Here is a 111,927-nt window from a genome sequence, read left to right as displayed (position 1 = left end):
ACGGCCGCGACTTCGTGCCCGTGGCCCAGGCCATGGACTTGTCGGCCGTCGGCCCGGTGCGCTTCGTCTTCCCCAGCGCGCCGGTGCGGCCGGTGACGATCAACGGCGGCTATCGGATGCGCGCCTGGTACGACATCTTTCCGCCCAGCAGCGACCCGTCGCTGCCGCGGCTCGAGGACGAGGCGGGCCTGCGCGAGAGCCAGGCCATCGTGCAGCAGCTGCTGGACCGCGAGGCGCAGCGTGGTGTGCCACCGGCTCGCACCGTGCTCATGGGCTTCTCGCAGGGCTGCGCCATGACCCTGCTGGCCGGCCTGCGTGCGCCGCAGCGGCTGGCGGGCCTGGTGGCGCTGTCGGGCTACCTGCCGCTGGCTTCGCGCACGGCGGCCGAGGCCAGCAAGGAAAGCCGCGGGGTGCCGGTGTTCATGGCGCATGGCGACGCCGACGACATCGTGGTGCCGGCGCGCGGAGCGGCGGCGCGCGACACCCTGGCGGCCCTGGGGTATCCGGTGGACTGGCGGTCCTACCCCATGGGGCACGAGGTGTGCATGGACGAGATCACCGACCTCAACGCCTGGCTGTTGCAGCGCCTCGCAACTTGATCTGGCGCAAACAGGGCGGTTCTTGCGCCGTTGATCGGCGCTTCAGTATTCCAGGGTGTGTCCGATAGTGGCAACAGCCCCTTTGTCACCTTCAGAAAACCACCGCCATGACCCCTGTCGCCCTGTCTTCCCGGTTCCGGCCAGGCGCCTGGTCCCTGACCACCAAGCTGAGCCTGTCCGCCGTTCTCCTGTGTGTGCTGTGCGTGGGCGCCACCAGCGCCGTCGTGGGCCTGCAGGCCAGCGACCGGGCGCGCCAGGCGGCCGGCGACCAGGCCCGTGTGGTGGCCGACCAGGCGGCGGCGCAGGTCGGTGGAGAACTCGGCCGCAGCTTTGCGGCAGTGCTCGGCATGGCCGCCAGCATGGAGGGCATGAAGGCCGCCGGCCACCCGCCCAGCCGCGAGCAGCTCGACGACATGGCGCGCCAGCTGCTGACCCAGCGCAGCGAGTTCATCGGCACCTACTCGATCTGGGAGCCGAACGCCCTCGACGGCCGGGACGCGGAGTTCGTGAAGAAGGGCCCCGCCGACGACGCGACCGGGCGCTACATCGCCTACTGGAACCGCGGCAGCGGACAGATCGCGGTGGAGCCGCTGCTGGACTATGAAAAGGACGGTGCGAACGACTGGTACGCGATTCCGCGCAAGACGCTCAAGCCCGCCCTGATCGAGCCCTATGTCTACCCGGTGGCCGGCAAGGACGTGCTCATGACCACCATGGTCACGCCGGTGCTGGTGGGCGGCAAGTTCGTCGCCGCCGCGGGGGCCGACATGCCGCTGTCGGACCTGTCCGAACGACTGAGCAAACTCGAACCCGTGCCCGGCGGCCGGGTCTCGCTGCTGTCCAACGGCGGGCTGTACCTCGCGGTGCAGGACAAGGCCCGGCTGGGCAAGCGTGCAGACGACCTGCCGGCCGATGTGCTGGCCCGCATCGCCAAGGGCGAACACCATGTGTGGGACGACGGCCGGGGCTGGGTCCACCTGTACACGCCGGTCACCGTGCTGCAGGGCACGGCCCCCTGGAGCGTGGTGGTGTCCTACCCGCTGGCGCTGGCCGCGGCCGCCGCACAACAGCAGCTCTATGGCGCCGTCGCCGCCGCAGCGGTGGCCTGCGCGCTGGCCGCCGTCTTCATGACGCTGCTGGTGCGCTCGCTCATGAAACCGCTGCGCGAACTCGGCGGCACCATGAACGGGCTGGCCTCGGGCAGCACCGACCTGCGCGTCGAGCTGCCGGTGCGGGGCACCGACGAACTCTCCGTGATCGCCCAGGGCTTCAACGGGTTTGCGCGCAAGCTGCGCAATGCGTTCAGCGAGGTGGGCGATGTCTCGGGCGGCGTGGCCAACGCGTCGCGCGAGATCGCCACGGGCAACGCCGACCTGTCCGTGCGCACCGAGCAGCAGGCCTCGCACCTGCAGCAGAGTGCCAGCGCCATGCGCGAACTCACCGACGCCGTGGCCCACAGCGCGGAGTCGTCCGACCATGCGGCCCAGCTGGCGCGCGATGCGGTCGCGCAGGCCCACAACGGCCGGAACGTGATGCGCGAGACGCGCGACGCCATGGACAAGATCAACGAGTCCAGCCGCCGCATCGCCGACATCACCGGCCTGATCGACTCGATCGCCTTCCAGACCAACATCCTGGCGCTCAACGCCGCCGTCGAGGCGGCCAGGGCCGGCGACCAGGGACGCGGCTTCGCCGTGGTGGCGGGCGAGGTGCGCACGCTGGCGCAGCGCAGCGCCACCGCGGCCAAGGACATCCGCCAGCTCACTGTCGACTCGGTCGACCGCGTGGCCTCCGGGGCGGCGCTGATCCGCCAGGCCGAGGCTTCGCTGAACCACCTGGGCGACGCCGTGCAGCAGGTCGACCAGCTGCTGTCCGAGGTCAGCCAGGTGACGCGCGAGCAGTCCGGGCGCATCCGCTCGGTGACCGACGCCATCGGCGAGCTCGACCAGAACACCCAGCAGAACGCCGCCATCGTGGAGCAGGCCGCCGCCGCAGCGGACTCGCTGCAGCAACAGTCGGCCCGGCTGGTGCAGACCGTGCGGCAGTTCGTGGGGGCGTCGTGACCGCCATTTGTTACGGATCAATTCAGCTGCAACTATCCTGCGTCGGTGCAGCCCTGGCCTGCAGCAACGCCAGGGCTGGCGCTATGCTGGCGACATGAGCGTCCGTCAGAAGATCCAGCTGCGAGAAACCGTCACCGGCGACGACCCGTCGGTGGCGCCCACGGCCACTCTGATCGTCCTGCACGGCCTCGGGTCGGATGGGCAGGACTTTGCGCCGCTGGTGAAGGAGCTGGACCTGTCCTCGGCCGGGCCGGTGCGCTTCGTGTTCCCCAACGCACCCTTGCGCACGGTGAGCATCGGCGACGGCGAGCCGGTGCGCGCCTGGTACGACCCGCGTCCGGTGGCGGCCGAGAGCGGTGCGGTATCCACCCAGGACGAAGAGGGATTGCGAGCGTCCTGCGAGGTGGTGCAGGCGCTGATCGACCGCGAGGCGGCGCGTGGCATGCCCCCCGGGCACGTGGTGCTGCTGGGCTTTTCCCAGGGCGCGGTGTTGACGCTGATGGCGGGTCTGCGCGCCCCGCAGCGGCTGGCTGGTCTGGTGGTGCTCTCGGGCTACCTGCCGCTGTCGATTGCCACCGAAGCCGAAGCCAGCGCCGCCAACCGCGACGTGCCGATCTTCATGGCGCACGGCCGGCAGGACCCGGTGGTGTCGCCCCAGCGCGCCGAGTCGTCGCGCGACAAGCTGCTGCGCATGGGGTACGACATCGCCTGGCACGACTATCCGATGGGACACGAGATCAGCCCCAAGGAGCTCCACGACCTCAACGGCTGGCTGTCGGCGCTGCTCGCGCCCTGGCATTGAGCGCGTCGGCGCTCAGTGCGCCGCATCGGCCAGTTCAAGCGCCAGGCGGTTGTGGCGTTCCACCAGCGGACCGAGGTCCACGCTGGCCAGTCGGCCGTCGCGCACCACCACCCGGCCGTTGACCACGGTCCACGCCGCCTGCGGGCTGGCGCAGAGCAGCAGGCTGGCCACCGGGTCGTGCACCGCGCCGCCGGCGAAGCCGAGCGTGCGCAGGTCGAACAGCGCGAAGTCCGCGCACATGCCCACCGCCAGATGACCAATGTCCCGGCGGCCCAGCACCTGCGCGCCGCCGCGGGTGGCCAGGTGCAGGGCGTCGCGCGCCGTCATCTCGGCCGGGCCGAGGTCGCAGCCGAAGAACGTGCGGCCGCCGCGGGTCTCTGGCGCCGAGAGGGCGCGGCCCACGCGCGCCAGCAGCAGCGCCTGCCGCGCCTCGTTGACCATGTGGGCGCCGTCGTTGCTGGCGCTGCCGTCCACCCCCAGGCCCACCGGCACCCCGGCGTCGAGCATGCGGCGCACGGGCGCGATGCCGCTGGCCAGGCGCATGTTGCTGCAGGGGCAGTGCGCCACGCCGGTGCGGCTGGCGGCGAACAGGCCGATGCCTTCGTCGTCGAGCTGCACGCAGTGCGCGTGCCAGACGTCGTCACCCAGCCAGCCCAGTTCCTGCGCGTACTGCGCCGGGGTCTTGTTGAACTTCTCGCGGCTGTAGGCGATGTCGTGCGCGTTTTCGGCCAGGTGGGTGTGCAGGCGCACGCCCTGGCCCTTGAAGCTGCGCGCGAGTTCGGCGCTCTGCCTCATCAGCGCCGGGCTGACCGAGAACGGCGAACACGGCGCCAGCGCGATCTGCACCATGGCACCGTGCGACGCGTCGTGCCAGGTCTCGATCAGGCGCTGGCTGTCTTTCAGGATCGCTTCCTCCTGCTCCACCACACGGTCCGGCGGCAACCCGCCCGCGCTCTGGCCGACGCTCATGCTGCCGCGCGTGGCCACGAAGCGCATGCCGATGCGCTGCGCGGCTTCGATGCTGTCCTCCAGCCGCACACCGTTGGGGTAGATGTAGAGGTGGTCGCTGCTGGTGGTGCAGCCGGACAGCAGCAACTCGGCCATCGCCACCTGGGTCGAGACCAGCACCATCTCCGGCGTGAGGCCGGCCCAGATCGGGTAGAGCCCGCGCAGCCACGAAAACAGTTCGGCGTCCTGCACGCCCGGGATGGCGCGCGTGAGCGACTGGTACATGTGGTGGTGGGTGTTCACCAGACCGGGCATGACCAGGTGGTCGCGCGCGTCAATGGTCTCGCCCGCCGATTCGCGCAGGGCGCGCGGCAGTTCGGCGGTGGGGCCGATCCACTCGATGACGTTGTCGCGCACGAACAGCGAGGCGTCCTTCAGTTCGCGGGCCTGGGCCGGATCGGCATGGTCGAAGGTGGCGATGCAGGTGGCGTGGTGGATCAGCAGGGAGTTCATGTCACTTCAACCAGTAGTGGGGTTTGGCGTAGGTCTTCTTCAGGTGCTCGATGAAAAACCGCACCTTGGCCGGCAGGTGCCGCTGCTGCGGGTACACGGCCAGGATGTCGTAGGCGGGCAGGGCGTACTCGTCCAGCACGGTCACCAGCTCGCCGCGCTGCAGCTGCGCCTGGATTTCCCAGGTGCTGCGCCAGCCCAGGCCCAGGCCCTCGCTCACCCAGCGGTGCAGCAGCTCGCCGTCGTTGCAGTCCAGGTTGCCCTCGGCGCGCACGGTCACGGTCCTGCCGTCCTGCTGGAAGTACCAGCCGCGCTGCTGGCCGCCCTGCAGGTTGAAGGCCAGGCAGTTGTGTCGCGCCAGGTCGTCCAGCGTCTGCGGCTTGCCGTGTTTGCGGAAATAGGCCGGCGTGCCGCAGACCACGCGCTGGTTGGTCGCGAGCTTGATGGCGACGAAGTTCGGGTCGATGGCACCGCCGATGCGGATGCCCATATCGTAGCCCTCGCGCACCAGGTCCACCACGCGGTCGGTCAGGTTGAACGAGAGCTTGACCGCGGGGTGGGCCTTGAGGAAGGCGCTGGCGTGTGGCGCCACATGCAGCCGTCCGAAGGCGGCTGGTGCGGACACGATGAGGTGGCCGCTGGCCTGGTGCTTCTGCGCCGCCACGCTGGCCTCGGCCTGGGCCCACTGCGTCAGCAGCGGGCGGCATTCGTCGAGAAAGCGCGCGCCCGCGTCGGTCAGCACCAGGCGCCGGGTGGAGCGGTGCATCAGCTGGGTGCCCAGACGTTTTTCGAGCGCGTCGATGCGCCGGCCCATCATCACCGGGGTGATGCCGGCGTGCAGCGCGGCCGCGGCCAGGCTGCCGTGCTCCATCACGTTCACGAAGGCTTCGATTTCCTTGTAGCGGTCCATGAGGGCATGTTACCGGCGCGATTGCATACCGCAAGTATCGAATCAACTGACCGCCGGTGGCATTCACAAGACCATATGGTCTCCATAGCATCGGTCCCAGTCCACAAACCACTGGAGACAGGCATGGCGAAGATGAAAGCCGCGATGGCGGCGGTGCTGGTGATGGAGAAGGAAGGCATTGCCCAGGCCTTCGGCGTGCCGGGCGCGGCCATCAACCCGCTGTACGCCGCGCTGCGCGAGCGAGGCAGCATCGCCCACGTGCTGGCGCGCCATGTGGAAGCCGCCTCGCACATGGCCGAGGGCTACACGCGCGCCCGGGCCGGCAACATCGGCGTCTGCATCGGCACCAGCGGGCCGGCGGGCACCGACATGATCACCGGCCTGTATTCGGCCGGCGCCGATTCGATACCGATTCTCTGCATCACCGGTCAGGCGCCGCGCGCCCGCCTGTACAAGGAAGACTTCCAGGCGGTGGACATCGAGAGCATCGCCAAGCCGGTGACCAAGTGGGCGGTGACGGTGCGCGAACCGGCCCTGGTGCCGCGCGTGTTCCAGCAGGCCTTCCACCTCATGCGTTCGGGGCGGCCCGGCCCGGTGCTGATCGACCTGCCGTTCGATGTGCAGATGGCCGAGATCGAGTTCGACATCGACACCTACGAACCGCTGCCGGTCTACAAGCCCGCGGCCACCCGCCGGCAGATCGAGAAGGCGCTGGACATGCTGGCCGCCGCGGAGAAGCCGCTGATCGTGGCCGGCGGCGGCATCCTCAACGCCGACGCGGCGGGGCTGCTGGTGGAGTTCGCCGAGCTCACCGGCGTGCCGGTGATCCCCACGCTGATGGGCTGGGGCGCCATCCCCGACGACCACCCGCTCATGGCCGGCATGGTGGGCCTGCAGACCAGCCACCGCTACGGCAACGCAACCATGCTCGCCAGCGACTTCGTGCTGGGCATCGGCAACCGCTGGGCCAACCGCCACACCGGCAGCGTCGAGACCTACACCCGGGGCCGGAAGTTCGTGCACGTGGACATCGAACCCACGCAGATCGGCCGGGTGTTTGAACCCGATTACGGCATCGTGTCCGACGCCAAGGCCGCGCTGGAGCTGTTCGTGCAGGTGGCGCGCGAGCGCGTGGCCGCCAAGGCCTGGCCCGACTACACCGACTGGGCCGCGCGCTGCGCTGAACGCAAGCGCGTGATGCTGCGCAAGACGCACTTCGGGCAGATCCCCATGAAGCCGCACCGCGTCTACGAAGAGATGAACCAGGTCTTCGGCCGCGACACGGTCTACGTCAGCACCATCGGCCTGTCGCAGATCGCGGCGGCGCAGTTCCTGCACGTCTACGGCCCGCGCCAGTGGATCAACTGTGGCCAGGCCGGCCCGCTGGGCTGGACGCTGCCGGCCGCGCTGGGCGTGGTGGCCGCCGACCCGACTAAGAACGTGGTGGCGCTGTCGGGCGACTACGACTTCCAGTTCCTGATCGAGGAACTGGCCGTGGGCGCGCAGTTCCGCCTGCCCTATGTGCACGTGCTGGTCAACAACAGCTACCTGGGCCTGATCCGCCAGAGCCAGCGCGGCTTCGACATGGACTACTGCGTGCAGCTGGCCTTTGACAACCAGAACATGCCGGAAGACGCGGGCGAGCTGCGGGGCTACGGTGTCGACCACGTCGCCGTGGTCGAGGGCCTGGGCTGCAAGGCCCTGCGCGTGACCGACCCCGAGCAGTTGCAGGGTGCCCTGCGCCAGGCGCAGCAGATGGCCGCCGTGCACCGCGTGCCTGTCGTCGTGGAATGCATACTGGAACGCGTCACCAACATCGCCATGGGCACCGAGATCGACAAGGTGGTGGAGTTCGAGGACATCGACTGTCGCGCCGCCCAGGGTCTGGAAACCGCAGGGCTTCTGGACTGATCACGGACCACAAAAAACAAGGACAAACCACATGCCGCAATTTGCTGCCAACCTCTCCATGCTCTGGAACGAGCTGCCCTTCCTCGACCGATTCGACGCGGCGGCGAAGGCGGGCTTCAAGGCCGTGGAGTTCCTGTTTCCCTACGACCACCCGGCCGCCGAAGTGGCCGAACGCCTGCAGCGAAACCGCCTGCAGCTGGTGCTGCACAACCTGCCGCCCGGCGACTGGGCTGCGGGCGAGCGCGGCATCGCCTGCCTCCCGGGGCGCGAGGACGAGTTCCGCGCCGGCGTGGCCAAGGCCGCCGCCTACGCGCCGGTGATCGGCGTGCAGCGCTGGCACTGCATGGCCGGTCTGATGCCGGCGGGTGTGAGCGAGGCGCAGGCGCGTGCCACCTGGGTTTCCAACGTGCGCTTTGCCGCCGCCGAGGCGAAGAAGCTCGGGATCGCGCTGCTGATCGAACCCATCAACACCTTCGACATGCCGGGCTACTTCGTCAACCGGCCGCGCCAGGCCATCGCGCTGATGGACGATGTGGGTGCGGACAACGTCTTCCTGCAGTACGACATCTACCACGCGCAGCGCATGGAAGGCGAGCTGTGCAACACCATTCGCGAACTGTTGCCGCGCATCGCCCACATGCAGCTGGCCGACACACCCGGCCGCCACGAGCCGGGCACGGGCGAGATCCACCACCGCAACGTTTTCGACCACATCGACGCAGTGGGCTACACCGGCTGGATCGGCTGTGAATACAAGCCGAAGGATGGAACGCCGGGCGGCACGGACCGTGGCCTGGGCTGGATCGCCGCCCACGGTCAAAAGCTCTGACAAGCACCCACAAGGAGACGACACATGACCAAGAGCGGCACCAAAGTCGGTTTTATCGGCCTGGGCATCATGGGCGCGCCCATGGCGCTGAAGCTCATCCAGGCCGGTCACACCCTGTTCGTCGCCAGCCGCAGCAAGATTCCGGCGGAGCTGGCTGAAGCGGGCGCCACGGTCTGCACCAACGCCACCGAGGTGGCGAAGCGCGCCGACGTGGTCATCACCATGGTGCCGGACACGCCGCACGTGCAGGACGTGCTGTTCGGCGAGACCGGCGTGGCCAAAGGTCTGTCGGCCGGCAAGACGGTGGTGGACATGAGTTCGATCAGCCCCATGGCCACCAAGCAGTTCGCGCGGCAGATCAATGCCCTGGGCTGCGACTACCTGGACGCGCCGGTCAGCGGCGGCGAGGTGGGGGCCAAGGCCGGCAGCCTGACCATCATGGTCGGCGGACCCGAAGCGGCGTTCGAGCGCGTCAAACCGCTGTTCGAGGCCATGGGCAAGAACATCACCCTGGTGGGCGGCAACGGCGACGGCCAGACCACCAAGGTGGCCAACCAGATCATCGTGGCGCTCAACATCGAGGCGGTGGCCGAGGCCCTGCTGTTCGCCAGCAAGGCCGGTGCCGATCCGGCCAAGGTGCGCCAGGCGCTGATGGGCGGATTCGCGGCCAGCCGCATCCTGGAGGTGCACGGCGAGCGCATGGTCAAGCGGACGTTCAACCCGGGCTTTCGCATCGAGCTGCACCAGAAGGACCTGAACCTGGCGCTGCAGGGCGCGAAGGAGCTGGGCGTGAGTCTGCCCAACACGGCCAGTGCGGCGCAGCTGATGCAGAGCTGCGCCGCGCACGGGATGGCCGGGCTGGACCATTCGGCGCTGTGCCGCAGTCTGGAGCTGATGGCCGGACACGAGATCGCCCCCGCGCCGGCCGCCTGAGGCATCGCTAGACTGCCTGCATGACCGCCATCCAGCCTCCCACCCTTGAAGACCCCCGCGCCCTGCTGCGCCACCTGTACGACGTGGCGGTGCAGCGCGCCCTGCCGCTGCACAACACCGCCGCCCACCTGCCGGCGCCACCGAAAGGGCGCACCCTGGTGCTGGGTGCCGGCAAGGCGGGCGGGGCGATGGCGCACGCGGTCGAAGCCCTGTGGCCGCAGGAGGCACCGCTTTCGGGTCTGGTGGTCACGCGCTACGGCCACACGCCGCCGCGACCGGAAGGCCTCGCACAGCGCATCGAGGTCGTCGAGGCGGCGCACCCGGTGCCCGACGCCGCCGGTCTCGAAGCCGCGCAGCGCATCCTCGCGCTCACGCAGGGCCTGACCGAGGACGACCTGGTGCTCTGCCTCATCTCGGGCGGTGGCTCGGCCCTGCTGACCCTGCCGGGCGAGGGCCTGACGCTGGAAGACAAACAGCGAATCAACCTGCAACTGCTGGAAAGCGGCGCCCACATCGGCGAGATGAACACGGTGCGCAAGCACCTCTCGCGCATCAAGGGCGGGCGTCTGGCGGCGGCCTGTGCGCCCGCGCGCGTGGTCACGCTGACCATCAGTGACGTGCCGGGCGACGACGTGAGCGTGATCGCCAGCGGACCGACCGTGGCCGACGCGACGACCTGCGCCGACGCGCTGGAGATCCTGCGCCGCTACGGCATCGAAGTCCCCGCGTCGGTGAAACATCAACTGGCGTGCGGCGCACTCGAAACCCCCAAGCCAGGTGACCCGCGGTTGGCGCGCTGTGAGACCCACCTGATCGCCACGCCACAGCAGAGCCTGGACGCCGCAGCCGAAGCCGCGCGCGCGTTGGGCCTGCGCGCCTACGTGCTCAGCGACGAGATCGAAGGCGAGTCGCGCGAGGTCGGCAAGGTGCACGCGGCACTGGCCCGCTCGACGGCGCTGGGTCGCAGCTGTTTCGAAGCGCCTTGCGTCATCCTCAGCGGTGGCGAGACCACGGTGACCGTGCGTCCGCGCGCGGAGGGCCAGCCCAAGGGGCGGGGCGGACGGGCCGGCGAGTTCTGCATGGGCCTGGCGCAGGCGCTGGGTGGGCAGGCGAGTGTCTGGGCACTGGCGGCGGACACCGACGGCATCGACGGCGTGGAGGACAACGCCGGCGCGCTGGTGGCGCCCGACACGCTGGCGCGCGCCGCAGCCCAGGGCCTGAAGCTGGCCGACCACCTGGCCCGCAACGACGCGGTTGGCTTCTTCGAACCGCTGGGCGATCTGGTGGTCACCGGCCCCACGCACACCAACGTCAACGACTTCCGCGCGCTGCTCGTGACCTGACATCGCGGGTGGTTTGCACGTTTGTGCATGTTGTTTTTCTTGTTTGTGCACGATATGATGCGCGCATGAACACGGACATCCCCCTGGCGCGTCGCGACCAGATTGCCTCACGGCTGGCCCAGGGCCAGTCCGTGGTGGCGGCCACGCTGGCCGCCGAATTCGAGGTGTCGGAAGACGCCATCCGCCGCGACCTGCGCGCGCTGGCCGGTGAAGGCCTGTGCCGCCGCGTCTACGGCGGCGCGCTGCCGCCGCTGCCCGGCGCCACGCCCATGGCGGTGCGCATGGACGAGCAGCGCGAGCGCAAGGCCGCGCTGGCGCGGGCGGCGGTCGCCATCATCGAACCCGGCGAATTCCTGTTTCTCGACAGCAGCAGCACCAACCTCGCGCTGGCGCAGTGCCTGCCGCCGGAGTACGCCCTCACCGTGGCCACCAACTCGGTGGACATCGCCGCCGCGCTGCTGCGCCGCCAGGACGTGCACCTGATCATGGTGGGCGGCGCGGTGGACCCGCTGGTGGGCGGCTGCATCGACGCCACCGCGGTGCTCGCCGTGGGGCAGATGAACATCCAGCGCTGCTTCCTCGGCACCTGCGGCGTGCTGGTGGAGACCGGCATCTGCACCGTGGACGCGGCCGACGCCGCTTTCAAGCGCGCGCTGCGCGCCGCCAGCCAGCGCTGCGTGGCCATGGCCACCAACGACAAGCTCGGCCTGCTGCTGCCGCACCGGGTCACCCCCACCCGCGAGATCGACCATTTCGTGGTCGAACACGACGCCGACTTCGCCTTCCTGAAGGCGCTGGCGAAGCAGGGCACGCAGGTGCTCAAAGCAGACAGGCCGGAGTGATGCATTCATGACCGCTGCTGTGTTGACGGTGGGTGCCGACAGCCCCGCCACCCGCCTGGCCACGCGCCTGGCCTTCCTCGTCGCGGGCTTCGGGCTGGCCTGCTGGGCGCCGCTGGTGCCGTTCGCCAAGCAGCGCCTCGGGGTGGGCGATGGCGTTCTGGGCGCCTTGCTGTTGTGCCTGGGCATCGGTTCGGTGGTGGCGATGCTGTGGGCCGGCTGGTTCAGCGCGCGCCACGGCAGCCGGTCGGTGGTGATCGCGGGCGGCCTGGGTGTGGCCCTGCTGCTGCCGCTGCTCGCCGTGGCAGACGCGCCGCTGACGCTCGGTCTCGCCCTGATGCTCTTTGGTGCGGCGCTCGGTTCGCTGGACGTGGCGATGAACGTGCATGCGCTGGCGGTCGAGCGCGACGCGGGCCGGCCGCTGATGTCGGGCTTCCATGCGCTGTTCAGCGTGGGCGGCCTGCTGGGTGCGGCCTTCATGACCGCGCTGCTCTCGGCGGGTTGGTCGCCGCTGGCCGGCACGCTGCTGGGCTCGGCGCTCATGCTGGCCGCCATGGCGGGCGTGGCGCCCCGCCTGCTGCGCGCCACGCCCGCCGCCGGCGCGCCGGCGCTGGCCTGGCCGCGCGGTCCGGTGCTGCTGCTGGCGCTGCTGGCGGGCGTGTGCTTTCTGGTCGAAGGCGCGGTGCTCGACTGGAGCGCGCTGCTGCTGACCGAAGGCGGTCTGCTGGCCGCGGAGCAGGGCGGTTTGGGTTTCATGGTGTTTTCGGTCGCCATGACCGCCGGGCGGTTCGGCGGCGACGCGCTGTGCGCGCGCCTGGGCGACCGGGTGGTGCTGACGGCCGGTGGCCTGCTCGCGGTCGGCGGCTTCGTGCTGGTGCTGCTGGCGGCCTCGGCAGCGCCGGCGATGGCGGGCTTCTTCGGCATTGGTCTGGGCGCCTCCAACCTGGTGCCGGTGCTGTTCCGGCGCGCCGGTGCGCAGACCGTGATGGCGCCCGGCCTGGCGATCGCTGCCATCTCCACCACCGGTTACGCCGGGGTCCTGCTCGGCCCCGCCGCCATCGGCTTCGTGTCGCAGCTGCTCGGCCTGCCCGTCGCCTTCGCCCTGCTGGCGGCCCTGCTCGCCCTGCTGCCCCTGTGTGCCCACCGGGTGGTGGCACGGTCGGCCCGGCCCTGACGGAACGCCTGAGCGGGTCCTCGCCTCCGCCGGACGCCTCGCCCACGGCCGGTTACAAACCCGGCCGCCGAATCGTTTCTAATTACGCCCTGCCACCCGGGCCGTTGCCCGGCGCGGCACCGGCCCCCGGCGGGCCGGACATCCCCACCCGAACCGAATCACCACCGGTGCCCGCCCGGGCGCCGCGGACCCGTTTTGCGCAGCTCCTACCGTCTGTCCCATCCTTCCGGCCTCGCGCGCCAGCTCGCGCGTGCGCTGCCCGCGGGCGTGTCACCCGACGCGCCGCGGCAGGACGTGGCCGAGCGCCTGGGGCAGTGGCTCAACGTGGCCGAGGCGGTCGAGCTGCACGCGGCGCAGCCGGCGGTGACGGCCGCGGGCGCGGCGGCCGCGCGCCGCCCACCGCGCACCGAGCCGGCGGCCCTGCACGCCACGCTGAGCACCGAACTCGACCGTGTGCGCGCCGTGCTGGCCCGCTCCATCACCACCGCGCCGGCTCACAAGCCCGACCCGGACGACCTCGATACCGAGTTCGCGCTGTTCCACCAGCGGCTGGGCGACCAGCAGCGCCGCATGGAGATGAGCGTGGACTCGCTGCGCGAACACGTGCGCCAGCAGCTGGCCCAGTCCACGCCGGCCATGGCGCAGCTGGCTGCCACCGACGCCGTGATGGACGGTTTTTTCGGCGGGCGCGAGCAGCGCCTGCTGTCCACCCTGCCGGCCTTTCTGAAGGCGCGCTTCGCGGCCTTGCGCCGCGAGGCAGCACAGGCCCGTGAACCTGATACCCCCGACGACCTGCGCTGGCTGCAGAGCTTCGCGGCCGAGTTCGAGCAGACGCTGCTCGCCGAACTCGACCTGCGCCTGCAGCCCGTGACCGGCCTGATCGAAGCCCTTGCCCATGAGCACTGAAACCTCTTCGTCCCGTTCCTACCGCGCCCTGTCCGTCGCGGCCTTCGTCACCGGTCTGGCCGCCGTGGCCTGGGTGGCCAGCGGCTTCGTCGGCAGCAGCGCCTTCGCGCTGGGCATGACGCTGCTGATCGGCGCCGTCTTCCTGGGCGGTGCCTGGGAATTGCGCCGCTTCGGCCAGGCCACCGAGGGGTTCAACGCCGCCATGTCCCGCGTGCCGCAACCGCTGGGTCAACTGGCCGACTGGCTGGCCGGCGTCCCCGCGCCCTTGCGCAACGCGGTGCGCCAGCGCATCGAAGGCGAGCGCAGCGCGTTTCCCGGCCTGGCGCTCACGCCCTATCTGATCGGCCTGCTGGTCATGCTCGGCATGCTCGGCACCTTCCTGGGCATGGTGGTCACCTTCAAGGGCGCGGTGTTCGCGCTCGAAGGCTCGGCCGACCTCAACGCCATCCGCGCCGCGCTGGCCGCGCCCATCAAGGGCCTTGGCCTGTCCTTCGGCACCTCGGTGGCCGGTGTCGCCACCTCGGCCATGCTCGGCCTCATGGCCACGCTCGCGCGGCGCGAGCGCACCCAGGCGCTGCGCACGCTGGACGCACTGGCCGCCACCACGCTGCGCCCCTTCTCGGCCGCGCACCAGCGCCAGCAGAGCTTCGAGGCCTTGCAGCGCCAGGCCGAGGCCCTGCCCGCCGCCGCGCAGCATCTGCAGACGCTCATCGAACAGGTGGAACGCCGCAGCCAGCAGCTGGACGAGGCCCTGCTGGCCCGCCAGGCCGAGTTCCAGCGCGAAGCCGCCGCCGCCTACACCGGCCTGGCGAAGTCGGTGGAGCAGTCGCTGCGCGAAAGCCTCGCCGCCAGCGCCCGTGCCGCCACCGAGGGCCTGCAGCCGGTGGTGCAGCAGGCCATGGCCGGCATCGCCGCCGAATCCAGCCGCCTGCACGAAGGCGTGAACGCCGCGGTGCAGGCCCAGCTCGAGGGCCTGTCGGCCCGTTTCAGCGCCACCACCGCCACCGTGGCCGACACCTGGACCCGTGCGCTGGACCGGCAGGAGCAGGGGAGCCAGCGGCTGCTGCAAGGCCTGGACACGTCGCTCGCAGCCTTCAACAGCGGCTTCGACCAGCGCGCCGGCCAGCTTCTGGCCAGCGTGCAGGCCGCGCAGACCGAGGCCCAGGCCCTGCGCGCCCGGGCCGAACAGCAGCAGCAGGCCGAGCTCACGGCCGCGCTGGAGCGCATGGCGCAGGACCTGCGCACCCAGTGGCAGCAGGCCGGCGAACAGACCCTTGCGCAGCAGCGCACGGTGCTGCAGGCGCTGCAAGACACCGCCACACACCTCACGCAGCACAGCAGCGAGCAGACTGGCCGCAGCCTGGACGGCGTGGCCCGCCTGATCGCGCAGACCGAGGCCCTGGTGCAGGCCCGCACCGCCAGCGAGGCCGCGTGGACCGAACAGCACGCCCAGCGCATGGACCAGCTGGCCGGGCTGTGGCGCAGCGAACTGGCTGCCCTGCACGAGGCCGAGCAGCAGCGCCAGCAGGCAAGGTCCGAACAGCAGGGCCAGGCCTTCGGCGCCCTCGCGCGCCAGTTGCAGGCCTTGCGCGAAGACGAGGCCGCGCGCGGCAACGCCGCCGTGCAGCGCCTGGCGGATCTGCAGGCGGCGCTGGCCACCCAGCTGGCCACGCTGGGCACAGCGCTGGAAGCGCCCATGGCGCGCCTGATGCAGACCGCGTCCGAAGCCCCCAAGGCCGCGGCCGAGGTGATCGGCCAGCTGCGCGAGCAGATGAGCCGCCTGGCCGAACGTGACAACGCCACGCTCGGCGAGCGCGCCGAGCTGGTGGGCCAGATCGGCGCCCTGCTGCAGCAGGTGCAGCAGACCACCGGCGAGCAGCGCGCCGCCATCGAACACCTGGTCGGCTCAGCCACCGGCGTGCTCGACCGTGTGGGCCAGCAGTTCGCCGACACCGTCGGCACGCAGGCCGGCCGTGCCGAGGCCATGGCCGAACAGGCCGCCGCCAGCGCGGCCCAGCTCGCCAGCCTGGGCGAGGCCTTCCAGCAGGGCACGCAGCAACTGGCCGAAAGCCACGCGCAGCTGGTGCAGAACCTGCAGAAAGTCGAGAGCGCCATCGGCCAGTCGCTCGCGCGCAGCGACGAGCAACTGGCTTACTACGTGGCCCAGGCGCGCGAGGTCATCGACCTGTCCATCAGCGCGCAGCAGGGCATCGTCGAAGACCTGCGCAAGCTGCGTGGGCCGGTCGCCAGGGCCCAGGCGGGGGCCCCGGCATGAGCGCCTTCCACGACGCCATGGACGACCCGCAGGCCGAGGGCGACGACAGCGCCGAGCTCACCGCGCCCGTCTGGGCCGTGTTCGGCGACCTCATGGCCGGTCTGGTCGGTGCCTTCGTGCTGGTCTTCATCGGCGTGCTGCTCACCCAGGTGGACCTGGTCAACAGCCTGCAAAGCGAAATCGCCAGGCGCCAGCAGGAAGAGGCCCGGCGCATGGCGCTGGAAAAGGCGCTGGCCGTGCCCTTGGCCAGCGGACGCGTCACGCTCGACAACGGCCGCATCGGCATCAGCGGCAGCGTGCTGTTCGACCTCAGTTCCGACCAGCTGCGCCCTGAAGGGGAACAGCTGCTCAAGGCGCTGGTGCCGCCGCTGCAGGTGTACCTCGGCGAGCGCGACGAAATGCTCATGGTCAGCGGCTTCACCGACAACAAGACGGTGGTCCGGGGGCCGAGCCAGCGCTACGAGGACAACCTCGAGCTCTCGGCCCAGCGCGCGCTCACCGTCACGCGGGCGCTGATCACCAGCGGCATGCCGCGCTCGCGGGTGTTCGCTGCGGCCTTTGGCGCCGAACAGCCCGTGGCCAGCAACGCCGACGAACAGGGCCGGGCGCTCAACCGCCGCGTGGAGATGGCGCCGGTGCCGCGCGCCAGCTCCACGGCGGCCGCTGCAGCCCCTGCCGCCGCCAGACCGTGACAATGAAGCCCGCCGCCGCGCGACCCTCGCTCCTGGCCGAGCTGCACGCCCACATCGAGCGGGCCTCCGCCGCCGCACGCGACGATGTGACTGCGAGTGGTGCGGGGCCCTGGCCCGAGCTGCGCAGCGCGCAGCGCTTTCGTGAGACCTGGGAGCGCATCGGCGCCGAAGTGCGGGTGCAGCAGGCGCGCGACCGCGCCCCGCCCAACGCCGGACCGCTGAACCCCCAGCGCCTGATGCTGGAAACCCTTGCCCGCATGGGGGAGCTGTCTCCGCACTATCTGCGCCGTTTCCTGACCCACACCGAAACCCTGCTCTGGCTGGAGCAGGCGCACGGGCTGCTCCGGCCGCCAGCGGCGGGCAAGGGCGGGGCGGGCAAGCTGGCCAGAGCGGGGCGTCAGAAAAAGTGACGGAGGCGCTCTCGCCCTCCCGGTGCGCCCGCACCGCCCTTACCATTCCCCCATGACCGAAGACACCCAGGCACCCATCCACGAAGACCGCGTGTGGAGCGACGAGCGCTGGACGGCGCGTGTGATCAAGAACGAAGACGACGACGGCTGGGCTGTGGCCATGTTCCTGCACGGACAGTCCGAGCCGGCACTCGTCGGACCCTGGACCATGGGGCGCGACAAGAAGAACCCCAAGCCGCTGGACGTGAACGCCTTCAACACGCTGGTGAAGACCGCCGGTGAATTCATCCGCCGATCCGAACAGCAGCGCCATGCCGAACTGAACAAGAGCGTGAGCGTGACGGTGGACGGCCGGCGACTGCGTGTGGTGCTGGCCATCGTGCCCGACGAGGAGGGTGCGTCGGCCACGCTGCGCGCGAGCGACGAATACGGTGAGGAACTGGCCTGTGTGCCGGTGCCGCCCACGTTCCGGCTCAACGCGGCCAGTGCCGAGGCCTGGGTGGCCTCGGGTTACGCAAAGCCCCGGCGGTCGGACGACGCCGGCTGAACCGCGGCGCCGGTCAGGCGTGGATGTACTTGGTGAACACGTCGCTGAAGTCGCGCTTGGTGTAGCCGACCAGCATCACCGAGTTGAGATTCTTCAGGATCTCGTTGTACTGCGCGGTGATGGCTTCGCCGCTGGCCGCGGTGGTGATCTTGTACATCGAGGCCGTCGCATCCAGCGTGCGCAGGGCGTTGTCGCGGCAGATGGCGTCGGCGCGCTGGCGTTTGCCGATGCTGATGAGCGCCTTGTAGATGTCCTTGAGTTGTTCGATGAACACCTTGCGGACATCGATGCTGAACGCCACGCCGCCAATGACGAACTTGAGTTCGACGTCCATGTCCAGCGTGCCGGCGGTTTCCAGCGTCACGTGGTCGATGTCTTCGGTGGCGTACTCGTAGCGCTTGATCGACCGCTTGGACGAGACGGCCGAATCGCCGTCCACATGGATCAGCGCGAGGTTGGTGAAGCAGTATTCGTCCTTCTTGGACTTGATGAGGAAGAAGATCTTTTCGCCGTCTTCGTGGAACAGGTAGTCGTCTGCGTCGACGCTGCCAAAGTCCTTGGGCTGGATGATGGATCCGATGTCGCTGAGGCCCAGGGCCTCCGATGCAATCTTTTTGAACATGTTGCGGTCTCCGCAGAGCGTGGGGTTGAACGGCGGGAGATCATGCCATTGCGCTCCGGGCCTGCCGTCGGGCCGCGATCGATCCGCCGGGATGGCGTTATGCTGCCGAACCTTTTTTGTCTGCCAGCGTTTTGCCGGTGATGCCCCGTCACCGCCCGTTCAGTCTTGATCGATTCGCCCCGCCTCACCACAGCCGATCCATGGCCCGAGCCGCCGTCCATCGTGGCCGCGCGTTCGGAGATCGCCATGCGCCTGTCATGGATGACCTCGGTGCTGGGCCTGGCGCTGTTCGCGGTGGACCGCTTCATCGGCACGCCGGTGACCGCCGACAGCATGATGACGCTGGTGCTGGCGGTGATGGGGGCGCTGGCCTGGGTGCTGCTGAAGGTTCGCCGCTACAACAGTGTGGCCTGGCTGCTGGTGTTGTTCCTGTTCGGGATGGCTGCGTCGTCGGCCTATTTTTTCGGTTCGGTGCGCACCATCAACATCGTGCTGATCCTGATGGGCCAGGTCGCCGCAGGCATCTTCCTGAGCCGGCGCGGGCTGCTCTGGACCACGGTCTGCGCGGTGGCGCTGCTCGGCCTGCTGACCTGGGCCGACGCCGCCGGCCTGCTGGCCGGGTCGCCGCGCTTTGCGGTGAGCTGGCGCAACTGGCTGTCGCAGAGCGCCAGTCTGGTGGGCGTGGCCGCGATGATGTCCCTCAACCGCACACAGGTGCGCCTGGCGCAGGAGCTGCATCTGCGGGAGGCGACGCAGCGCCTGCAGACCCAGCTGGACCGTGACCTGGGGCAGGGCCGGTTCTCGCGCCTGTTCCGGGCCAGTCCCACGCCCATCTTCGTGCAGTCGATGCGCACCGGTGCCATCCTCGACGTGAACCTCGCGTTCGAACGCGTGCTGGGCTACACGCGCAACCAGGTGTTGAACCGCCGCGACGGCTTCCTGTGGCTGCACGACGAGGCCCACGCCGCCTTCTCGCGGGACCGCCGGGCCCAACAGCGCACGGGGTGGCACGCCATCACCGGCATCGGGCGCAACGGGCAGCAGATCGCCCTGCAGATCTGCAGCGAGCGCGACGATGGATCGGACGACGGCCTGCGCATCACGGTGCTGCGCGTGCCCGGCCACACCACCAGTGCGATGCCGACGGTGTACGCACCGCTGGAAGGAGGCCCGGGTGATTGACTCCCTTCAGCTCGAAGACCCGTCCGAGATTGAACGCAGCCAGCTGCAACACCAGAACCGCAACCTGCGCTGGGTGCTGCTGATCGTGGCGCTGTTCATGCTGGGCATGGCCGCGGCGGACCATGTGCTGGCACCGGCCGGGGATTCCCGGGCCTACATCTCGCTGTCGATGGGCGGCGTGGCGCTGCTGGCGACCCTGGTGCTGCGGTACAGCCGACGCCGCTGGGAGGGCGCGCTCGTGGTCACGGGTGTGCTGGTGGTGGCGGCCTGGTCGGTGTACAGCTACGGGTCCATCCGGTCGGCCTCCGGTTTCGCGTTCCAGGGCGCGGTGGTGATGGCCGGAACCTACCTGAGCCTGCGCGCGCTGCTGGCCACCACAGTCTCCAGTGTGGTGGTCCTGGGCGGCCTGACCTGGGCCGAGGCCAGCGGCCAACTGCCGCCCGCGGGCATGCAGCCCGATCTGCGCTACTGGTTGATGGGCAGCGCCATCCTGCTGCTGATCGGACTGCAGCTGTACCAGACGCGGCGGACGACCGACGAGGTCTACCTCCGGCGGCTGGGCCAGATGGAAGACCGGCTGCGGCTGGAGCACGAGCGTGACCGGTCGCTGCGCCGCTTCCGGCGCATCTTCCAGCTCAATCCCACCGCCCTGCTGGTGCAGGCGGCCAGCACACAGGCCGTGGTGGCGGTGAACCCGGCGTTCGAGCGCTGCTTCGGCTATGCCGGGCCCCGGTTGGAGGGGGTGCGCGCCGATGCTTTCTGGGCCGACCCGCAGCAGTGGCAGGCGCATTGCCGGGTGCTGTTCGAGAAAGGACACACCGGCTGGCAGCCGGCGCGGTGGCGGCACGCCGACGGAGAGGCGGTCGACGTGCTGGTGTGCAGCGAGCTCAACGAAGACCCGGGCGGGCTGCTGATCCTCACCACGGTGGTGGAGGAAAACAACGCCCCGGACATTCCGGGCGCATAATCCGCGTTGCTCGGGTGTTTGGCCCGTGCATTCCAAGTGATCGGTCAGTTTCGCGTGCCACGGTGCACTTTCGGGTTTGTTGTGCTTTCGGGACCCCATCGCTTTTTTGTGTTTCTGCTTTCTTAGGAGTCCTCCATGGGCAACAAACTTTACGTCGGCAACCTGCCGTACTCCGTTCGCGACGACGACCTGCAACAGGCATTCAGCGAATTCGGCTCGGTCAACAGCGCCAAGGTCATGATGGAGCGCGACACCGGCCGCTCCAAGGGTTTCGGTTTTGTCGAGATGGGCAGCGATGCCGAGGCGCAAGCCGCCATCAACGGCATGAACGGCCAGTCCCTGGGCGGCCGCAGCGTCACCGTCAACGAAGCCCGTCCGATGGAACCCCGTCCCCCGCGCAGCGGCGGGTTCGGTGGTGACCGCGGCGGCTTCGGCGGCGGCAACCGCTCCGGCGGTGGCGGCTACGGCCGCGGCGGCTACTGAGCCCTGCGGCACATAGAACATCCGGCCTCGCGTCGGGTTCTGTCAGAAGGCTTCGGAACTCCGGTTCCGGGGCCTTTTTTCTTGGGGGCGCCCCCCTGCTCAGGCCAGATCGGCTCCCCGTGCCGCCAGCAGTTCGCGCAGCACCGAGCGGTGGCAGTGCGATTCGTCCTCGCAGTAGCAGCCGACCGACAGGTTCGAGGTGTGCGAGAGGCTGGCCAGCAGGTTCAGGCTGTGCTCGGCCTCGGCGGCGGCCATTTCCTTGCGGTACTGGCGCACGAAGGCGGCCCATTGCGCCGGGGTTTCGGCGGCCTGGCCCAGCTTCATGGTCTCGGCGCTGGGGGCGAGCACCGGGAACCACACGTCGTACCAGTTGCCGCTGGCGAAGGCCGCCTTGGGCACGCCCCGCGGCGGACGGCGCACCGTGCCGATGCGGGTGCCTTCATCGGGATGCCGTTCGCTGCCGAGCCGGACAATGCGCAGGGTCATGGGCGTGCTCCTGTGATGCGGTTCAGCGACGGATGCGCTTGCCGGTCTTGAATACCCACCAGACCACCGCCAGGCAGGCGGCCATGAAGACCAGGGTCATGCCGGTGCTGACGGCGATGTGCACGTCGGCCTGGCCGTAGAACGCCCAGCGCAGGCCGCTGATGAGGTAGACCACCGGGTTGAACAGCGAGATGGTCTGCCAGGGCTCGGGCAGCATGTTGATGCTGTAGAACGCACCGCCCAGGAAGGTCAGCGGCGTGATGACCAGCAGCGGAATCACCTGCAGCTTCTGGAAGCTGTCGGCCCACAGGCCGATGATGAAACCGAACAGGCAGAACGACACCACCGTCAGCAGCAGGAAGCCGACCATCCACACCGGGTGGGCGATGTGGTAGGGCACGAAGAAGCGCGCGGTCAGCAGGATCAGCGTGCCCAGCAGCAGGCTCTTGCTGGCGGCGGCGCCCACATAGCCCAGCAGCACCTCGATCCAGTTCACCGGGGCCGAGAGCAGCTCGTAAATGGTGCCCGACCACTTGGGCATGTAGATGCCGAAGGACGCGTTGGAGATGCTCTCGGAGAGCAGCGAGAGCATGAGCAGGCCGGGGATGATGTAGGCGCCGTAGTCGACACCGCCGATGTCGCCCATGCGCGAGCCGATGGCCGTGCCGAAGACGATGAAGTACAGCGAGGTGGTCAGCACCGGCGCGATGATGCTCTGCGCCCAGGTGCGGAAGGCGCGGTTCATCTCGAACATGTAGATGGCACGCACCGCGTGCAGATTCAGACCCGTCATGCTCAGGCCTCCGCTTTCTGGTCGTGGACGAGGCTGACGAAGATGTCTTCGAGCGAGCTTTCGCTGGTGCGCAGGTCCTTGTAGGCGATGCCTTGTGTGGTGAGGGCGGCCAGCAGATCGGCGATGCCGGTGTCGTCCTTCTGGGTGTCGAAGCCATAGGTCAGCGTCAGGCCGTCGGCAGAGAGCTGGAGCGGCCAGCGCGCCAGCGCCTGGGGCACGGCGGGCAGCGGGTGCTGCAGGCTCAGCGCCAGTTCCTTGCGGCCGAGCTGTCGCATCAGCACCTCTTTGTCTTCCACCACGATCAGCTCGCCCTTGCGGATCACGCCGATGCGGTCGGCCATGTCCTCGGCCTCTTCGATGTAGTGGGTGGTCAGGATGATGGTGGTGCCGGCTTCGCGCAGCTGGCGCACCAGGCGCCACATGTCGTGCCGCAGCTCCACGTCCACGCCCGCGCTGGGTTCGTCCAGGAACAGGATCTTGGGCTCGTGCGACAGCGCCTTGGCGATCAGCACGCGCCGCTTCATGCCGCCCGAGAGCGTCATGATCTTGTTGTCCTTCTTGTCCCAGAGCGAAAGGTCCTTGAGGATCTGCTCGATCAGCGCCGGGTTGGGCGCCTTGCCGAACAGACCGCGGCTGAAGCTGACCGTGGCCAAGACGGTCTCGAAGGCGTCGGTGTGCAGCTCCTGCGGCACCAGCCCGATGGTGGCGCGGGCCTGGCGGTAGTCGCGCACGGTGTCGAAACCGTCGGCCGTGATGGTCCCCTCGGTGGCATTGCTCATGCCGCAGATGGTGCTGATGAGGGTGGTCTTGCCGGCGCCGTTGGGGCCGAGCAGGGCGAAGATCTCGCCCCGGCGGATGTCCAGATGGACGTTCTTGAGCGCCTGGAAGCCGCCCGCGTAGGTCTTGCTCACACCGCGCACGCACACGATGGCGTCGCCCGGCGGGGAAACGGGGTTGAGGGTCATCCCGCCATTGTGGCCGGGGTGGCGTTCGCCTGCTCAGCGGCGGGGCATCAGTACCACCGGGTGACGGCCTCGGGCTGGTGCGCGACCCGGAAGAACCAGCGCCGCGCGCCCTGCACGTCGAAGCGCTGCCAGTGCTGCGGGTCCTGGCGCAGGCGGTCGACCAGGGCATAGAGCGCCATCGGGTTCATGCCCATGCCGAGGTGGCTGGCGTGCACCTCGATGTTCTCGGTGTGGGTGTGGCGCGCGGGGTTGATGCTGCATTGCCAGGCGACCACGCCGTCGGTCTTGCTGTAGATCGAGGTGGTGGGCACCGGCGGTGGCTGCCGCACCTGGGCCAGCAGCGCCTCGTCGTGCGGGTGCTGGCCGCTGACCAACTGGTAGAAGCGCCAGGCGTTGGTGGCCTTGGGGTGGCCGGTGAACGGCGTGCCGAGGGTGACCACGCAGCGCACCAGGTCGGGCATCTCCTTGGCCATCTCGCGGGCGTAGATCCCGCCCAAGCTCCAGCCGACCACGCTGACCTTGCCCTGGTGCTTCCGGTGCAGCGCTTCGATGCGGGCGCGGCAGCCTTCGATCACACCCTCGCGCGGGCCGAGGTTGAACCCCTGCCCCCAGCCGTAGGGGGTGTAGCGGTGCCGCTTCAGGAAGCGCCGCAGCGCCAGCGTGCTCATGTCGTTGGCGCCCAGGCCCGGGAACACCAGCACCGCGTGGCCGTCGCCCGACGGCATGCGGGAGAGCCAGGGCGAGACGGCGGCCAGCGCCATCGCCTCCCAGGGCGCGCGCGCCTCCAGCATCATCAGCCAGAGGCCGGGGGGAACGGTGTGCAGCCCGTCGTCCGGGTCCGGTGGTGCGGCGGGTGCCGGCTGGGAGCTGTGGCGGGTGGAGTTCATGCGGACGCTGACGCCGGACGGCGATGAAATGGGCATCGGGGCATGGTAGCCAGCGCAGGGTGATTTCGTTGGTGCGCGGGCCCTAGGGCTATTGCCTTGCACAAAAACTGTGAATATGTACAGTATTACTCCCGACCCGCACCGCCATGACCGACGTTTTCATCCCTCCGAGCGCCATCAAGGGCCGCGGCGTGGCCCACCGCCAGCCGCACCGCTTCGAGCGCAACCAGCGCGCCGCCTTCGACGACGGCTGGGGCACGCTGGACGAGCGGCTGGCGGAGGGCGAGGAGGCCGCCGCGCCCGCCACCGAAGTGACGTTCGAAGAGGCGCGCAGCGCGATCACCACCAACGATTCGCCAGACATCGGCTTCCGGCTCGGCCTCAACCCCTACCGCGGCTGCGAACACGGCTGCGTGTACTGCTACGCACGGCCCACGCACAGCTACCTCAACCTCTCGCCGGGGCTCGACTTCGAAACGAAGATCGTCGCCAAGCGCAACATCGCCGATCTGCTGCGGCGCGAGCTGCTGGCGCCGCGCTACCAGCCCGACCTGCTGGTGGTGGGCACGGTGACCGACGCCTACCAGCCGGTGGAGCGCGAGCTGCGGCTCACGCGCGGCGTGCTGGAGGTGCTGAGCGCCGCGCAGCACCCGGTGGGCATGGTGACCAAGGGCAGCGGGGTCGAGCGCGACCTGGACCTGCTCGCGCCCATGGGGCAGGCCGGGCTGGCGGCCGTGTACGTGACGGTCACGACGCTCGATGCGAAGCTGGCTCGCGTACTCGAGCCGCGCGCCGCGGCGCCGCACCGGCGGCTGCGCACCATCCGCACCCTGGCCGAGGCGGGCGTGCCCACCGGCGTGAGCGTCTCACCGCAGATTCCGTTCCTCAACGACGACATGGAGCGGGTGCTCGAAGCGGCCTGGGAGGCCGGGGCGCGGCGCGCCTTCTACCAGGTGCTGCGCCTGCCCTGGGAGCTCTCGCCCATGTTTCGCCAGTGGCTGGACCAGCACTACCCCGACCGGGCCGAGCGCGTGATGGGTCGCGTGCAGGACCTGCGCGGCGGCAAAGACTACGACGCCGACTTTGCCACCCGCATGAAGGGCCAGGGCATCTGGGCCGACCTGATCCGCCAGCGCTTCGTGAAAACCTGCGACCGCCTGGGGTTCAACCGCGAGCGCGAGCCGCTGGACGTCAGCCGCTTCCGGCCGGCGGCGCTGCGTGGGCAGGGCGACCTGTTCTAGGTCCTGAGCAGTTCGAGGGCGTCGACGCGCCAGTGGTGCAGCGCCTCGTAAAAACCTTCCCACACACAGCCGTTGCAACCGCGGCCGCAGCAGCTCTCGGGCTCGGGCGGCGGCGGGCGCAGGGTGGCCTCCAGATCGATGCCGCGCTCCCGCTGCGCCCGGCCGCGCAGGTGGACGATCAGGGCGCGCGCCGTGGCCAGGTCGCCCAGCGGCAGCAGGCCCGGGTCGTGCGGGGTGAAGCGCGGCTGTTCTTTCCCTCCGAAGACCCCGCGCTCGGCGAACATGGCCGCCGGCCGAACCCACAGGCCGAAGCCGCCGTAGAGCGCGCGGTACAGCGTCATGCCCTGCAGGGTTTCGCTGCAGCGCACGGTGTCGTGATCGCTCGCCGGGCCGCCCCAAGAGCGATCGCACCCCCCCGGGGGGCCTGGCAATGCCAGGGCAGGGGGCGAAATCACCTCGTACCAGCCTCCCTTGTAGTGGCGGTACAGGCCGGGCGGGGTGGCGTTCAGCGGGGGCAGGTCGTGGTCGGTCGGCGCGGTCATGCAGAAAGAGAAAACGGAAGGCGCTCAGTCGTCGGCGATCAGCCGGCCCATGCGGTGGGCCAGTTCCACCGCCGAGGCCACGCCGAGTTTTTCGAAGATGTTGGCGCGGTGGAACTCCACCGTGCGCTGGGCAATGCCCAGGTGGTCGGCGATGTTCTTGTTGTAGTGGCCCTGCAGCAGCTCGTCGAGCACCTCGCGTTCGCGCGCGCTCAGCGCGGCCAGCGCCTGCTGGAAGCGCAGCCTCTCCCGCGCCTCGGTGTGCAGGCGCACGGCGGCCTCGCGCGCGGCCTCCACCTTGTCCACCAGCTGGTTGTTCTGGAACGGCTTTTCGAGGAAGTCCCAGGCGCCGTTCTTGACCGCGGCCACCGCCATGCCCACGTCGCCGTGGCCGGTGAGGAACAGCACCGGCCAGGGCCAGCGGGCGGCCTTGAGCTGCTCGAACGTGGCCAGGCCCGAGAGCGGTTCCATGCGGATGTCCAGCAGCACCACGCAGCAGGCCCGCGCCAGATCGCCCAGCTCGCCGCGCTGCAGCGCCTGCACGAAGGCGTCGCCTCCGGTCCACGCGCGTGTGGGCAGACCGCGCGAATCGAGCAGCCAGGCCAGGCCGTCGCGGAAGTCCGCGTCGTCGTCCACGATGTGGACCAGCGGGTTCGGAGGGGTCAGGGGGTCAGGGGCAGCCACAGCGTGAATTGTGCGCCGAGCAGGTCGGGGCAGTCGCTCAGGTCGATGTGGCCGTGGTGCGCTTCGGCGATGGAGCGGCAGATGGCCAGGCCCATGCCCATGCCGCCCGGCTTGTGGCTGGCGAAGGCGTCGAACACGGTGGCGCGCTGCCCGGCCGGCACGCCGGGGCCGCTGTCGCACACGCGCAGGCCGGCCTGGCCGTCGCCGCTCACCAGGCCCACGCGCACGGTGGGCGGTGTGCGGCCGCTGCGCGCGGCCCACTCGCCGGCGTTGAGCACCAGGTTGTGCAGCGCGTTTTCCAGCAGCAGGGCGTCGGCCGGTACGGTAGGGCCTCCGCCCTCGGGCATGGCCAGTTCCAGCTGCACGCCCTCGGGCAGTGGCACGGCTTGCGCGACGCGGGTGGCCCAGGGCGCCAGCGCCAGTGGCAGGCGCACGGTTTCCTGGCGCCGGGCGAGGGCGTTGACGCGCTGGATCACGCGGCCGGCCTTGTCGGCCATGCGCTCCATGCGCTCGACCACCGGGACGATCTCGGCGGGCGTGATGCGCTGCTCGCGCACCCGGTTGAGCAGGCCGGTGGCAAAGCTGCTGAGCGCGCCCAGCGGCTGGTTCAGTTCGTGCGCCAGGGTGGACGCCACCTCGCCCATGGCCACCAGGCGGCCCGAGGCTTCGAGCTGTTCCTGCTGGCGAGCGGCCAGACGTTCGATGCGGCGGCGCTCGGTCACGTCCAGCACCGATCCCACCCAGCCCACCACCTCGCCGCTGGCCAGACGCAAGGGCGCGCTGTGCGCCAGCACGTCCAGCCGCTGGCCGTCGCGGTGCTGGAGCTGCAGGGCCAGGGCCTCGGGCGACTGCGCGGCGCGCTGCACCTGTTCGAACTCGTCGCCCTGTCCGGCGGGCCAATAGGGTGGCGCGTGGGGCTGCGGGCCGCCGTGCGCCATCAGCTCGGCCGGCGTCCAGCCCACGAGGCGGGCGAACGCGGGGTTGACGTGCAGCAGGCGGCCGCTGGTGTCCCAGGCGCGCAGGCCCAGGGTGACCGAGCGTTCCATGGCGGTGCGCAGCGCCAGCTGGGTCTGTAGCCGGGCCTCGGCGCGCTGGCGGCGGGCGCTGTCGCGCCAAAGGGCCAGCAGCGCCAGCAGCATGCCCAGCAGGCACAGCAGGGCCACGCCGAAAAAGGCGCGTGGTGCCAGCGGTGGCGTGCTGTCGGTCAGTGCGACCTGCAGGCGCAGCTGCGCGCCCGGCAACTGGATGGGCGCCACAAAGTGCTGAGCGTCGCCGGGCGCAGCCGTGGCGCTTTCGTCGGCCAGCGCGACCGCGTGGTCCTGCAGGAACCATGCGGGCAGCACGTCGGCCAGCAGGCGCTTGAGCGGCACAGCGGCCACCGCATCGCCGGTGAAGCGGCCCTGCTCGAAGTGCGGCACGGCGAGCCAGAGCCAGGCGTCGGCCCCGTCCGCCGTGGGGAAAGGTCCGGCGTAGGCCGGGCGCTGCAGGCCGCGGGTGGTGTCGAGCATGGTGGCCAGGGCGGCGGCGTGTTCGGGGGTCTGGGCGGCGGCCATCAGTCCGGCCGGCCAGCCACTGCGCTCGCCCGGCGCCGCGGCCGACACCCAGCCGTGGAAGGCGATGCGGCCGGGGCTCTGCCACCAGGGTCCGTGGCGCGCGGCCACCGCCTGGTCGTCGCCGCCGTTCTGGTGGGCCTGTGCCAGCGCGGCCAGGTCGGTCTCCAGCCGGCGGAAATGGAAGCGCAGGGTCTGGTCCAGCCATTCGGCGTCGGCGGTGCGGCGGCGGTCGGCCTCGCGCGCTTCTTCGCTGCGCAGGAACAGCCACAGCGCCAGCGCCGCCGCGGCCGCCAGCAGCAGCAGCGCCACCAGCCAGCCCATGGCGCGGCGCGTCAGGGCAGCGGTCTGGCGCGTGTCCAGATCGAGTGCGTCGAGGTCGGGGGCGGGCCGCGTGGGCGTGTCGGAAACCATGGGCCCGCTAGCATAGCCAGCATGTCTGTCGAACGCCCTTCGTCCCTGCTGCGCGCGCGCCGCCGCCTGCTGGTGGCGGCCTGTGCGGCGGTGGGGGCTCCGGCGCTGGCGGGTGCGCCACCGGTGCTGCTGCGCTTCTCGCACGTGGTGGCGCCCGACACGCCCAAGGGACAGATGGCGCTGCATTTCCAGGCGCTGGTGCATCAGCGCGGGGGCGGGCGCATCCGCGTCGAGCTGCACCCGGACTCGCAGCTCTGGGGCGACGACGACGAGATGGAGGCGCTGCGCCTGGGCGCTGTGGAGATGCTGGCGCCCTCGCTGTCCAAGTTCGGCATGGCGGGCGTGCCCGAGTTCGAGGTGTTCGACCTGCCCTACCTGTTCGCCGACCTGTCCCAGGTTCGGCGTGTGACGCAGGGCGCTGTGGGGCGCGGGCTGCTGGAGCGGCTGGCGCGCCAGCAGATGCGGGGGCTGGGCTTTCTGGACAACGGCTTCAAGCAGATGAGCGCCCGGCGCGCGCTGCGCACACCGGCCGACTACCGCGGCCTGCGCGTGCGGGTGCAGGCGTCGCACGTACTGGGCGAGCAGATGCGCGCGCTGGGCGCACAGCCGGTGGTGCTGCCTTTTGGCGAAACCCAGCGGGCGCTGGCCAGCGGCGTGGTGGACGCGGCGGAGAACCCGCTGTCGAATTTCCTCACGCAGGGTCTGGCCGTGCTGCAGCCGCACCTGACGCTGACGCAGCACGGCTACCTGGGCTACGCGGTGGTGACGCACCCGCGCTTCTGGGCCAGCCTGTCGCGGGCCGACCGCGCGCTGGTGGAGGAGGCTCTGGCCGAGGCGCTGGCGCACGGCAACCGCCTGGCCGAAGCGCTGGACCGGCAGGCCCTGGCGACCCTGCGCCAGACCCCCGGCCTGCAGCTGCACGCGCTGGGCGCGGCCGAGCGCGAGGCGCTGCGCCGCCACCTGCGGCCGGTGAGGGACGGCTTTGGCCGCAGCGTGGGGGCAGGGCTGCTGCGCGACGTGCAGAGAGCCATCCAGACCGGCTGATCCGCCCGGTACGTAGTTCTACGACTGTTGAACGCCACAGTTGGCGCGCGGCGGGAGGCTGCGTATCGTCCCGCATCCCCCAAAACAGCCCTCAGGAGACACGCCATGGCTGCACCCGCCGAGCGCAAGCCGCTCTACAAATCCCTCTACGTCCAGGTCCTGGCCGCCGTCACCATCGGTGTGCTGCTGGGTCACTTCCATCCCGAACTCGGCGAGCAGATGAAGCCGCTGGGCGATGCCTTCATCAAGCTCATCAAGATGATCATCGCGCCCATCATTTTCTGCACCGTGGTGGTCGGCATCGCCGGCATGGAGGACATGAAGAAGGTCGGCAAGACCGGCGGCCTGGCCCTGCTGTACTTCGAGATCGTGTCCACGCTGGCGCTGGTGATCGGCCTGCTGGTGGTCAACTTCGTGCAGCCCGGCCAGGGCATGCACGTGGACGCCGCCACGCTGGACACCAAGGCCATCGCCGCCTACACCGAGCCCGGCAAGATGAAGGGAACGGTCGACTTCCTGATGAACGTGATCCCGACCTCGGTGGTGGATGCCTTCGCCAAGGGCGACATCCTGCAGGTGCTGCTGTTCTCGGTGCTGTTCGGCTTCGCGCTGCACAAGTTCGGCGGCCGCGGCACCCTGGTGTTCGACTTCATCGAGAAGTCCTCGCACGTGCTGTTCGACATCGTCGGCATCATCATGAAGGTCGCGCCCATCGGTGCCTTCGGCGCCATGGCCTTCACCATCGGCAAGTACGGCATCGACTCGCTGTTCTCGCTGGGCAAGCTCATGGGCACCTTCTACCTCACCTGCCTGATCTTCGTGTTCGGCGTGCTGGGCCTGATCGCGCGCCTGCACGGCTTCTCCATCGTCCGGTTCATCAAGTACATCAAGGAAAGCTGCTGATCGTGCTGGGCACCTCGTCGAGCGAATCGGTGCTGCCGCGCATGATGGAGAAGATGGAGAACCTGGGCGCCCGCAAGTCGGTGGTTGGCCTGGTGATTCCCACCGGCTACTCGTTCAATCTCGACGGCACCTCGATCTACCTGACCATGGCCGCGGTGTTCATTGCCCAGGCGACCGACACGCCCATGACCCTGGTGCAGCAGCTGACCCTTCTGGCCGTGCTGCTGCTCACCTCCAAGGGCGCGGCCGGCATCACCGGCAGCGGCTTCATCGTGCTGGCGGCCACGCTCTCGGCAGTGGGCGGCGTGCCGGTGGCCGGCCTGGCGCTGATCCTGGGCATCGACCGCTTCATGAGCGAGGCCCGCGCCCTGACCAACCTGGTGGGCAACGGTGTGGCCACCCTGGTGGTGGCCAAATGGACCGGTGACCTGGACATGAAACGCCTGAACGAAGGCCTGGCCCACCCGACCGCCCAGGAAGCCGACGAACCCGAGGCCATCCTGGACCAGCAGGTGGCGCACATGGCGGTCGCCGACGGCAAGTCCTGACCGGCGGGCACCCCGCGCCCACAAAAAAGCCGCTCATCGAGCGGCTTTTTTGCGCGAGGCGGCAGCGCAGGGGGTGCTTACAGCTTCAGCCCGGCGATGTAGCTGTCGAAGCGCCACTCGGAGAACTTGCTCCACAGCACCTGGTCGCGCTGGAAGGCGCGCATGTCCTGGTGGATCTTCTTGAACTCCGGCGACTTGGCCTCGTGCTCGGCGAACACCTCCATCGAGGCCTTGTAGCCGGCGTCCATGATGGACTTGTCGAAGGCGCGCAGCTTGGTGCCGGCGGCCACCAGGCGGCGCAGGGCGGCCGGGTTCTGGGCGTCGTACTTGGCAGTCATGTCGCGCGCGGCCACGGCGCCGGCGGCGCGCACGATGGCCTTGTTCTCGGCCGACAGCGCGTCGAAGGCCTTCTTGTTGATGAAGAACTCCAGCTCGGCGCCGCCTTCCCACCAGCCGGGGTAGTAGTAGTTCTTGGCGACCTTGTGGAAGCCGAGCTTTTCATCGTCGAACGGGCCGACGAATTCGGTGGCGTCCAGCGTGCCTTTTTCCAGCGCCTGGTAGACCTCGCCCGCGGGCATGTTCTGCGCCACCACGCCGAGCTTGGTCATGGCTTCGCCGAACAGGCCGCCGCCCATGCGCATCTTCAGGCCCTTGAGGTCGGCCGGCGACTTGATCTCCTTGCGGTACCAGCCGCCCATCTGGGTGCCGGTGTTGCCCGCGCTCATGGAGGCGATGTTGTACTGGGCGTAGAACTCGTCCATCAGCTTGCGGCCGTTGCCGTGTTCCATCCAGGCGTCCATGTGGCGCGCGGTCAGGCCGAAGGGCACGGCGCAGCCGAAGGCGAAGATGGGGTTTTTGCCGGTGAAGTAGTAGGACGCGGTCTGCGCCATCTCGATGGTGCTGTTCTGCAGCGCGTCGACCACGCCGAAGGGCGGCACCAGTTCGCCGGCGGCGTGCACCGACACCTCGAACTTGCCACCCGAGAGGGCCTTGACGGTTTCCGAGAACTTCTCGGCCGAACCGAAGATGGTGGGCAGCGACTTGGGGAAGCTCGACGCCAGGCGCCAGCGCACCGCGGCCTGGGCGTGCACGGCGGGGGCCATGCCAGCGGTCAGCACGCCGGCGATGCCAGCGTTCTTGATGAGGGAACGACGATCCATGGTTGTTTCTCCGGGATGAAAAAAGCCGGTGCCCCGGGGCGTCTGGCGCCCCGGTCGCCCGGCGGTTGGCAAACCCGTCGACCTTACCAGAGATGAGGGTTAACCCTTATCACCTACTGGACGCCGGCAGGGGCCCGGCAGCGAGGGTTGGGGCAGGGCCGGCACCCGGGCCTGCGCTGCGGCAGACCGTCCTTCGGCCCAGGCGGCGTGCCAGGCCGGCAGGGTTTTGGACGGGTCTTCGCCCAGACCCCGCACCACGCAGCCACCCGCCGCGCCGGCCGCGGCCACCGCCTGCAGCTGCTCCGGCGCCAGGACGCCGCCGATGCCCACCACCGGCGCGGGCGCCATGTGGGCCCACCAGGCCAGGTTGTCCAGGCCCTGCGGCCGCCAGGGCATGTCCTTGGTGGTGGTGGGCCATACCGGGCCGCAGGCGATCAGGTCGGGCTGCAGGGCGGCGGCGCGGCACAGTTCCCAGAGACTGTGCGAACTCAGGCCCAGCTGCACGCCGTTCTCGCGTGCCGCCTGCAGCGCGGCGTGCTCGTCGGGGCCGAGCGCCAGCAGGTCTTCCTGCCCCAGGTGCAGGGCCCGGGCACCCGCGGCCAGCGCGGCCTGCCAGTGGTCGTTGATGACCAGTGTGACGCCGGCGGCGTCGGCGGCGCGCTGGCTGCGGGCGATGGCTTGCTGCAGATGCGTGGTCCAGGCACTGGCATCCATGGCCGCCGGCCGCTTCATGCGCAGCTGGATGGTGTCGACCGTGGGCTGGGTGCTCAGCACGACGTCCACGCGCTCGGCGCTGTCGACGATGGCGTAGACACCGGGTTCGCGGCCACGTGCGTGCACAGGCCAGCCGGTGGGCGCCTGCACTCCGCAGGAGAGGCGCGGCAGCAGGGACGGGTCGGCGGCGAAGCCTGCGCCGGCCACCACCGGTCCGGCACCCCGCCCCACGGCGCGCGCGTGGCGCAGGGCGTGGGTGGTCGCCATCTTGGCCAGCACGGCGGCGTCGGCCGCCACGAAGCCCAGCGCCAGGGCCGCGGCCATCGAGCTGGCGAAGCTGCAGCCGGTGCCGTGGTGGTGCGGGGTGTCCACGCGCGGCAGCGTGAGCCAGCCGCGGGCGTGCGGCGTGTCGATCCAGTCGTGCGAGAGCGTTGGCGTGGCGGCATCGCCCCCGGTGACCACCACCGCCTGCACGCCCTGCGAACGCAGCGCCGCGGCCATGGCCGGCACACCGCTGTCGCCGTCCGGGCCGAGCAGCCGCACCGCCTCATGCTGGTTGGGCGTGACCACGGTGGCGCGCGGCAGCAGCTCTTCGCGGTAGGCCCGCATCAGCGCCTCGTCCACGAAGCCTGCGCCGGTGCTCGCGCGCAGCACCGGGTCGATCACGAAGGCCAGCGGTGCGCGCGTGCGCAGCCGGTCGACCCAGCGTGCGACGACCCGCGCGTTGGCCACGCTGCCGAGCAGCCCGGTCTTGATGACGGCCGGCGGCAGGTCCTCGGCGAGCGCGGCCAGCTGCGCATCCAGCCAATCGGGCGGCACCGCGTCGATGCGGGTCACCGCGGTGGTGCTCTGCGCGGTGACCGCGGCGACCACGGGGCACAGGTGCACGCCGAAGGCGTCGGCCGCGCGCTGGTCGGCCGCCAGGCCCGCGCCGCCCCCGCTGTCGGTGCCGGCGATGCTCCAGATGATCGGTGGCGTGTTCATGCGATGAGGAAGGGATGTCCGCTGACGGGCGTGCTCGCCACCGCCATGTCCTGCGGCGCCATCACACCGGCCTCGTAGGCGGTGCGCCCCGCCTCGATGGCCAGGCCGAAGGCGCGCGCCATGCGCACCGGGTCCACGGCTTGTGAAACGGCGGAGTTCAGCAGCACGGCGTCGAAGCCCAGTTCCATCGCGGCGGCGGCGTGCGAGGGTGCGCCGATGCCGGCGTCCACCACCAGCGGCACCCCCGGCAGGCGCGCGCGCAGGGTGCGCAGCGCGAAGGGGTTGATCAGGCCCTGGCCGGAGCCGATGGGCGCGCCCCAGGGCATCAGCACCTCGCAGCCGGCGTCCAGCAGGCGCTGGCAGGTGACCAGGTCGTCGGTGCAGTAGGGGAAGACCGCAAAGCCGTTCTTGATGAGTTGCGCCGCCGCCTCCACCGTGCCCCAGGGGTCGGGCTGAAGGGTGTGTTCATCGCCCACCACTTCCAGTTTGATCCAGTGCGTGCCGTACAGCTCGCGCGCCATGTGGGCCAGGGTGATGGCCTCTCGCGCGGTGCGGCAGCCCGCGGTGTTGGGCAGCAGGCGCACGCCGCTTTTCAGGATGCCGGCGACGAAACCGTTGTCTCCGGCCGCGGCCAGCGTGCGCTTGAGTCCGACGGTGACGACCTGTGCGCCGCTGGCGGCGATGCTGTCGCCCAACGCCTGGGGCGAGGGGTAGCCCGCGCTGCCGAGCAGGAAGCGGCTGGTGAGTTCGGTGCCGTAGACGGTGAAGGTGGACATGGTTCAGGCTCCAGGGGGTTGAGCAGTGTCCGGGGCGAGCCGGTCCAGCGCCTGGACCAGCCGGTCGATGTGGGCCTCGGTGTGGGCGGCCGAGAGCGCGATGCGCAGCCGCGCCGTGCCCTCGGGCACGGTGGGCGGGCGGATGGCGGGCACCCAGATCCCTTGCCCGCGCAGGCCTTCCATGACGGCCAGGGCCTCGGCGTTGCCGCCGATCAGCAGCGGCTGGATGGGGGTGTCCGAGTGGCCGAGTCGCCAGCCGCTGCGCGCCAGCACCGGTTGCAGGCCCTGGCGCAGCCGCGCGATCAGGCGCTGCAGCTGCGCGCGGCGTCCGTCGCACTGTTCGATCAGGCGCAGGCTGCTGCGCAGCGCACAGGCCAGCAGGGCCGGCGCGGCGGTGGCGAAGATGTAGCTGCGGGTTTTCTGCAGCAGCCACTCCACCAGGTCGTCGGGCCCGGCCACGAAGGCACCGGCCACGCCCGCGGCCTTGCCCAGCGTGGCCATGTAGAGCACGCGGCGCGACGCACAGGCACCATTCAGACCCACGGCGGCAAGGCTGCCGCGCCCCTGCGGGCCGCAGACGCCGAACCCGTGCGCGTCGTCCAGCAGCAGCAGCGCATCGTGCCGTTCGCACAGCGCCAGCAGCGCGGGGATGTCGGCCACGTCGCCGTCCATGCTGAACACCGCATCGCTGATGACCAGTTTCCGCCGCGCCGGGCTGGCGGCGAGCTGCTGTGCGAGGTCCGCCAGATCGGCGTGGGTGAAGCGGTGGATGCGGGCGCGCGAAAGGCGCGCGCCGTCGATCAGGCAGGCGTGGTTGAGCGCGTCGGAAAAGATCGCGTCGCCGTCGCCCACCAGGGCCGGCACGATGCCGATGTTGGTGGCGTAGCCGGCGTAGAAGTACAGCGCGCGCGGCAGGCCCACGAAGGCCGCCAGCTCCTCCTCCAGCGCCTCGTTGGCGGTGCTGTGGCCGCTGACCAGGGGCGAGGCACCGGCGCCGACACCGAAGCGGCGCGCGCCTTCGCAGGCGGCCTCCGCCATCTCGGGGTGGCTGGCCAGGCCCAGGTAGTCGTTGCTGCAGAAGGCCAGCATGTCGCGACCGTCCACGCGCAGCAGGGCTCCCCCGGCGGGTTCGACCGCGCGGCGGCGCCGGCGCAGGTGGGCGGCGTCCAGGGCGCCGATGCGGGCGGGGATTTCGTCGAGCCAGGAGTCGGTGGGTGGTCTGTTCGTCATGGCAGCTCGATGGGCACCGCTCGGAAGTCGGGCTTGGTGCTGTGGGGAATGTCGGCCAGCAGCGGCGCGCCCAGGCGCTGGCGCAGGAAGGCGATGTTGTCGTCGGCCGCGGCCATGGCGGGGTCGATGCGGTTGGCCACCCAGCCCGCCAGCGTGAGGCCGCGCGCACGGATGGCTTCGGCGCTCAGCAGCGCGTGGTTCAGGCAACCCAGGCGCAGCCCCACCACCAGCAGCACCGGCAGGCACAGGGCCCGCGCCAAATCGGCGCCGGTGTGCTCGGGCGAGAGCGGCACCAGGAAGCCACCCGCGCCCTCGACCACCATGGCGTCGGCGTGCTGCGCCAGTGTGCGCTGGCAGGCCACCAGATGGGCGATGTCGATGGTGGTGCCCGCGCGCTCGGCGGCGATGTGGGGCGAGAGCGGGTCGGGCAGGCGCACCGGGTTGTCCAGCGCGGGCGGCACCCGCACGGTGGAGGCCGCGCGCAGGGCGATCGCGTCCTCGCTGTCCCAGCCGTCTGGCGTCTCGATCAGGCCGGCGGCCACCGGCTTCATGCCCACCACGCGCGGGTGGCGCCGCGCCAGCGCGTGCAGCAGCGCGCAGGACACGAAGGTCTTGCCCACGCCGGTGTCGGTGCCGGTGACGAAGAAGGCGGTCATGGGGCTTCTTCCGAAAGCGTGGCCTCCAGCGCGGCCAGCGCGCCGTGGGCCAGGTGCTGCATCGCCTCGTCGTCCAGCACATAGGGCGGCATGAAGTACAGCGTCTTGCCGATGGGCCGCAGCACCAGGCCGCGCGCCAGCGCATGGCCCTGGTAGCGGCGCGCGAAGTCGGGCAGCGGGGTCTCGATGTCCCAGGCCCAGATCATTCCCTGGCGCCGCGCGTGCCGCACCCGCGGGTGCGCGGTCAGCGGCGCCAGCAGCGTGTCCAGCGCCTGCGCGGTGACGCGGTTGCGGGCCAGCGCGTCTTCCTGCCGGAACAGGTCCAGCGTGGTCAGTGCGGCCCGGCAGGCCAGCGGGTTGCCGGTGTAGGAGTGCGAGTGCAGGAAGCCGCGCGCCACGTCGTCGTCGTAGAAGGCCGCGTACACCGCGTCGGTGGTCAGCACCGCCGACAGCGGCAGCGTGCCGCCAGTCAGGCCTTTCGAAAGGCACAGGAAGTCGGGCCGGATGCCGGCCTGCTCGTGCGCGAACAGGGTGCCGGTGCGGCCGAAGCCGGTGGCGATCTCGTCCACCACCAGGTGCACGCCGTGGCGGTCGCACAGCGCGCGCGCCTGGCGCAGGTAAGCCGGATCGTGCATGGCCATGCCGGCGGCGCACTGCACCAGCGGCTCCACGATCAGTGCGGCCGTGGTCTCGTGGTGTTGCGCCAGCCAGTCGGCCAGCGCCGCCGCAGCGGCGTCGGCTCCGATGCCGCGCCGGTCGGGGCTGGGCACGGTGTCGGCCAGCCGCACCAGCGGCGCGTAGGCCTCGCGGAAGAGGGCGATGTCGGTCACGGCCAGCGCACCCACGGTCTCGCCGTGGTAACCCCCGGCCAGGCCGACGAAGCGGCTCTTGGCCGGGCGGCCACTGTTGCGCCAGAAATGCGCGCTCATCTTGAGCGCGATCTCGGTGGCCGAGGCGCCGTCGCTGGCGTAGAAGGCGTGGCCCAGGCCGGTCAGCGCCGCCAGCCGCTCCGACAGTTCCACCACCGGCGCGTGGGTGAAGCCGGCGAGCATCACGTGGTCCAGCGTGGCCATCTGGTCGGCCAGCGCGGCGCGCATGGCGGGGTGGCTGTGGCCGAACAGGTTGACCCACCAGGAGCTCACGGCGTCGAGGTAGCGGGTGCCGTCGCTGCCATACAGCCATGGGCCTTCGGCGCGTGCGATGGCCACCGGCGGCAAGGCCTCGTGGCGCTTCATCTGCGTGCAGGGGTGCCACACGCTGCGCAGGCTGCGCTGCGCCAGGTCGGCGGTGTTCACTTCACCTGTTCCTGTGTTTGCACCGGCACGTGGTCGCGCGAACCGTTGGCGCGGTTGTGCTCGTCGACGAACACCAGCTTGGGCTTGTGTGTGGCCACCTGGTCCTCATGCACCTGCGCGAAGGCCGCGATGATGATCAGGTCTCCGGCCGATGCGCGGCGCGCGGCCGAGCCGTTGACCGAAATCATGCCGCTGCCGCGCTCGCCCTTGATGGCGTAGGTGACGAAGCGCTCGCCGTTGTTGATGTTCCAGACGTGGATCTGTTCGTTCTCGGCGATGTCCGAGGCGTCCAGCAGGTCTTCGTCGATGGCGCAGGAGCCTTCGTAGTGCAGCTCGCACTGGGTCACGGCGACGCGGTGGATTTTGGACTTGAGCAGGGTGCGGAACATGGTGGGGTCTCCGGTTTCGGTGAGTGGGGTCAGCCGCCGACGATGGCCTGGAAGGTCAGCACAGTGTCGTTGGGCTGCAGGACGGTGGTGGCGCGCAGCGCACGCGGCACGAAGGCGCCGTTGACGGCGGTCGCGATGGTATCGGCCTCCAGGCCCTGCTCATCCAGCAGCTGGGCCAGTGTCAGCCCCTCGGGGCAGGGAAGATCGGTTCCGTTGAACGTCAGCATGTTGTGACGGGGGAGAAGCATTGCTGCAAGGCGTCTTCGACCAGTGCCGGCGCGAGCAGCCAGCCATGGCGGTACAGGCCGTTGATGCGCAGCAGGCCGTCCTGATGTTCGATGCGCGGCTCGTTGTCGGGCAGGGCGGGGCGCAGGTTGGTTTCCAGGTGCACGATGCGCGCCTCGGCCAGCTCGGGCAGCACGCTCTGGGCGGCGGCCATCAGCTCCACCGCGCTGCGCAGGCTCACGGGTGAGCGGTCTTCGCTCTCGATCTCGCTGGCGCCGATGACGATGTGGTCGCCCGGGCGCGGCACGATGTAGACGCGGTGGCGCGGGTGCAGCAGGCGCACCGGCCGCTGCAGCGGCACGCCGGGCGCCTGCAGCCAGACCACCTCGCCGCGCACGCCACGCACCGGCAACTCGGGCCGCGCGCCGGTGCCGCGCACGTCGATGGCGAGGTCGAAGCGCTCTTCGCCGCCATCGTCCAGCACGATGCGTCCCGGCTGCACCGACGCCACCGTGTGCTGCCAGCGCCAGCGCACGCCGCACGCGGCCGCACACAGCGCGGGCAGCACCTGCAGCGGCAGGATCTGGCCCTCGCCCGGCAGCAGCCAGGCGTGCAGGCGCGGGTCGATGGCGGGCTCCAGCGTGGACAGGGCGGCGCGGTCCAGCCGCTGCGGGGTCTGCACCACGCCGGCCAGGTCGGGCGCCTGGGCCAGCCGCGCCAGCACGCGCTGGGCCGCGCCCAGGTCGCTGCCGTGCGCCACCAGCAGGCTACCCAGGGTGCGCAGCTGCAGCGCCGGTTGTTCAGGCTGGCCGAGGGTGGTCGCACAGCCGGTGCAACTGCCGCAGGCGGCGGGCAGGGCGCCCGTGTGCGACGAGCCTGCGCGCGCCAGCGCATCGGTGATCTCGCGCCACAGCACCATCGAGCGCCAGCCCAGCGCCGCGATGGCCGGGCCGCTGTTGTCCAGCTCGGCCAGCGGGCTGAGCATGCCCGCCGCGGTGAAGGCCGCCGGACCCTGGCCGTCGCTGCGGGCCTGGGGGCCGTCGGCCGGGTCGAATACCGTCACCTCGTGCGTGCCCGCCAGCCGCCAGGCCAGCAGCCGGCCGAGCAGACCGGCCCCCGCGATCCCGATGCGCGCCATGGCTCAGCCCTCCGAGTCCGTGGCCCCCCACCCAGGCTGCGCCTGGCCCCCCGAGGGGGTGCCGTCGTCCTTGGGGCGGCCCGGCGAACGACTGGTCAGTGTGTCCACCGGCACGTAGAACTCGCCGCCCACCGCCTTGAACTCTTCGCTCTTGCGCGCCATGCCGTCGGCCAGGGCCTGCTCTTCGCTCAGGCCTTTCGCGGCGGCGTAGTCGCGCACGTCCTGCGTGATCTTCATGCTGCAGAACTTTGGGCCGCACATGGAGCAGAAGTGCGCTTCCTTGGACGAGTCCTTGGGCAGGGTTTCGTCGTGGTAGGCCTCGGCGGTCTGCGGGTCCAGGCCGAGGGCGAACTGGTCGCGCCAGCGGAACTCGAAGCGCGCCTTGCTCATCGCGTCGTCGCGCGCGCGCTGCCCCGGGTGGCCCTTGGCCACGTCGGCCGCGTGGGCCGCGATCTTGTAGGCAATGATGCCCTGCTTGACGTCGTCGCGGTCGGGCAGGCCAAGGTGTTCCTTGGGCGTGACGTAACACAGCATGGCCGTGCCCATCCAGCCGATCATGGCCGCGCCGATGGCGCTCGCGATGTGGTCGTAGCCCGGCGCGATGTCGATGGTCAGCGGGCCCAGGGTGTAGAACGGCGCCTCGTGGCAGTGCTTGATCTGCTCGTCCATGTTGGCCTGGATCATGTGCATGGGCACATGGCCAGGGCCTTCGATCATGGTCTGCACATCGTGCTTCCAGGCGATCTGCGTCAGCTCGCCCAGCGTGCGCAGCTCGGCGAACTGCGCCTCGTCGTTGGCGTCCGCGCCCGAGCCCGGACGCAGGCCGTCGCCCAGCGAGAAGGTCACGTCGTAGGCCTTCATGATTTCGCAGATCTCTTCGAAATGCGTGTACAGGAAGTTTTCCTTGTGGTGCGTGATGCACCACTTGGCCAGGATGGAGCCGCCGCGCGAGACGATGCCGGTGCGGCGCTTGGTGGTCAGGTGGATGAAGGGCAGGCGCACGCCGGCGTGGATGGTGAAGTAGTCGATGCCCTGTTCGGCCTGCTCGATCAGCGTGTCGCGGAAGATGTCCCAGCTCAGGTCCTCGGCCACACCGCCCACCTTCTCCAGCGCCTGGTAGATCGGCACCGTGCCGATGGGCACCGGCGAGTTGCGCACGATCCAGTCGCGCGTGGTGTGGATGTTCTTGCCGGTCGAGAGGTCCATCACCGTGTCGCCGCCCCAGCGGATCGACCACACCAGCTTCTCCACCTCTTCCTCGATCGACGAGGTGACGGCCGAGTTGCCGATGTTGGCGTTGATCTTCACCAGGAAGTTGCGACCGATGATCATCGGTTCCACCTCGGGGTGGTTGATGTTGGCCGGGATCACCGCGCGGCCGCGCGCCACCTCGTCGCGCACGAACTCGGGCGTGATCACGTCGGGGATGCGCGCGCCCATGCCGTTGCCCTTCAGGCGCGCCTCGCGCTCGGCGTCGCCCAGGTATTCCTTCATCCACTCGCGCTTGCCGTTTTCGCGGATCGCGATGTATTCCATCTCGGGCGTGACGATGCCCTTTCGTGCGTAGTGCATCTGCGTGACGTTCTGTCCCGCCTTCGCGCGCAGCGGCTGGCGCTGCAGACCCGCGGCTTCGGCACGCAGGGCCTCGATGCGCGCATCGGCCACCTCGCCGTGTTTGCCGCCATCGTCCAGCGCCACGCGGGCGCGGCCTTCGTAGGCTTCGGTGTCGCCGCGCGCGGCCACCCATTCGCTGCGCACCGGCTTGAGGCCCTGGCGGATGTTGATGCCGGCGGCCGGGTCGGTGTACGGGCCGGAGGTGTCGTAGACCGTGACGGTCTCTCCGTTGGTCAGCGCGATCTCGCGCATCGGCACCTGCACGCCGGGCATCGCGCCGGACACATGGACCTTGCGGGATTGCGGGAAAGGCTCGCGCGTGAGCGTGAGCAGCTGCTGGAGCTTGTCGGGGGCGTTCATCGGGCGGTCTCCTGATTGAAAAAGCTGTTGCGAAAACGAACAGCTCCGGAGGACCGCCCGGAGGGACCAGGGGTGTGGACGGATGCGCCCCCACCACGGGTCCTTCAAGGCAACGCTCTTCTTTCGCCGGTACTAGCCGGATCAAGTTCACGGGTTCGGTGTGTCACACCATCTCAGCGCCGGGCCTTGGCAGGCCCGTGCACCCCGGAGCAGGCGCGCAGTGTAGCGTGCTTCTTCGCGCGGCGCTAAATACCCCCGTCCGGTCAGCGGTGTACCCGCCGCCCGCGCCTCACCCGTTTGAGGGCCTCGAACCAGAGCACGCTCAGCAGGCCGAGCCCGCAGGCCGCCGCGAGTTCGCTCCGGGCCAGCGGCGCAAAGCGCAGCATCTCCACGGCCCAGGGCACATGCAGCGCCGCCAGCAGCAGCGCCAGGGCCAGCCCCACCACCACCCAGAGCGCGCGGTTGGGCCTGCGCAGCGTGACCCAGAACGGCTCGGTGGCCGAGCGGTTGGACAGGATCAGCGCCAGGTTGCCCACCACCAGCGTCGCGAAGGCCAGGGCGCGCGCCTCGGCTTCGGGCAGGCGGGGCGCGGCCCAGGCGAAGGCGCCCAGCACTGCGACCAGCACGCCCAGACCCTGCAGCAGGGCCAGCCACAGGGTGGCGCCGCCGAACAGTGGCGTGTGGACCTCGCGTGGCGGGCGCTGCATCAGGTCGCTTTCGGCCGGTTCGTTTTCGAAGGCGATCGAGCAGGCCGGGTCGATGATGAGTTCGAGCAGCGCGATGTGCATCGGGAACAGCAGGGCGGGCCATCCGAACAGCACCGGCAGCAGCGCCATGCCGGCAATCGGCACGTGCACCGCGAGGATGTAGGACATGGCCTTGCGCAGGTTGTCGAAGATGCGCCGCCCCAGGCGCACCGCGCGCACGATGGCCGCGAAGTCGTCGTCCACCAGCACCAGCGAGGCCGCCTCGCGCGCCACGTCGGTGCCGCGCAAGCCCATGGCCACGCCCACGTGTGCGGCACGCAGGGCGGGCGCGTCGTTCACGCCGTCGCCGGTCATGGCCACGATGTCGCCGCGCGCCTTGAGCGCCTGCACGATGCGCAGCTTCTGTTCCGGCGCGATGCGTGCGCACACGCTGACGTGCGTCATCCGTTCCTGCAACGCGGCATCGCCGAGCGATGCCATCTCGTCGCCCGAGAGCACGTCGTTCGCAGTGAGCGATGTGGCCAGTCCCGCCTGCCGCGCGATGGTCAGCGCGGTGGTGGGGTAATCGCCGGTGATCATGACCACGCGGATGCCTGCCGTACGGCACTCGGCAATCGCCGCCGGCACTTGCGGGCGCACGGGGTCGGCCAGACCCAGCAGGCCGACGAAGCTGAAGTCGAAATCGTGTTCGTTGGCGGGCCAGACCTCGCCCTCGAACCGGCCGCTGGCCACGGCCAGCACGCGCAGGCCCTGTGCGGCCAGCCCGTCCACCACCGCCGCGATGTGCGCCCGCTGGGTCGCATCGAGATGGCACAGGTCCATCACCGCTTCGGGGGCGCCCTTGGCGGCCACCGTCTGCGCGCCGCCGCTCGACGCCGCCCACACGTGCGACATGGCGCGCAGCGCCGGGCTCAGCGCGTAGGTCTGCACCAGCCGCCAGTCGTGGTGCAGGTGTTCGGTGTCAGCGAGGAAGCGCGCGCCCAGCTGGTGGAAGGCCTTCTCCATCGGGTCGAACGGCTCCACCACGCTGGCCAGGATCGAATACTCCACCAGCGTGTGGAAGGCCTCGGGCAGCGGCGCACTGCCCAGCGTGTCCAGCGCCAGGCGGTCGGGCAGCGCAGCGCCGCCTGCGGCCAGGTGGGTCACCGTCATGCGGTTGGCGGTCAGCGTGCCGGTCTTGTCGCTGCACAGCACCGTGGTGGCGCCCAGGGTCTCGATGGCGTTGATGCGCCGCGTGAGCACGCCTTCGCGCGACAGGCGGCGTGCGCCCAGCGCGGGGAACACGGTCATCACCACCGGGTATTCCTCGGGCAGCATGGCCATGGCCAGCGCGATGCCGGCCAGCGTGGCCTGCAGCCAGTCGCCGCGCGCCAGCCCGTGCACCAGCACCAGCGCCAGGCTGAGCAGCAGCGCCAGCAGGGCCAGCCTGCGCACCAGCGCGGTGGTCTGCCGCTGCAGCGGGGAGCGTTCGTTGTCCAGCGTGCCCAGCGCCAGGCCGATGCGGCCGATCTCGCTGCGCGCCCCCGTGGCCGTGACCCGGGCCAGCGCCTGCCCGCGCACGATCAGCGTGCCGGCGTACACCGTGGGCAGGTCGTCGCCGCCGGGTGCGGCCGCAGGAAGTTCGTCGGGCAGGGCGGCCCGCTTGGCCACCGGAACCGGCTCGCCCGTCAGCAGCGACTCGTCGGCCTGCACGCCATCGGCCGACAGCAGCAGGGCATCGGCCGGCACGCGGTCGCCCTCGCTCAGCTGCAGCAGGTCGCCGCGCACCACGTCGCAGCCGGCGATGCGCTGCACCACGCCGTCGCGCACCACCAGCGCACGGGGGCTGGTCAGGTCGCGCAGCGCCTCGATGGCACGCTCGGTCTTGCCCTCCTGGTACAGCGTCAGCCCCAGCGTGACGAGCACGAAGCCGAACAGCGTCAGCCCTTCCTGCAGGTCTCCGAAGGCCAGGTAGAGCGTGCCCGCGGCCAGCAGCAGCGCGAACATGGGCTCCTTCGCCGTGTCCCGCGCGATGGACAGCAGGCTGCGGCGCTGGCCGCCGGGCAGGGCGTTGGGGCCGTCCTCGGCCAGCCGCCGGGCGGCCGTGGCCGAGGAGAGGCCCTGGGCCGAACCGGCCGGTGTGTCCCGATCGGCGGGGTGGCTGGTCGGTGCGGGCATGCCCGAGCGTAGCGCAGCGGGCGTGTTCAGTGTCCCGGCGCAGACCGCACGGCTTCGCCCCGCACCGCCCGCGCCATCAGCGGCCACACGCTCTGGTGCGACTGCCGGAACCAGTCGAGGTGGCCGAGGTGGCGCAGGCCGAGGTCGCGCGGCTTGAGGCAGTGGGCCTGGCGCGGCGCGGCGGGCAGGGTGCGCAGCAGGTCGGCCACGGTGGCCGGGTTGGCGATGTCGTCGTCTTCGGCGTGCAGCACGGTCACAGGCGTGCGCACCTGGGCGTGGAAGTCGCGCTCGGGCTGGTGGCGCACGGCGTTGGTGGCGTAGCCGCCGCGCGCGCACCAGCGCGACCACTGCAGCGCCACGCCGGCCGGCAGGTTCTCGCCCAGGCCGAGCAGGGCGGTGGTGCCGTAGCCGGTGAGGCGGGTGCCCAGCGGCAGCACCAGCCGCATGCCGAAGTTGGCCTTCAGGCGGAAGCCGGGCCGCATGGCCTTGAACCAGCCGGTGGAGGCCGAGATGCCCACCAGCCGCGCCACACGGTGGTGGTTGGGCAGCAGGCCGATCATCTGCCCGCCCGCGCTGTGGCCGACGATGACGGCCTGCGCCGCGCCGGTGCGCGCGAGCAGCCAGTCCAGCGCCGCGACCTGGTCCTGCTGGCCCCAGTCGGCCAGGGTGGCGCGGCAGTCCTTGAGGCGCCCCTGCAGCGACAGGCCGATGCCCCGGTAGTCGAACACCAGCACGTCATGGCCTTGCGCGGCCAGCCAGCGCGCAAAGCGCAGGTAGAAGTGCTGCCGCACGCCGGTGGCCGGCGAGATGAGCACCGGCAGGCCGCCCGGTGCGCCGCCGCTGCGGGCGATGAAGTGGCCGCGCAGTCGCTGGCCGTCGGCGCAGGTGATGGACACGGTTTCGTCGGTGGGCTGGTGCGGAATGTTCATGGTTCGTCGGACTCCTGGGTGGTCTGCTGCACGTGTTGCAGCCAGCGGGCCACGGTGGCCAACTCGTCGGGGGTGAAACCGTTGGTCAGCCGGCGGTTGATGCGCTGCACGGCCGAGCGCAGCAGCGGCAGCTGTTCGCGCCCGGCGGGCAGCAGCCACACGCGCTGGGTGCGCGCGTCCTGCGGGCAGGCGGCGCGCCGCACCCAGCCCAGCGCCTCGGTGCGTTGCACCAGGCCCGTGGTGGCCGAGGGCGCGAGGTCCAGCTCCTGCGAGACCTCGCCCATGGTGCGACCGTCGCCGTTCTGCAGCACGAACAGCAGGCCGCCCTGCGCGGGCGACGGGGCGTGCTCGCTCTCGTGGGCCAGGCGCAGCTGCTCGGCGGCCACGAGCTGCTGCAGGCGGCGCTGGGCCGCGTTGAGCAGAAAGATGAGGCGGGGTGGTCGGACGGGTGGCATGCGGTGTCTGATTTGTTTCGCATGCGAAATATATCCGCCGCATGGCGCCGGCACCAGTGCGGGCTGTCGCCGCCGTGTCGGTCAGGCCTGCAACCGGGGGGTGATGAGCGCCGCCAGCCAGTGCATGAACACCTGCACACGCTGCGGCAGGTGGCGGCGGTGGGCATAGACCACGGAGACCGGCAGGGGGGCGGCGCGCCATTTCGGCAGCACCTCCACCAGCCGCCCGGCCTGCAGGTGGGCGCGCATGCCGGCCTCCGGCATCTGGACGATGCCCAGAGCGGCCAGGGCGGCGGCTTCGTAGGCGGCGGTGGTGTTGACGGTGAGCGCGCCGTCCATGGCCAGGGTGTGCACCGTGCCGTCGGTGTCCACGTATTCAAAGCCGTCGGTCCTGTTGCCCAGCGTGGGCACGTAGTGCACCAGGCGGTGCCGGCCCAGATCGGCCAGCGTGCGGGGTCTGCCGTGGGCCTGGAGGTAGGCGGGACTGGCCAGGTTGACCATGAGGTAGGCGCCCAGGGGCCGGGCGATCAGGCTGGAATCGGCCAGGTGGCCGACGCGCAGCACGCAGTCGAAGCCTTCGCGCACCAGGTCCACGCGGCGGTCCACCGACGAGAGCTCGATCTCCAGCGCCGGGTGCTCGGCCATGAAGCGCGGCAGCGCAGGGATGACGAGTTCCCGGGCCAGGGTCTGCGGCATGTCCACGCGCAGGCGCCCGCGCAGCGCGGCGGGTTCGGCCTGGAAGAGGCCGCGCAGCTCGTCGACGTCCGCCAGCAGGTCCAGCGCGCGTTCATAGACCACCTGCCCGTCCTGGGTGAGCTGCACGCGTCGCGTGGTCCGGTGCAGCAGGCGCGTGCCGAGTTCGGTCTCGGCCTCGCGCACGGCGGCGGACACGCTGGTGCGTGGCAGGCCCAGCTGTTCGGCGGCGGCGCTGAAGCTGGCCAGTTCGGCCACACGGGCAAAGATGCGCAGCGATTCGGTGAGGTGCATGGTGCCATCGATTGGTCTGAATTCCTGCACAGTCTAGCCAGATTAAAAGGGTTTATTCATTCAGGATCGATCAATAGACTGCGGGCCTGTTCCAACCCTGCCTTGAAAGGACCCTCCGCATGAACACCCGACCCATCGCCCTTGTCACCGGGGGCAGCCGAGGCCTCGGACGCAACGCCGCCCTGCAGATGGCGAGTCGTGGCTTTGACCTGATCGTCACCTACCGCCAGGGCGCGGCCGATGCCGGGACCCTGGTCGCCGAGCTGCAGGCGCGCGGGGCAACCGCGGTGGCCCTGCCGCTGGATCTGGGCGACAGCAGCGGCTTTGCCACATTCGCCGACGCGGTGCGCGCCGCGCTGCGGACCCACTGGCAACGTGAGACCTTTGACGCCCTGCTCAACAACGCTGGCAGCGGCGTGCACGCGTCGTTCGCCCAGACCACCGAGGCCCAGTTCGACGAGATGCTGCGCGTGCACCTCAAGGGCAGTTTCTTCCTCACCCAGGCGCTGCTACCGCTGATCGCCGACGGGGGCCGCATCCTCAACGTGTCCTCCGGGCTGGCGCGCTTCTCGCTGCCTGGCTACGCGGCCTACGCGGTCATGAAGGGCGGTGTCGAGGTGCTGACGCGCTACCTGGCGCTGGAACTGGGGCCACGCCGCATCACGGTCAACACCCTCGCGCCGGGCGCGATCGAGACCGACTTCGGCGGTGGCGCGGTGCGCGACAACGCGCAGCTCAACGCCATGATTGCGGGCCAGACCGCGCTCGGTCGCGTGGGCCGGCCGGACGACATCGGCCAGGTGATGGGCGCGCTCCTGTCGGGCGAGCTGGGCTGGGTCAATGGCCAGCGCATCGAAGCCTCGGGCGGCATCCACCTCTGAGGCACCGGTTCCGACCCGGTTCAGCGCGGATCCCGGGGCGGCGCCAGCAGCGCCTGTTTCTCCTGCCAGACCTTGCGCACGAAGGGGTCGGCAATCGTGTAGACGCCGTGGCTGGGCCGGATGATGAGCTGGGCGCCGACCATCTTGTCCACCACCTTCTGCACCTGCGAGGCGTCCACCGCGCTGCCGATGCGCTGGCTGTAGAAGGCCAGCGACTCGGCGCCGAACAGGCCCGAGACGCCTTGTTCGCCGCCTGCGGCGATGCGCTCGAACACCGCCTTGCCGAGTTCGCCCAGGTCGTCGAAGGCCTTGAGGTCGGCGTCGGCCGCGGCGCCGGCCAGGGTTGCGCAGATGATGTGCCAGGCGGTGTCCGCGTCGGTGCCTCGGGCCTGCTGCAGCTGGCGCAGGGCCTTGAGCAGTTCCTCCGGCCGGTGGCCCAGGGTCTGGAAGCCGTGCCACGCGGCGTCCAGGCTGGGCAGGACCAGGCCGGGCTGGGTGCCGATGCGCTCCAGCTGCCACTGCACGAAGTCCTTGCCGAGCACCTGGTAGGACGCCGAGAGCGCGCCCGCGAAGGGCTGCGAGCGCCGGGTCGTCATCTCGGCCAGCAGGGACTTGTGCGAACCGGTGCCGATGAAGAGGAAGCGGCCCGGCGTGCCCGGTTTTGCGTTGACGGCGTCGCGCGCCGCCTTGAGCGCGTGCAGCAGGGCCTGGCCTTCGTCGGTGCCCAGGGTCTGCTGCACCTCGTCGACGATGAGCACGACGTTGGCCCTGGTCTTCGCGACCAGCGCCTCGAAGGCCTGGGCGAGCGTGGTGCCGCCGGGCTCGCCGACCTTGTCCAGCTCGAAGCCGAAGCTGAGCCCGGCCGCGCCGACATTGAGCCCCTTGATGCGTTTGAGCAGGGACGAGCCTTTGGTCTGCAGCTGCTGCAGGGTCTGGCGCACCGCCTCGTGCACCAGGGCTGACGGGCTCTTGGCCGGATCGGCCCAGAGGTCCACATAGATCACCAGCGCGCCCCGGGCCTCCAGCGCAGGGATCAGATCCTGGCGCAGGAAGGTGGTCTTGCCCACCCGGCGGATGCCCGAAAGGAACACGCCCGACCGCGTGCTTTCGTCCAGCGGGCCGGGGTTGAGCAGTTGCCCGGCCATCTGGCCGGCGTAGCTTTCGCGGTGGAAGAGGCCGTCGCTGGTCATTTCCTGATGTTAGCTGATTTGGATAATTATCTGAACTGGATAAAACAGGATGAACGTAGAGGGCCGCACCCGGCGCTGCGGCCAGTGGCTCAGCGCGGTGTGTCGCTGAACGGACCCAGCCAGGCCCGCAGGTAGGGCAGCAGGCGGTCCTTCATGGGCTTGTGCTGGTGCAGGGCGCAGAAGTGCAGCGCCAGGGTCTGCACCACCAGGGCCTGCAGGCCTTCGACCAGCAGTTCCACCGGCACGTCCCGGCGGAAGTCGCCGGTGGCCAGCCAAGGGCCCCAGACCTGGCCCATGCGCTCGAAGGTGGTGGCGATGGGGCCGATCTCTTCCATCGCAGCCGCACCCGAACGGCGCAGGATCACGTCGAACACGTAACGCTCCAACGCCATCAGTTCCAGCAGTGGCATCAGGCGCCGTGCGAGCTGTTCGGCGTTGCGGGGCGGGGCGGCGGCGGCCATGCGGTCGAGCTGGGCGTTGATGCGCTCGCCGATGAGCAGGTCCATCAGCTCGTCCTTGTCGGTGAAGTGGGCGAAGAAGGTGCCCTTGGCGACTCCGGCGCGCTGCACCACCTCGTCGATGCGCAAGGCCTCGAAGCCTTTTTCGTTCACCAGGGCCTGGGCCACCTCGGTCAGGCGGGCCCGCGTTTCAAGGGTTCTCTGCTGGACGGCTTTGCGCATGGCAGGACTGTGCCGCAGGCGTTGACCGCAGTCAAATTTAAATTGACCATGGTCAATACTTGTGATTGAATTTGACCATGGTCAATTTCAAAGGAGATCACCCATGACCCGCATCCTGGTTCTCGACGGCCACCCGGCGCCGGCCTCCCTCTGCCGCTCGCTCGCCCAGCGCTACGCCGACGCGGCGCGCGAGGCCGGGCACGATTTGCGCGTGGTCCACCTGCACGACCTGGACTTCGACGCCGATTTCGGACGGGCTGGCTACGAGACCACCAAGCCGCTGGAGCCCGCGCTGCAGCAGTTCCTGGACGACCTCGCGTGGTGTGGTCACTTCGTGCTGGTCACGCCGATGTGGTGGGGCGGCCTGCCGGCCAAGCTCAAGGGCCTGTTCGACCGCTCGCTGCTGCCCGGCCAGGCTTTCGACACGCGCCACCCGAGCTGGACCGGCATGCCCCGGCCGCTGCTGACGGGGCGCAGCGCGCACGTGGTGGTGACCTCCGACACGCCCCCGCTGTTCCTGCGCCTGCTCTACCGCAACGCGCTGATCTGGCAGCTGCGCGGGCAGATCCTGCACTTCGTGGGCATGCGGCCCGCCCGGTTCACCCTGTTCGCACCCGCCAGCCATCCCAAGCCGGGCCGGGTGCAGCGCTGGCTGGAGGCGGTGGGGAGGCTGGGCGCACGCGGGGGCTGAACCAGGGCGCGACCGCCGTCAGCGCCTCCTGCCCGCCGGAGACTTCTCCGAGCCGACCGCCCACTGCGCCGCGCTGCCCAGCAGGTGTTCGCGGAACACCTGCGCGATCGGTGAGAGCTGCTTGGCCCGCGGGTGCACCAGGTGCCACTGCGAGCGGATCGGAAAGCCGCTGACCGGCAGCAGCACCAGATCGCGGCCGATTTCCTCGGCCTTGAGCGCGTGGCGCGAAACGATGCCCACACCCAGGTGACCGGCCACGGCTTCCTTCAGCGCCTCGTTGCTGCCCAGTTCCAGTGTGAGCGCGGGCGCGAAGCCAGCGGCGGCCAGGTGGCGGTCGGTGGCCAACCGCGTGCCCGAGCCGCGCTCGCGTAGGATGAAGCGCTCGCCCGACAGCGCCGGCAGCGTCACGCGCTGGCGCTGGGCGAGCGGGTGGCTGGCGGGAGCGATCAGGTGCAGCGGGTTGTCCAGGAACACCTGGTCTTCCAGGTCCATGTCGGCCGGCGGCTGGGACATGACGTAGAGGTCGTCGCGGTTCTCCCGCAGGCGCTGCACCACACCGTCGCGGTTGAGCACCTCCAGCGCGATGTCGATGCTCGGATGCTGCTCGCAGAAACCTCCCAGCAGCCGCGGCACGAAGTACTTGGCGGTGCTGACCACCGCCACGCTCAGGCGCCCGCGGGTGAGGCCCTTCATGGCGCTGACCTGCTGGCCGAAACGCTCCCATTCGCCGGCGACGGCGCGTGCCGTCTGCGCCAGCGCCCGGCCGGCCTCGGTCAGGAAGACCTTGCGGCCGATCACCTCGTACAGCGGCAGACCCACCGATTCGGTGATCTCGCGCAGTTGCATGGACGCGGTGGGCTGCGTCACGTGCAGGGCGCGCGCGGCGGCGCTGACGCTGCCGGTGTCGGCCAGCGCCAGGAACAGGCGCATCTGACGGAAGGTGATATTCATAGATTTTTATCTATGTTGTGCTGCACAAAAAACGATTTTACGGAATGCATCCGGATCTCCACAATCCCGGCCCAGGACAAGGACATTCCATGAATCTGAACAACCTGGTCGATCCGGCCATCCTGTTTTTTGTGGTCGGCGTGATGGCCGGCCTGGTGCGCTCGAACCTGGAGATCCCGCCCGCGATCTCCCGCTTCCTCTCCATGTACCTGCTGATGGCCCTGGGCCTCAAGGGTGGGTTCGCGCTCGCGGCCTCTGGCCTGAACACCCAGGTGGTCGCGGGCCTGGGCATTGCCGTGGTGCTGGCGGTGGTGGTGCCGCTGATCGGCTACACGCTGCTGCGGCGCTGGGTCTCCGGCTTCGACGCGGCCGCGCTGGCGGCCACCTACGGTTCGGTCAGTGCGGTGACCTTCATCACCGCCACCGGCCATCTGGACCGCATCGGGCTGCCCTACGGCGGCCACATGGCGGCGGCCATGGCCCTGATGGAGTCGCCGGCCATCGTGCTGGCGGTGCTGATGGCCAACCGGCTGCGCCAGCAGCAGACCGCGCCGGCCGGTCTGGTGGTGGGCGGCGGCGGCGCGGCGGTGCTGGCCGGGCCGACCGGTGGTGGCGGGTCCACCGACTGGCGCAAGCTGCTGCACGAATCCTTCACCGACGGCTCGCAGCTGCTGCTGATCGGCGCCATGGCGGTGGGTCTGATGACCGGCGAGGCCGGGCGCGAGGCCATGCAGCCGTTCTCGGGCGACCTGTTCAAGGGCATGCTGGCCTTTTTCCTGCTCGACATGGGCCTGATGGCCGCGCGCAACCTGCCAGGTCTGCGGGGCCGCTCGCCGGTGCTGCTGGCCTATGGTGTGCTGGCGCCGCTGCTGCACGCCTCGCTGGCCTGGGCGCTGGCCCGCACCGCCGGTCTGCAGGCGGGTGACACGGCGTTGTTGATGACGCTGGCGGCCAGTGCGTCCTACATCGCCGTGCCGGCGGTGGTGCGCTACGCGATCCCCGAGGCCAACCCGTCGCTGTACTTCGGCCTCTCGCTGGGGCTGACCTTTCCGCTCAACCTGCTGCTGGGCATTCCGCTGTACACGCACCTGGCCACCACGCTGCCCTGAGCAGCGGCGGCCGCGGAGGACGCGGCCTTTCGATGGCGTGTTGTCCTACACGCGCATGCGGCGGCTTCCGATGGGGCCGGAGGGGCCGCAAAAATCAGAATGGGTTCACTCGGCAGGGAAGAGGACCGACCCGCCAGAGTCCTTCCAACCACGCTCCGCCGGAGCTTCGAGAAAAGGAACCCACCATGAACAAGCGCAACCTCCCCCGCATCGCGCTGCTGGCTGCAGCGGTCGGCCTGGCCTCTGCCGCTGGCGCCCAGACAGTCGACAACTGGACCAGCGGCGACGGCTCACTGCCCTGGCGCAACGGCACGAACGAGCTGTGCTGGCGAAACAGCAGCTGGACCCCGGCCACGGCCCATCCGGACTGCGACGGTGCCCTCAAGCCGGAGCCCGCACCCGCACCGGTCGCACAGGCCCCGGTGCCTGCGCCGGCACCGGCGCCAGCCCCCGCGCCAGCGCCCGCACCCGCGCCCGTCCGGTCGTTGTCGTTCCAGGCCGAGACCCTGTTCGACTTCGACAAGTCGGTCATCAAGCCGGCCGGCAAGGCCGCGCTCGACGGCCTGGTGGGTGAGCTCTCGAAGGTGAATGTCGAGACCATCATCGCGGTGGGCCACACGGACGCCATCGGCAGCGAGGCCTACAACCAGAAGCTCTCGCTGCGCCGTGTCGAGGCGGTGAAGGCCTACCTGGTCAGCAAGGGTGTGCCGAGCGAGCAGATCAGGACCGAAGGCCGTGGCGAGTCGCAGCCCGTGGCCTCCAACCAGACGCGCGAAGGCCGCGCCCAGAACCGCCGCGTGGAAATCGAGGTGGTGGGCACCCAGAGGCCATAAAGGCCCGGGGCGTCAGGTCTCCGCCCGCAGCGTGAAGCAGAAGCGGGCACCCTGACCGGGCGCCGCCTGCACGGTGATGCGGCCACCGTGCCGGTCGACGATGCGCCGCACCGTCGCCAGGCCCACCCCGGTGCCTTGGAATTCGCTGGGGCGGTGCAGGCGCTGGAACGGTTCGAACAGGTGGCCAGCCTTGGCCATGTCGAAGCCGGCACCGTTGTCGCTCACGCAGAAACCGGTCAGTCCGCCGACCGTGTCGCGGCGAAAGCCGATGTGCGCCTGCGCCGTCTTGGCGCTGTATTTCCAGGCGTTGTCCAGCAGGTTGACCAGCAGGGCTTCGGCCAGGGCGGCGTCGCAGTCGGCCTCCAGGCCGGGCTCGACGTCCACCACCACCCGCCGCGCCGGTTCTGAGGCGGCCAGCTCCGCCAGGCGCCGACTGGCAATGGCGGAGAGGTCGACCCGGGTCCGCTCCAGCGGCTTGTTGGTGTGGCGGGAGAGGGCCAGCAACCCTTCGATGAGTTCGCTCATGCGGCGCGTGCCTTCCTGAATGCGCTGCAGGTGAGTCCGCCCTTCGTCGCCAAGCGGTTCCGCGAACTCGTCCCGCAGGATCTGGACGAACCCGTTCACCGTGCGCAGCGGCGCGCGCAGGTCGTGGGTGACCGCGGCGGCGAAAGAATTGAGTTCCCGGTTGGCTGCACTGAGCTCGGCGGTGCGCTCGACCACGCGCTGCTCCAGCTCCGTGTTGAGGCGGCGGATTTCCCGCGCGGCGTGTTCGCGCTCGGTCAGGTCCTGCACATAGGACACACGGCGCGCGGGTTGGCCGTTGGGATCGCGCAGCACCGTGAGGTCGATGAGCACCGGGAAGATGCGCCCGTCGCGGGCGATGTGCTCGGTCTCGAAGACGATGTGGCCGTCTTCGTACGCCTTTTCCATGGCGGCGTACAGGTTGCTCATCGCGCGCTCGGGGTACAGGCGCGACACCGGCAGGCCAGTCAGCTCCTGGGCGGTGTAGCCCCGCTGCTGGGCGAAGGCGGGATTGGCTGCGATGAGGGTTTCGGTCCTCACGTCGGAAATCACCAGCCCGACCTCGCTGTGCTCGAAGGCCTCGGCCCACAGGCGCAGGCCGGCTTCGGCGCGGCGGCGTTCGGTGAGGTCCTGAAAGGACACCAGCATGCCGTCGGGCAGGGCAATGCCGCCAGCCTCGACGATGCGGACGCTGCCGTCAAAGCAGCGCAACGGATATTCGGTGGGCGGGAGCGCCAGGGGCGATTTGCCGATGTGTGGCAAAGCCCGTTGCCAGCGTTCGCGGGCCGCTTCCCGGGCCGGCCCCTCCGGGAAGGCCTGCACGAACCACTGGTCGACGTGGGGCACGTGCCGGGCTTCGTAGCCCAGCAGCTGCGTGAAGCGGGCGTTGAGCAGCAGCACCTTGCCGTCTGCAGCCATGAAGGCCATCGCCACGGGGGCATGGTCGAACAGCATCTGGAAGCGCTCGCGGCTTTCGCCCAGCGCATTCACCAGGCGGGCCATGGAGCGGGCGAACACGGCGACCTCGCCGTCACCCTCCACTTCCGGCAAGGTCTCCAGCGGGCGGCCGACGTCCAGGTCGGCCACCGCCTGGCTCAGGCGCTCCATGGGTCGCAGCTTGCGGCCCATGGCCCACCAGATGACCCAGGAGAACAGCAGCGCAGACACCAGGCCCACGGCGAGCGCCCGCCAGCCCAGGCGCCGTGCGTCTGCAAAGGCGCTCGCTTCGTCCAGCCGGACCAGCACCGCCCAGCCCAGGCCGGGAAAAGGGTGGGTGCCCAGAGCCGGAGCGGCTGCGGTGAGGTAGCGCCGGCCATCGGGCCAGGTTTCGATGGCGGTGGCCACCCGGCCCGCCTTGGTGCTTCTGAGCACCGCGAGCGACGACAGGTTGGTCGCGGAGCGGGCGGGCAGGGTGGGGCTGCCCACGATGACTTCGCCGTCCCGGTTGACCAGCAGCATTTCCAGCCCCTGAATGTCCAGCTGGTCCAGCAGCTGGTGGCGCAGCTGGTAGGCCCAGTCCAGACTGAGGTGGGTGGCCAGCACGCCGATGAACCGGCCTTCCCGGTCGTGCAGGGGCAGGGAGATGTCCATCAGCCGCAGCGGCAGCTCATCCAGCTCCGGCGGTGGCAGCAGCTTGCCCAGCAGCACCGCGTCGTGGATGTCCTCCTGGTGCAGTCGCTGCCGGCCTCCGAGGAACCACGAGCGCTGCGACACGTCCGCGCCATTGATGCGCGGCTCGGTGCTCGCCACGATGCGGCCTTGTGTGTCGGTGATGCCGATCCAGGCGTAGAAGGGGTAGATGGCTTTCTTGGTCAGCAGCAAGGCCTGCTTGTCCTGCGGGGCCCGTTGCGGGTCGCGCAGCCGGTCCAGGCTCGCAATGAAGCGCAGTTCGGTGGTGCGCGCGTTCATGTCCTGGTCGAGCTGGGAGGCCATGCGCGTGACCAGGATGCGCTGCAGCATGAACTGGTCGGCTTCGATCTGCTTTTGCACCAGGTGCGTGGTCAGTAGCACATAGCCCGCTGCACTGGCCACGGCCAGCCCACCGATGAGCAGCACCAGCTGAAGCCGAAGACTGTTGCGCAAACCAGAAGACACGATGAAGGAGTGGGGGCGGTGACACCGCCGTGGTCGGGGTGGTCTTGATAGCAGGGAGCCCGTTGTACAGGATGTGGCTCGAAACCCCTGGGGGGCCCCCGTCAGAATTGACGTTTGCAGACGGGTTATTTCAGCGCGCGGCGCCGGATTCGACCAGCTTCACGACGGCCCACAACACCCGGTTGGCCGGCGTGGGTACGCCCAGGGCCTGGCCGCGCCGCAGCACGTAGCCGTTGAGGTGGTCGATCTCGCTGGGTTTGCCGCGCATCAGGTCCTGGGCGGTGGACGAGTACTGCGTCGGCATGGTCTCGGCGATTCGGCGCACGGCCGCGTCCACGTCGCCGGGCAGGGTCACGCCGTCGGCCGCGGCCACCGCGCGGCATTCGGCCACCACGTCGCACATGATGTCCTGCACCCCGGGCCGCTGCACCAGTTCGCCGTAGGCGATGCGGCCCACGGCCGACAGCGCGTTGTAGGCGCAGTTGAGGATGAGCTTGGCCCAGAGCGCGCCGCGCACGTTGTCGCTCACCTCGGTGGGCACGCCCGCGGCGCCCAGGGCCTGGGCCACCGCATGGCTGGCGGGTGACGGTTCGATGACGAGTTCGCCGCGCCCGTGGTGGCGCAGATGGCCGGGGCCGGCCATCTCGGTGGCCACATAGACCACGGCGGCGGCCACCGCCGCGCCCGGCAGCACGGCGCGCAGGCGGTCCGCGTTGTCCACGCCGTTCTGCAGGCACAGCACCAGGGCGCCGGGTTGGAGGTGCTCGCGCATCTGCGCGCCCGCGTGTTCGGTGTCGGGCGACTTGACCGCGAACAGCACCAGGTCGGCGCCGGCCACGGCCGAGGCCTCGGTGCTGGCCGCGACTTTCACCGTTTCGTCGAAGGTCTGGGTCTGCATGCGCAGGCCCTGCGCGTCGAACACCTGCACGTGTTGCTGCCGGCCGACGAGGGTGACGCGGTGGCCGGCGCGCGCCAGCATGCCGCCGTAGTAACAGCCGACCGCGCCGGCACCCAGCACGGCGACCTGGAGCGGGTGGGTCGGCGCGTTCATGCTCAGATCGCCAGGAGCTTGCAGATGGCCGCGATGTGGGCCGGCGTCGGCTTCTCAGGCGGCATCTCGTCCTCGGCCGCACTGGCGTCCTCGTGCGCCTGGATGGCCGCCACCAGCGCGTACTGGTTGTCCCAGGTCAGGGTCTTGCCCTCGGGGCACATGTCGCGCAGGGTGCCGAACCAGTAGTAGCCGTCCTTGCCGCCAAAGAGCTTGTCGATGCCGGCGGCGTCGCCGGACTTGAGGCCGGCGCCGCTGAGGATGAGCTTGAGCTTGTGGTGTGAGACGGCGTAGTGCATGAAAAAAGAGGTCGGGGAAGGGGAGGGCCGGGATTGTACGGAGGGCCAGCGGGTGGACGGCTGGCATCCGCCTTGCTACAACGGACACCGGGTGACGGCAGCGGCCTCGCGCCACTGCCGCCGGTTCGCCCCCAGGGGCTTTCACCACAGGACCAGTCCATGTCCGCAGACGTTCCCATGCCATCCGGCGAGGCCCCGGCCTTGGCCCAGACGCCGCACCCGCGCCACATCCGGCTCACCTCGCACTCGGGCGGCTTCGGCGCCCTGCCGATCCAGTGGGGCGCGGCCACAGCGCGCGAACGCGGGCCGGTGGTGGGCACCACCACCAACCGCGCGCACCGCAACGTGATCGGCACCCACAGTGGCAGCTACAGCGTCTACCGTGCGCTGGCGGTGGCGGCCGGCGCCCTCAAACGGGAGCACAGGGCCGACCTGACCAACACCGCACCCACCGACGTGGTCGGCCCCTACCCGCAGTGGGCCGAGCCGGGCAAGATCGTCAGCCTCGACCCCTGGGGCGCCGAGGTGGCCGACGTCTATGCGCAGGAACTGGCCGCCGGCTACGACATCCGCCCGACGATCGCCATCACCAAGGCCCACGTGCTGCTGCCGGAGGTGATCGACGCGCTGCAGAAAGGGCGCCTGAAACCCGACGGCCAGCTGCTCACGGCCGGCGGCGCGGCCGTGGTGACCAAGGTGGCGGTGGAGCCGGTGTGGTACCTGCCCGGCGTGGCGAAACGCTTCGGCTGCAGCGAGGCCGACCTGCGCCGCGTGCTGTTCGAGGAGACCGGCGGCATGTACCCGGAACTGGTCACGCGCTCGGACCTCGAAGTCTTCCTTCCCCCCATCGGCGGGCAGACGCTCTACATCTTCGGCCACCCGCGCGACCTGGCCAATCCGGCCGTGACCCTGACCGCGCGCGTGCACGACGAGTGCAACGGCTCGGACGTGTTCGGCTCCGACATCTGCACCTGCCGGCCCTACCTGACGCACGCCATCGAGGAATGCATCCAGGGCGCGCAACGGGGTGGTGTGGGCCTGGTGGCCTACTCGCGCAAGGAGGGCCGCGCGCTGGGCGAGGTGACCAAGTTCCTGGTCTACAACGCGCGCAAGCGCCAGGTGGGCGGCGACACGGCCGACCAGTACTTCGCGCGCACCGAATGCGTGGCCGGCGTGCAGGACATGCGCTTCCAGGAGCTCATGCCCGACGTGCTGCACTGGCTGGGCATCACGAAGATCCACCGGCTGGTGTCGATGAGCAACATGAAGTACGACGCCATCACCGGCTCGGGCATCGAGGTGGGCGAGCGCATCAACATCCCCGACGAGCTGATCCCGGCCGACGCGCGGGTGGAGATGGACGCCAAGATGGCGGCCGGCTACTTCACCCCCGGTGCCGTGCCCGATGCCGAAGAACTGAAAAAGGCCAAGGGCCGGGCGCTGGGGGCATGACGGTGCCCGACCCGTCCACCCCCACCGGTGCGGCCCGTGTGCTGCGTTCCACCGCGGCCGTCCGTTCCCGTGCGCGGCAGTTGCTGGCGCGGGCACGCGCAGGCGCTTCGGAGCACTTTGTGGTGCACGATGCCGCACTCGTGGGTGCCGCGCGCACCGTGGCCGCGCTCACGCGCGAGCGCTACCCCGACGGCCGCATTCCGTACCACAGCCGCTGGCGGCACTTCGAGGCCGGCGGCGTGGACCGGCGTGCCATGCTCGACCACGCCCTGGGTGCGGTGACAGCCGCCGAGCGTGCCCGGGCACAGATCGACCTGGTGCTGGTCAGCGTGCTGCTGGACGCCGGGGCGGGCGCCGACTGGTCCTACCTGGAAACCGCCAGCGGCCAGCGCTTCGCGCGCTCCGAAGGACTGGGGGTGGCGAGCTTTCACGCGTTCATGCAGGGCCTGTTCTCCAGCGATTCGAAGCAGCCGTTCCGTGTGGACGCGGCCGGTCTTCGGGCGGTCACAGCCGGCCGGCTGGCGCAGGCGTTCCAGGTCGGCCCCGCCAACCCCCTGGTGGGGCTGGACGGCCGGGCCGCGCTGCTGCGCCGGCTGGGCGAGGTGCTGGGCACGCAGCCGGCGGTGTTTGGGCCGCAGGGGAGGCCCGGAGGCCTGTTCGATGCACTGACCGCGCAGGGGGGCGGCGCGGTGGCTGCGCACGACATCCTGGTGCTGCTGCTGGGCGCACTGTCCGGCATCTGGCCCGCGCAGAACACCATAGCCGGCGAGCCGCTGGGCGACTGCTGGCGCCACCCCGCCGTGGCGGGCGAGGGGCCGACGGCGGGCTGGATGCCGTTCCACAAGCTCTCGCAGTGGCTCACCTACTCGCTGCTCGAACCCTTCGAGTGGGGGGGCCTTCGCGTGACAGGGCTCGACGCGCTGACCGGCCTGCCGGAATACCGCAACGGCGGCCTGCTGATCGACGCCGGTGTGCTGGAGCCCCTGCCGGCCGGCTGGGCCACGCACCCCTGGCAGGCGGGCGATGCCTTCATCGTCGAATGGCGTGCACTCACCGTGGCGCTGTTGGACGAGCTCGCGCCCCTGGTGCGCGCCGAGCTGGGTCTGAGCGAACAGGTCATGCCGCTGGCCTGCGTGCTCGAAGGCGGCACCTGGGCCGCGGGCCGTGTGCTGGCGCAGCGCCTGCGCGGCGGTCTGCCACCTCTGAATATCGTCAGCGACGGCACGGTTTTCTGATTCCTTTCCATCACCTTCACACAAGGCCCCCACCATGAGCAACGTCCACGTCGTGAACCACCCGCTGGTGCAGCACAAGCTCACGCTCATGCGCAGCAGGACGGCCAGCACCAACAGCTTCCGCCGGCTGCTGAACGAGCTGTCCATGCTCATGACCTACGAGGTCACGCGCGACATGCCCATGCAGGACCTGTTGGTGGAAACGCCGCTGGAGACCATGACCGGCCAGGTCATCGACGGCAAGAAGCTGGTCTTCGTCTCCATCCTGCGCGCGGGCAACGGCATCCTGGACGGCATGCTCAGCGTGGTGCCGGGCGCGCGCGTGGGCCACATCGGCCTCTACCGCGACCCCAAGACCCTGACCGCGGTGGAGTACTACTTCAAGATGCCGACCGAGATGCACGAGCGCGACGCCATCGTGGTGGACCCGATGCTGGCCACCGGCCACTCGGCCATCGCCGCCATCGACCGGCTCAAGGAGTGCAACCCGAAGTCCATCAAGTTCGTCTGCCTGCTGACTTGCCCCGAAGGCCTGGCCGCGATGGAGAAAGCCCACCCGGACGTGCCCATCTACACCGCGGCCATCGACCGTCAGCTCAACGAGCACGGCTACATCCTGCCCGGTCTGGGCGACGCGGGCGACCGCATCTTCGGCACACAATGAAGCCATGCCCACCATCCAGACCTTGCTGATGTTCGCCACCGCTGCGCTCGCGCTGGCGGTGATCCCCGGCCCCACCATGCTGCTGGCGCTGTCCAACGGCATGGGAGGTGGCCTGCGGCGCGCGGCCTGGGGCATCGGCGGTGCGACGCTGGGAAGTGCAGCGGTGATCTCCGTCGTCGCCATCGGCCTGGGTTCGTTGATGCTGGCCTCGGCCTGGCTGTTCGATGCCGTGCGCACGGTCGGCGTGCTCTACCTGCTGTGGCTGGCGGTGCAGCTATGGCGCAGCCCGGTGGCCGATGTGCAGGCCACGCTGGCCCAGGTGCCGGGGCGAGAGGTGCAGGGCCGCGCGGCCTTCACCCGCAGTCTGACGGTGGCCCTCTCCAACCCCAAGGCGCTGCTGTTCTTCGCCGCCTTCCTGCCGCAGTTCGTGGACTCGGTGCAGGCGCTGGCGCCGCAGTACGCCCTGCTGGGCGCTCTGTTCGTGACCATCGACGCGCTGGTGATGGTGGCCTACGCGCTGGCCGGGCGGCAGGCGGTGCGCTGGCTGTCGCAGGCCGGCCTGCGCTGGCTCCACCGGGGCTGCGCGGTGGGCATGGGCCTGCTGGCCCTGCTGCTGGCCAGCTATCGCCGCCATGCGGCCTGACGGAAGACCGACATGCTCGACCTGCTGATCACCCACGCCAGCCTGCCCGACGGCCGTACCGGCATGTCGGTCGCGGTGCAGGGCGGTCGCATCGTGGAGGTGACCGAGGGCCTGCAGGCGCCCGCGCACGAGACCGTGGACGCCACCGGCCTGCTGCTGAGTCCGCCGTTCTGCGACCCCCACTTCCACATGGACGCGACGCTCAGCTATGGCCTGCCGCGCGTGAACCAGAGCGGCACCCTGCTCGAAGGCATCGCGCTCTGGGGCGAGCTCAAGCCGCTGCTGACCGAAGAGGCCCTGGTCGACCGCGCGCTGGCCTACTGCGACTGGGCGGCGGCCAAAGGCCTGCTGGCGATCCGCAGCCACGTGGACACCAGCGACCCCAGCCTGCTGCCGGTGCGGGCGATGCTGGAGGTGAAGAAGCGCGTGGCGCCTTACCTGGACCTGCAGCTGGTGGCGTTCCCGCAGGATGGTGTGCTGCGTTCGCCCGGCGGACTGGACAAGCTCAAGCGCGCGCTGGACCTCGGCGTGGACGTGGTCGGCGGCATCCCGCACTTCGAACGCACCATGGCCGATGGCGCGGCCAGCGTGAAGCTGCTCTGCGAACTCGCGGCCGAACGTGGTCTGCCGGTGGACATGCACTGCGACGAGAGCGACGACCCGCTGTCCCGCCACATCGAGACCCTGGCCTTCGAGACGCAGCGTCTGGGCCTGCAGGGCCGGGTCAACGGCTCGCACCTCACCTCCATGCACAGCATGGACAACTACTACGTGAGCAAGCTGATCCCGCTGATCGCCGAGGCCGGCGTGAGCGCGGTGGCCAACCCGCTGATCAACATCACGCTGCAGGGCCGGCACGACACCTACCCCAAACGCCGCGGCATGACGCGCGTGCCCGAGCTGATGGCGGCCGGCGTCACGGTGGCCTTCGGCCACGACTGCGTGATGGACCCCTGGTACTCGCTGGGCAGCGGCGACATGCTGGAGGTGGCGCACATGGGCCTGCACGTGGCGCAGATGACCAGCCAGGCCGGCATGCGCCAGTGCTTCGACGCCGTGACGGTGAACGCGGCGAGGGTGATGGGCCTGACAGGCTATGGCATTGACGCGGGGCAGGACGCGAGCTTCGTGCTGCTGCAGGCGCGCGACCCGGTGGAGGCGATCCGCCTGCGCGCGACGCGGCTGAAGGTGTGGCGCAAGGGCAAGCTGCTGGCGCAGACCGCGCCCACCGAGGCGCAGCTCTCGCTGCCCGGCCGGCCGGGCCGCACCGCGTTCATGCCGCCGCGAGCAGCCGGCGGCTGAGTTCCCCGTCGTCCACCCCGGCCACCTCCACCCGCTTGGTGCGGCCGGACGCGCCGAGCTCGATGCTGATGGCCGACCTGGGTACGCCGAACACCTCGGAGAGAAAGCCGATCAGGGCCTTGTTGGCCGCACCGTCGACCGGTGGCGCCTTCAGCTGGATCTTGGGCTTGCCGTCGTGCAGGCCGACGCACTGGGTCTGCTTGGCGCCGGGCTGGCAGTAGACGACGATGCGGCCCATGGGGGAGATCAGCTCTTCTTCACGAACTCGGACTTGAGCTGCATCGCACCAAAGCCCTCGATTTTGCAGTCGATGTCGTGGTCGCCCTCGACCAGGCGGATGTTCTTGACCTTGGTGCCGACCTTGATGACGGCCGACGAGCCCTTGAGCTTGAGGTCCTTGACCAGTGTCACGCTGTCGCCGTCGGCCAGCAGATTGCCGAACGCGTCCTTCCAGACCCTGGCTTCTTCTGCGGGTTCGTCATCGCCGGCCTTGTTCCACTCATGGGCACATTCGGGGCAGATGTAGAGCGCACCATCCTCGTAGGTGAACTCGGACTGGCATTTCGGGCAGCGGGGCAGGGTCATGGTGTGGAGGGCGTGGGAGCCGAACAGCGCCTGGGCGCAAAGGCCGACACTGTACCCCTACGGGTTGTAGCCCCCACGCTCCGCCGCCGATGTGTTCAGGAGGCCTCCTGGATGCGCCACTCGGTCTGACGGTCGGCCGCGTCCTGATCGCGGAACTGGCGCGGCGACTGGCCGGTGGTGCGCTTGAACACCTTGGAAAAGCCGAACGCGTCCTGGTAGCCCACGGCCTGCGCCACGTGCTCCAGCGTCTGCCGTGTCTCGGCCAGCAGCTGCATGGCCTTCTGCATGCGCAGGCTGCGCAGGTGGTTCAGCGGCGTGTCGCCCATGGCACTGCGGAAGCGCTCGGCCAGCGCCGAACGCGACAGGCCCACCTGCTGGCCCAGCTCGTCCAGCGTCCAGCCGTGGCCGAGGTTGCCGTGCATGAGGGTCAGCACCTGGCGGATCGGCCGGTCGGCGATGGCGTGGGTCCAGCCGGGCACGCCGGGGTTCTCGCGCGCGGCGATCTCGCGCAGCGCGAAGGCGAACAGCGCGTCCAGCAGACCGTGGGTGGCCGAGGTCGCGCCCAGCGCCTGGTCGCCCAGCTCACGGTCCAGCAGACCGAGCGTGAGCGGCACGGCCGACAGCTGCGGCAGGCTGTGGCCGCGCACCACGAACCACGGCGGCAGGCTGCGCAGGAAAGGGTGCAGCGGGTCGTGCCAGAGCTGGTAGGCGGCGCTGATGACCTGGGTGGGCGCGGCGGGGTCGTGGGGCGCCCGGCTGTCCGGGGCGGTATCGGCCAGGCCTCCGCCCACAAAGCGCGCGATCGGCACCGTGGTGCTGCGCGCCGGCGGCTCGCGGTCCAGCGAGAGCAGGTGCACGCAGCCGCGTGCCATGAGCACCAGGTCGCCGGTCTGCAGCTCCAGCGGCTCGTCCAGGTTGGGTGCGTGCACGAAGGCCCGGCCCCGCGTGACCGCGTGCAGGCCGAAGCTGCGGTCGCAAGGAAAGCGCAGCGCGGCTTCGGGGCTGAGTGCGTGCAGGTCGAGCAGGCGGCGCCGCAACCCGGCGACATGGAGGATGTCGGAGAGTATGTCCATGAGAGGAGATTCTATGTACTATCAGACATGAATGGCGGAATTTCATGCATTCCAGTTCTTTCGGATCGGGAACACACTGGAGGCCTTCGCAACACCCACAGGAGATTCCAGATGACCACCACCCTCGTGACCGGCGCCAGCGGCCAGATCGGTTCCGCCCTTGTTGACCTGCTGTCGGCCCAGGGCCAGACCGTGCGCCGCGCCACCAGCCGCACCCCCTCCCAAGCCGGTGAGGTGCAGGTCAACCTCGCCACTGGCGAAGGCTTGGCCGCTGCGCTGACCGGCGTCGACCAGCTGTTTCTGATGTGCCCCCCCGGCTTCGCCAACCAGCACGAGCTGCTGATCCCCGCCATTGACGCCGCCAAGGCCGCTGGCGTGCGCAAGGTGCTGCTGCTCTCCGCGATGGGCGCCAACGCCGACGACAGCATCCCGCTGCGCCGCGCCGAGCTGCACCTGGAGCGCTCGGGCCTGGCCTGGAACGTGATCCGCCCCAACTGGTTCATGCAGAACTTCCACACCTTCTGGCTGCACGGCATCCAGACCCAGGGCCAGATCTTCCTGCCGGTGGGCGCCGCCAAAGGCAGCTTCATCGACACGCGCGACATCGCCGCCGTGGCCGCCAGGCTGCTGTCGTCCGACGACTTCGTCAACGCCGCGCACGACCTGACCGGCAGCGAGGCGCTGGACCACACCCAGGTGGCGGCCATCCTGTCCCAGGCGGCGGGCCGACCCATCGGCTACACCGACATTCCCGAGGACGCGATGCGCCAGGGCCTGCTGGGCGCGGGCCTGCCGGCGGACTACACCGAGTTCCTCCTGGTGATCCTGGGCGCCTTCAAGGCCGGCTTTGCCGAGCGCACCACCGACGGCGTGCAGCGCATCACCGGGAAGGCGCCGATCCGCTTCGAACAGTACGCGCAGGACTTCAAGGCGCACTGGGCCTGAGGGATCGGGCGACGGAAATCCGTTCGCCGCCCGCGGAGGGCGGTCGGATTTCCGTTCGCGGTGGAGGCCTGAGCGCTGGTTTCAGGGCCCGAAACCCGGTCTGGAGGGGCAGAACCGAGGGTTAACACCGACTGGCACGTCCCTTGCGCCATGGGCGGCACACTGCGCCCATGAAACCCCTCCGCCACCTCTCTTTCCTGCTGCTCCTGCCCCTGGCCCTGTCGGCCAGGGCCGAGTCGTCCGGCCTGCCGACGCTGGAGAAGATCTCGCGCACGGCCACCATCAGCCTGGGCCACCGAGAGTCGTCGGTGCCGTTCTCGTACTACGACAGCAAACGCCAGGTGGTGGGCTATTCGCACGACCTGATGCTGGCGGTGGTCGAACGCATCCGCCGTGAACTCAAGCTGCCGGCACTGGCGGTCAAGCTGGTGCCGGTCACCTCGCAGAACCGCATCCCCCTGGTCCAGAACGGCTCGGTTGATCTGGAGTGCGGCTCCACCACCCACAACCGCGAGCGCGCGCGCCAGGCCGCGTTCTCGGTGTCCATCTTCCTGACCAGCTCGCGCCTGCTCACGCGCCAGGGCTCGGGCATCGAGGAACTGGCCGATCTCAAAGGCCGCCGCGTCGCGGTGACCGCCGGCACCACCAGCGAACGCTCGCTGCTGCTGCACGCCGAGGCCACTGGCACCCGCTTCGACATCCTCAAGGTCAAGGACCACGGCGACGGGTTCAACAGCGTGCAGGACGGGCGCGCCGCGGCCTTCCTGATGGACGAGGCCATGCTCTACGGCCTGCGCGCCAAGGCCGACCAGCCCGGTGACTGGCGCGTGGTCGGCCAACCGATGGCGGCCGAGGTCTATGCCTGCCTGATGCGCAAGGACGACCCGCGCTTCAAGGCGCTGGTGGACCGCAGCCTGACCGAGCTGATGCAGTCGGGCGAGGCGCTGAAGATCTACCGCCGCTGGTTCCAGTCGCCGATCCCGCCCAAGGGGCTCAACCTCAACTGGCCCGCGCCCGAGGCGCTGCTGGAGCTGTACCGGTCGCCCAACGACCGGCCGCTGGGCTGAGCCGTCCATTCCTCCACCTTGCCAGGAGCACTGCCATGCCACACCTCCGGTCCTTCGTCCGCTGTGCGCTCGCCCTGCTGACCGCCGCGCTGGTCCAGCCGTCGATGGCCGGCCCGGTGCTCGAGCGCATCAAGTCCGGCGGCCAGGTGGTGATCGCCCACCGCGAGTCCTCGGTGCCGTTCTCGTTTGTCGATCCGGACGGCAAGCCGGTGGGCTACGCGGTCGACCTGTGCCTGAAGCTGGTGGACGCGCTGCGACGCCAGCTGGCGGCACCCGATCTGAAGCCCCGCTTCGTGATGGTGACGCCGGCCAACCGCATCGTCATGATCGAAGAGGGCAAGGCCGACCTGGAGTGCGGCTCCACCACCAACAACGCCGAGCGCCGCCAGAAGGTGGCCTTCACCGTGCCGCACTACATCGCCGGGGCGCGCTACCTGGTGCGGGCCGACAGCCCGGTCGATGTGATCCGCGACTTCAAGGGCCGCACGGTGGTCTCGACCAAGGGCACCACGCCGCTCAAGGCGGTGACCCAGGCCAACAACGAGTACCAGCTGGGCATCCGCGTGGTGGAGGCGCCCGACCATGCGCGCGCGGTCGACATGGTGGCCGCTGCCGAGGCCGACGGTTTCGCGATGGACGACGTGCTGCTCTACGGCCTGGTGGCCGGCCGGCCCGATCCGGCCAAGTTCAAGGTGGTGGGCAAGTTCCTGACCATCGAACCGCTGGCCATCATGTTCTCGCGCGACGACGCCGAATTCAAGAAGCTGGTCGACGACGAGATGAAGCGCCTGATCCAGACGCGCGAGGCCCACGCGGTCTACGAGCGCTGGTTTCTCAAGGCCATCCCGCCGGCCAACCGCAGTCTCAACCTGCCGATGAACTACCTGCTCAAGGACTTCTGGAAGTACCCCACCGACCAGGTGCCGGGCTGACCTCCAGCGGTGTTTTCCGTTTCATTTTCCCCAACCCACTCGAAGGAGTAACCATGAAAAAGACCCTGTTGGCCGTGGCCGCCGTGCTCGCCGCCTCCACCGCGATGGCGCAGACCGCCGACACGCTCAAGAAGATCAAGGACAGCGGCAGCATCACCCTGGGTGTGCGCGAGTCCTCCGGTCTGTCCTACACCATCGGCAACGGCAAGTACGTGGGCTTCCACACCGAGATGGCCGAACGCGTGATCGCCGACCTGCAGAAGCAGCTGGGCCTGGCCAAGCTGACGGTGAACTACCAGCCGGTGACTTCGCAGAACCGCATCCCGCTGGTGCAGAACGGCACCGTCGACCTCGAGTGTGGCTCCACCACCAACAACGCCACGCGCCAGAAGGATGTGTCCTTCGCCGTGACCACCTACGTGGAAGAAGTGCGCATCGCCGTCAAGGCCAACTCCGGCATCAACTCCATCGCCCAGCTGTCCGGGAAGAAGGTCGCCACCACCACCGGCACCACCTCGGTCCAGACCCTGCGCAAGCACGAGCGCGCCACCAACGTGAACTTCGAAGAGGTGTTCGGCAAGGACCACGCCGACAGCTTCCTGCTGCTCGAATCGGGCCGCGCCGACGCCTTCGTGATGGACGGTTCCATCCTGGCCGCCAACATCGCCAAGTCCAAGAACCCGGCCGACTACAAGATCGTCGGCGAGGTGCTGTCGGTCGAGCCCATCGCCTGCATGCTGCGCAAGGACGACGCCGCCTTCAAGAAGGCCGTGGACGACTCCATCAAGAACCAGATCAAGGACGGCTCGCTGGCCAAGCTGTACGACAAGTGGTTCATGCAGCCGATCCCGCCGGCCAACGCCAAGATCGGCCTGCCGCTGTCCGAAGCCACCAAGGCGGCCTGGGCGGCCCCGAACGACAAGCCGATGGAAGACTACGCCAAGAAGTAAGGCCCCCACGCTCCGCCGCTGCGCGGGTCGCTGCCCCCCGAGGGGGCTGACCCGGCTTGGGGCGGCCCGGCGCCGGGTCGGTCACTCTCCGGCGTCGGGTTTGTTTTTTTTCTTCTGTTGAACCTGGGGATTCACCATGGCTACATGGGATTGGCAGGTGTTCTGCAAGGACACCATCGACGGTGAGGTCCGGCCGCGCTGCTTTGGCGACGGCGGCGACATCACCTACCTGGACTGGCTGCTCTCGGCCTGGGGCTGGACGCTCTCCGTCGCCCTGCTGGCGCTAGTGGTCGCGCTCGTGGTGGGCTCGCTCATGGGCATCTTCCGCACCACACCCAGCAAGGCACTGGTCGCGATTGGCAACGCGTGGACCGAACTGTTCCGCAACATTCCGCTGCTGGTGCAGGTGTTCCTCTGGTACCACGTGCTGCCCGCATTGATCCCGGCGCTCAAGAACTTTCCCAGCTTCATCCTGGTGGTGTTCGCCCTGGGCTTCTTCACCTCGGCGCGCATCGCCGAGCAGGTGCGCGCCGGCATCCAGAGCCTGCCCAAGGGCCAGCGCTACGCCGGCCTGGCCATGGGCCTGACGCTGCCCCAGACCTACCGCTACGTGCTGCTGCCGATGGCCTTTCGCATCGTCATCCCGCCGCTGACCAGCGAGAGCATGAACATCATCAAGAACTCCTCGGTGGCGTTTGCGGTGTCCATCGCCGAGCTGACCATGTTCGCCATGCAGGCGCAGGAAGAAACCTCGCGCGGCATCGAGGTCTACCTGGCCGTCACCGGCCTGTACTTCATCTCCGCCTTCGCCATCAACCGCATCGCCCTGTTCATCGAACACCGGGTGCAGGTGCCCGGCATGATCGGAGGCCACTGACATGGAACTCGATTTTTCCTTCCTCAGCTGGGACGTGCTCACCAGCTTCGTGCTCAAGGGGCTGGTCTTCTCGGTGCAGCTGACCCTGGTGGCCATGATCGGCGGCATCGCGCTGGGCACGGTGCTCGCGCTGATGCGCCTGTCGGGCAAGAAGTGGCTGGTGCTGCCGGCCGCGTTCTATGTGAACACGCTGCGCTCCATCCCGCTGGTGATGGTGATCCTGTGGTTCTTCCTGCTGATCCCGCTGATGATCGGCCAGCCCATGGGCGCCGAGCTCTCGGCCATCATCACCTTCACCGTGTTCGAGGCGGCCTACTATTCCGAGATCATGCGCGCGGGCATCCAGAGCGTGCCCAAGGGCCAGGTGAACGCCGGCTACGCGGTGGGCATGACGTATGGCCAGACCATGCAGCTGATCGTGCTGCCCCAGGCCTTCCGCAACATGCTGCCGGTGCTGCTGACCCAGACCATCATCCTGTTCCAGGACACCAGTCTGGTCTACGCCATTGGCGCCTACGACCTGCTCAAGGGCTTCGAGGTGGCGGGCAAGAACTTCAACCGCCCGGTCGAGACCTACCTGGTCGCCGCGGTCGTCTATTTCCTCATTTGTTTCTCGCTGTCGATGCTGGTGCGTCGCCTGCAGAAGAAGATCGCCATCATTCGCTGAGCGACCGGAGAAGAACCATGATCGACATCAAGAACGTTTCCAAGTGGTACGGCAGCTTCCAGGTGCTGACCGACTGCACCACCGCCATCCAGAAGGGTGAGGTGGTGGTGGTCTGCGGCCCCTCGGGTTCGGGCAAGTCCACGCTGATCAAGACCGTCAACGCGCTGGAGCCCTTCCAGAAGGGCGACATCGTGGTGGACGGCACCAGCATCGCCGACCCGAAAACCAACCTGCCCAAGCTGCGCAGCCGCGTGGGCATGGTGTTCCAGCACTTCGAGCTGTTCCCGCACCTGTCGGTGACCGAGAACCTGACGATCGCGCAGATCAAGGTGCTGGGTCGCAACCCCGACGACGCCCGCACGCGCGGCCTGAAGATGCTGGACCGCGTGGGCCTGATGGCGCACAAGGACAAGTTCCCCGGCCAGCTCTCGGGCGGGCAGCAGCAGCGCGTGGCGATTGCGCGCGCGCTGTCGATGGACCCCATCGTGATGCTGTTCGACGAACCCACCTCGGCACTCGACCCCGAGATGGTCGGCGAGGTGCTGGACGTGATGGTGCAGCTGGCCAACGAAGGCATGACCATGATGTGCGTGACGCACGAAATGGGCTTTGCCAAGAAGGTCAGCCACCGCGTGATCTTCATGGACGCGGGCAAAATCGTGGAGGACTGCAAGAAGGACGAGTTCTTCGGCAACCCCGACGCCCGCTCGCCGCGTGCGAAGGACTTCCTCTCCAAGATCCTCCAGCATTGAACCCCGCCCAGGCCGCGCCACCCCCATCCGCCAACGCGCCCGCTGGCGCTGCCGCGGCTGTCCGCCCGACCTCGGAACGGGTGGGCTGGCTGGCGCGGCGGCTGCTGCTCCTGCTGGTGGGTGCGGCCCTGGTGGCGCTGACCGGTGCCGGGGTCTACCAGCACAGCTACGCCCAGGGGGAGCACAGCCTCAAGGCCGCCACCAACAGCCGGCTGGACCTGTTCGCCACCGTGGTGGAAGCCCGGGTTCGGCGCCTGGAGCCGGTGCCGGCCACCATCCAGCTCAACCCGGCGGTGCTGGCGCTGCTGCGCGCCCCCGACCCGGCCCGCGAGCGCGCGGCCAACGACTACCTGGCCCGTCTGAACGCCCACCTGGGCAGCGTCGCCGTGTATGTGCTCGATGTGCGCGGCGTGGTGCTGGCGTCGAGCAACGTGGCCGAGCGCGACGACAGCCTGATGGGCGAGGACGTGTCCTACCGGCCCTACTACCTGGAGGCGCTGGCCGGCCGCTCGACCCGGCACTTCGCCATCGGCAGCGGGGGCCAGGCGGGCTACTTCGCCTCGCACCCGATCTACGACGGCCCGCGCGTGCTGGGCGTGGCCGCCATCAAGATCGGCCTGGACGCGCTGGAGCAGACCTGGCCCATGCTGGCGGCGCCGGCCCTGGTGGCCGATGCGAACCAGGTGGTGATCCTCTCGTCGCAGCCGGCCTGGCGCTACACCTCGATGGCGCCGCTCCCGGCCGAACGGCGGGTCGACCTGCAGCTGACGCAGACCTATGGGGCGCTGCGTCTTCCGCAGTTCCCGATCGACGTGCTGCTCTCGGTCGACGAGGACACGCAGGAGGTGCAGGGTGTCGTCTCCGGCGACGAGGCCCGCTACCGCGAGGCGCTGGGTGCCGGGAGCAACCGGGCCGGGCATCTGGTGCTGGGTCGTTCGCTCGACGGCATGGACTGGCGCGTGCTGATCTTCACCAGCCTGTCGGCGGTGCGCCAGCAGGCGCTGGTGGACGGGGTGGGCGGCGCCATGACCGCGGCTTTCCTGATCCTGCTGGTGCTCTACTGGAGCCAGCGCCGCCGCATCGAACGCCAGAAGCTGGCCGCCAAGCGCCTGCTGGAGCAGGTGAACGCCGATCTGGAGCGCCAGGTCGGCCTGCGCACCCAGGAGCTGACCGACGCCAACGAACAGCTGCGCCGCGAGGTTGCCGAGCGTCAGCAGACCGAGCAGACCCTGCGGTCGGCGCAGGACGAACTGGTGCACGCCGGCAAGATGGCCGTGCTGGGCCAGCTGGCCGCCAGCATCACCCACGAGCTGACCCAGCCGCTGGGCGGCATCCGCACGCTGGCGGGCAACGCGGCCGAGTTCATGCGCCGTGGCAACCACGCCGCCGCGCAGGAGAACCTGTCCATCGTCGCGCGCCTGGTGGAGCAGATGGCGCGCATCATCGACCCGCTCAAGAGCTTCTCGCGCAAGTCCAGCGCCTCGCCCGGCGCCACCGATGTGGGCCGGGTGGTCGAGCAGGCGCTGTTCCTCTACCAGCTGAGGGTGCGCCACGACCGGGTGCGGGTGGAGAACCGCTGCGCGCCCGGGCAGTGGACCGCCTGGTGCGACGCCAACCGGCTGGAGCAGGTGCTGGTGAACCTGGTGGGCAACGCGCTGGACGCGATGCGCGAGGCCGACCCGCGGGTGCTCACCCTGAGCGCCGAACACCGCGAGGCGGCGGGCGTGGCCATGGTGGCGCTGACGGTGCGCGACAGCGGCAAGGGCCTGAGCGAAACCGACCAGCAGCGCCTGTTCGAACCTTTCTACACCACCAAACCCAGCGGCGCGGGCCTGGGCCTGGGCCTGGCGATCTGCCGCGACCTTGCCGCAGAATTCGGGGGCGACCTGCAGGCCCACAACCACCCCGAGGGTGGCGCCTGCTTCGTGCTCACGGTGCCCGTGGGCCCCGCCCCTGAATCCGCGAAAGACACCCCATCCCGATGAACCGCAACCTCACCGTGTTCCTGGTCGAGGACGACACGGACCTGCAGCTGGGCTGCGTGCAGGCCCTGCAGCTGGCCGACATCGCCGTGCGCGCCTTCGACTCGGTCGAAGCGGTGCTGCCGCACCTGAGCCCCGGCATGGCCGGTGTGGTCGTGACCGACATGCGCCTGCCCGGCGCCGACGGCCTGTCGCTGATTGCCGAGGCGCACGACCTCGACCCCGACCTGCCGGTCATCATGATCACCGGCCACGGCGACGTGAACCTGGCGGTGCAGGCGATGCGCAGCGGCGCCTACGACTTCATTCCCAAGCCGTTCTCGCCCGAGCAGCTGGTCGAGGTGGTGCAGCGTGCGCTGGACAAGCGCCGCCTGACGCTGGAGGTGGCGAACCTGCGCCGCGCGCTCACGCTCAGCGAAGGGCTCGAAGGCAAGCTGGTCGGCCACGCGCCGGCCATCGCCCGCGTGCGCCAGCTGATCACTGAAATCGCCGACTCGCCGGTGGACGTGCTGATCCGTGGCGAGACCGGCACCGGCAAGGAGGTGGTGGCGCGCGCGCTGCACGACCACTCGCGCCGCCGCAACGCACCTTACGTGGCGCTCAACTGCGGCGGCCTGCCCGACAGCCTGCTCGACAGCGAGCTGTTTGGTCACGAGCCGGGCGCCTTCACCGGCGCGCAGAAGCGCCGGATCGGCCGCATCGAACACGCCAACGGCGGCACCCTGTTCCTCGACGAACTGGAAAGCATGCCCATGGGCGTGCAGGTCAAGCTGCTGCGCGTGCTGCAGGAGCGATGCATCGAGCGGCTGGGGTCGAACCAGAGCATCCCGGTGGACGTGCGCGTGGTCGCCGCGACCAAGGACGACCTGCTGGCGCGCGCGCAGCAGGGGAGCTTTCGCGCCGACCTGGTCTACCGGCTCAACGTGGTCAACATCGAGTTGCCGGCGCTGCGCGAGCGGCGCGAGGACATCCCGATGCTGCTGGAGCACTTCATGCTGCTGGCGGCCAGCCGCTACGGCCGGCCCGAGCCGCGCCTGCCACCCGCGCAACTGCGCCAGCTGATGGCGCGCGACTGGCCGGGCAATGTGCGCGAGCTGCGCAACGTGGCCGACGCGCTGGTGCTGGGTGTGGGGCCGCAGTGGGTGTCGCCGCACGCGGCGCCGTCGGGCGAGCCGGGGACGGACGGCGAGCCCGGTCTGGCCGAGACGGTCGACCAGTTCGAGCGCAGCCTGATCGCCGACGCGCTGGAGCGCCACAGCGGCAACGTGGGCCAGACCGCCAAGGCCCTGCGGCTGCCCAAGACCACGCTGGTGGACAAGATCCGCAAGCATGGCCTGGGCAAGGGCGGCCCCGGCACAGCCTGAGTCACTCCATCCGGACCCAGCCTGCGTTCTGCTGGTGGCTGCGGAGCACCGCCTCGATGAAGGCCATGCCTTCCAGCCCGTCAGCCAGTCCGGGGAACACAGCGTCGCGCTCGCCCCGCCAGGCGCGGGCGAAGTCCCGGTACAGCTGGGCGAAGGCCTCGAGATAACCCTCCGGGTGCCCGGCGGGCACCCGCTGGTCGCCCCGATGGGCCGGGCCCTGCGGTGGCAGGCCCCGGCGCAGCAGCCGGGCCGGCTCACCCCGGGGCGCAAGCCAGAGCTGCTCGGGCTGTTCCTGATCGAAGTGCAGCGATGCGCGGGTGCCGTACACCCGCAGGCGCAGCGCATTGCTGGCACCGCTGGCCACCTGGCTGGCCCAGAGCATGCCCCGTGCGCCGCCGTCGAAGCGCAGCATGGCCTGCACATGGTCGTCCAGCACGCGGCCCGGAACGAACCGGGTGAGTTCGGCGGACAGCTCGTGGACGCGCAGCCCGCTGACGCAGCGCGCCAGGTGGTAGGCGTGGCTGCCGATGTCGCCCAGCGCACCGGCGGGACCGGCCCGCAGGGGGTCGGCGCGCCACTCGGCCTGCTTGTTGCCCTGCTGCTCCGCCGGCTCGCCCAGCCAGTCCTGCGCGTACTCCACCTGCACGATGAGCAGCTCGCCCAGTTCGCCCGCGGCCACCAGGTCGTGCGCCTGCCGCACCATGGGGTAGCCGGCGTAGGTGTGCGTCAGCAGGAACAGCAGGCCGCGTTGGCGCACCGCCTCGGCCAGCGCCCGTGCTTCCGCCAGGGAGGTGGCCAGCGGCTTGTCGCAGATGACGTGGATGCCCTGCTCGGCGAAGGCCAGCGCGACCGGGACGTGCAGGTGGTTGGGGGTGACGATGGCCACGGCGTCGATCCCGTCGGGGCGCTGCGCCTCGGCGCGCGCCATCTCGGCGTAGTCGGCGTAGCTGCGTTCGCGGGGGATGTGCAGCGCCGCCGCGCTGGCGTGCGCGCGCTCCGCGGTGGAGGACAGGGCGCCGGCCACCAGCTCGAACTGGTCGTCCAGCCGTGCGGCGATGCGGTGCGCGGCGCCGATGAAGCTGCCTTCGCCGCCCCCCACCATGCCCAGGCGGATGCGGCGCCGGGACCGGTCGCCGGTGTCGTGGTCGTTCATGGTTGCAGGCCCAGCAGGGTGGCGAGCGTGCGGGGGTCTCCGGCGCTCGCGGCGAAGTCGTCGAAGGCCCGGTCGGCCACGCGGATGATGTGGTCGCGGATGAAGGCCGCACCTTCGCGCGCACCGTCTTCCGGGTGCTTGAGGCAGCACTCCCATTCCAGCACCGCCCAGCCCGCGTAGTCGTATTGCGCCAGCTTCGAGAAGATGGCCCTGAAATCGATCTGCCCGTCGCCCAGCGAGCGGAAGCGGCCCGCACGGTCCACCCAGTCGCTGAAGCCGCCGTACACGCCCTGCCTGCCGCTTGGCCGGAACTCGGCGTCTTTCACGTGGAAGGCGCGGATGCGTTCGTGGTAGTGGTCGATGAAGGCCAGGTAGTCGAGCTGCTGCAGCACGAAGTGGCTGGGGTCGTAGAGGATGTTGGCGCGCGGGTGCTGGCCCACGGCGTCGAGGAAGCGCTCGAAGGTCACGCCGTCGTGCAGGTCCTCGCCGGGGTGCAGCTCGTAGCAGACGTCCACACCCGCGGCATCGAAGGCGTCGAGCACGGGTCGCCAGCGCTTCGCGAGTTCGGCGAACGCCGCCTCGACCAGGCCGGGCGGGCGCTGCGGCCAGGGGTAGAGGTAGGGCCAGGCCAGCGCGCCCGAGAACGAGGCGTGGGCCTTCAGGCCCAGGCGTTTTGAGGCCTTGGCCGCGAGCAGCAGCTGCTCGTGCGCCCACGCTGTGCGGGCGGCCGGATTGCCGCGCACCTGCGGCGCGGCGAAGGCGTCGAACTGCAGGTCGTAGGCCGGGTGCACGCAGAGCAGCTGGCCCTGCAGGTGGGTCGAGAGTTCGGTCACCTGCAGGCCGTGTGCGGCCAGCAGGCCTGTCACCTCGTCGCAGTACGCGTCGCTTTCCGCGGCGCGTTCCAGATCGAAGATGGCCGGGTCGCTGGTCGGGATCTGCAGCCCCTTGTAGCCCAGCGAGGTGGCCCAGCCAGCCAGGCCCTCCAGAGTGTTGAAGGGCGTGGCCGGGCCGATGAACTGGGCCAGGAAGATTCCGGGGCCTTGAATGGTTTTCATGCAGATCCTCCTGGCGGTCGCGGGCTCAGAACGGGCTGTCGGGGAAGTAGAAGTCCTTGGCGTTCTGCTTGGTGATCAACACCGAAGGAACGATGGTCGTGGCCGGCAGCTTCTCGCCCTTCTGGCGCGCCAGCGCGGTCATCTTGATCGCGTCGTAGAGGAACTTCGGCGAGTACGACACGTTGGCCTGGATCAGCGGGTTGCTGCCGTCCATGAGCGTCTTCACCATGGACTTGGCGCCGGCGCCGCCGAAGACGATCTTGATGTCGGTGCGCTTGGCCTGCTCGATCGCGCGCAGCACGCCGAAGGCCATGTCGTCGTCGGCCGCCCACACGGCGTCGATCGCCTTGAAGCGGGTGAGGAAGTCCTGCATCACCTTGAAGGCGTCGTCGCGGTTCCAGTTGCCGTGCTTGGCGTCCAGGATCTTGATGCCGGGGTGGTTCTTCATCACCGCGGTGAAGGCGTCCATGCGCTCGTTGTCGATGGTGGTCGGAATGCCGCGCAGCGCCACGATGTTGCCCTTGCCATTGAGCGCCTTGGCCAGGTACTCGGCCGGCACCTTGCCGAAGGCGGTGTTGTCACCGGACACGTAGGCGTCCTGGGCGCTGGTGTCGGTGAGGCCGCGGTCGACCACGGTCACGTACACCCCCTTGGCCTTCACCTGCTGCACCGGGCGCGTGAGCGCGGCCGATTCGAAGGGCAGGACCACCAGCGAATCGATCCGGGTGGCGGTGACTAGGTCCTGCAGCTGGTTGGCCTGCTCGGGCGCGCCGCTGGCGGTCTTGATCGTGACCTTGATGTTCGGGTCCTTTTCAAGTTCCTTCTTGGCCTCGTTGGCCCAGTACACCAGGCCGGCAGCGAAGCTGTGGGTGGCGGCCGGGATGGCCACGCCCAGGTTCACCTTGTTCTGGGCCTGTGCCAGCAGCGGGCTGGCCAGGCCGGCGGCGGCCACGGCGGCCAGGGCGTGCAGGCGGATGCGGTTCTTCATGCTTGTCTCCTTGAAGGTCGGTACGGACGGAAAGTGAGGGCTCCTTCGTCGAGCCCTAGGGACGCCGCCGCTGCATGAATGCGACGGCGATGATCACGAAACCCTGCACCGCCGCGTTGAGGTAGACGCTGATGATGCTGGTGAGGTTGAGGATGTTGCTGATGACCGAGAGCAGGATGGCGCCCACCACGGTGCCGCCGATGCTGCCGGCGCCACCGCGCAGCGCGGTGCCGCCGACGATGACGGCGGCGATGGCTTCGAGCTCCCACAGCAGGCCGGTGGTGGGCGAGGCCGAGCCCAGGCGCGGCACGTAGAGCAGGGTGGCGATGCCCACGCACACGCCCAGCAGGGTGTAGGTGCTCACCTTGGTGCGGTCCACGTCCACCGCGGCGTAGCGCGCCACCTGCTCGTTGGAGCCGATGGCCTGCACGTAGCGGCCATAGGCCGTGCGGTTGAGCAGCAGTGCGCCACCGACGGCCACGAGCGCGAACACCCACACGGGGATCGGGATGCCCAGCAGGCTGCCGTAGTAGACCGGTCCGTAGGTCTCGGCCAGCGTGTCGTCCAGCGCCAGCGCGCCGCCGTCTGCGAAGTAGGTGAGGTAGGCGCGGAAGATGCCCAGCGTGCCCAGCGTGACGATGAAGGGCTCGATGCGCCCGCGCGTGATGAGCAGGCCGTGCGCCAGGCCGAACAGCGCGCCGAGCAGCACCGCGGTGGCCATGCCCACCATCACCACCGCCACCGGCGGCCAGCCCAGCGGGGCGATCCTGTTCATGAGCAGGATGGTCACGCCGGCGATCAGCGCGGCCATGGAGCCCACCGACAGGTCGATGCCGCCCGAGATGATCACGAAGCACATGCCCACCGCGATGATGCCGATGAAGGCGGTGCGCGTGAGCACGTTCATGGCGTTGTCCGCGGTGGCGAACTCGCCGTTGAGCAGGGTGCCGGCGATGCACAGCAGGGCCAGGCCCAGCAACGGGCCGAGCGTGGGCAGGCGCAGCGCTCGGCCGGCCCCGGCGGAGGGTGTGGTCGTGCGCGGGGCTTCAGCGTGTTCCGGTGGCATGGGCGATCAGCTCCTGTTCGTTGAGTTGCGCGGCCACCAGCGTGGCCTGCAGGCGGCCCGCGCGCATCACCGCGACGCGGTGGCACAGGCCGATGAGTTCCATGAGTTCGGACGAGATCACCACCACGGCCCGGCCCTCGTCGGCGAGGCGGCGGATGAGCGCGTAGATCTCGCGCTTGGCGCCGATGTCCACGCCACGCGTGGGCTCGTCCAGCACCACCACGCGCGGTCCGGGGTGCAGCACCTTGGCCAGCGCAAGCTTCTGCTGGTTCCCGCCCGAGAGCGAGCCCGCGGTCACGTCGGTCGAGCCGCAGCGGATGCCGAAGTCCCGCACCGCCTGCTCCAGTGCCTGGCGCTCGCTGGCCGGGTCCAGCCAGGGCTGGGCGTGGCGTTCGAGGGCCATGAGCGTGAGGTTCTGGCGCAGTCCGAAGTGCACATGCAGACCGCGCCCCTTGCGGTCTTCGCTGAGGTAGGTCAGGCCGGCCTCGGCCGCGGCGCGCGGTGAGCGCGGCAGCCCCGGGCGGCCGGCCACGGTCGCGTGGCGCGCGCGGCACTCGCGCAGACCCAGCAGGCCCTCGAACAGCTCGGTGCGGCCCGCGCCCACCAGACCGGCGAAGCCGAACACCTCGCCCGCCCGCACCTCGAAGCTCACGTCCTGCGCCCAGCCGGGCACGCTCAGGTCCTGCACCGACAGCAGCACCGGGGCGTCGGCCGGCACCTCCCGGCGCGGCGGGTAGAGGTCCTCCAGCTCGCGACCCACCATCAGGCTGGCCATCTGCGCCCGCGTGAGCGAGGCCGTGGGCCGGCGGGCCACCAGGCGGCCGTCGCGCATCACCACCACCTCTTCGGTGATGCGCTCGACCTCGTCGAGCTTGTGCGAGATGAAGACGATGGTCACGCCGTCGGCCTGGAGCCGTGCCACCAGTTCGAACAGCCGCCCGGTCTCGCCGGGCGTCAGCGTGGCGGTGGGCTCGTCCATGACGAGCACGCGCGCCTTGCGCGAGAGTGCCTTGGCAATCTCGACCAGCTGCCGCTCGGCCACGATGAGGTCGCGCACGCGCGTGTCCGGGTCCACCTGGCCCAGGCCCACGTCGTCGAGCAGGCTGCGCGCGATGCCCCGCATGGCCGCGTCGTCGACGAACCAGCCCCGGCGCATCTCGTGGCCGAGGAACATGTTCTGCGCCACCGTCAGGTCCTCGGCGAGGTTGAACTCCTGGTGGATCAGCACGATGCCTTCGGCCTCGGCCGCGCGCGGGCCGTCGAACGCCACGGCGCGGCCGTTGACCACGATGCCGCCTTCACTGGGTGACTCGTAGCCCGCGAGGATCTTCATCAGCGTGGACTTGCCCGCGCCGTTCTCGCCCAGCAGGCCGACGATGCGGCCGGGCTCGAAGGCCAGGTCCACGCCGTGCAGCACCTGCACCGGGCCGAAACGCTTGACGATGCCGCGCAGCTCGACGCGCACACCGCCGGTGCCGGGCGCGGTCATCCAGCCACCTCCATGCGGCGCAGGCTCTCCTGCATGGCCAGCACGCCCGCGCCGATGAGGCCGGCGCGCTCGCCCAGCGGCGTGTACTGGATCTCCAGGTGGCGCGTCGAGAGCGCCAGCGAGCGGTGGTAGACGCTCTGGCGCACGGCGGCCAGGAACAGCGGCCCCACGCGCGTGATGCCGCCGCCGATGAACACGTGCGAGGGGTTGAAGAAGTTCACCACCGAGGCCAGCATCTGCCCCACATAGGCGCCCGAGCGCTGGATCACCTGGTTGGCGGCCAGGTCGCCGCCTCGGCTGGCCTCGGCCACGTCCTGCAGGCGCAGGCTGCCGCGCTCGGCGATCAGTCGGGCGAGCAGCGGGCTCTGGCCGGCTTCGGCGGCTTCGGCCGCCATGCGCGCGATGGCCGGGCCGGCGGCCATGGCCTCCACGCAGCCCAGGTTGCCACAGTGGCAGCGCGGCCCATCGGGTACCACGCAGATGTGGCCCACGTCGCCGGCCGAGCCGTTGGCGCCGCGGTAGACCTGTCCGTGGCAGACCACGCCGCAGCCGATGCCGGTGCCCACCTTCACCACCAGGAAGTTCTGCAGCCCGCGCTGCATGCGCCAGAGCTCACCGAGCGCCATCACGTTGACGTCGTTGTCGACGAACACCGGCGCGGTGAAGTCGCTGGCGAGGTCGTCCCGGATGGAGTAGGTGTCCCACTGCGGCATCAGCGGCGGGTTCACGAGCTGGCCGCTGTCGAAGTCCACCGGACCCGGCAGGCCGATGCCGATGGCGATGACCTGGCGTGCCTGCAGGCCGCACTGCGTGAGCAGCTCGCGCATGAGCGCACGGATGCGCGAGAGGATGGGCACCGGCCCGTCGCGCACGTCGGCGGGCTCGCTGTGATGGGCCATCACGGCCAGGTCCGGGCTGAGCACACCCACCTCCAGTCCGGTGGCGCCCACCGCCACGCCGATCAGCACGCCCAGGCTGCGGCTCAGGCGCAGCGTCTCGGCGCGCCGGCCGCCGGTCCCCACCTGCTCGCCGGTGTGTTCGAGCAGGCCCTGTTCGAGCAGTTCGGCCACGGCTGCATTGGCGCGGGTCTTGGAGAACGAGGACGCCGTCGCGAGCGCATCGCGCGAGATCCCGCTGGACCAGAACACATGGTCCAGCACGGTGCGTTCACCGCTTTTCAGTTCTTTCCAGATCACGGGCTGTCTCCTTCTGCGCGCCGCCGTCGTTGGGTGGCACTGGGGAAGGATGCTAGGGGGTCGAATTTGACCCGACAAGATCGAAGTTGGACCCAAAACGGGTCAAACGGTGGGGGTGCCTCCCACGCGTGGCAATTCGCCAGATCCGGACAGGCCGCTGCCAGATCGGGACTGGCGGGAGCCGCGCGGCTTCCTAGACTGGCCCTCACCCGCCGACCGGTGAGCCGCGGCCCGGCGCGGGTGGTCCGAACAGCCGCGCAATGGAGACCGAGATGACGACGAACAGGATGAAGGCCGCGCTGGACGCGGTGCTGGAGCAGAACGTGGGCCGCCACGGGGGCTCCCCCGGGGTGGTGGCCATGGCCACCGGCCGCGAGCACAACTTCTACGAAGGCGCCGCCGGCGTGCGCGAGCTGGGCAAGGACGGGGCCATGACCACCGACACGGTGCTGGCCCTGTTCTCCACCACCAAGGCGCTGGCCGGTGTGTGCCTGATGCAGCTGGTGGAAGAGGGCCGGTTGCGCCTGGACGATCCGGCGGGCCGCTATGTGCCGGAGATCGACGAACTGCAGGTGCTGGAGGGCTTCGGCTCCGACGGCCAGCCCCGCACGCGCCCGCCCAAGCGCCGCGTCACTCTCAACGACCTGATGCTGCACACCTCGGGCCTGGGCTACGAGTTCTTCAGCGACGCCGACCTGAAGTTCCGCACGGCCCGGGGCATCCCCACGGTGGTGTCGAGCGCGCTGCCGTCGATCCGCACCGTGCTGCTGCACGACCCGGGGGAGGCCTGGACCTACGGGGTGAACATCGACTGGGTGGGGCTGGTGATCGAAAACCTGCGCGGCCGGCGCCTGGGCGAGGTGATGCGTGAGCGCGTGTTCGAGCCGCTGGGCATGCAGGACATCGCCTTCACGATGAACGAGTCCATGGCCCAGCGCCGCGCGACCATCCACGACCGCGCCGCCGACGGCCGGCTCACGCCGCTGCCCGAGCTGGCCCTGCCGCAGCCGGCCGTGATGGACTGCGGCGGGCACGGCCTGTACGGCACCGTGGGCGAGTACATGAAGTTCATCCGCATGCTGCTCAACGACGGCGCGGGTCCGCACGGCCGCGTGCTGCGGCCGGAGACCGTCGCCGCCATGTGCCAGGACGGCCTGGCCGCCATGGGCCTGTCGGCGGGCGGCTGGACCACGGCCATTCCCTCGCTCAGCAACACGGGCGAGTTCTTCCCCGGCACCGGCAAGGGCTGGGGCCACACCTTCATGCTCAACCGGGAGGACACGCCGAGCGGACGGCCCGCCGGGTCGGCCATGTGGGCGGGGCTGGCCAACTGCTATTACTGGATCGACCGGCGCAACGGCATCGGCGGCTACTGGGGCACCCAGATCCTGCCGTTCCAGGACAGCGCGTCCTACCCCGGGTTTGTGGAGTTCGAGACCGCGGTCTACCATCACCGCTGATCCGGCGCAAAGCCGCGGCAAAGGAGACACCCCCATGGACGCGATCCGCGATGTGCTGGTCCACGACGCCCATGGGCGCCCGAGCACGCGCCACCGCCTGGTGGCGTCCAGCGAGTGGGACGACATCCGCCAGTGGTCGGACCGGGTGTACATGCCCTACACCGTCACACCGGTGGGCAAGGCCCGCCGCCCGGACTCGGTGCTGGATGCGACCCGGATCGGGCACTTCACCCTCAGCCGCTTCAAGTACGGCATCCCGGTGAACATCAAGGACTTTTCACCCGAGGCCGGCACCGGCATGGTGCTGACCACGCTGCGCGGGTCGGCGCGCCACTGGAGCGGTGCGCGTGCCTTCAGCGACACGGGGGTGGGCGATGCCTTTGTGGTGGACAACTCGCGCACGCACTACTGGGTCGACTTCGATCACCACCACCTGCAGGTGAACCTGACCTTCGAGCACGACGCACTGGCCCGCCTGCACCAGCGCTGGTTCGGCGGTCCGGCCGACGAACGCCTGTGGCGGCGGAGCTTCCGCCTGGGCGGGGCGGGCTCCCCATGGATCGGTCTGCTGAACTACGTCTGCCAGTGCGTCACGCACATGCCCGAGGCGGTGCAGGACGGCCCCCTGGGGCGGCATCTGGAGGAGACGATCGGTGTGCACCTGCTCACGCAGTGGCGGGTGCACCTGGACCGGCCTCCCGCGCAGAACGAGTACCGGCTGGCGCCGCGGCATGTGCTGGCCGCTGAGCGGCACATCCGCGAACACGCGCGGCACGCGCCCACCCTGGGGGAGCTGGCCGCGGCGTCCGGCGTCAGCGTGCGATCGCTGAGCCAGGCCTTCCGCGAGTACCGGGGCTGCACGCCCATGGAGGCGCTGCGTGAGCAGCGCCTGCAGGGTGTGCGGGCCGAGCTGTTGCTCGCGCCGCCCGGCGCCACGGTGCAGTCGGTTGCGGCGGACTGGGGCTTCAGCCACCTTGGTCACTTTGCCCGGCTGTTCCGCCAGCGCTTCAACGAAGCGCCGGCGGCGTCGCTGCGGCGGCACCGCATGCAGTGAGCCGGCACCGCGCCCGGGCGGCGTGCTCAGGCCAGGCTGTTGAGCACCTCTTCGGCCGTGGCCGGCGCGTTCATGGCCTCGGGCCGCCCGCCGGCCTGGGCCACCGCGTCGCGCAGCGCCTCGAACACGCTGATGGCCAGCATGAACGGCGGCTCGCCCACGGCCTTGCTGCCGTGCACGTTGTCCTCGCGGTTGGGCTCGGGCCAGAGATCGACCTTGAAGTGGGCCGGGATGTCGCCCGTGGCCGGGATCTTGTAGGTGCTGGGCGCATGGGTCTGCAGGTAGCCCTTGCCATTCCACACCAGTTGCTCGGTGGTGAGCCAGCCCATGCCCTGCACGAAACCGCCCTCGATCTGGCCGATGTCGATGGCCGGGTTGATGCTGCGGCCCACGTCGTGCAGGATGTCCACCTTGAGCACGCGGCTCTCGCCGGTCAGCGTGTCGATGGCGACCTCGGTCACCGCCGCGCCATAGGCGAAGTAGTAGAACGGCCGGCCCAGCATGGTGACCTTGTCGTAGTGGATCTTGGGCGTGCGGTAGAAGCCGTCGCTCCAGAGCTGGATGCGGTTGGCATAAGCCGCACCCACCACCGACTCCCAGGTGCGCGTGGTCTTCTCGGTGACGACCTGCCCACCTTCAAAACGCACCGCACCCGCGCCCACGCCATCCTGCCCGGCGACGAAGGCCGCGAGGTTCTGGCGCACCTGGCGCGCGGCGAACTGGGCCGCGCGGCCGTTCAGATCGGTGCCGCTGCTGGCGGCGGTGGCGCTGGCGTTGGGCACCTTGCTGGTGTCGCTGGCGGTGGAGAGCACGCGCTCGAACGGCACGCCCAGTTCGTCGGCCACGATGGCCGCGACCTTGGTGTTCAGGCCCTGGCCCATTTCGGTGCCGCCGTGGTTCACCTGCACGCTGCCGTCGGTGTACACATGCACCAGCGCACCCGCCTGGTTGAACAGCGTGGCGGTGAAGCTGATACCGAACTTGACCGGCGTGAGCGCGATGCCGCGCTTGATGACGGGGCTGCCGGCGTTCCACTGCGCGATCTGCTCGGCGCGCTCGCGGTAGCCGCTGGTGCGCGCCAGCTGCGTCATCAGCGGTTCGAGGATGTTGTCCTCCACCGCCATCTGGTAGTGGGTGACGTTGCGGTCCTCGATGCCGTACAGGTTGGCCAGCCGCACGTCGAGCGCGTCGATGCCGAGATGGCGAGCGATGTCGCCCATGATGCGTTCGATGACGACCACGCCCTGCGGCCCGCCGAATCCGCGGTAGGCGGTGTGGCTCTGCGTGTTGGTCTTGCAGCGGTAGGAATGGATGGCGACGTCTTCGAGGAAGTAGGCGTTGTCGGCGTGGAAGATGGCGCGGTCCGCCACCGGGCCCGAGAGGTCGGCGGAAAAGCCGCAGTTGGCCAGCATGTCCAGTTCCAGCCCGCACAGGCGCCCGCGGTCGTCGAAGCCGACGCGGTAGGTGTACGCGAACGGATGGCGCTTGCCGGTGACCATGAAGTCGTCGTCGCGGTCCAGCCGCAGCTTGACCGGCCGGCGCAGTTTGTTGGCCGCGACCGCGGCCCAGACCGCCAGATGCCCGGCCTGGGTTTCCTTGCCGCCGAAGCCGCCGCCCATGCGCCGGCATTCCACCGTGACCGCGTGGTTGGCCAGGCCCAGCGCGTGCGAGACCCAGTGCTGCACCTCGCCCGGGTGTTGCGTGCTGCTCCAGACCCACCACTGCTGCTGCTCCAGCGGCAGCACGTAGGCGATCTGGCCTTCCAGATAGAAATGTTCCTGCCCGCCGACCTCGAACGCTCCTTCGAGCGTGTGCGGCGCGCGCTGCAGCGCGGAGGCTGCGTCGCCGCGGGTCACATGGACGGGTGGCAGCACGTAGCTCTGTTTTGCATGGGCCTGCTGCGGCGTGAGCACCGGCTCCAGTGCCTCGATGTCCCACTTCACCAGCCGGGCCGCGCGGCGGGCGGTCATCACGTCGTCGGCCACGATCAGGCCGCCGACCTGGCCGAGGAACTGCACCGTGCCCTGGGCGAAGACGGGCTCGTCGTGCGCGAAGGCGGCAAGGACCTTGTCGCCTGGGATGTCGTCCGGGCCGATGAAGGCGTGCACACCGGGCACGGCCAGGGCGGCGCTGGCATCGATGCCCCTGAGTACCCCGTGCGCCACCGGCGAGCACACCGGTGCCGCGTGCAGGGTGCCACGCACCTCGGGGATGTCGTCGATGTAGGTGGCGGCGCCGGCCACCTGGGCCCTCGCGCTCTCGTGGAAGCGCGAGACGCCGGCCGCGGTGGCTGCAGGTGTGTTGTCCACCACGAGTTTGAGATCCGGTGCGTTCATGACAGGGCCTCCAGGGTCTTGAGGCTTTCCAGGTTGATGGCCTGCTGCCCCTGGCTTTCCAGCCAGAAGCGGCGCAGCAGGTTGCCCAGCACGGTCTGGCGGTAGCCGGCGCTGGCACGCATGTCGCTGATGGGCTGGAACTCGGCACGCAGCGCAGCGGTGGCGGCCATCACCGTGTCCTCGTTCCAGGCCTGGCCGAGCAGGGCGGCTTCGGTCTGGCGTGCGCGGGCGGGCGTGGCGGCCACGCCGCCGGCGCCGATGGAAATCTGCTGCACCACACCGCCTTTCACCGTCATCTGGATGGCGAGACACACCGCCGAAATGTCGTCGTCAAAGCGCTTGCTGATCTTGTAGACCTTTTCCAGCGCGTGCCCGGTCGGCTGCGGCACCTTGATCCAGCACAGCAGCTCGTCCGGCCGCATGACGTTGGTGCGGTAGCCGGTGTAGAGGTCTTCCAGTCGCAGTTCGCGGTGGGCGATCTCGCCGCCGGCCCTGCTTTTCTTCCAGCGCATCAGCACCACGCTGGCACCCAGCGCGATCAGCAGCGGCATGGAATCGCCGATAGGTGATCCGTTGGCCACGTTGCCGCCCAGCGTGCCCGAGTTGCGCACCGGCAGTCCGGCGAATCGCTGGCTGAAATTCACCAGCTGGGGGCGTTCCTTGACCAGCGCTGCGAAGGCCTCGGTCAGCGTCACCGCTGCACCGATGGCGATGTGGTGCGGGTAGCTTTCCACGCGCTGCAGCTCGCGCGCGGCGGTCACGTCCAGCACCTGCGGAAAGTGCTTGTGCATCTTGGTGACCCATAGTCCGACGTCGGTGGTGCCGGCCACGACCTGGGCCTGCGGGTGCGCCGCGCGGGCCTGCAGCAGGGCGGACAGCGTGGTGGGGCGCAGGTAGGGGGTGTCCGCTGCGGGCTTCTTTTTCAGTTCATGCAGCGCGGTCACCGTGGCAGCCTCGTCCACCCCACAGCCGGCGGGCAGGGGCAGGGCGCCCATCTGCTGCGCGGCGTCCAGGATGGGCCGGTAGCCCGTGCAGCGGCAGAGGTTGCCCGAGAGGTCGGCCTGCGCCAGTTCGCGGGTGATGCCCTTTCCATCCTTCGCGTTCTGGTACATGCCGAACAGGCTCATCACGAAGCCCGGCGTGCAGAAGCCACATTGCGATCCGTGGCACTGCACCATCGCCTCCTGGGCGGGATGCAGCTCGCCGGAGGGGGCGCTGATGTCTTCGGCCGTGAACACCGCCATGCCGTCCACCGAGTGCGCGAGCCGGATGCAGCTGTTGATGGCCTTGTAGGTGAGGCGGCCGTTCACCGCCTCGCCCAGCACCACCGTACAGGCGCCGCAGTCGCCTTCGCCGCAGCCTTCCTTGGTGGCGCTCAGGTGCAGGTCTTCGCGCAGCACCTCCAGCAGGGTGCGGTCTGAAGGCACGTCCGGCAGGGTCACGGGGGCGCCGCGGCGCAGGAATCTCAGGGTTTGCCCGGGTTTTTTTGCATTCATGCGGGCCAGCATAGCGCCGGGGGCCGTGGCACAACATATGCTCAGGCGTATGGCGAGAATGCCGGAACCTCCATCCGCGCGCATGAGCTCCAGGTATGAAATACGTCTCCATGTTCGACAAGATTGACCTGCACCTGATCCGCGTGCTGCACACCGTCCTGACGGAACGCAGCGTGTCGCGGGCGGCGCTGCGGCTGGGCATGTACCAGCCGGCGGTCAGCGCCTCGCTCAAGCGCCTGCGCGAACTGGCGGGAGACCCCCTTCTGGTGCGCTCGGGCGCCAGCATGGTGCCCACCGTGGCGGGGCTGCGCATGATCGAACCCGCGGCCGAGATCCTGCGCAGCGCCGAGATGCTGTTCTCCGACGCCCGCGCCTTCGACCCGGCCACCGCGCGCCAGACCTTCAGCCTGGCCGCCAGCGATTACCTGGACCCGCTGTTCCTGCCCCAGCTGGTGACGCAGGTCAAGACCTCGGCACCGAACTGCGGCATCGATATCCACCCGCTGTCGGCCGACGCCGACTACCGCGCCCACCTGGCCCAGGGCCACTACGACGTGGTGATCGGCAACTGGCCCAAGCCGCCGCAGGAGCTGCACCTGGGCCGCCTGTTCGGCGACGAGGTGGTCTGCCTGGTGGCCAGCCACCATCCGGCCGCGCGCCGCGGCTGGGACACCGAGGCCTGGCTGGCGGCCGAACACATCGCCCCCACGCCCACCCACCCCGGCGCGCGCGGCTTCATCGACGAACACCTGGCCAGCCAGGGTCTGGTGCGCAACATCACCGCGCGCTGCCCGCACTTCGGCCTGATTCCGGCCATGGTGGCGGGCACCCTGCTGGTGCTGACCACCGGCCGCCAGTACGCCGAGCGCTACGTCGGTGCGCTGCCGGTGCAGGTGCTGCCCTGTCCGGTGGAGTTCCCGCGAATGATGTACTACCAGCTCTGGCACGAGCGCACCCACGCCTCCAGCGCGGGCCGCTGGCTGCGCGAGCAGATCAAGACCGTGGCGGCCTCGCTGCGCCGCGCCGAACCCGAGGCCGCCGCGGCCTGAGACCCCCCACCACAACGAGAAGGAGATCGCCTTGACGACCCCCCGACTGCAGCTGACCGGCATCACCAAGCGCTACCCTGGCGTGGTCGCCAACAGCAATGTGTCGCTCTCTGTCGCCCCCGGCGAGGTGCACGCCGTGCTGGGCGAGAACGGCGCCGGCAAGTCCACGCTGATGAAGATCATCTACGGCTCGGTCAAACCCGACGAGGGCGCAGTGATGTTCAACGGCCAGCCGGTGCACATCCGCAACCCGCAGGAAGCGCGGGCGCTGGGCATCAGCATGGTGTTCCAGCATTTCAGCCTGTTCGACACCCTCACCGTCGCCGAGAATGTCTGGCTGGGCCTGGACAAGGCGCTCACGCTCAACGAGGTGACGGCCAGCATCGACGCCACGGCCGCCGAATACGGCCTGGACATCGACCCCAAGCGCCCGGTGCACACACTCAGCGTGGGCGAGATGCAGCGGGTGGAAATCATCCGCGCCCTGCTGACCGGCCCGCAGCTGCTGATCCTGGACGAACCCACCTCGGTGCTGACGCCGCAGGCGGTGGAAAAGCTCTTCGTGGTGCTCAAAAAACTGGCGTCCGAAGGCTGCTCCATTCTCTACATCAGCCACAAGCTGCACGAGATCCGCGAGTTGTGCACCGCCTGCACGGTGCTGCGTGGCGGCCAGGTCACGGGCGTGTGCAACCCGCAGAACGAAAGCAACGCCTCGCTCTCGCGCCTGATGATCGGCGCCGAGCCGCCCGCGCTGGAGGCCCGCGCGCTCAACGCCGGCGCTGCGGTGCTGCAGGTGCAGAACCTCACGCTGGCCAGCGAAGACCCCTTCGGCACCGACCTGGCCAACATCGCACTGACCGTGCGCGCGGGCGAGGTGGTGGGCATCGCCGGCGTGTCGGGCAATGGCCAGGGCGAGCTCCTCGTTGCGCTGTCGGGCGAGGACCGGCGCGCGCCGGCCGGCAGCATCAGCGTGCTGGGGCAGGACGCCTCGCGGCTGCCGCCGGGCCGCCGGCGCGCCCTGGGCCTGCACTTCGTGCCCGAAGAGCGCCTGGGCCGTGGCGCGGTGCCCACGCTGTCGCTGGCGCAGAACCTGCTGCTCTCGCGCCGCGACGCGGTGGGCGCGGGCGGCTGGCTGAAGCTGGGCGCACTCAAGGCCCAGGCCGAAGACATCATCGCGCGCTACAAGGTCAAGGCCAACGGGCCGGGTGCCGCGGCCAAGTCGCTCTCGGGCGGCAACCTGCAGAAGTTCATCGTCGGCCGCGAGATCGAGGCCCAGCCGAAGCTGCTCATCGTCAGCCAGCCCACGTGGGGCGTGGACGTGGGCGCCTCGGCGCAGATCCGCGGGGAGATCCTCAGGCTGCGCGACGCAGGCTGCGCGGTGCTGGTGGTCAGCGAGGAGCTGGACGAGCTGTTCGAAATCAGCGACCGCCTGCACGTGATCGCCAAGGGGCGGCTCTCTCCCAGCATCGACCGCGCCGACGCCACCGTCGAGCGCATCGGCGAATGGATGTCGGGCCTGTGGGACGACGCCGCACACCACCACAAGAACAAGGAGTCCGCCCATGCTGCGGCTTGAAGTCCGTCCCCAGCCGTCGGCGCGCTGGGGTTATGCCTCGCCGCTGCTGGCGCTGGCCATCACCGTGGTCATCGGCGTGATCCTGTTCGCCGCCCTGGGCAAGGACCCTGTGCGCGGCCTGCAGGTGTTCTTCTGGGAGCCGGTCAAAAGCACCTACGCGCTGTCCGAGCTGATGGTCAAGGCCGCGCCGCTGCTGATCATCGCGCTGGGGTTGGCGGTGTGTTTCCGCTCCAACGTCTGGAACATCGGCGCCGAAGGCCAGTACCTCATCGGCGCCATCTTCGCGTCCGGCGTGGCGCTCACCGCCACCGGGGAAACGGGCGCCTGGATCGTGCCGGCCATCATCGTGGCCGGTGTGCTGGGCGGCATGCTCTGGGCCGGCATCACGGCGCTGCTGCGCGACCGCTTCAATGCCAACGAAATCCTGGTCAGTCTGATGCTGGTCTACGTGGCGGTGCAGGTGCTCAACTACCTGGTCTATGGCCCCTGGAAAGACCCTATGGGCTACAACTTCCCGCAGACCAAGACCTTCGAGTCGGTCACGCAGATTCCCAGGCTGGTGCAGGGTTCGCGCCTGAACATCGGCCTGCTGCTGGCGCTGGCGGGTGTCGCGGCGGTGTGGGTGTTCCTGTTCCGCACCTATTCGGGCTTTGCCCAGCAGGTGGGCGGTCTGGCGCCGGCGGCGGCGCGCTATGCGGGCTTCTCCTCGCGCAAGGCGCTGTGGATCGCGCTGCTCACTTCCGGTGGCATGGCCGGGCTGGCGGGCGCGCTGGAGGTGGCCGGGCCCATCGGCCAGCTCACGCCCTATGTGCCGGCGGGCTACGGCTTCGCCGCCATCATCGTGGCCTTCGTCGGCCGCCTGCACCCGGTGGGCATCGTGTTCTCGGCCATCCTGATGAGCATGTTCTACATCGGCGGCGAGCTCGCGCAGTCGCGCCTGGGCCTGCCCAAGTCCATCACCGGCGTGTTCCAGGGCCTGCTGCTGTTCGCCCTGCTGGCCTGCGACACCCTCATTGCGTACCGCGTCGTCTGGAAGAAGTGATCATGGAATCCACCGCACTCCTCATCGCCGCCTCGCTCAACGCCGGCACCGTGCTGGCCATCGCCTCGCTGGGCCTGCTGATCAACGAGAAGGCCGGCATCGTCAACCTGGGCGCCGAGGGCATGATGCTCTGCGCCGCCCTGGCCGGTTTCGCCACCGTGGTGCACACCGGCAGCACGGTGGCGGGCTTCGCCGCCGGCATGGCCGCCGGCGCGCTGCTGGCCGCCATCTTCGGCGGTCTGGTGATCTGGCTCAACACCAACCAGTACGCCACCGGGCTGGCGCTGTCCCTGTTCGGCGCCGGCTTCTCGGCCTTCGCCGGCACCTCGTATGTGCAGGCCAAGCTGCCCGAGCAGGGCCAGTTCGCCATCCCGCTGCTGTCCGACATCCCCTTCCTCGGCAACGCGCTGTTCCGGCACCACCCCATGGTCTATGTCTGCGTGGGCCTGATGTTCGGGCTGATCTGGTTCCTGTTCCGAACCCGTGCCGGTCTGGTGCTGCGCAGCGTGGGCGAGAGCCCTGAATCGGCGCACGCGCTGGGCTACCCGGTGCGTCGCATCCGCCTGATGTCGGTCATGGCCGGCGGGGCGCTGTGCGGCCTCGCCGGGGCCTATGTGTCCACCGTCTACACCCCGCTGTGGGTGGAGGGCATGATCGCCGGCAAGGGCTGGATCGCGCTGGCGCTGACGACGTTCGCCACCTGGCGCCCGGCACGCGTGTTGCTTGGTGCCTACCTGTTCGGTGGCGTGACCATGCTGCAGTTCCACCTGCAGGGCATGGGCGTCAACGTGCCGAGCCAGTTCCTGACCATGATGCCTTACGTCGCCACCATCGCCGTGCTGGTGCTGATTTCGCGCAACCCGACCTGGATCCGCGTGAACATGCCCGCCTCGATCGGCAAGCCGTTCTACCCGGGCTCCTGAGCTGGTGCCGGTTCATAATCATTCACTGTTCGTTTCATTTCACTCCCAACCCACCAAGAGGTTTCCATGACCGACCTGAACAAGCGTTCCCTGATCAAGCTGGCGGCCCTGACGGCCGTGGCCAGCGCGGCCCTGATCGGCTGCGGCAAGAAGGAAGAGGCGGCCGCCCCGGCCGCAGCGCCCGCGCCGGCACCGGCCGCCGCCGAAGCGCCCAAGGCCGAGCCGCTGAAGGTGGCCTTCGCCTACGTCGGTCCGGTCGGTGACGGCGGCTGGACCTTCGCCCACGACAACGGCCGCAAGGCGGTCGAGGCCGAGTTCGGTGACAAGGTCGTGACCAGCTTTGTCGAGAACGTGCCCGAAAGCGCCGACGCCGAGCGCGTGCTGCGCGACCTGGCCGGCCAGGGCAACAAGCTGATCTTCGGCACCACCTTCGGCTACATGGAGCCCATGCTCAAGGTCGCGCCCGACTTCAAGGACGTGAAGTTCGAGCACGCCACCGGCTACAAGACGGCCGAGAACATGCGCACCTACGACAGCCGCACCTACGAGGGTGCCTACATGGCCGGCGTGATCGCCGGTTCCATGACCAAGTCCAACACGCTGGGTGTGGTGGCCTCGATTCCAATCCCCGAAGTGATCCGCAACATCAACAGCTTCACGCTGGGCGCGCAGTCGGTGAACCCCAAGGTCAAGACCAAGGTGGTCTGGGTCAATGGCTGGTTCGATCCGCCGAAGGAAACCGAAGCCGCCACCTCGCTGATCAACGGCGGTGCCGACGTGCTGATGCAGAACACCGACTCGTCGGCCGTGCTGCAGACCGCCGAGAAGATGGGCAAGCGGGCCTTCGGCTGGGATTCCGACATGACCGCCTACGGTCCCAAGGCCCACCTGGGTTCCGCCGTCATCAACTGGGGGCCGTACTACAAGAAGGCCGTCAAGGACGCGCTGGAAGGCACCTGGAGCACGGGTGGCGTGTGGTGGGGCCACAAGGAAGGCGCGATCGACATGGTCTCCATCGCCGAAGACGTGCCGGCCGAGGCCAAGGCCAAGATCGACACCATCAAGGCCGGCCTGAAGGACGGTTCCTTCTCCATCTGGAAGGGCCCGATCGTGGGCCAGGACGGCAAGGAAGTGCTGGCCAAGGACGCTGTGGCGGACGACAAGTTCCTCGGCGGCATCAAGTTCTACGTCAAGGGTGTCGAAGGCAAGCTGCCGAACTGAGTCCCCCCCTGCCGCGCCGGAGGCGCGACCCCCTCCAGGGGGCGGCACCTGCAGGCCGGCGAAGCCGGACCTGCGGTGCCCTGGCCGAAAGCCGCTGCACCCGCAGCGGCTTTTTTTCTTGGAGGTCATGTGATCGAAAGACAACTCTGGCACCCGGTCATCGCAGGCATGCACCTGCGGGACGCGCCGGTGGCCGTGTCGCTGCTGGGGCAGGACGTGGTCCTGTGGCGCGAGCACGGCCACGAGGGCCAGCCCGGCGTGGTGCACGCCTGGGCAGACCGCTGTCCGCACCGGGGCGCGAGGCTGTCGCTGGGGCGGGTGCTCACGCACCTGCACGGCGCGCGGCTGGAGTGCCCCTACCACGGCTGGCAGTTCGCGGGCGATGGTGCCGCGGCGCAGGGCCACCACGGTGCGCCGGTGTCCGTGGGGCGCTGCGTGCACGTGCCGGCGGCACCGGCCTTCGAGCCACCCAAGGCGCACTGCGCCCAGGTGTTCGAGGCGCAGGAATGCCATGGCCTGGTGTGGGTGCGGCTGGAGCGGCCGGACCTGTCGCAGCTGCCCGCCTCTTTGTCGTCTCCGCCCGCGTTCGAGCCCTGGGGCGACCCGCTGTGGCGGCAGGTGATCTGCGGCCCCTACACGGTGGAGACCAGCGCGCCCCGGCTGGTGGAGAACTTCCTGGACCTGAGCCACTTCGGCTTCGTGCACGAAGGCTGGCTGGGCGCGCGCAGCCACGCCCAGGTGGACACCGGCCGGGTGGACGAAGACGCCGACGGCGTGCACGCGCGCGAATGCAAGGCTTGGCAGCCCAAGGGCTATGCGGGCGCTGAAGAGGGCGGCTGGGTGGCCTACCGCTACGAAGTGCCGCACCCGTTCGCGGCCATCCTGCGCAAGGATGCGGCCGAGGGCGACACGGTCAGCAATGCGATTGCACTCTTCATCCGGCCCGACGGCCCCGAGGCCTGCACCGCCTGGTTCGCCATGGCCACGCTGGGCGACCTGAGCGACGACGAAGAGCTGCGTGCTTTCCAGGACGAGGTGTTCGGACAGGACAAGCCCATCGTGGAATCGCAACAGCCCCGGCGCCTGCCCATCGGCAAGGATGGTGCGATTGCCGAAGTGCACGGCCCAGCCGACCGCATGTCCAGCGCCTACCGCCGTTATCTGGCCCGCACCGGCGTCGCGCTCGGTGTCTGCTGAAAGGAAAACCATGAACGCCATCGAACTCGCCCGGGCCATCCCCAAGGCCGAACTGCACATCCACATCGAGGGCTCGCTCGAACCCGAGCTGATCTTTGAACTTGCGAAGCGAAACGCTGTGCCGCTGGCCTACCCGAGCGTGGAGGCGCTGCGCGCGGCCTACGCCTTCACCGACCTGCAGAGTTTCCTGGACATCTACTACGCCGGGGCCAGCGTGCTGCTGCAGCCGCAGGACTTCCATGACATGGCCTGGGCCTACTTCCTGCGTGCCCGGGCCGACAACGTGATCCACGCCGAGCTGTTCTTCGATCCGCAGACCCACACCGCGCGCGGCGTGCCCATGGCGTCGGTGATCGAGGGCCTGTCGGGTGCCTGCAAGAAAGCGCAGAGTGAACTGGGCATCAGCTCGGCCCTGATCCTGTGCTTCCTGCGCCACCTGAGCGAGGAGGACGCCTTCGCCACGCTGGAAGCGGCGCTGCCGTACCAGGAGCACTTCATCGGCGTCGGGCTGGATTCGAGCGAAGTCGGGCACCCTCCCGAGAAATTCGAGCGCGTGTTCGCGCGCTGCCGCGAGCTGGGCCTGAAGCTCGTGGCGCACGCCGGCGAGGAAGGGCCGCCCGAGTACATGTGGCAGGCCATCGACCTGCTCAAGGTGCAGCGCATCGACCATGGCGTGGCCGCGCTGGCGGACCCGCTGCTCATGGCCGAGCTGGCCCACACGCGGATGCCGCTGACGGTGTGTCCGCTCTCCAACCTCAAGCTCTGCGTGGTGGACGACCTGCGCGACCACCCGCTCAAGAAGATGCTGGACGCGGGCCTGTGTGCAACGGTCAATTCGGACGACCCGGCCTATTTCGGCGGCTACATGAACGCCAACTTCGAACAGACGGTGCAGGCCCTGGGCCTCGGCCGCGAGGATGTGGCCCAGCTGGCGCGCAACAGCGTGGAGGCCAGCTTCGTCTCCGAGCAACGAAAGCGGGAAATGTTTGATCGCATCAGCGCCTGCTGCGCCGCCTGAGCCTGTCTTAAGCGTTCCCAAAGTGTCCCCCACCACAATTTCGCCAGTTTGTTTGGCGCAGGAGTGGTGCGGTGACGATTCGCAAGACGGGGCTGCCGTGGCAATGGCTGCCTGTGCTGGCCGTGCTGGCCTGGGCGCTGTTCCTGCGGCTGGACTACTTCGCACCCGGGCGGTCCCTGTGGCTCGACGAGGCGATGCTGGGCGTGAACCTCCAGCACCAGAGCCTGTCCGGTCTGGTGAAGCCGCTGCTGTACGACCAGGCCGCTCCGCTGGGTTTCCTGCTGCTGCAGTGGCTGCTCGCCCATCTGCTGGCCGGCTCCGACGACCTGCTGCGGGTGCTGCCCCTCCTGGCCGGTCTGGCCCTGCTGCCGATGGTGTTTGCCCTGGCGCGCCAGGACGGCGGCAGTCCCTTCGCCTGGCTGGCCCTGGCGCTGGTGGCGCTGGCGCCCGAGCAGGTGCGCTACAGCAGCGAGCTCAAGCAGTACTCGCTGGATGCGCTGGTGGCGGCCTACCTGATGTGGTGTTTCGGTGAGGCCCTGAAGCAGCCGACCGACCCGCGGGCGCGCAGGCGGCTGGCCCTGTCCGGCGCGCTCGCCGTGTGGTTTTCCCATCCGTCGGTGTTTGTGCTGGCGGGGCTGGGCGGCTCGGTGTTGCTGCTGCACTGGCGCGATGTGCGCGACCCGGCGTTTCTCCGCTTCTGGGCAGGCGTGGCCGCCGCCTGGATCCTGAGCTTTGCGGTGCTGTACCTGCTGCATCTGCGGCATGTGGCGGCCAACCCTTCGCTCACCGACTTCTGGCGCCGCAGTTTCGCTCCGTTGCCGCCCTGGTCGCACTGGGGCTGGTACCGCGCCAGCCTGTCGGGCGTGCTGAACCACCTGTTCTCCTTCCACGCGGGAGTGCTTCCTTCGGTGCTGGTGTTGCTCGGCACCGCCTCGCTCTGGTGGCGCCGCCGGCCCCTGGCCCTGGCCATGGTGCTCACGCTGGTCGCCACGCTCGTCGCCTCGTCGCTGTCGCGTTACCCGTTCCATGGGCGGTTCCTGCTGTTCATGGCGCCCGCCGCCGCCCTGGCGCTGGCCGAAGGGGTGGAGCGCTGCCGGCAGTGGCTGCGCGCCTGGCACGCTGGGCTGGCGGGTGTGGTGTACCTTGGCCTGGCCGGCCTGCTGCTGTTCCATGCCGTGGACATCGACCGGCAGCATCTGCAGGACCATCCGGTGATGGAGGAGATCAAACCGCTGATGAAGGAAGTGGCCGAGCGCCGGCGTCCGGGTGACCAGATCTACGTGTACTACGGCGCGGTGCCCGCGTTCAGCTTCTATGCCGCGCGCTACGGGTTCGGGCCGGACGAGTTTGTCGAGGGTCGCTTTCATCGCTGGGAGCCCGCGCTCTACCTGAGCGAGATCGATGGCGCGCTGGGCGCCGGACGGACCTGGTTGGTCTTCAGTCACAACTGCAACCACTGCCGGCCGCGCGTCAGGATCAATGAGCAGCGCTTCATCCTCGACCACGCGGACCGCCGGGGAACGCTGCTGGAGCAGCTGGACGGTGCCGGCACCACGGCCTACCTGTACGACCTGGGGCCGCCGCGGCCCGATGCGGGGCCGGCGGCAGGCCGGTAAAATCACGCCCAGCGAGCCGGTGCTTCCCCGGCTCGCTTCTTTTTGTCTCACGGAAGCCATGTAGAGGACCACCATGTACAAAAACCTCGCTGCCGCGTTCGCGGCCGCCTGTTTTTTTTCCCCCGTTTTTGCCCAATCGACGACGCCGGTCAAGGCCGCGTTCGTCTATGTCGCGCCGCTGACCGACGCCGGCTGGGTGCGCCAGCACGACCAGGGCCGCCTGGCGGTCGAAGCCGCGCTGCCCGGCCAGGTCAAGACCAGCTACGTCGAGAACGTGGCCGAAGGCCCGGACGCCGAGCGCGTGATCCGCGACCTGGCGATGCAGGGGAACCAGATCATCTTCACGCCCAGCTTTGGCTACATGGAGCCCACGCTCAAGGTGGCGCGCGAGTTTCCCAACGTGAAGTTCGAATCGGTCACCGGCTACAAGACCGCACCCAACGTGGCCGCGTCCAATGCGCGCTACTACGAGGGGCGTTACCTGGCCGGCATCGCCGCCGGCCGCATGGCCACGCAGGCCGGTTATGTGGCGGGCTTCCCGATTCCCGAGGTTCTGCAGGGCATCAATGCGTACACCCTTGGCATGCGCTCTGTGAATCCGAACGCCACCGTGCGCGTGGTGTTCCTGGGCGAATGGTTCAACCCGCCGCGCGAGCGCGACGCGGCCATGACGCTGATGAACCAGGGCGCCGAGGTGCTGGCCTTCCACACCGGCTCCAACGCCGTCATGGTGGCCGCGCAGGAGCGCGGCAAACTGGCCGTGGCCTACCACTCCGACATGCGCAAGGTCGCGCCGGACGCGCAGGTGGCCGCCGTCACCCACCAGTGGGGCGACTACTACACCCGCCGCGTCAAGGCGGTGGCGGATGGCAGCTGGAAGAGCGCCCAAGTCTGGGGCGGGGTGCGCGAGGGAATGATCCGCGTCGACAGCTTCGGCAGCAAGGTCCCGGCCGCCGTGCAGACCGAGGTGCTGGCACGCCAGAAGGACATGGCGGCGGGCCAGCTGCCGGTGTTCAGCGGCGGCAAGGCCGGCGTGAAGGACAACGAGGGCAAGACGGTGATCGCCGCCGGTCAGGCACTGGACGACAGCGCCATCCTGGGCATGAACTGGCTGGTCGAGGGCGTGGCGACGAAACTGCCACGCTGAACGCATGGCCTGCATTCGTTTCCCGGTATGTCGCCGGGCGCGCTTGCGGCTAAGCTGTCGGCTTCATGAAAGCCTACCGCGCCGCCCTCCTGCGATTCGATGACCATGGCCAGCCGCTGTACGACAGCGATGGCCTGCTGGTGGTCGGCCCCGACGCCAGCGGACGCCGCGTGGTGCGCGCCGCCGGCAGCCACGACGCGCTGATCGACCGCTTCGCAGGCGTGGCGGTGGAAGACCTGCGCGGGTACCTGATCGCCCCGGGATTTGTCGACCTGCACGTGCACTACCCGCAGACCGACGTGATCGGTGCGCCCGCCGCGGGCCTGCTGCCCTGGCTCGAGAACTACACCTTCCCGCACGAGAGCCGCTTCGCCGACAAGGCCTACGCCCGCGGCGTGGCGGACTTCTTCTTCGACGAGCTGGCGCGCCACGGCGTGACCACCGCGCTGACCTTCGCCACATCCCACACTGCGTCGGTGGACGCCGCGTTCGAGGCCGCGCAAGCGCGTGGTCTGCGCTTCATCACAGGCAAGGTGCTGCAGGACCGCCACAGCCCCGACGGCGTGCGGGACCTGACCGAGCAGAGCCTGGTCGACACCGAAGACCTGATCCGCCGCTGGCACGGCGTGGACCGGCTGGGCTATGCCATCACCCCGCGGTTTGCCCCCACCAGCACCGACGAGCAGCTGCGCGGCGCCGGCGAACTGGCCGCGAGATACAGCGATGTCTGGATCCAGTCGCACGTGGCCGAGAACCGCGACGAGGTGCGGTGGGTGGCCGAGCTCTACCCGCAGGCGCGCAGCTACCTGGGGGTGTACGGTGATTTCGGCCTGCTGCGCGAGCGCGCGGTCTACGCACACTGCATCCACCTGGACGCTCACGACCGCGTCCTGATGCGAGAGACCGGCGCCGTGGCCGCCGTCAGCCCCACCAGCAATCTGTTCCTGGGCAGCGGTTTCTTCGACTACGCCGCCGCCGACGCGGCCGGCATGCGCTATGGACTGGCCAGCGACGTGGGTGGTGGCACCAGTTTCTCGCCCTTCCACACCATGCTGGCGGCCTACTACGTGGGCCGTGAAGGCCATACCAAGCCGGGTCTGAGCCTCACGCCCGGCCAGCTCTGGTGGCAGCACACGGCCGGCGCCGCCCAGGCCCTGGGTCTGGCCGGCGTGGTGGGCAACCTCACGCCAGGGCACGAGGCCGACTTCGTGGTGCTCAACCCGAAGGCCACGCCGCTGCTGGCGCGCAAGACCGCGCAGGCGGATTCGCTGGACGAACTGCTGTTTGCACTGATCGTGCTCGGCGACGACCGGTTGGTGGCGCGGGTTCACACGGCTTGATGCGTCGCAAGGCCGGCCTCCCGTCGATCCCTACAATCCGGGGCCAACCGGAGCACACACATGAGCATCAAGAGCGACAAATGGATCCGCCGCATGGCCGAGCAGCACGGCATGATCGAGCCCTTCGAGCCGGGCCAGATCCGGCAGAACGCCGCGGGCCAGAAGATCGTCAGCTACGGCACCAGCAGCTACGGCTACGACATCCGCTGCGCCCCCGAATTCAAGGTCTTCACCAACATCCACAGCACGGTGGTGGACCCGAAGAACTTCGACGAGAAGAGCTTCGTCGACATCAACTCGGACGTCTGCATCATCCCGCCCAACAGCTTTGCGCTGGCGCGCACGGTGGAGTACTTCCGCATTCCGCGCAGCGTGCTGACCATCTGCCTGGGAAAAAGCACCTATGCACGCTGCGGCATCATCGTCAACGTCACGCCCTTCGAGCCCGAATGGGAGGGTTATGTGACGCTGGAGTTCTCCAACACCACCCCGCTGCCGGCCAAGATCTACGCCGGTGAAGGCTGCGCCCAGGTGCTGTTCTTCGAGAGCGACGAGGTCTGCGAGACCAGCTACAAGGACCGCGGCGGCAAGTACCAGGGACAGGTCGGCGTCACGCTGCCCAAGACCTGAGGCCAGGGCGGCTAGAGGGAAATGCCCACTTTTTTGCCTTGACTTTTGTCAGGCAGGTTTCATCGGTGCCAGATAAAATCGCAGAGTTTTTGTGATTCGCGCCCAAATGCGCGCCCGATTGGCGCCGTTTCGGCGGTTCTTGGTGCCCGCCAGCCGGGTGTTCGCTCCTCCTGACCAGCATGTCCGATTCCCCCGCCGCCGTCTCTTCGCCTGAACCGATTCCCCTCGGGCAACCCCTGCCGCACCGCAAGGTGATCCGGGGTTGGCTGACGCCGATCGCCGAACAGCGCACGGCCATGGGCATTGTGCTGCTGGCCATCGACTGGGCGGTCTTCCTGGCGCTCATCGTCGGCACGGTGCTGCTGCAGGCCTGGTGGGCCAAGCTGCTGTGCGGCCTGGCCGCGGGTTTCGTGATCGGCCGCCTGTTCATCATCGGCCACGACGCCTGCCACCAGAGCTACACGCCGCATCGGGGGCTCAACCGCATCCTCGGCCGCATCGCCATGGTGCCGTCGCTGACGCCCTACAGCCTGTGGGAGGTCGGCCACAACGTGGTGCACCACGGCTACACCAACCTCAAGGGCGTGGACTTCGTCTGGGCCCCGCTGACCAAGGAAGAGTTCGAGGGCCTCACGCCCGGCCGCCGCTTCATGGAGCGCATCTACCGCAGCGGCTGGGGACCGGCGTTGTACTACCTGGTCGAGATGTGGTGGAACCGCATGTACTTCCCGCGCAAGACCTACATGGGCACCAACCGCCCCGAGTTCACGCGCGATGGCGTGTTCGTGACGGTCTATGCCGTGCTGTGGATCGCCGCGCTGATCGGCGCCGCCTACGCCACCGAGCAGTCGGGCTGGGCCCTGGTGGGGTATGGCTTCGTGGTCCCGTTCCTGTTCTGGAACGCGATGATCGGTTTCGTGGTCTACGTGCACCACACGCACACCGCGGTGCAGTGGCACGACGACAAGCACGCGTGGGCCAAGGCCGCACCCTTCGTTTCGACCACCGTGCACCTGACCTTCCCGATGAGGATCGGTGCCCTGATGCATCACATCATGGAACACACAGCGCACCATGTGGACATGAGCGTGCCGCTGTACAAGCTCAAGAACGCCCAGAAGCTGCTGGAAGACACGCTGCCCGGCCGCATCATCATCCAGCGCTTCTCCTGGCGCTGGTACTTCGAGACCGCGCGCAAGTGCAAGCTCTACGACTTCACCCGCCGTTGCTGGACCGATTTCCAAGGCCGTCCCACCAGCGATTTCAAGCCGGCTGTGGCCTGAAATCCTCAGCCCCGGTACTTTCTCAAGCGCTGCCCCGGCAGCGCTTTTTGTTGCTGCTTTCGTTTGCATAATGTGGCGATGGCCCCGCCACAGGCGGCCCGAGGAGCAGCGCGATGAAATGGGAAAACAACCGCCAGTCGGACAACATCGAGGACCGCCGCAACCAGCCGGGCGGGGGCATGTTCGGAGGCGGTGCGCCGCGCCGGGTGGGTGGCCGGGGCATCGGATTCGGCACCATCGTGATCGCGCTGGTCGCGGGCTGGATCTTCGGCATCAACCCGCTGACCATCCTGGGGGTGCTGGGCGGCGGTGAGCTGGCGCCGGAATCGGCCCAGACCGCGCCTGCCCCATCCGGGAGCACCGGCCAGCCCGAAGACGAGATGGGACGCTTTGTTTCGTCCGTGCTGGCAGGTACCGAAGACGTGTGGACCGCGGTGTTCCAGCAGGGAGGTGCCCAGTACCAGCAGCCCCGGCTGGTGCTGTTCCGCGGCGCGACGCCCACCGCCTGCGGCACCGGCCAGTCCGCCATGGGGCCGTTCTACTGCCCCGGCGACCAGAAGGTCTACATCGACCTGAGCTTCTACGACACCCTGCGGCGCCAATTGGGGGCACCGGGCGACTTTGCCCAGGCCTATGTGATCGCGCACGAGGTGGGACACCACGTGCAGAACCAGATGGGCCTGACGGAAAAGATGGAACAGGCCCGCCGCCGGGTCAGCGAGCGCGAATACAACGCCCTGTCGGTGCGCCTGGAGTTGCAGGCCGACTGCTTTGCGGGCATCTGGGCCCACCACAACCACAAGAGCAAGGCGATCCTGGAACCCGGGGACGTGGAGGAGGCGCTGAATGCGGCCGCCGCCATCGGTGACGATGCCCTGCAGCGCAAGAGCCAGGGCATGGTCGTGCCCGACAGCTTCACCCACGGCACCAGCGAACAGCGCCAGCGCTGGTTCCACAAGGGGCTGGAAACCGGCAGCGTGCAGGCCTGCGACACCTTCAACACCCGGACCCTCTGAGCGCCGCTGCCCAACATTTGGGCACCCGCGGGGTCAAAGTGAGACAATAAGGGGCTAACCCGAAAGTCCATGACCCAATCCTTTTCCGAACTCCAGCTCTCGCCCAACCTCGCCCGTGCCATCGCGGAAATGGGCTACGAGAGCATGACGCCCATCCAGGCACAGGCCATTCCGGTGGTGCTCCAGGGGCGCGACGTGATGGGCGCTGCCCAGACAGGCACCGGCAAGACCGCCGCCTTCTCGCTGCCGCTGCTGCAGCGCATGCTCAAGCACGAAAACGCATCCACCTCACCCGCCCGGCACCCGGTGCGCGCCCTGGTGCTGCTGCCCACGCGCGAGCTGGCCGACCAGGTGGCCGACCAGATCAAGCAGTACGCCAAGTACACCCAGCTGCGCAGCACGGTGGTGTTTGGCGGCATGGACATGAAGCCGCAGACCATCGAACTCAAAAAGGGTGTCGAGGTGCTGGTGGCCACGCCGGGCCGGCTGCTGGACCACATCGAGGCCAAGAACTGCGTGCTCAACCAGGTCGAGTACGTGGTGCTCGACGAGGCCGACCGCATGCTGGACATCGGCTTCCTGCCGGACCTGCAGCGCATCCTTTCCTACCTGCCGAAGACGCGCACCACGCTGCTGTTCTCGGCCACCTTCTCGCCCGAGATCAAGCGCCTGGCCAGCAGCTACCTGCAGGACCCGATCACCATCGAGGTGGCCCGCTCCAACGCCACCGCATCCACGGTGGAGCAGCATTTCTACCGCGTGGACGACGACGACAAGCGCCAGACGCTCAAGCAGATCGTCAAGGAGCGTGGGGTTACGCAGGCCTTCGTTTTCGTCAACAGCAAGCTCGGCTGCGCGCGCCTGGCCCGTTCACTGGAGCGCGAGGGCCTGAAGACCACGGCGCTGCACGGCGACAAGAGCCAGGACGAGCGCCTGAAGGCGCTGGACGCCTTCAAGAAGGGTGAAGTCGATCTGCTGGTCTGCACCGATGTGGCCGCGCGTGGCCTGGACATCAAGGACGTGCCGGCGGTGTTCAACTTCGACATCCCGTTCAACGCCGAGGACTATGTGCACCGCATCGGCCGCACGGGCCGCGCCGGCGCCTCGGGCCTGGCGGTGTCCTTTGTCAGCGGCAAGGACACGCGCCTGATGGCCGACATCGAAAAGCTGATCGGCAAGAAGTTCGAGCTCGAAGCACTGGAGCTGGAGGCAGACCGCAGGCCGGCCGGCCGCTTCAACGACGGCCAGCGCGCCTGGCGCGAGGGCGACGATGAAGGGCGCCGCGACATCCGTCAGGCCCGCGAAGCGCGCGAGCCTCGTGAGCCGCGCGAAGACCGCCGCATTTCGCGTCCGGTGCGGGCGCCCGCGGATCCGCTGTTCGACAAGCCCTACGAGCCCGCGCTGGCGGAAGACGCCAAGCCGTCCTGGGAGGCGGCGGCCAAACCGGCCGCCACCAGCCGCCTGTCGCCCAACATCAAATCCCGCAAGAAGGTGCCGGCGCTGTTCAAGGCTTCGGTCCCGGCGGAGAGCTCCTGAACCGGCGTTTCAGGCGCCTGGCGTCCGGGCTTGGACGCAGCGCACGCTGATGCGTTCGGGATCTCCGTCGTGTCCGAGCCGGGCTGCGGTCAGGCAGCCGCCCCACACGCACCCGGTGTCCAGCGCCAGCAGATCTCGGCGCGGCACGTTGCCCAGGGTGGACCAGTGGCCAAAGGCGATGCGCGTGCCTTCGCTGCGCCGTTGCGGCACTTCGAACCACGGCATGAAGCCCTCAGGCGCCGATGCGGCGCTGTCCTTGGTCTCGAACTCCATCACGCCCTCGGCGCTGCAGAAGCGCAGCCGCGTGAGCGCGTTCACGATGACCCGGAGCCGGTCGGCCCCCCGGAGGTCGCCGCTCCAGCGGTCCGGCCGGTTGCCGTACATGTGGTGCAGGAACACGACCCAGTCCGGGCCGCGCAGCTCGCGCTCGAGTTCAGCCGCCAGCGCCAGGGTCTGCGCCGCGTCCCACTGCGGCAGCACCCCGGCATGCACCATCAGCCAGCCCTGCATCTGCAGCGCCAGGGGGCGCGCGCGCAGCCAGTCCAGCAGGGCGGCCCGGTCGGGCGCCGCCAGGATGTCGTCCAGCGTGTCGCTGCGGTGTGGCCTGCGCACGCCGTGGGCCACCGCCAGCAGGTGCAGGTCGTGGTTGCCCAGAAGGCCGTGCGCACTGCCTTCCAGCGCGATCATGCGGCGCAACACCGCCAGCGACTGCGGTCCGCGGTTCACCATGTCGCCCAGCAGCACCAGCGTGTCTCGGCTGGGTGAAAACGCGATCTCGTCGAGCAGGCGGCCCAGGGCCTCGTCACAGCCCTGCACGTCGCCGATCAGGTAAAGTGCCATCGCCCGATTATGGATACCCTGCTGATCATCTTTCTCACGCTGCTCAACGGCGCGTTCGCGATGTCCGAGATGTCCCTGGCGGCCAGCCGCAAGGCGCGCCTGGCGGCGATGGCGGAGGTGGGGGACAAGGGCGCGCAGACCGCGCTGCACCTGCTGGAGCATCCCACGCAGTTTCTGTCGTCGGTGCAGGTGGGCATCACTTCCATCGGCATGCTCAACGGCATCGTCGGCGAGGCGGCGTTCAGCGACGAGCTCTCGGCCTGGATCCGCGGCTTCGGGGTCGCCGACGGCACCGCACAGGGGGTGGCCACCGGCATCGTGGTGGCGGTCATCACCTTCGTGACCATCGTGTTCGGCGAACTGGTGCCCAAGCGCATCGGTCAGCTCTACCCTGAAACCGTGGCGCGCTGGGTGTCGCGCCCGATGGCCTATGTGGCCAAGGCCGCCAAGCCCTTCGTCTGGCTGCTCACGCACACCACGCAGTGGGTGCTCAAGTTGCTGCGCATCGACACCAGCGCGCAGCAGATCGTGACCGAAGAGGAAATCAACGCCAGCCTGGAGGAGGGTGTGGACGCAGGCATCATCGAGGCGCACGAGCACCAGATGGTGCGCAACGTGTTCCTGCTCGACGACCGGCAACTGATCTCGATCATGGTGCCGCGCGCCGACATCCACTGGCTGGACGCCGCCGACAGTGTCGAGAGTGCGGCTGCCCAGGCCTGGTCGCTCGGGCACTCGTGGTACCCGGTGTGCCGCGGCGGCCTGGACGATGTGGTCGGTGTGATCCATCTGCCCCGCCTGCTGGCCCTGCGCGAAGCCGGAACCACCGGCGCCATCGGCGAACATGCCCTGCCCGCCACCTTCGTGCCCGAGACGCTGACCGGCATGGAACTGCTGGAGCAGTTCCGCGAGCGCGCCACGCGGATGGCCTTCGTGGTGGACGAGTACGGCGTGGTGCAGGGCCTCATGACCCCGCTGGACCTGCTCGAGGCGATCACCGGCGAGCTCTCCCCCGAGCGGCCGGTGGACGCCTGGGCCACCCGGCAGGACGACGGCTCCTGGCGGGTGGACGGTGCCATGCCCGTGGCCGAGCTCAAGGCCCGGCTGGACATCGACGAGCTGCCGGAAGAGGACAAGGGCCGCTACAACACCGTGGCCGGCCTGATGCAGGCCGAGGCCGGCCAGCTGCTCGCGCAGGGTGAAGGGGTCGACTGCGCGGGCTGGCACTTCGAGGTGATCAAACTCGAAGGCCGGCGCATCGACCAGGTGCGCATCAGCCCGCTGGGGCCGCCGCTCACCGGTGGGTGAACAGCCAGTCCTTGAACGCCTGCGCCGCCGCTGACAGGCGCTTGCCGCGCGGCACCACCACGTGCCAGCGGCGGATCAGCGGGAAGCCCCTTACGTCCAGCTGCACCAGCTCGCCCAGCGCGAGCTCCGCCGTCACCGTGTGGGCCGATAACACGGCCAGGCCCAGGCCGCCGGCCACGGTCTGCTTGATGGCTTCGTTGCTGCCCACCTCCAGCCGGTTCTTCAGCGTGATGCCGTGGTCGGCAAAAAACTTCTCCGATGTCAGGCGGGTGCCCGAACCGGGCTCACGAAGGATGAACGGCTCGCTCCTGAGCCGTTCGGGGGCGATGCGCTTCTTGCCGACGAGGGGGTGGTCGGGCGGCGCCACCAGCACCAGCGGATTGTCGGCAAACGCCTCGCTGACCACGTCCATTTGCTCGGGCGGCTGGCCCATGATGTAAAGGTCGTCTTCATTGCCCGCCAGGCGCTGCAGCAGCTTCTCTCGGTTGCCCACCACCATGGCCACGTCGATGCCAGGATGCGCCGCGCAGAAGCCACCCAGCAGCTTGGGTACGGTGTACTTCACCGTGGTCAGGATGGCCAGCTTGACGCTGCCGCGCTCGACCCCCTGCAGCGCGGCGAGGTCCTCGCCCAGCCGCTCCATGCGCGCCTCGATGTCTTCGCAGGCGCCGGCCAGCGTGCGGCCGGCGGCGGTGAGGTAGATCTTCTTGCCCAGCTGCTCGAACAGTGGCTGCCCCACCGTTTCCGACAGCTGCTTGACCTGCAACGACAGCGTGGGCGGCGAGAGGTGCAGTGCCTCGGCGGCGCGCGCGAAGCTGCCGTGCTGCGCGACGGCGTGAAAGATACGCAGCTGGTGCAGGGTCGCGTGGCGCAGGTTCATGGTGCTGCCTGTTGTTTTGAAAATCAGAACGTTATCTTAGAAACATTTTACTTTTATTTATTGTCTTGCCGGCCAAGAATCCGCTCCATTCCATCCCAACACAAGGAGCAATGCAGATGGCGACGAAGACCTACAACGCGGGCGTCAAGGAGTACCGCAGCACGTACTGGGAGCCCCACTACACCCCCAAGGACACCGACATCCTCGCGTGTTTCAAGATCACGCCGCAGGCCGGTGTGGACCGCGAGGAAGTGGCCGCCGCCGTGGCCGCCGAATCGTCCACCGGCACCTGGACCACCGTCTGGACCGACCTGCTGACCGACCTGGACTACTACAAGGGCCGCGCCTACCGCATCGAGGACGTGCCCGGTGACGACACCTGCTTCTACGCCTTTGTGGCCTACCCGATCGACCTGTTCGAAGAGGGCTCGGTGGTCAACGTGCTGACCTCGCTGGTGGGCAACGTGTTCGGCTTCAAGGCCCTGCGTGCGCTGCGCCTGGAAGACGTGCGTTTCCCGATCGCGTATGTGAAGACCTGCGGTGGCCCGCCCCACGGCATCCAGGTCGAGCGTGACATCATGAACAAGTACGGCCGCCCGCTGCTGGGCTGCACCATCAAGCCCAAGCTCGGCCTGTCGGGAAAGAACTACGGCCGCGCGGTGTACGAGTGCCTGCGCGGTGGACTGGACTTCACCAAGGACGACGAGAACGTCAACAGTCAGCCGTTCATGCGCTGGCGCCAGCGGTTCGACTTCGTGCAGGAAGCCATCGAGAAGGCCGAGCGCGAGACCGGTGAACGCAAGGGCCACTACCTCAACGTGACCGCGCCGACGCCGGAGGAGATGTACAAGCGCGCCGAATACGCCAAGGAACTGGGCGCGCCGATCATCATGCACGACTACCTGACCGGTGGCCTGTGCGCCAACACCGGTCTGGCCAACTGGTGCCGCGACAACGGCATGCTGCTGCACATCCACCGCGCCATGCACGCCGTGCTGGACCGCAACCCGCACCACGGCATCCACTTCCGCGTGCTGACCAAGGTGTTGCGCCTCTCGGGCGGCGACCACCTGCACTCGGGCACCGTGGTGGGCAAGCTCGAAGGCGACCGCGCTTCGACCCTGGGCTGGATCGACCTCATGCGCGACAGCTTCATCAAGGAAGACCGCAGCCGCGGCATCTTCTTCGACCAGGACTTCGGCTCCATGCCCGGCGTGATGCCGGTGGCCTCGGGCGGCATCCACGTCTGGCACATGCCGGCGCTGGTCAACATCTTCGGCGACGACTCGGTGCTGCAGTTCGGCGGCGGCACGCTGGGCCACCCCTGGGGCAACGCCGCCGGCGCCGCCGCCAACCGCGTGGCGCTGGAGGCCTGCGTGAAGGCGCGCAACGAAGGCGTGGCGGTGGAGAAGGAGGGCAAAGCCGTGCTGCTCGAAGCGGCCGAGCACTCGCCCGAACTGCGCATCGCCATGGAAACCTGGAAAGAAATCAAGTTCGAGTTCGACACCGTGGACAAGCTCGACATCGCCCACAAGTGAACCCGCACCCCATCAACGCAAAGGACACCACCATGAGCATGCAGGACTACCACAGCCGCCTCTCCGACCCCGCCAGCCGCAAGTTCGAGACCTTCTCCTACCTGCCGGCGATGAGCCAGGACGAGATCCGCAAGCAGGTCGCCTACATCGTCGGCAAGGGCTGGAACCCGGCCATCGAACACACCGAGCCGCAGTACCTGATGGACTCGTACTGGTACATGTGGAAGCTGCCGATGTTCGGCGAGACCGACATCGACCGCATCCTGGCCGAGGCCGAGGCCTGCCACAAGGCCAACCCGGACAACCACGTGCGCCTGATCGGCTACGACAACTTCTCGCAGTCGCAGGGCGCGAGCATGGTGATCTACCGCGGCAAGACGGTCTGAACCGGGAGGGGCCATGAGCGAGACACTGGACGCCTACCGCATCGCCCGGCAGCCCTACTACCGCCCCGTCGCCGACGAGGTGGCGCTGTTCGAGGCGGCGTATTCGGTGCGCATGCCCATGATGCTCAAGGGCCCCACCGGATGCGGCAAGACGCGCTTTGTCGAGCACATGGCCTGGAAGCTGGGCAAGCCGTTGATCACCGTGGCCTGCAACGAGGACATGACCGCCAGCGATCTGGTCGGCCGCTTCCTGCTCGACGCCAACGGCACCCGCTGGCAGGACGGCCCGCTGGCCACGGCCGCGCGCCACGGCGCGATCTGCTATCTCGACGAGGTGGTCGAAGCGCGGCAGGACACCACCGTCGTCATCCACCCGCTGACCGACAACCGCCGCGTGCTGCCGCTGGAGAAGAAGGGCGAACTGGTCAAGGCCCACCCGGACTTCCAGATCGTCATCTCCTACAACCCGGGCTACCAGAGCCTCATGAAGGACCTCAAGCAGTCCACCAAGCAGCGCTTCGGCGCGCTCGATTTCAACTACCCCGACCACGCCATCGAGGCCGAGATCGTGGCGCACGAAACCGGTGTCGGAGCCGACGTGGCGGACAAGCTGGTCGGCATTGCCGGGCGGGCGCGCAACCTCAAGGGCCATGGCCTGGACGAAGGCATCTCCACCCGCATGCTGATCTATGCGGGCAGCCTGATCGCGCAGGGCGTGGCCGCGCAGGCCGCGTGCCGTGTGGCGCTGGTGCGCCCGATCACGGACGACCCCGACATGCGCGACGCGCTGGACGCCGCGGTGGCCACGTTCTTCTGACGAGCCATGAGCGTCCACCTGCACGACCACGCCGAGTGGACCGACCCGCTGTCGCCGGCCTCGCGCGAGCTGCTGGAGCGCAGCTGGCCAGACGCCGTCAAGGTGTTTTCCGCGCGCGGGCTGGACAACTACGTCAAGGGCGCGTCCGCGCTGCGCGGCCTGGGCCGGGGTGATGAACCGGTCAACGCCTGGATCGACGGGGCACCACAAGTGGCGCGCGAGGTGGGTGAAGACGTGGTGGGTGAACTCGCCACCACCGCTCTCATGCTCGCGTCCAAGACCTCCGGCGCGGTGATCGAACTGGTTCTCGCCACCGCTCCCACCGCCGCGCGCCGCCTGGCCGACGGCGCGCTCTTCCTGCAGTACCTGCAGTTTCTCAACACGCTGGTGGCGCAGGCGCCGCGCGGTCTGCGGCCCATGCTGGGTCGGCTCGACGCGCTGTTCGGCCAGCTCACGCTGGGCGGCCTGCGCCGCTGGGCCACCTGGGGCGCGCAGGCGCACCGCACGAACTACGAAGAACAGATCGCCTACTTCGGCCTGCAGTCCAAAGAGTCGCTGGCCATGCTGCAGAAGGAACGCAAGGGCACGCTGCTGGTGGACGTGCAGCGGCGCATCAACATGTATTTGCGCGCGCTCTGGGGACGCGACTTCTACATGCGTCCCACCGCGGGCGACTACGAGAGTCGCGAGGGCTACCGCCCCTTCATCGAGGACTACTTTCTGCACCTGCCCGACGCCTACGACGCGGTCGAAGGCCACACCGGCACCGTGGACGCCACCGAGCTCTACCGCGCCGCCGCCGCGCACGCCGCGGCCCACGTGGTGTTCACCCGCCAGCCGATCTCGGCCGAGTCGCTGAGCCCCTGGCAGATGGCGCTGATCGGTCTGGTGGAGGACGCGCGGGTCGAGGCGCTCACGCTGGCGCGCTTTCCCGGCCTGCGTCCGCTGTGGGCCAGCCTGCACACCGCGCAGGCCACGCAGCAGACCACAGCGGGCGACTGGCTCGACCGCCTGGCGCGCGCGCTGCTCGACCCGGCCTATGACGACACGCATCCCTGGATCGCCCAGGGCCGAGCGTTGCTGGCCGAGGCCATGCCGCGCCTCCTAGCCAACCCCTACGACAACAGCGTGTCGTGGGAGCTGGGTGTGCAGCTGGCGCACAGCTATCGCGAGCTGGCGCAGGGACCCAGCTACCAGCCGCGCAACGACGGGCAGACCGCGGCCTACCGCGACGACAACCGCTACTTCTGGGCCTTCGACGGTTTCGACTTCGAGCACGCCATCGCCGCTGGCGTCGAGCCTCCGCAGCAGGTGCGCAAGCAGGTCAACCTGATGGAATTCGTCAACGAGCTGGAGGTGGAAGGCGCAGGCGACGACGCGCAGGAAATCTGGGTGCTGGGCACCGAGCTGTTCCCATACGAAGACCTGGGTGTGTCCTTCAACGAGAGCGAAGGCCGCGAGCCGGTGCTGCCGCCGGTGCACTACGGCGAGTGGGACCACCTGATCCAGCTCGAACGACCGGCCTGGGCCACGGTGCAGGAGCGCCGCCCCAAGGCCGGCGACGCGGCGGTGATCGACGGCATCCTGGCCGAACACCGTCGCCTGATCGGCCGCATGAAAGTCATCCTGGACGCCATGCAGCCGCAGGGCGTGCAGCGCATCCGCAAGCTCGAAGACGGCGACGAGATCGACCTCAACGCCGCGCTCTCGTCGGTGATCGAGATGCGCATGGGCCGGCAGCCCGACCCGCGCATCATGATGCGCAGCGTGCGCAAGACGCGCGACATCTCGGTGCTGGTGCTGCTGGACCTGTCGCAATCAACGAACGACAAGGTGGCCGGGCAGGAGAACACCGTGCTCGATCTCACGCGCTCGGCCTGCGCGCTGCTGGCCGACGCAATTCAGAAGGTGGGCGATCCGTTCGCCATCCACGGCTTCTGCTCCGATGGCCGGCACGACGTGCACTACTGGCGCCTCAAGGACTTCGACCAGCCCTACGACGACCTCACCAAGGCGCGTCTGGCGGGCATGGAGGGACAGCTCTCCACCCGCATGGGTGCGGCGATCCGCCACGCCACAGCCGCGCTGAAGGCGCAGCGCAGCAGCAAGAAGCTGCTGCTGGTCATCACCGACGGCGAACCAGCCGATGTGGACGTGCGCGACCCGCAGTACCTGCGGCAGGACACGAAGAAGGCGGTGGAAGAAGCGGGGCGCAGTGGTGTGACGACTTACTGCATGAGTCTGGACCCGCGCGCCGACCAGTACGTCGGCCGCATCTTCGGCGCACGCAACTACCTGGTGGTGGACAAGGTGGAGCGGTTGCCGGAGAAGCTGCCGGTGCTGTATGCGGGGCTGACGCGCTGAGCGGCGCGGCTCAGGCCGCCACGGCGGCTGTGGCCCGCAGCGAACCGAACAGGTTCTTGGGGTCGGCCAGCTGCGGCACCAAGGCGATGCGCTCGCCCATGCCCAGGCGCTCGGCGGTCTGCTGCATGAAGCGCAGCGCCGAATAGTCCTCCAGCGCAAAGCCCACCGAGTCGAACACGGTCACCTGATCGGCGCGGTCGCGGCCGCTGCGCTCGCCGCGCAGCACCTGCCAGAACTCGGTGACGGCGAAGTCGGCGCCCTTGTGCTGGATCTCGCCTTCGATGCGCGACTGCGGCTCGTATTCGACGAACACCTTGGCGACGTCAAGGATCTGGCCGTGCAGT

General features: G+C 69.5%; 101 protein-coding genes, 3 pseudogenes and 1 riboswitch (1 of these 105 only partly in view). Of the genes and pseudogenes, 59 read left to right on the top strand and 45 right to left on the bottom strand.

Annotation, left to right across the window (positions count from 1 at the left end):
- The 3 genes from RCO38_RS10340 to RCO38_RS10330 form a co-directional block, all read left to right on the top strand.
- Positions 1–599, top strand: the 3' portion of a protein-coding gene (locus tag RCO38_RS10340) for an alpha/beta hydrolase (protein ID WP_308328228.1). The gene continues 97 nt to the left of window position 1, outside the view; the window shows 599 of its 696 coding nt (coding positions 98–696); its start codon lies beyond the left edge, outside the window; its stop codon occupies positions 597–599.
- Between the two features lie 107 nt (positions 600–706).
- Positions 707–2,662 carry a methyl-accepting chemotaxis protein gene (locus tag RCO38_RS10335; protein ID WP_308328227.1) on the top strand — a complete coding sequence of 652 codons (1,956 nt, stop codon included), beginning with the start codon at positions 707–709 and terminating at the stop codon, positions 2,660–2,662.
- 94 nt (positions 2,663–2,756) lie between these two features.
- Entirely contained in the window at positions 2,757–3,464 is a 708-nt protein-coding gene (locus tag RCO38_RS10330) for an alpha/beta hydrolase (protein ID WP_308328226.1), read from the top strand.
- A gap of 12 nt (positions 3,465–3,476) precedes the next feature.
- Here the strand turns inward: RCO38_RS10330 and RCO38_RS10325 are convergent, their stop codons facing one another.
- Entirely contained in the window at positions 3,477–4,925 is a 1,449-nt protein-coding gene (locus RCO38_RS10325) for an 8-oxoguanine deaminase (protein ID WP_308328225.1), read from the bottom strand.
- A gap of 1 nt (position 4,926) precedes the next feature.
- On the bottom strand, positions 4,927–5,832 hold the full coding sequence (locus RCO38_RS10320) for a LysR family transcriptional regulator (RefSeq protein WP_308328224.1): 906 nt from the start codon (positions 5,830–5,832) through the stop codon (positions 4,927–4,929).
- Positions 5,833–5,955: 123 nt separating this feature from the next.
- Here RCO38_RS10320 and gcl point away from each other — a divergent pair, with 123 nt between their 5' ends.
- From gcl to RCO38_RS10265, 11 genes are all read left to right on the top strand, one after another.
- A complete protein-coding gene (gcl, locus tag RCO38_RS10315; RefSeq protein WP_308328223.1) occupies positions 5,956–7,743 on the top strand; it encodes a glyoxylate carboligase in 1,788 nt (595 codons plus the stop codon).
- Between the two features lie 31 nt (positions 7,744–7,774).
- Positions 7,775–8,572, top strand: a complete 798-nt coding sequence (hyi, locus tag RCO38_RS10310; protein WP_308328222.1) for a hydroxypyruvate isomerase — start codon at positions 7,775–7,777, stop codon at positions 8,570–8,572.
- A gap of 24 nt (positions 8,573–8,596) precedes the next feature.
- Complete coding sequence (gene glxR / locus RCO38_RS10305) at positions 8,597–9,505, top strand: 2-hydroxy-3-oxopropionate reductase (protein WP_308328221.1); 909 nt, start codon at positions 8,597–8,599, stop codon at positions 9,503–9,505.
- Positions 9,506–9,525: 20 nt separating this feature from the next.
- On the top strand, positions 9,526–10,848 hold the full coding sequence (locus RCO38_RS10300) for a glycerate kinase type-2 family protein (RefSeq protein ID WP_308328220.1): 1,323 nt from the start codon (positions 9,526–9,528) through the stop codon (positions 10,846–10,848).
- A gap of 23 nt (positions 10,849–10,871) precedes the next feature.
- On the top strand, positions 10,872–11,690 hold the full coding sequence (locus tag RCO38_RS10295) for a DeoR/GlpR family DNA-binding transcription regulator (RefSeq protein WP_308328219.1): 819 nt from the start codon (positions 10,872–10,874) through the stop codon (positions 11,688–11,690).
- 28 nt (positions 11,691–11,718) lie between these two features.
- Positions 11,719–12,861, top strand: coding sequence for an MFS transporter (locus RCO38_RS10290; RefSeq protein ID WP_308328811.1), 1,143 nt, complete (start codon positions 11,719–11,721; stop codon positions 12,859–12,861).
- Positions 12,862–13,056: 195 nt separating this feature from the next.
- Positions 13,057–13,767, top strand: a complete 711-nt coding sequence (locus RCO38_RS10285; RefSeq protein WP_308328218.1) for a DUF3348 family protein — start codon at positions 13,057–13,059, stop codon at positions 13,765–13,767.
- Positions 13,757–16,042, top strand: a complete 2,286-nt coding sequence (locus RCO38_RS10280) for a DUF802 domain-containing protein (RefSeq protein WP_308328217.1) — start codon at positions 13,757–13,759, stop codon at positions 16,040–16,042. The genes RCO38_RS10285 and RCO38_RS10280 overlap by 11 nt, the downstream gene beginning before the upstream one ends.
- Entirely contained in the window at positions 16,039–16,734 is a 696-nt protein-coding gene (locus tag RCO38_RS10275) for an OmpA family protein (RefSeq protein WP_308328216.1), read from the top strand. The genes RCO38_RS10280 and RCO38_RS10275 overlap by 4 nt, the downstream gene beginning before the upstream one ends.
- Before the next feature lie 2 nt (positions 16,735–16,736).
- On the top strand, positions 16,737–17,144 hold the full coding sequence (locus tag RCO38_RS10270) for a DUF2894 domain-containing protein (RefSeq protein ID WP_308328215.1): 408 nt from the start codon (positions 16,737–16,739) through the stop codon (positions 17,142–17,144).
- A gap of 52 nt (positions 17,145–17,196) precedes the next feature.
- Entirely contained in the window at positions 17,197–17,691 is a 495-nt protein-coding gene (locus RCO38_RS10265; RefSeq protein WP_308328214.1) for a hypothetical protein, read from the top strand.
- A gap of 13 nt (positions 17,692–17,704) precedes the next feature.
- Here the strand turns inward: RCO38_RS10265 and RCO38_RS10260 are convergent, their stop codons facing one another.
- The gene (locus RCO38_RS10260) at positions 17,705–18,313 is read right to left on the bottom strand and encodes a PH domain-containing protein (protein ID WP_308328213.1); all 609 of its coding nucleotides are present in this window, start codon (positions 18,311–18,313) and stop codon (positions 17,705–17,707) included.
- A gap of 165 nt (positions 18,314–18,478) precedes the next feature.
- On the opposite strand from RCO38_RS10260, the gene RCO38_RS10255 reads away from it, so the two are divergent.
- From RCO38_RS10255 to RCO38_RS10245, 3 genes are all read left to right on the top strand, one after another.
- Positions 18,479–19,495 carry a PAS domain-containing protein gene (locus RCO38_RS10255; protein ID WP_308328212.1) on the top strand — a complete coding sequence of 339 codons (1,017 nt, stop codon included), beginning with the start codon at positions 18,479–18,481 and terminating at the stop codon, positions 19,493–19,495.
- Positions 19,488–20,462, top strand: a complete 975-nt coding sequence (locus tag RCO38_RS10250) for a PAS domain S-box protein (RefSeq protein WP_308328211.1) — start codon at positions 19,488–19,490, stop codon at positions 20,460–20,462. The genes RCO38_RS10255 and RCO38_RS10250 overlap by 8 nt, the downstream gene beginning before the upstream one ends.
- A gap of 135 nt (positions 20,463–20,597) precedes the next feature.
- Positions 20,598–20,945 carry an RNA recognition motif domain-containing protein gene (locus RCO38_RS10245; RefSeq protein ID WP_308328210.1) on the top strand — a complete coding sequence of 116 codons (348 nt, stop codon included), beginning with the start codon at positions 20,598–20,600 and terminating at the stop codon, positions 20,943–20,945.
- A gap of 99 nt (positions 20,946–21,044) precedes the next feature.
- On the opposite strand, the gene RCO38_RS10240 is transcribed toward RCO38_RS10245, so the two are convergent.
- Genes RCO38_RS10240 through RCO38_RS10225 form a run of 4 tightly spaced genes read right to left on the bottom strand, consistent with a single transcriptional unit; the run spans position 21,045 to position 24,112 of the window.
- Entirely contained in the window at positions 21,045–21,431 is a 387-nt protein-coding gene (locus RCO38_RS10240; protein ID WP_308328209.1) for a DUF488 domain-containing protein, read from the bottom strand.
- 22 nt (positions 21,432–21,453) lie between these two features.
- The gene (locus RCO38_RS10235) at positions 21,454–22,215 is read right to left on the bottom strand and encodes an ABC transporter permease (protein WP_308328810.1); all 762 of its coding nucleotides are present in this window, start codon (positions 22,213–22,215) and stop codon (positions 21,454–21,456) included.
- 11 nt (positions 22,216–22,226) lie between these two features.
- Positions 22,227–23,189, bottom strand: a complete 963-nt coding sequence (locus tag RCO38_RS10230) for an ABC transporter ATP-binding protein (RefSeq protein WP_308328208.1) — start codon at positions 23,187–23,189, stop codon at positions 22,227–22,229.
- Positions 23,190–23,236: 47 nt separating this feature from the next.
- Positions 23,237–24,112, bottom strand: a complete 876-nt coding sequence (locus RCO38_RS10225) for an esterase/lipase family protein (protein ID WP_308328207.1) — start codon at positions 24,110–24,112, stop codon at positions 23,237–23,239.
- A 110-nt stretch (positions 24,113–24,222) separates the two neighbouring features.
- On the opposite strand from RCO38_RS10225, the gene RCO38_RS10220 reads away from it, so the two are divergent.
- On the top strand, positions 24,223–25,317 hold the full coding sequence (locus RCO38_RS10220; RefSeq protein ID WP_308328206.1) for a PA0069 family radical SAM protein: 1,095 nt from the start codon (positions 24,223–24,225) through the stop codon (positions 25,315–25,317).
- Here the strand turns inward: RCO38_RS10220 and RCO38_RS10215 are convergent.
- From RCO38_RS10215 to RCO38_RS10200, 4 genes and pseudogenes are all read right to left on the bottom strand, one after another.
- Positions 25,314–25,439: an oxidoreductase-like domain-containing protein gene (locus RCO38_RS10215; RefSeq protein WP_374694541.1), complete on the bottom strand. Its 126-nt coding sequence runs from the start codon at positions 25,437–25,439 to the stop codon at positions 25,314–25,316. The two genes, RCO38_RS10220 and RCO38_RS10215, sit on opposite strands and share 4 nt — an antisense overlap.
- Before the next feature lie 114 nt (positions 25,440–25,553).
- Positions 25,554–25,859 (bottom strand): annotated as a pseudogene (locus tag RCO38_RS10210) (DUF1653 domain-containing protein); the annotation flags it as partial.
- 24 nt (positions 25,860–25,883) lie between these two features.
- Positions 25,884–26,540: a response regulator transcription factor gene (locus RCO38_RS10205; protein WP_308328205.1), complete on the bottom strand. Its 657-nt coding sequence runs from the start codon at positions 26,538–26,540 to the stop codon at positions 25,884–25,886.
- Positions 26,519–28,504, bottom strand: coding sequence for a two-component system sensor histidine kinase NtrB (locus tag RCO38_RS10200; RefSeq protein ID WP_308328204.1), 1,986 nt, complete (start codon positions 28,502–28,504; stop codon positions 26,519–26,521). Before RCO38_RS10200 ends, RCO38_RS10205 begins: the two co-directional genes overlap by 22 nt.
- Before the next feature lie 21 nt (positions 28,505–28,525).
- Between RCO38_RS10200 and RCO38_RS10195 the strand changes: the two genes are divergently transcribed.
- Both RCO38_RS10195 and RCO38_RS10190 read left to right on the top strand, forming a co-directional pair.
- Complete coding sequence (locus RCO38_RS10195) at positions 28,526–29,548, top strand: DctP family TRAP transporter solute-binding subunit (RefSeq protein ID WP_308328203.1); 1,023 nt, start codon at positions 28,526–28,528, stop codon at positions 29,546–29,548.
- Between the two features lie 105 nt (positions 29,549–29,653).
- Positions 29,654–30,999, top strand: a pseudogene (locus RCO38_RS10190) (dicarboxylate/amino acid:cation symporter).
- 77 nt (positions 31,000–31,076) lie between these two features.
- On the opposite strand, the gene RCO38_RS10185 reads toward RCO38_RS10190, so the two are convergent.
- The 14 genes from RCO38_RS10185 to RCO38_RS10120 form a co-directional block, all read right to left on the bottom strand.
- Positions 31,077–32,159 (bottom strand): TRAP transporter substrate-binding protein, encoded by a 1,083-nt coding sequence (locus RCO38_RS10185; protein ID WP_308328202.1) that lies wholly within the window; start codon positions 32,157–32,159, stop codon positions 31,077–31,079.
- 99 nt (positions 32,160–32,258) lie between these two features.
- Complete coding sequence (gene thiD, locus RCO38_RS10180) at positions 32,259–33,857, bottom strand: bifunctional hydroxymethylpyrimidine kinase/phosphomethylpyrimidine kinase (RefSeq protein ID WP_308328201.1); 1,599 nt, start codon at positions 33,855–33,857, stop codon at positions 32,259–32,261.
- Entirely contained in the window at positions 33,854–34,633 is a 780-nt protein-coding gene (locus RCO38_RS10175) for a thiazole synthase (protein WP_308328200.1), read from the bottom strand. The genes thiD and RCO38_RS10175 overlap by 4 nt, the downstream gene beginning before the upstream one ends.
- 3 nt (positions 34,634–34,636) lie before the next feature.
- Positions 34,637–35,863 (bottom strand): 8-amino-7-oxononanoate synthase, encoded by a 1,227-nt coding sequence (gene bioF / locus RCO38_RS10170; protein ID WP_308328199.1) that lies wholly within the window; start codon positions 35,861–35,863, stop codon positions 34,637–34,639.
- Entirely contained in the window at positions 35,860–36,519 is a 660-nt protein-coding gene (bioD, locus tag RCO38_RS10165; protein WP_308328198.1) for a dethiobiotin synthase, read from the bottom strand. The genes bioF and bioD overlap by 4 nt, the downstream gene beginning before the upstream one ends.
- The gene (locus tag RCO38_RS10160) at positions 36,516–37,814 is read right to left on the bottom strand and encodes an adenosylmethionine--8-amino-7-oxononanoate transaminase (RefSeq protein ID WP_308328197.1); all 1,299 of its coding nucleotides are present in this window, start codon (positions 37,812–37,814) and stop codon (positions 36,516–36,518) included. Before RCO38_RS10160 ends, bioD begins: the two co-directional genes overlap by 4 nt.
- Positions 37,811–38,203, bottom strand: a complete 393-nt coding sequence (panD, locus tag RCO38_RS10155; protein ID WP_308328196.1) for an aspartate 1-decarboxylase — start codon at positions 38,201–38,203, stop codon at positions 37,811–37,813. The genes RCO38_RS10160 and panD overlap by 4 nt, the downstream gene beginning before the upstream one ends.
- 29 nt (positions 38,204–38,232) lie before the next feature.
- A complete protein-coding gene (gene thiS / locus RCO38_RS10150; RefSeq protein ID WP_308328195.1) occupies positions 38,233–38,430 on the bottom strand; it encodes a sulfur carrier protein ThiS in 198 nt (65 codons plus the stop codon).
- Positions 38,424–39,566, bottom strand: coding sequence for an FAD-dependent oxidoreductase (locus RCO38_RS10145; protein WP_308328194.1), 1,143 nt, complete (start codon positions 39,564–39,566; stop codon positions 38,424–38,426). Before RCO38_RS10145 ends, thiS begins: the two co-directional genes overlap by 7 nt.
- Before the next feature lie 3 nt (positions 39,567–39,569).
- Positions 39,570–41,540, bottom strand: coding sequence for a phosphomethylpyrimidine synthase ThiC (thiC, locus tag RCO38_RS10140; RefSeq protein ID WP_308328193.1), 1,971 nt, complete (start codon positions 41,538–41,540; stop codon positions 39,570–39,572).
- A 101-nt stretch (positions 41,541–41,641) separates the two neighbouring features.
- A riboswitch (TPP riboswitch) is annotated at positions 41,642–41,757 on the bottom strand.
- A gap of 46 nt (positions 41,758–41,803) precedes the next feature.
- On the bottom strand, positions 41,804–44,404 hold the full coding sequence (locus RCO38_RS10135) for a cation-translocating P-type ATPase (RefSeq protein ID WP_308328192.1): 2,601 nt from the start codon (positions 44,402–44,404) through the stop codon (positions 41,804–41,806).
- 26 nt (positions 44,405–44,430) lie between these two features.
- Positions 44,431–45,333 (bottom strand): alpha/beta hydrolase family protein, encoded by a 903-nt coding sequence (locus tag RCO38_RS10130; RefSeq protein WP_308328191.1) that lies wholly within the window; start codon positions 45,331–45,333, stop codon positions 44,431–44,433.
- On the bottom strand, positions 45,330–45,788 hold the full coding sequence (locus tag RCO38_RS10125; RefSeq protein ID WP_308328190.1) for a MarR family winged helix-turn-helix transcriptional regulator: 459 nt from the start codon (positions 45,786–45,788) through the stop codon (positions 45,330–45,332). Before RCO38_RS10125 ends, RCO38_RS10130 begins: the two co-directional genes overlap by 4 nt.
- Positions 45,789–45,869: 81 nt before the next feature.
- Complete coding sequence (locus RCO38_RS10120) at positions 45,870–46,775, bottom strand: LysR family transcriptional regulator (RefSeq protein WP_308328189.1); 906 nt, start codon at positions 46,773–46,775, stop codon at positions 45,870–45,872.
- A 119-nt stretch (positions 46,776–46,894) separates the two neighbouring features.
- Between RCO38_RS10120 and RCO38_RS10115 the strand changes: the two genes are divergently transcribed.
- Positions 46,895–47,656: an SDR family NAD(P)-dependent oxidoreductase gene (locus RCO38_RS10115; protein WP_308328188.1), complete on the top strand. Its 762-nt coding sequence runs from the start codon at positions 46,895–46,897 to the stop codon at positions 47,654–47,656.
- A 20-nt stretch (positions 47,657–47,676) separates the two neighbouring features.
- Here RCO38_RS10115 and RCO38_RS10110 read toward each other — a convergent pair whose 3' ends face one another.
- Positions 47,677–48,846, bottom strand: a complete 1,170-nt coding sequence (locus RCO38_RS10110; protein ID WP_308328187.1) for an ATP-binding protein — start codon at positions 48,844–48,846, stop codon at positions 47,677–47,679.
- Positions 48,847–48,935: 89 nt separating this feature from the next.
- Positions 48,936–49,526 carry a TetR/AcrR family transcriptional regulator gene (locus tag RCO38_RS10105; protein ID WP_308328186.1) on the bottom strand — a complete coding sequence of 197 codons (591 nt, stop codon included), beginning with the start codon at positions 49,524–49,526 and terminating at the stop codon, positions 48,936–48,938.
- A gap of 103 nt (positions 49,527–49,629) precedes the next feature.
- On the opposite strand from RCO38_RS10105, the gene RCO38_RS10100 reads away from it, so the two are divergent.
- Complete coding sequence (locus tag RCO38_RS10100) at positions 49,630–50,217, top strand: NAD(P)H-dependent oxidoreductase (RefSeq protein WP_308328185.1); 588 nt, start codon at positions 49,630–49,632, stop codon at positions 50,215–50,217.
- Positions 50,218–50,235: 18 nt separating this feature from the next.
- Here the strand turns inward: RCO38_RS10100 and RCO38_RS10095 are convergent, their stop codons facing one another.
- Positions 50,236–51,168 carry a LysR family transcriptional regulator gene (locus tag RCO38_RS10095; RefSeq protein ID WP_308328184.1) on the bottom strand — a complete coding sequence of 311 codons (933 nt, stop codon included), beginning with the start codon at positions 51,166–51,168 and terminating at the stop codon, positions 50,236–50,238.
- A gap of 95 nt (positions 51,169–51,263) precedes the next feature.
- Between RCO38_RS10095 and RCO38_RS10090 the strand changes: the two genes are divergently transcribed.
- Positions 51,264–52,277, top strand: coding sequence for a sodium-dependent bicarbonate transport family permease (locus tag RCO38_RS10090; RefSeq protein WP_308328808.1), 1,014 nt, complete (start codon positions 51,264–51,266; stop codon positions 52,275–52,277).
- Positions 52,278–52,462: 185 nt separating this feature from the next.
- Complete coding sequence (gene ompA / locus RCO38_RS10085; protein ID WP_308328183.1) at positions 52,463–53,110, top strand: outer membrane protein OmpA; 648 nt, start codon at positions 52,463–52,465, stop codon at positions 53,108–53,110.
- A gap of 12 nt (positions 53,111–53,122) precedes the next feature.
- On the opposite strand, the gene RCO38_RS10080 is transcribed toward ompA, so the two are convergent.
- The 3 genes from RCO38_RS10080 to RCO38_RS10070 form a co-directional block, all read right to left on the bottom strand.
- Complete coding sequence (locus RCO38_RS10080) at positions 53,123–55,726, bottom strand: sensor histidine kinase (protein WP_308328182.1); 2,604 nt, start codon at positions 55,724–55,726, stop codon at positions 53,123–53,125.
- A 130-nt stretch (positions 55,727–55,856) separates the two neighbouring features.
- Positions 55,857–56,777, bottom strand: coding sequence for a ketopantoate reductase family protein (locus tag RCO38_RS10075; RefSeq protein WP_308328181.1), 921 nt, complete (start codon positions 56,775–56,777; stop codon positions 55,857–55,859).
- A 2-nt stretch (positions 56,778–56,779) separates the two neighbouring features.
- Positions 56,780–57,073 carry a hypothetical protein gene (locus tag RCO38_RS10070; RefSeq protein WP_308328180.1) on the bottom strand — a complete coding sequence of 98 codons (294 nt, stop codon included), beginning with the start codon at positions 57,071–57,073 and terminating at the stop codon, positions 56,780–56,782.
- Positions 57,074–57,232: 159 nt separating this feature from the next.
- Here RCO38_RS10070 and RCO38_RS10065 point away from each other — a divergent pair, with 159 nt between their 5' ends.
- From RCO38_RS10065 to RCO38_RS10045, 5 genes are read left to right on the top strand one after another with little or no spacing between them, the layout of a single operon-like run.
- Positions 57,233–58,525 carry a GTP cyclohydrolase II gene (locus RCO38_RS10065; protein ID WP_374694534.1) on the top strand — a complete coding sequence of 431 codons (1,293 nt, stop codon included), beginning with the start codon at positions 57,233–57,235 and terminating at the stop codon, positions 58,523–58,525.
- Complete coding sequence (locus RCO38_RS10060) at positions 58,522–59,760, top strand: URC4/urg3 family protein (RefSeq protein WP_308328179.1); 1,239 nt, start codon at positions 58,522–58,524, stop codon at positions 59,758–59,760. Before RCO38_RS10065 ends, RCO38_RS10060 begins: the two co-directional genes overlap by 4 nt.
- A gap of 34 nt (positions 59,761–59,794) precedes the next feature.
- The gene (upp, locus tag RCO38_RS10055) at positions 59,795–60,424 is read left to right on the top strand and encodes a uracil phosphoribosyltransferase (protein ID WP_308328178.1); all 630 of its coding nucleotides are present in this window, start codon (positions 59,795–59,797) and stop codon (positions 60,422–60,424) included.
- A 4-nt stretch (positions 60,425–60,428) separates the two neighbouring features.
- Positions 60,429–61,067, top strand: a complete 639-nt coding sequence (locus tag RCO38_RS10050) for a LysE family translocator (RefSeq protein WP_308328177.1) — start codon at positions 60,429–60,431, stop codon at positions 61,065–61,067.
- A 12-nt stretch (positions 61,068–61,079) separates the two neighbouring features.
- Complete coding sequence (locus RCO38_RS10045) at positions 61,080–62,369, top strand: amidohydrolase family protein (protein WP_308328176.1); 1,290 nt, start codon at positions 61,080–61,082, stop codon at positions 62,367–62,369.
- Here RCO38_RS10045 and RCO38_RS10040 read toward each other — a convergent pair.
- From RCO38_RS10040 to RCO38_RS10030, 3 genes are all read right to left on the bottom strand, one after another.
- The gene (locus RCO38_RS10040) at positions 62,341–62,607 is read right to left on the bottom strand and encodes a DUF167 domain-containing protein (RefSeq protein WP_308328175.1); all 267 of its coding nucleotides are present in this window, start codon (positions 62,605–62,607) and stop codon (positions 62,341–62,343) included. The genes RCO38_RS10045 and RCO38_RS10040 overlap by 29 nt on opposite strands.
- Before the next feature lie 8 nt (positions 62,608–62,615).
- A complete protein-coding gene (locus RCO38_RS10035; RefSeq protein ID WP_308328174.1) occupies positions 62,616–62,954 on the bottom strand; it encodes a zinc ribbon domain-containing protein YjdM in 339 nt (112 codons plus the stop codon).
- A 95-nt stretch (positions 62,955–63,049) separates the two neighbouring features.
- Positions 63,050–64,027, bottom strand: coding sequence for an AraC family transcriptional regulator (locus tag RCO38_RS10030; RefSeq protein ID WP_308328173.1), 978 nt, complete (start codon positions 64,025–64,027; stop codon positions 63,050–63,052).
- Between the two features lie 111 nt (positions 64,028–64,138).
- Between RCO38_RS10030 and RCO38_RS10025 the strand changes: the two genes are divergently transcribed.
- From RCO38_RS10025 to RCO38_RS09985, 9 genes are all read left to right on the top strand, one after another.
- Positions 64,139–64,972 (top strand): SDR family oxidoreductase, encoded by an 834-nt coding sequence (locus tag RCO38_RS10025; protein WP_308328172.1) that lies wholly within the window; start codon positions 64,139–64,141, stop codon positions 64,970–64,972.
- Between the two features lie 170 nt (positions 64,973–65,142).
- A complete protein-coding gene (locus tag RCO38_RS10020; RefSeq protein WP_308328171.1) occupies positions 65,143–66,039 on the top strand; it encodes a transporter substrate-binding domain-containing protein in 897 nt (298 codons plus the stop codon).
- A 35-nt stretch (positions 66,040–66,074) separates the two neighbouring features.
- Positions 66,075–66,971, top strand: coding sequence for an amino acid ABC transporter substrate-binding protein (locus RCO38_RS10015; RefSeq protein ID WP_374694533.1), 897 nt, complete (start codon positions 66,075–66,077; stop codon positions 66,969–66,971).
- 53 nt (positions 66,972–67,024) lie between these two features.
- Positions 67,025–67,921 carry an amino acid ABC transporter substrate-binding protein gene (locus RCO38_RS10010; RefSeq protein WP_308328169.1) on the top strand — a complete coding sequence of 299 codons (897 nt, stop codon included), beginning with the start codon at positions 67,025–67,027 and terminating at the stop codon, positions 67,919–67,921.
- Positions 67,922–68,057: 136 nt separating this feature from the next.
- Positions 68,058–68,798: an amino acid ABC transporter permease gene (locus tag RCO38_RS10005; RefSeq protein ID WP_308328168.1), complete on the top strand. Its 741-nt coding sequence runs from the start codon at positions 68,058–68,060 to the stop codon at positions 68,796–68,798.
- 1 nt (position 68,799) lies between these two features.
- Positions 68,800–69,465, top strand: a complete 666-nt coding sequence (locus RCO38_RS10000; protein WP_308328167.1) for an amino acid ABC transporter permease — start codon at positions 68,800–68,802, stop codon at positions 69,463–69,465.
- A gap of 17 nt (positions 69,466–69,482) precedes the next feature.
- Entirely contained in the window at positions 69,483–70,217 is a 735-nt protein-coding gene (locus RCO38_RS09995) for an amino acid ABC transporter ATP-binding protein (RefSeq protein ID WP_308328166.1), read from the top strand.
- Positions 70,214–72,202: an ATP-binding protein gene (locus RCO38_RS09990; protein ID WP_308328165.1), complete on the top strand. Its 1,989-nt coding sequence runs from the start codon at positions 70,214–70,216 to the stop codon at positions 72,200–72,202. The genes RCO38_RS09995 and RCO38_RS09990 overlap by 4 nt, the downstream gene beginning before the upstream one ends.
- Positions 72,199–73,563 (top strand): sigma-54-dependent transcriptional regulator, encoded by a 1,365-nt coding sequence (locus RCO38_RS09985; RefSeq protein ID WP_308328164.1) that lies wholly within the window; start codon positions 72,199–72,201, stop codon positions 73,561–73,563. The genes RCO38_RS09990 and RCO38_RS09985 overlap by 4 nt, the downstream gene beginning before the upstream one ends.
- A gap of 1 nt (position 73,564) precedes the next feature.
- Here the strand turns inward: RCO38_RS09985 and RCO38_RS09980 are convergent, their stop codons facing one another.
- From RCO38_RS09980 to RCO38_RS09955, 6 genes are read right to left on the bottom strand one after another with little or no spacing between them, the layout of a single operon-like run.
- A complete protein-coding gene (locus RCO38_RS09980) occupies positions 73,565–74,716 on the bottom strand; it encodes a Gfo/Idh/MocA family protein (RefSeq protein ID WP_308328163.1) in 1,152 nt (383 codons plus the stop codon).
- Positions 74,713–75,771 carry a sugar phosphate isomerase/epimerase family protein gene (locus RCO38_RS09975; protein ID WP_308328162.1) on the bottom strand — a complete coding sequence of 353 codons (1,059 nt, stop codon included), beginning with the start codon at positions 75,769–75,771 and terminating at the stop codon, positions 74,713–74,715. Before RCO38_RS09975 ends, RCO38_RS09980 begins: the two co-directional genes overlap by 4 nt.
- A gap of 25 nt (positions 75,772–75,796) precedes the next feature.
- Positions 75,797–76,759 (bottom strand): substrate-binding domain-containing protein, encoded by a 963-nt coding sequence (locus tag RCO38_RS09970; protein WP_308328161.1) that lies wholly within the window; start codon positions 76,757–76,759, stop codon positions 75,797–75,799.
- Between the two features lie 55 nt (positions 76,760–76,814).
- The gene (locus RCO38_RS09965; protein ID WP_308328160.1) at positions 76,815–77,825 is read right to left on the bottom strand and encodes an ABC transporter permease; all 1,011 of its coding nucleotides are present in this window, start codon (positions 77,823–77,825) and stop codon (positions 76,815–76,817) included.
- Entirely contained in the window at positions 77,806–79,314 is a 1,509-nt protein-coding gene (locus tag RCO38_RS09960; RefSeq protein ID WP_308328159.1) for a sugar ABC transporter ATP-binding protein, read from the bottom strand. Before RCO38_RS09960 ends, RCO38_RS09965 begins: the two co-directional genes overlap by 20 nt.
- Positions 79,311–80,510: an ROK family protein gene (locus RCO38_RS09955; protein ID WP_308328158.1), complete on the bottom strand. Its 1,200-nt coding sequence runs from the start codon at positions 80,508–80,510 to the stop codon at positions 79,311–79,313. Before RCO38_RS09955 ends, RCO38_RS09960 begins: the two co-directional genes overlap by 4 nt.
- Before the next feature lie 272 nt (positions 80,511–80,782).
- Between RCO38_RS09955 and RCO38_RS09950 the strand changes: the two genes are divergently transcribed.
- Both RCO38_RS09950 and RCO38_RS09945 read left to right on the top strand, forming a co-directional pair.
- Positions 80,783–81,970, top strand: a complete 1,188-nt coding sequence (locus RCO38_RS09950; RefSeq protein WP_308328157.1) for a serine hydrolase domain-containing protein — start codon at positions 80,783–80,785, stop codon at positions 81,968–81,970.
- Positions 81,971–82,004: 34 nt separating this feature from the next.
- A complete protein-coding gene (locus RCO38_RS09945) occupies positions 82,005–83,024 on the top strand; it encodes an AraC family transcriptional regulator (protein ID WP_308328156.1) in 1,020 nt (339 codons plus the stop codon).
- Between the two features lie 26 nt (positions 83,025–83,050).
- On the opposite strand, the gene xdhB is transcribed toward RCO38_RS09945, so the two are convergent.
- Together xdhB and xdhA are read right to left on the bottom strand one after the other, a co-directional pair.
- Complete coding sequence (gene xdhB / locus RCO38_RS09940) at positions 83,051–85,360, bottom strand: xanthine dehydrogenase molybdopterin binding subunit (RefSeq protein WP_308328155.1); 2,310 nt, start codon at positions 85,358–85,360, stop codon at positions 83,051–83,053.
- Entirely contained in the window at positions 85,357–86,868 is a 1,512-nt protein-coding gene (gene xdhA / locus RCO38_RS09935; RefSeq protein ID WP_374694532.1) for a xanthine dehydrogenase small subunit, read from the bottom strand. The genes xdhB and xdhA overlap by 4 nt, the downstream gene beginning before the upstream one ends.
- An 83-nt stretch (positions 86,869–86,951) precedes the next feature.
- On the opposite strand from xdhA, the gene RCO38_RS09930 reads away from it, so the two are divergent.
- From RCO38_RS09930 to RCO38_RS09865, 14 genes are all read left to right on the top strand, one after another.
- Positions 86,952–87,905 carry a LysR family transcriptional regulator gene (locus RCO38_RS09930; protein ID WP_308328153.1) on the top strand — a complete coding sequence of 318 codons (954 nt, stop codon included), beginning with the start codon at positions 86,952–86,954 and terminating at the stop codon, positions 87,903–87,905.
- A 31-nt stretch (positions 87,906–87,936) separates the two neighbouring features.
- Positions 87,937–89,481, top strand: coding sequence for an ABC transporter ATP-binding protein (locus RCO38_RS09925; RefSeq protein WP_308328152.1), 1,545 nt, complete (start codon positions 87,937–87,939; stop codon positions 89,479–89,481).
- A complete protein-coding gene (locus RCO38_RS09920; RefSeq protein ID WP_308328151.1) occupies positions 89,468–90,523 on the top strand; it encodes an ABC transporter permease in 1,056 nt (351 codons plus the stop codon). The genes RCO38_RS09925 and RCO38_RS09920 overlap by 14 nt, the downstream gene beginning before the upstream one ends.
- A 2-nt stretch (positions 90,524–90,525) precedes the next feature.
- Positions 90,526–91,446 (top strand): ABC transporter permease, encoded by a 921-nt coding sequence (locus tag RCO38_RS09915; protein ID WP_308328150.1) that lies wholly within the window; start codon positions 90,526–90,528, stop codon positions 91,444–91,446.
- A 66-nt stretch (positions 91,447–91,512) separates the two neighbouring features.
- Positions 91,513–92,667 (top strand): BMP family ABC transporter substrate-binding protein, encoded by a 1,155-nt coding sequence (locus RCO38_RS09910; RefSeq protein ID WP_308328149.1) that lies wholly within the window; start codon positions 91,513–91,515, stop codon positions 92,665–92,667.
- Positions 92,668–92,796: 129 nt separating this feature from the next.
- Positions 92,797–93,864 carry an aromatic ring-hydroxylating dioxygenase subunit alpha gene (locus tag RCO38_RS09905; protein WP_308328148.1) on the top strand — a complete coding sequence of 356 codons (1,068 nt, stop codon included), beginning with the start codon at positions 92,797–92,799 and terminating at the stop codon, positions 93,862–93,864.
- 10 nt (positions 93,865–93,874) lie between these two features.
- On the top strand, positions 93,875–94,882 hold the full coding sequence (locus RCO38_RS09900) for an adenosine deaminase (RefSeq protein ID WP_308328147.1): 1,008 nt from the start codon (positions 93,875–93,877) through the stop codon (positions 94,880–94,882).
- 71 nt (positions 94,883–94,953) lie between these two features.
- Positions 94,954–96,498 carry a hypothetical protein gene (locus tag RCO38_RS09895; protein WP_308328146.1) on the top strand — a complete coding sequence of 515 codons (1,545 nt, stop codon included), beginning with the start codon at positions 94,954–94,956 and terminating at the stop codon, positions 96,496–96,498.
- 73 nt (positions 96,499–96,571) lie between these two features.
- Complete coding sequence (locus tag RCO38_RS09890; protein ID WP_308328145.1) at positions 96,572–97,645, top strand: BMP family ABC transporter substrate-binding protein; 1,074 nt, start codon at positions 96,572–96,574, stop codon at positions 97,643–97,645.
- A gap of 65 nt (positions 97,646–97,710) precedes the next feature.
- Positions 97,711–98,985 (top strand): guanine deaminase, encoded by a 1,275-nt coding sequence (gene guaD, locus RCO38_RS09885; RefSeq protein ID WP_308328144.1) that lies wholly within the window; start codon positions 97,711–97,713, stop codon positions 98,983–98,985.
- Positions 98,986–99,045: 60 nt separating this feature from the next.
- Entirely contained in the window at positions 99,046–99,615 is a 570-nt protein-coding gene (gene dcd / locus RCO38_RS09880) for a dCTP deaminase (RefSeq protein WP_066156404.1), read from the top strand.
- Between the two features lie 179 nt (positions 99,616–99,794).
- Positions 99,795–100,898 (top strand): fatty acid desaturase, encoded by a 1,104-nt coding sequence (locus RCO38_RS09875; RefSeq protein WP_308328143.1) that lies wholly within the window; start codon positions 99,795–99,797, stop codon positions 100,896–100,898.
- A 113-nt stretch (positions 100,899–101,011) separates the two neighbouring features.
- Entirely contained in the window at positions 101,012–101,914 is a 903-nt protein-coding gene (gene ypfJ, locus RCO38_RS09870; RefSeq protein WP_308328142.1) for a KPN_02809 family neutral zinc metallopeptidase, read from the top strand.
- A 69-nt stretch (positions 101,915–101,983) separates the two neighbouring features.
- Positions 101,984–103,450 (top strand): DEAD/DEAH box helicase, encoded by a 1,467-nt coding sequence (locus RCO38_RS09865; protein ID WP_308328141.1) that lies wholly within the window; start codon positions 101,984–101,986, stop codon positions 103,448–103,450.
- 9 nt (positions 103,451–103,459) lie between these two features.
- On the opposite strand, the gene RCO38_RS09860 is transcribed toward RCO38_RS09865, so the two are convergent.
- Positions 103,460–104,290, bottom strand: a complete 831-nt coding sequence (locus tag RCO38_RS09860; RefSeq protein ID WP_308328140.1) for a symmetrical bis(5'-nucleosyl)-tetraphosphatase — start codon at positions 104,288–104,290, stop codon at positions 103,460–103,462.
- Positions 104,291–104,299: 9 nt separating this feature from the next.
- Here RCO38_RS09860 and RCO38_RS09855 point away from each other — a divergent pair, with 9 nt between their 5' ends.
- A complete protein-coding gene (locus RCO38_RS09855; protein WP_308328139.1) occupies positions 104,300–105,598 on the top strand; it encodes a hemolysin family protein in 1,299 nt (432 codons plus the stop codon).
- On the opposite strand, the gene RCO38_RS09850 is transcribed toward RCO38_RS09855, so the two are convergent.
- Positions 105,585–106,478 (bottom strand): LysR family transcriptional regulator, encoded by an 894-nt coding sequence (locus tag RCO38_RS09850; protein ID WP_308328138.1) that lies wholly within the window; start codon positions 106,476–106,478, stop codon positions 105,585–105,587. The two genes, RCO38_RS09855 and RCO38_RS09850, sit on opposite strands and share 14 nt — an antisense overlap.
- A 116-nt stretch (positions 106,479–106,594) precedes the next feature.
- Between RCO38_RS09850 and RCO38_RS09845 the strand changes: the two genes are divergently transcribed.
- Genes RCO38_RS09845 through RCO38_RS09830 form a run of 4 tightly spaced genes read left to right on the top strand, consistent with a single transcriptional unit; the run spans position 106,595 to position 111,583 of the window.
- Positions 106,595–108,016, top strand: coding sequence for a form I ribulose bisphosphate carboxylase large subunit (locus tag RCO38_RS09845; protein ID WP_308328137.1), 1,422 nt, complete (start codon positions 106,595–106,597; stop codon positions 108,014–108,016).
- 32 nt (positions 108,017–108,048) lie between these two features.
- Positions 108,049–108,402 (top strand): ribulose bisphosphate carboxylase small subunit, encoded by a 354-nt coding sequence (locus tag RCO38_RS09840; RefSeq protein WP_308328136.1) that lies wholly within the window; start codon positions 108,049–108,051, stop codon positions 108,400–108,402.
- A gap of 13 nt (positions 108,403–108,415) precedes the next feature.
- The gene (locus RCO38_RS09835) at positions 108,416–109,219 is read left to right on the top strand and encodes a CbbQ/NirQ/NorQ/GpvN family protein (RefSeq protein WP_308328135.1); all 804 of its coding nucleotides are present in this window, start codon (positions 108,416–108,418) and stop codon (positions 109,217–109,219) included.
- Positions 109,220–109,225: 6 nt separating this feature from the next.
- Positions 109,226–111,583, top strand: coding sequence for a nitric oxide reductase activation protein NorD (locus RCO38_RS09830; RefSeq protein WP_308328134.1), 2,358 nt, complete (start codon positions 109,226–109,228; stop codon positions 111,581–111,583).
- A 10-nt stretch (positions 111,584–111,593) separates the two neighbouring features.
- Here the strand turns inward: RCO38_RS09830 and RCO38_RS09825 are convergent.
- Positions 111,594–111,927: pseudogene (locus tag RCO38_RS09825) on the bottom strand (ornithine cyclodeaminase); the annotation flags it as partial.

This window comes from Hydrogenophaga pseudoflava (assembly GCF_031020795.1).
Taxonomy (GTDB): Bacteria; Pseudomonadota; Gammaproteobacteria; order Burkholderiales; family Burkholderiaceae_C; genus Hydrogenophaga; species Hydrogenophaga pseudoflava_A.
This window is presented reverse-complemented; position numbering and strand designations above follow the sequence as displayed.

What these genes read in the sequence shown, in the direction of transcription:
- RCO38_RS10335 (WP_308328227.1), top strand. Translation starts at nt 707, where the DNA reads ATGACCCCTGTCGCCCTGTCTTCCCGGTTCCGGCCAGGCGCCTGGTCC.
- RCO38_RS10330 (WP_308328226.1), top strand. Translation starts at nt 2,757, where the DNA reads ATGAGCGTCCGTCAGAAGATCCAGCTGCGAGAAACCGTCACCGGCGAC.
- RCO38_RS10325 (WP_308328225.1), bottom strand. Translation starts at nt 4,925, where the DNA reads ATGAACTCCCTGCTGATCCACCACGCCACCTGCATCGCCACCTTCGAC.
- RCO38_RS10320 (WP_308328224.1), bottom strand. Translation starts at nt 5,832, where the DNA reads ATGGACCGCTACAAGGAAATCGAAGCCTTCGTGAACGTGATGGAGCAC.
- gcl (WP_308328223.1), top strand. Translation starts at nt 5,956, where the DNA reads ATGGCGAAGATGAAAGCCGCGATGGCGGCGGTGCTGGTGATGGAGAAG.
- hyi (WP_308328222.1), top strand. Translation starts at nt 7,775, where the DNA reads ATGCCGCAATTTGCTGCCAACCTCTCCATGCTCTGGAACGAGCTGCCC.
- glxR (WP_308328221.1), top strand. Translation starts at nt 8,597, where the DNA reads ATGACCAAGAGCGGCACCAAAGTCGGTTTTATCGGCCTGGGCATCATG.
- RCO38_RS10300 (WP_308328220.1), top strand. Translation starts at nt 9,526, where the DNA reads ATGACCGCCATCCAGCCTCCCACCCTTGAAGACCCCCGCGCCCTGCTG.
- RCO38_RS10280 (WP_308328217.1), top strand. Translation starts at nt 13,757, where the DNA reads ATGAGCACTGAAACCTCTTCGTCCCGTTCCTACCGCGCCCTGTCCGTC.
- RCO38_RS10275 (WP_308328216.1), top strand. Translation starts at nt 16,039, where the DNA reads ATGAGCGCCTTCCACGACGCCATGGACGACCCGCAGGCCGAGGGCGAC.
- RCO38_RS10270 (WP_308328215.1), top strand. Translation starts at nt 16,737, where the DNA reads ATGAAGCCCGCCGCCGCGCGACCCTCGCTCCTGGCCGAGCTGCACGCC.
- RCO38_RS10265 (WP_308328214.1), top strand. Translation starts at nt 17,197, where the DNA reads ATGACCGAAGACACCCAGGCACCCATCCACGAAGACCGCGTGTGGAGC.
- RCO38_RS10260 (WP_308328213.1), bottom strand. Translation starts at nt 18,313, where the DNA reads ATGTTCAAAAAGATTGCATCGGAGGCCCTGGGCCTCAGCGACATCGGA.
- RCO38_RS10245 (WP_308328210.1), top strand. Translation starts at nt 20,598, where the DNA reads ATGGGCAACAAACTTTACGTCGGCAACCTGCCGTACTCCGTTCGCGAC.
- RCO38_RS10240 (WP_308328209.1), bottom strand. Translation starts at nt 21,431, where the DNA reads ATGACCCTGCGCATTGTCCGGCTCGGCAGCGAACGGCATCCCGATGAA.
- RCO38_RS10230 (WP_308328208.1), bottom strand. Translation starts at nt 23,189, where the DNA reads ATGACCCTCAACCCCGTTTCCCCGCCGGGCGACGCCATCGTGTGCGTG.
- RCO38_RS10225 (WP_308328207.1), bottom strand. Translation starts at nt 24,112, where the DNA reads ATGCCCATTTCATCGCCGTCCGGCGTCAGCGTCCGCATGAACTCCACC.
- RCO38_RS10220 (WP_308328206.1), top strand. Translation starts at nt 24,223, where the DNA reads ATGACCGACGTTTTCATCCCTCCGAGCGCCATCAAGGGCCGCGGCGTG.
- RCO38_RS10200 (WP_308328204.1), bottom strand. Translation starts at nt 28,504, where the DNA reads ATGGTTTCCGACACGCCCACGCGGCCCGCCCCCGACCTCGACGCACTC.
- RCO38_RS10195 (WP_308328203.1), top strand. Translation starts at nt 28,526, where the DNA reads ATGTCTGTCGAACGCCCTTCGTCCCTGCTGCGCGCGCGCCGCCGCCTG.
- RCO38_RS10185 (WP_308328202.1), bottom strand. Translation starts at nt 32,159, where the DNA reads ATGGATCGTCGTTCCCTCATCAAGAACGCTGGCATCGCCGGCGTGCTG.
- thiD (WP_308328201.1), bottom strand. Translation starts at nt 33,857, where the DNA reads ATGAACACGCCACCGATCATCTGGAGCATCGCCGGCACCGACAGCGGG.
- RCO38_RS10175 (WP_308328200.1), bottom strand. Translation starts at nt 34,633, where the DNA reads ATGTCCACCTTCACCGTCTACGGCACCGAACTCACCAGCCGCTTCCTG.
- bioF (WP_308328199.1), bottom strand. Translation starts at nt 35,863, where the DNA reads ATGACGAACAGACCACCCACCGACTCCTGGCTCGACGAAATCCCCGCC.
- bioD (WP_308328198.1), bottom strand. Translation starts at nt 36,519, where the DNA reads ATGACCGCCTTCTTCGTCACCGGCACCGACACCGGCGTGGGCAAGACC.
- panD (WP_308328196.1), bottom strand. Translation starts at nt 38,203, where the DNA reads ATGTTCCGCACCCTGCTCAAGTCCAAAATCCACCGCGTCGCCGTGACC.
- thiS (WP_308328195.1), bottom strand. Translation starts at nt 38,430, where the DNA reads ATGCTGACGTTCAACGGAACCGATCTTCCCTGCCCCGAGGGGCTGACA.
- RCO38_RS10145 (WP_308328194.1), bottom strand. Translation starts at nt 39,566, where the DNA reads ATGGCGCGCATCGGGATCGCGGGGGCCGGTCTGCTCGGCCGGCTGCTG.
- thiC (WP_308328193.1), bottom strand. Translation starts at nt 41,540, where the DNA reads ATGAACGCCCCCGACAAGCTCCAGCAGCTGCTCACGCTCACGCGCGAG.
- RCO38_RS10135 (WP_308328192.1), bottom strand. Translation starts at nt 44,404, where the DNA reads ATGCCCGCACCGACCAGCCACCCCGCCGATCGGGACACACCGGCCGGT.
- RCO38_RS10130 (WP_308328191.1), bottom strand. Translation starts at nt 45,333, where the DNA reads ATGAACATTCCGCACCAGCCCACCGACGAAACCGTGTCCATCACCTGC.
- RCO38_RS10125 (WP_308328190.1), bottom strand. Translation starts at nt 45,788, where the DNA reads ATGCCACCCGTCCGACCACCCCGCCTCATCTTTCTGCTCAACGCGGCC.
- RCO38_RS10120 (WP_308328189.1), bottom strand. Translation starts at nt 46,775, where the DNA reads ATGCACCTCACCGAATCGCTGCGCATCTTTGCCCGTGTGGCCGAACTG.
- RCO38_RS10115 (WP_308328188.1), top strand. Translation starts at nt 46,895, where the DNA reads ATGAACACCCGACCCATCGCCCTTGTCACCGGGGGCAGCCGAGGCCTC.
- RCO38_RS10110 (WP_308328187.1), bottom strand. Translation starts at nt 48,846, where the DNA reads ATGACCAGCGACGGCCTCTTCCACCGCGAAAGCTACGCCGGCCAGATG.
- RCO38_RS10105 (WP_308328186.1), bottom strand. Translation starts at nt 49,526, where the DNA reads ATGCGCAAAGCCGTCCAGCAGAGAACCCTTGAAACGCGGGCCCGCCTG.
- RCO38_RS10100 (WP_308328185.1), top strand. Translation starts at nt 49,630, where the DNA reads ATGACCCGCATCCTGGTTCTCGACGGCCACCCGGCGCCGGCCTCCCTC.
- RCO38_RS10095 (WP_308328184.1), bottom strand. Translation starts at nt 51,168, where the DNA reads ATGAATATCACCTTCCGTCAGATGCGCCTGTTCCTGGCGCTGGCCGAC.
- ompA (WP_308328183.1), top strand. Translation starts at nt 52,463, where the DNA reads ATGAACAAGCGCAACCTCCCCCGCATCGCGCTGCTGGCTGCAGCGGTC.
- RCO38_RS10075 (WP_308328181.1), bottom strand. Translation starts at nt 56,777, where the DNA reads ATGAACGCGCCGACCCACCCGCTCCAGGTCGCCGTGCTGGGTGCCGGC.
- RCO38_RS10070 (WP_308328180.1), bottom strand. Translation starts at nt 57,073, where the DNA reads ATGCACTACGCCGTCTCACACCACAAGCTCAAGCTCATCCTCAGCGGC.
- RCO38_RS10065 (WP_374694534.1), top strand. Translation starts at nt 57,233, where the DNA reads ATGTCCGCAGACGTTCCCATGCCATCCGGCGAGGCCCCGGCCTTGGCC.
- RCO38_RS10060 (WP_308328179.1), top strand. Translation starts at nt 58,522, where the DNA reads ATGACGGTGCCCGACCCGTCCACCCCCACCGGTGCGGCCCGTGTGCTG.
- upp (WP_308328178.1), top strand. Translation starts at nt 59,795, where the DNA reads ATGAGCAACGTCCACGTCGTGAACCACCCGCTGGTGCAGCACAAGCTC.
- RCO38_RS10050 (WP_308328177.1), top strand. Translation starts at nt 60,429, where the DNA reads ATGCCCACCATCCAGACCTTGCTGATGTTCGCCACCGCTGCGCTCGCG.
- RCO38_RS10045 (WP_308328176.1), top strand. Translation starts at nt 61,080, where the DNA reads ATGCTCGACCTGCTGATCACCCACGCCAGCCTGCCCGACGGCCGTACC.
- RCO38_RS10040 (WP_308328175.1), bottom strand. Translation starts at nt 62,607, where the DNA reads ATGGGCCGCATCGTCGTCTACTGCCAGCCCGGCGCCAAGCAGACCCAG.
- RCO38_RS10035 (WP_308328174.1), bottom strand. Translation starts at nt 62,954, where the DNA reads ATGACCCTGCCCCGCTGCCCGAAATGCCAGTCCGAGTTCACCTACGAG.
- RCO38_RS10030 (WP_308328173.1), bottom strand. Translation starts at nt 64,027, where the DNA reads ATGGACATACTCTCCGACATCCTCCATGTCGCCGGGTTGCGGCGCCGC.
- RCO38_RS10025 (WP_308328172.1), top strand. Translation starts at nt 64,139, where the DNA reads ATGACCACCACCCTCGTGACCGGCGCCAGCGGCCAGATCGGTTCCGCC.
- RCO38_RS10020 (WP_308328171.1), top strand. Translation starts at nt 65,143, where the DNA reads ATGAAACCCCTCCGCCACCTCTCTTTCCTGCTGCTCCTGCCCCTGGCC.
- RCO38_RS10015 (WP_374694533.1), top strand. Translation starts at nt 66,075, where the DNA reads ATGCCACACCTCCGGTCCTTCGTCCGCTGTGCGCTCGCCCTGCTGACC.
- RCO38_RS10010 (WP_308328169.1), top strand. Translation starts at nt 67,025, where the DNA reads ATGAAAAAGACCCTGTTGGCCGTGGCCGCCGTGCTCGCCGCCTCCACC.
- RCO38_RS10005 (WP_308328168.1), top strand. Translation starts at nt 68,058, where the DNA reads ATGGCTACATGGGATTGGCAGGTGTTCTGCAAGGACACCATCGACGGT.
- RCO38_RS10000 (WP_308328167.1), top strand. Translation starts at nt 68,800, where the DNA reads ATGGAACTCGATTTTTCCTTCCTCAGCTGGGACGTGCTCACCAGCTTC.
- RCO38_RS09995 (WP_308328166.1), top strand. Translation starts at nt 69,483, where the DNA reads ATGATCGACATCAAGAACGTTTCCAAGTGGTACGGCAGCTTCCAGGTG.
- RCO38_RS09985 (WP_308328164.1), top strand. Translation starts at nt 72,199, where the DNA reads ATGAACCGCAACCTCACCGTGTTCCTGGTCGAGGACGACACGGACCTG.
- RCO38_RS09980 (WP_308328163.1), bottom strand. Translation starts at nt 74,716, where the DNA reads ATGAACGACCACGACACCGGCGACCGGTCCCGGCGCCGCATCCGCCTG.
- RCO38_RS09975 (WP_308328162.1), bottom strand. Translation starts at nt 75,771, where the DNA reads ATGAAAACCATTCAAGGCCCCGGAATCTTCCTGGCCCAGTTCATCGGC.
- RCO38_RS09970 (WP_308328161.1), bottom strand. Translation starts at nt 76,759, where the DNA reads ATGAAGAACCGCATCCGCCTGCACGCCCTGGCCGCCGTGGCCGCCGCC.
- RCO38_RS09965 (WP_308328160.1), bottom strand. Translation starts at nt 77,825, where the DNA reads ATGCCACCGGAACACGCTGAAGCCCCGCGCACGACCACACCCTCCGCC.
- RCO38_RS09960 (WP_308328159.1), bottom strand. Translation starts at nt 79,314, where the DNA reads ATGACCGCGCCCGGCACCGGCGGTGTGCGCGTCGAGCTGCGCGGCATC.
- RCO38_RS09950 (WP_308328157.1), top strand. Translation starts at nt 80,783, where the DNA reads ATGACGACGAACAGGATGAAGGCCGCGCTGGACGCGGTGCTGGAGCAG.
- RCO38_RS09945 (WP_308328156.1), top strand. Translation starts at nt 82,005, where the DNA reads ATGGACGCGATCCGCGATGTGCTGGTCCACGACGCCCATGGGCGCCCG.
- xdhB (WP_308328155.1), bottom strand. Translation starts at nt 85,360, where the DNA reads ATGAACGCACCGGATCTCAAACTCGTGGTGGACAACACACCTGCAGCC.
- xdhA (WP_374694532.1), bottom strand. Translation starts at nt 86,868, where the DNA reads ATGCTGGCCCGCATGAATGCAAAAAAACCCGGGCAAACCCTGAGATTC.
- RCO38_RS09930 (WP_308328153.1), top strand. Translation starts at nt 86,952, where the DNA reads ATGAAATACGTCTCCATGTTCGACAAGATTGACCTGCACCTGATCCGC.
- RCO38_RS09920 (WP_308328151.1), top strand. Translation starts at nt 89,468, where the DNA reads ATGCTGCGGCTTGAAGTCCGTCCCCAGCCGTCGGCGCGCTGGGGTTAT.
- RCO38_RS09915 (WP_308328150.1), top strand. Translation starts at nt 90,526, where the DNA reads ATGGAATCCACCGCACTCCTCATCGCCGCCTCGCTCAACGCCGGCACC.
- RCO38_RS09910 (WP_308328149.1), top strand. Translation starts at nt 91,513, where the DNA reads ATGACCGACCTGAACAAGCGTTCCCTGATCAAGCTGGCGGCCCTGACG.
- RCO38_RS09900 (WP_308328147.1), top strand. Translation starts at nt 93,875, where the DNA reads ATGAACGCCATCGAACTCGCCCGGGCCATCCCCAAGGCCGAACTGCAC.
- RCO38_RS09890 (WP_308328145.1), top strand. Translation starts at nt 96,572, where the DNA reads ATGTACAAAAACCTCGCTGCCGCGTTCGCGGCCGCCTGTTTTTTTTCC.
- guaD (WP_308328144.1), top strand. Translation starts at nt 97,711, where the DNA reads ATGAAAGCCTACCGCGCCGCCCTCCTGCGATTCGATGACCATGGCCAG.
- dcd (WP_066156404.1), top strand. Translation starts at nt 99,046, where the DNA reads ATGAGCATCAAGAGCGACAAATGGATCCGCCGCATGGCCGAGCAGCAC.
- RCO38_RS09875 (WP_308328143.1), top strand. Translation starts at nt 99,795, where the DNA reads ATGTCCGATTCCCCCGCCGCCGTCTCTTCGCCTGAACCGATTCCCCTC.
- ypfJ (WP_308328142.1), top strand. Translation starts at nt 101,012, where the DNA reads ATGAAATGGGAAAACAACCGCCAGTCGGACAACATCGAGGACCGCCGC.
- RCO38_RS09865 (WP_308328141.1), top strand. Translation starts at nt 101,984, where the DNA reads ATGACCCAATCCTTTTCCGAACTCCAGCTCTCGCCCAACCTCGCCCGT.
- RCO38_RS09860 (WP_308328140.1), bottom strand. Translation starts at nt 104,290, where the DNA reads ATGGCACTTTACCTGATCGGCGACGTGCAGGGCTGTGACGAGGCCCTG.
- RCO38_RS09855 (WP_308328139.1), top strand. Translation starts at nt 104,300, where the DNA reads ATGGATACCCTGCTGATCATCTTTCTCACGCTGCTCAACGGCGCGTTC.
- RCO38_RS09850 (WP_308328138.1), bottom strand. Translation starts at nt 106,478, where the DNA reads ATGAACCTGCGCCACGCGACCCTGCACCAGCTGCGTATCTTTCACGCC.
- RCO38_RS09845 (WP_308328137.1), top strand. Translation starts at nt 106,595, where the DNA reads ATGGCGACGAAGACCTACAACGCGGGCGTCAAGGAGTACCGCAGCACG.
- RCO38_RS09840 (WP_308328136.1), top strand. Translation starts at nt 108,049, where the DNA reads ATGAGCATGCAGGACTACCACAGCCGCCTCTCCGACCCCGCCAGCCGC.
- RCO38_RS09835 (WP_308328135.1), top strand. Translation starts at nt 108,416, where the DNA reads ATGAGCGAGACACTGGACGCCTACCGCATCGCCCGGCAGCCCTACTAC.
- RCO38_RS09830 (WP_308328134.1), top strand. Translation starts at nt 109,226, where the DNA reads ATGAGCGTCCACCTGCACGACCACGCCGAGTGGACCGACCCGCTGTCG.